Source organism: Flavitalea flava, assembly GCF_054461575.1.
The window spans coordinates 173,015-288,357 of the sequence record NZ_JBTLQH010000001.1; the positions used below are offsets into that span (position 1 = coordinate 173,015).

A 115,343-nucleotide genomic window follows, 5' to 3' on the forward strand; every position below is an offset into this window, starting at 1 on the left:
TATACCATAAACCACATGGGAGTGCGGCAGGAGAAACTTCCTCGTTTTCCATCGATGCCGGTTCCCTGTACCGGCAATTCCAGGAAAACGAAGAGTTGGCCAATAAAAAGTACCTGGGTAAAGTGGTTGAAGTTAGCGGTAGGATAACGGAAGTAACGCGTAATGGACAATCCGAGGTCTTGATCTTATCCGCCGGGTCCGGCAGCGGAGGAGTTAATTGCCAGCTATTTCCGGCAGATAAGACAGATCATCACCCTACAAAGCCTGGTGATCAGGTAATCGTAAAAGGCAAGTGTACCGGCTTCCTGATGGATGTGAACCTGGCGGATTGTATTGTTGAAAAATAACCATCTTAAATAACAAACCTAATGAGATTGAAAGCAAGCATATTTATAGGCCTGGTTGTAAGCGCCTTTTTCTACCTGGGAGGATGTTCGAAATCTCCGGGTGGAAATACGAATTCCTGTGATACTACCGGTGTGACCTACCGGAATGATATTTTACCTATTATAAAGAATTATTGTTTTTCCTGTCATAGCAATGCTACGATGGCTTTCAGCAATCATTCCGTTTACAATTTCGAGCAGGGAGATAGTTTGGGATATGCTTACTTCAAATTTGAAGATATTGTGGTCCATGAAGTAAGGCATGATCCCGGCTATATCGGAATGCCGTATCTGAAACCGAAGATTCCGGAATGTGCTGTCAATAAAATTGTAGCCTGGTTTAACAATCCCGTTCACCCGTATTAAAACTAATAACCATGAATAAATTTTTTCTGATTATCGTTCTGCTCCTGTCTGTTAAAATGCAGGGATACTGCCAGCTATATATGACAAGGACCGGTTTTGCCGGTTTTTATTCGAAGACTCCACTGGAGGATATTATTGCCGAAAACAACCAGGTTTACGCAGTAATAGACGCTGGGAATAAAAAAATGGCCTTTAGTGGTTTGTTAAAAGGATTTGTTTTCAAAAAAGAGTTGATGCAGGAGCATTTTAATGAAAACTATGTGGAAAGTGATAAATATCCAAAGACCAGTTTTTCGGGTGTTTATACCGGAGATATCCCTTTGACGGCAAATGGCGTATACAAGATCGTTGTGATAGGAGATCTGAAATTGCATAATGTGACTAAAAAGATCACCGTTCCCGCCACCTTGGAAGTGAAGGATGGAAGGCTGATCGGAGCCGCTTCCTTTAAGTTGAAGCCGGAAGATTTTAATATATCCATACCCTCCATTGTCCGGGATAAGATTGCCGGTGAAATGAATATTCAGGTAAAAATCGATTGTAATACTTCAAAATAGAAAAGAATGACCCATAATAAAATGACCCGCATATTTTATCTTTTACCGATCCTTTTGTTTTCATTTAACCTGTATGCCCAGGATAGTTCGTTATTGAAAATGCTTAATGACTCTATGACTGTCAGGGCAAGACCAGGTTATGTAACGGGTACATTCAAAGCGACCCATATTGCCAACATGCAAACGATTGAGTCTCCCGCGGAGGGAGCCTTGAATTTTGTCATACAACACCGGTTCGGCAGGTTGAACAGCGGATCCTATGCTTTTTTTGGTCTGGACGGGGCAACGCTCCGGCTTGGCCTGGATTATGGAATTTCCGACAGGTTGGATGTCGGTATCGGCAGAAGTTCTTATCTGAAAACTTATGACGGGTATCTCAAGTACAAATTGCTCCGGCAAACCGATGGAAGCAATAGCATGCCTGTCTCCATAAGTTTATTAGGCACGATCACTATCGTAACGGATTCCCTTTTCAAAAAAACACTGAATTATAAGGACAGACCGACCTATACAGGCCAGCTATTGATCGCCAGAAAAATAAGCAGAAATCTTTCCCTGCAGTTAACCCCAACCTGGATCAGCTATAATTTTAAGGAGACATCGACGGATAAAACAAATCTTTTTGCTTTGGGTATAGGGGGGCGAATGAAAATTTCCAGGCGGATGAGTATAAACGCAGAGTATGATTATCTTCCTTCGGGTCAGATCGATCGTTATAACGGGGATAAATTGCATAATTCCTTTTCTTTAGGCTGGGACATCGAAACGGGAGGCCACGTATTTCAGCTGGTCTTCAGTAATTCTCAAAGCATGCTCGAAACACAATACCTGACTCAGACGACGGGTAGCTGGGGCAAAGGGGATATTTATTTTGGATTCAATATTTCCCGGACCTTTAATCTCCGGAAAAAAAGATCCAATACCGCAGACGTTCATCCAAAGGGATAAAAATGCCCAAATATGATACCAACGATTCGGAAAATAATAGCTGTACTCCGCAGGGAAGAAAAAAAACGGCTGGGTGTTCTATTGTTTCTCGATCTGCTGATCAGTATTACCGACATTGTTTTCCTTGCTTTACTGTTATGGGTGATCCGGTTCTATACCCATCAGGGAGATCAATTACCGGGAGATCATGGTTATCCTGTTCCGTTGTCGGTATGGTTCCGGGGCAATGATCCAAGGATCCTCATTTCTTTTTTTCTTCTTCTTTTTGCTGGGAAATCTGCAGCCGGGTACTATATCCTTCAGACCCGGTACCGGTTTGTTTACCGGGTAGCTTCGCGGATGTCGGAGGAAAATCTGCTCAGGTACCTGGAGGGACAATTTAAGGACTATGTCAACATCGATTCTGCTGTTCATTTGCGGCGCATAAGTCAACAGCCAATCGAATTTTGTCACCATCTGTTAGCAGGTCTGATGCAGGCTTTTACAGAAGGAGCGCTAATCGTCCTGACAATTGCCGGAATATGGTGGTATGATCCCAGGTTATTTCTGCTGCTGCTGACGATTGTACTACCTGCCATGTTCACCCTAAGGTATCTTATCAAAAAAAGACTAAGATCGGTAAGGGCCAGCGTAAAGACCAGTGGTGAAAAAACATTGCAATACCTGCAGGAGACCCTATCTGGCTATGTTGAAAGCAATATCTATGGGAAGAATGCCTATTTTACCGGTCGTTTTGCAGGCTATCAGCAGAATATGAACAATTTTCTGGCTGAATTGCAAATTGCACAGGCCATTCCTTCCCGGTTGATCGAAGTATTTGCGGTGTTTGGGTTATTCGTTTTAATCAGTTTTCATGCAACGGCCTTTTTTACCTTGGGCGCATTCATGGCGGCAGCCTATAAGATTATTCCGGGGATGGTGAAGCTCACCAATATCGGCGGGCAGATGAGGACCTATTCTTTTACGCTGGATGATTGGGTGGGAGCTGAAAGGGCCGTCCCGCAAGAGAATGGAGCGAAGATAATCCGGTTGGGGCAGGCAATGAAGATAAGCTCGATCCGGTTTGAAGAAGTCGGGTTCGGGCACAACGGACAGTTGGCCTTTAACGGGCTTTCTTTTTGTATGTCGCCGGGTGATTTTACCGGTATTTCGGGCCTTTCCGGAAAGGGGAAGACGACCCTGATCAATTTATTATTAGGATTTCTGGAACCAGATCAGGGAAGGATCCTGATAAATGAGGAAAATACTACAGGGTTGGTGAGAAAGAGGAACTGGCCGGATATCGCCTATGTTAAACAGCAGCCTTTTTTGCTGAATGGCACCCTCCTGCATAATATTACGCTGGGTGAAAAAAACTTCGACGAAAAAAGAATGCGCTGTGCCCTCTATAAATCGGGTCTGGAAGAATGGGCCGGGCCTTTCCCCAAATGCCTGGATAAAATGATCACGGAGCACGGAAAAAATATCAGTGGGGGGCAACGTCAGCGGATCGCCATCGCCAGGGCCTTATACAAGGATGCCGGTCTCATCTTGTTGGATGAACCTTTTAATGAACTCGACCCGGCTTCTGAATCGTGTTTATTGAAGCATTTCTCCGGGCTGGCCGGACTGGGTAAAATGGTGGTGCTTATTACCCATCATGAAGATAGTTTTTCATTTTGTAATAAACGGGTATCCTTGCATGAATAAGACATTGGTGATCCTTACTCCCGGTTTTCCTTCAGGCGAAGACGATACGACCTGTGTCCCTCCCAAACAAGTATTTATTCAGGCGGTAGCCCGGGCCTATCCGAATCTGAAGATCATCCTGCTAACCTTCGAATATCCCTTTACTACGCAGGAGTATAGCTGGCATGGGCACACGGTTTTTCCCTTTAACGGATGGGGGAAGGCCCGGGTGGCAAGGAAATTGTTATGGGTGAAAGTGTGGAAGAGATTGAATAAAATAAGAAAGGAAAATGAAGTAATCGGCTTATTTAGCTTTTGGTGCGGAGAATCCGCTTTCCTGGGGAAATGGTTTGGGAAACGATATCATATTCCTCATCGTATCTGGATTGCCGGACAGGATGCGAAAAAGGATAATCCGTTTGTCCGGTTTATCCGGCCCCGGCCGGAGGAATTGATTGCCATGTCTGATTTCCTGGTATCGGAGTTTGCATCGAATCATGGTCTGCGGCCTGCACATACGGTTCCGATTGGGATCGATCCCCGTCTTTTTCCTGCTCAAAAAAATACAGAAAAGAATTTAGATCTGTTTGGCGCAGGCTCCTTATTGCCCTTGAAACAATATGATCTGTTCCTGGATATAGCCCGCCAACTGGCGGATCATCTTCCCGGGCTTTCCGTTATGATATGCGGAAAAGGACCGGAAGAAAAAAAACTGAAGACCAGGATCCTGAATCTCAGGCTGGAGGAGACTGTGCAATTATCCGGTGAAAAACCGATGGGGGAAGTCTTGGCATTGATGCAGCGGTGCCGGGTATTTCTACACCCATCTTCCTATGAAGGTTTTGGATCGGTTTGTATCGAAGCCTTGTATGCAGGCGCTCATGTGGTGAGTTTTTGTCAGCCGATGGCTGCCTGTATCGATCACTGGCATGTGGTCAGGACACCGGAAGAAATGTTTGTCAAGGTACTGGAATTGTTACAGGACCCGGATCTTTCCCATGAGCCGGTTCTGCCATTCCTGATGGAGGATAGTGCCAGGTTGGTTATGGGCTTGTTCGGGTATAAGGAATGATTAACCGGATGAAAGGAAAATCAGGACAGCAGGGAAAGGGCTTTTTCAAAGACCACCCCCGGGGAATACCGGGTCAGGCATCGGGTATCGCCAAACCGGCAGATTTCCTTCATACAATTGCCGCAGGCCAGATCGGAGGAGTCCAGGAAGGCAGTATGATCACCCAAAGGCCGGGACCAATCGCTGCGGGTAGATCCAAAAAGGGCCAGCGTAGGGATTCCTGAAACCCAGGCCATATGCATCAGGCCGGAGTCTTCCGAAAGGACGAATTTCGCCCGTTGTACCAGTGCGAAGGCCTGGCCGGGCGTGGTTTTATCAATCAGGTCGATCAATCCGGAACCGAATTTTTCCTTCAATTTGGCCGCTTTTTCAGCTATTCTGCCCAGCCCCAGGAGCATGAATTGCGTGTGGGGGAAGGAAAGCAGCCATAACCGGATAAATTCTTCATAATAGGAAAGCGGCCAGTTACGGCTTTCAAATGCGCCTGCGGGGTTGAGGACTACCAAATCGTTCCGGGAATTCCAGCCGGCTGACAACAAAAGGTCGTTGGCTTCATCAGGGTGTTGCAGGGAAAAATGGGGAGCAGCAGAATCAGATTTGATCCCAATGGCGTCAATGGTGTTACGAACCCTTTCCCCTGCCGGGATAGGTGAGTAACGGTCGAAGGAGGACCATGCGGCCGGAGAAAGGGAATGCCTGATCAGCCGACTGATAGAATTGTTTTGCAGGTCGATGACCACATCATAATGGTTAAGCCAAAGCGGGGGTAACAGCCAACAGGCATGGAGCGCCTGTTTGCGGGTATTCCTGCCGCCTTCGATCGAATAGATCCGGTCGAATAAATAAAGACTTCTGGGAATTCCATCGACTTCCCGGCGGGTAAGCAGATCCAATTGCGAATCGGGAGGTAATGCATTCCGCAATTGTTGCAGATAGGGTAGCGTGATTACCAGGTCTCCCATAGCTTGTAGCCGGATGGCCAACACTTTGCGCGGAGCTGCTGTTTTTTTCCATGGCCGGAATCCGGCATCGTGTTTTCTTTTTTTGTGGCCATTTTGAGAAGGACTGTCCTGTTTAAATAGGTGGTTCATGATTTAGGGGGTGACGTTATGGGTAGGGTTTCCGAAAGTACTCCTTTGAGTTGCCATCTTCGGACAATCAGGATAAGGGCTGCCAGGTAATAGGCTAAAAAGTAACGATCTGCCGGATCGGGATACAACATCAAACGAATAACAATAATTCCGAGAATAACAAGGATAAACGATCGGTCAGACCGGAAATGATCGGATCGGAATTGATCGGATCGAAATGGAGGATAAGAAAGAAGAAGCAGGACTAAAACAAACAACAAAAGCAACGAATGGGAATAATACAATCCTTCTATCAGGGTGCTTAAGCCATTTCTAAAATGAGGATCGGATGCTCTGAAGGAAGGATAAAAGAGGGGACTCCAGCCAAAGCTTCTGGTAGAAATGGTGATGGAAAAATAGCACAGGACCAGCAAGATTAACAAGGACAGATATTGCCAAAGAGAGATTTTCTCTTTCCCGGATGTAAAAGCAAATAGAGTAAGCAAACAAATGGAGCCTATAATATTATCGACCCGTGTAAACACCGATAAGGCCAGCAGAAGAAACAAGGGTAATGTTTTCGGTTTTTCCAGGATAAAATAGAAGGCGGAAAATAAAAACAGGCCGGACAGGAGGTCCGGGGTGGACATTCTGGCGGCTCCCAGAAAAGGAGCAGAAAACAGGGTGAACAGACTTGTAACGACCGCTGAGGACAAGGAAAGATAATTTTCCAGCCAATGTAACAATAACAGACCAGTCAGCAGATAAGCAAGGATCGAGGGCATAACGGTGGCATGGGGAAGGGAAAGGCCTGTTTTATAAAATAGATAGATCAGGCCTGTATAAAAAGGCTTGATCATATAAAAGGGTAATTGACTGGAAAAAAAGAGAGGATCTTCTGACATTTTTCTACGAAACGGATTGACGCTGTCTGTCAACCGCCTGTATGTTCCCGGAGGAACCTTTTCCCATACGCTCTGGTAAGTTATGCGGTGAACGGATCGGATATCCTTATTGTCCATTTTTACAACAAGGGCTATATAAGGCAGCATATCGAAATTATAATCGGGTTTTTTATAGGAATAACAGGCAACCAGGACAATACCTGCCAAATAAGAGAAATAGAGCAGTTTTTTCATCCGTTCTTGCCGGGTTTTTACAATTGGTACAGGCATCCTTTCATAATAAACGGCCGTTTATTATGAAAGGATGCCTGAAGAAAATACCATTATGAGCCAGAATATTCTATTTTATAATGAAATAGCAGAGGAATATGACTCCATTTTAGATCAGGAAACCGTAAACCGGCAGGTCCGGCAAAAAATGGAAAACTATTTCCTTGCCTTCGTCAAATCCGGATGGGTCCTTGATTTTGGAGGAGGAACAGGGCGGGATTTGGAATGGCTGGTCGCTAATCGGTTTAAGGTAATTTTTTGCGAACCTTCTGCTGGAATGAGAAAAAAAGCCATTCACCAATATAAATACGGACTTTCTTCCCCATCATCCGTCCATTTCCTGGAGGATACCGATGCCGACTTTACCGGATGGGGCGGCCGGCTTCCCTTTTCCCGGAAAATGGATGCCGTTCTTTCCAACTTTGCCGTGATCAATTCCATTCCGGATATACGGATGTTATTTAAACATTTGTCTATGGTCATGCATCCTGGCGGGCAGCTCATCGCACTGGTTCTGGAAAATGAAAAAAAGGATACTGTTTTTAACCGTATCAGCCGCCGGATACGGTCCCTGTTCTTTTCAAAACCTGTCATCATGAACGTAAAATATCATGAAGTCCGGCAAACCGTATATATGCATTCGCTTAGGGATATCAGGCAGGCTTCGGCTGACTGTTTTGATTTTGTTGCTTTCGAATCGCTGAGCGGGACGACTTTTTCCATTCTGCATCTGGCCCGGAAATGAATAGCCTGATCAAAAAAATATTAACCGGTAATATTCCTGTCCGGGAATATTCAACGGTGTCGGGGAACGGAGCTATCCGCGAAAGGGTTTATCTATGGAAAGATAAACACCGGATAGATATTTCTGAAAATCATTGGCTACTGTGTCTGGACCCTGTAGTTTTCGGTGTTTGGATGGTAAACAACGGCGCTCCCGGATTACCTTCCGGAATTAGCGAAACCGGTGTTCACTCCTATAGAATCAGTTTCGCGGATTCATACTGCGGGGAAGGCAGCCCGGAAAAAAAGAACCGGGTAGCCTTGCTGGACCTCGATCTTTTTGATAGTGTGGCAGAGGCAACCGGAACCCTGCTTTTATTAAGATTGCGCAAGGCCAGGATCAATCATATCCACCCGGTCAGATCGTTGTTACTCTACCTGAAATATTATAAAAAACCTAAACTGCCTTTTGCCAAATTTAAATCGCTGGTATCCGCCTTCAGTTATCCCAGGAAGGTTAGTCTAATTTCTTTTACCAACGGGGATTATTATTCTATATTTCCCATGGATCTGGTTGGGGCGATTCAGCCGGCAAACAGGTATGTATTTGGATTGAGGCATACGAACCCGGCCCTGGCGGGAATTATGGAAACCGGCAAGCTAGTCGTTTCCGAGGTAAACGCCCGATATAAGGATGTTCTGTACGAACTGGGCAAACATCATACGATGCCTCCTCCCCCCCTTGATAAATTGCCTTTTCGGGTAATCAGAAGCGCAGAATTTGGCTTCTGCCTTCCGGAATGGGTGGAAAGTTATAAAGAGATCCGTATCCGTAAAACGACTCTTTTAGGGAGTCATATGCTTTTATGGGGTGAATGTTTGAATGAAGTGGTGAATAGTGAATCCGGGGCACAAGACGGGCATTTATTTCATATTCATTTTTTGCATGATCTCCACCAGCGGGAAAATGGAGTTAGTTATACTTATGTGTAAAAAAAACGGTAAACCCAGGCATCCTTTGCCGAAAAAGCGGCGTTTGTTTTGGATGGATACCTAAAGTACAAGCAATGAGGAAAAAAGTCCTTTTATTTAACCCCCGCAGCTCGACAGGAAAATACAGAGTACCTAATTCAATTTTGAATATTGCCGCTTCCATAGAAGGAACTTATGACTGGGTGGTCGTGGATGGTAACCGGGAAGAGGATCCTTATGAATTGATCCATGCCTATCTGTCCACCGGTGAATTCCGGTATATCGGCTTCTCGGTTATGCCGGGACCCCAATTAAAACAGGCCATTCCTTTCGCGCAGCGGATTAAAAAAGAATTTCCATCAACGCTGATGATCTGGGGAGGTTATTTCGCCTCTAACCAGTACCAAACGGTATTGAAGGCAGAATTTGTGGATTTTGTCATTAATGGCCCCGGTGATCATGCTTTCCCCCAGTTGATCGATGCCCTGGAGAACGGAACTCCTTATGAGTTGATCCGGAACCTGATCTACAAGTCAGGTGGAAAGATCCTGAAGAACGCAAAGGAGGATTTGATCGAGCAGGATACGCTTCCCTCCCTTCCTTATGAGAAGCTGGATCGTTTATATCCGATGGAAAAATACCTGGGCAAAACTTATCTGGGAGAAAAGACCCTTGCCTATCATTCCAGTATCGGATGCCCCTTTACCTGTTCCTTTTGTGCTGTAGTGCCTATTTACGAAGCCAGATGGAAAGCCAAGCCGGCTCCCCAGGTATATAACGATATCCGGTTGATCAGGGATCGATGGGGAGCAGATTCCATAGAATTCCATGACAATAATTTTTTTGTATCCGAAAAAAGGGTAGTGGAGTTCAGTCATCTTATTAAGAAGGACCAGATGATCTGGTGGGGAGAAGGACGTATCGATACGATCCATAAATACAAAGACTCTTCGCTTTGGCTGATGCGCCAGGCGGGATGCAAAATGATCTTTTTCGGTGCGGAAACCGGCAATGATGAGTTATTAAAAAAGATGGACAAGGGTGGAACCCAGAGCGGTGACCAAATCCGGGCCTTTGCAGAAAGATTGGGCCGCTTCGATATTATTCCTGAATACTCTTTTGTATTAGGGACTCCCGGTGATAACCCGGATCAGGTGATGCGGCAGATCGAACAGGATATAGACTTTATAAAGGAAATAAAAGAGATCAATCCCCGTACGGAGATCGTCATTTATGTATATAGCCCGGTACCTACGGAAGGATCCGCTTTGTACAAAAAGGTACTGGAATCCGGATTCCGGTTTCCGGAAAAACTGGAAGACTGGATAAGCCCGCAATGGGAGAATTTTGATCTTCGGAAAAATCCGCTTACGCCCTGGCTCACCGGGGAAATGATAGATAAGATCAAAGATTTCGAAACAGTACTTAATGGTTATTATCCAACTGTATCAGATATCCGGCTCAACAATTTCAAACGGAAAATGATTCACCTGCTTTCGGGGTTGCGTTACCGGAGCAGTTTCTACCAATATCCTTATGAGATAAAATTGTTACACAGGCTCTGGAAATACAGACAACCTGAAATTCAGGGTTTTTAAAAAAAATAAAAATGGCACTACCGGATTCATCGATATTGAGCAATATGTTCGTTACCGGCGCCTCCAATCCGGATTACGGTATGTTTGAAAAGAAATATATCATTATAAGAAGCATGGAGAACAGGCTTTATACCGATGAGGAACTGGTCAGCCTGCCTGAAATATCTCCCTCTCATCCCCATTACGGAGAATGGCAAGTACGGAAACAGTCCTCACGGCGCCTAATCCGTTATTTTTCAGCGAAAGAAAAACCTTTACGTATCCTGGAGATCGGATGCGGAAATGGCTGGTTATGCCATCAGTTATCCCGTATACCCGGTGCACGCATCACGGGGCTGGACATTAACTTCACCGAACTGCAACAGGCCGCCAGAGTTTTTAGCGATGTTCCCAATCTGAATTTTTTTAACGGAGATCTTACGGCCTCTTTTTACCGGCCTGAAGCGGATATGATCGTATTTGCCTCCTCCATTCAGTATTTTTCTCCGCTCCGGAAGATCCTGCAATTATCCATGCAGCGTCTGTCGCCGGGAGGAGAGATCCATATCCTGGATACGCATTTTTACCATCCGGACAAAGTGGCCCTGGCCAAACGGAAAACAGCCGATTATTTTGCATCGTTAGGTTTTCCTGAAATGAGCGATTTCTATTTTCATCACGATGTTCAGACATTGAATCCTTTTAAACCCAGATACCTGTATAATCCCCATACACTTAGGAACCGGGTATTACGAAACAAGGACCCCTTTCCCTGGATCTGTATAAAAAAGTGATCCATCCAAACAACTCGCTTGTTAAACAGCTCACTTGATCAGATAATAATGATACTATGAACATCCTGTTTACTCATTCCTATTTTTTACATTTTGACCCCAAACAATGGGCTACAGGACAGCCTTATCCTCCGCTGGGAACGCTGTATGCTGCTGCCCTCCTGCGTGAGCATGGCTTCCGGGTTTCCTTGTTCGATACGATGTTCGCTGAAAAGGCGGATGAGGTATTACCCTGGATGGAAAAGGAGAAGCCGGATATATTTGTCATTTACGATGATGGATTCAACTACCTGACTAAAATGTGTCTGACCAATATGCGGGATGCCGCTTTTCGCATGATCGAATTGGCGAAAACAAAAGGATGTATGGTGGTCGTATCCGGTTCTGATTCTACCGACCATTACCGTGAATACCTGAACCAGGGTGCAGATTTTATTGTGATCGGGGAAGGGGAAAGAACCCTGCTGGAGTTGATTGTTATGATCCGTGAGGAGGGACAGGATTATGCTAAGATACAGGGATTGGCCTTCAAACAGGGGGGCGAACCGGTTAAAACGGCGCCGAGAACAGTGATGAAGGATTTGGATGCCTTACCTATGCCGGCATGGGATCTGATCGACATGACGAAATACCGGAAAACCTGGGTAGAACATACCGGTTTTTTTTCTTTGAATATGGGAACTACCAGAGGGTGCCCGTTCAAATGTAACTGGTGTGCTAAACCAATTTACGGTAATCGTTATCATGCCCGCTCGCCGAAAAATGTAGTGGAAGAGCTGAAATGGTTAAAACAACAGTATGCTTTCGATCATATCTGGTTCTGCGACGATATATTCGGACTGAAGCCGGGATGGGTTAGCGAGTTTGCCGATCTTGTTGCTGCTGCGGGTTTGAAATTGCGGTTTAAGATCCAGGCAAGGGCTGACCTGCTTCTCCAGGAAAATTTTGTGCAGGCATTGGCAAGGGCGGGATGTGAGGATGTCTGGATGGGTGCTGAAAGTGGTTCCCAGAAAATCCTGGATGCGATGGACAAAGGAATTTCGGTCCCTCAGATACACGAAGCCTCCCGTCTTTTGCGAAAACATGGTATCCGGGCTTCCTTTTTTATTCAGTTCGGGTATCCCGGAGAAACAAAAGAGGATATCCGGCAAACGATCCGTATGATCCATTCCCTTTTACCAGACAGCCTGGGCATTTCGGTATCCTATCCTCTTCCGGGAACTGTTTTTTATGAACGGGTAAAAGCAGATCTGGGGGAAAAGACAAACTGGACGGATTCCGATGAATTAAAAGTAATGTTCCACAATACCTATACCCCGGCTTTTTATAAGCAACTACATAGTTATGTTCATAAGACCTACCGGAGACAACTTGCATTCGCAAGTCTCCGGAATATATTTACGCACCCGGCTGCATTTTCCTGGGTCGGGATTAAAAAAGCCGTTTCGCTTGCCTGGTACATTCCTGTTTCTTTTTGGGAAAAATACAAGCTGAATAAATTATGACAGAGAGAGCAGATGAAAAAAAAATGGAACATGAACGACAGGTCTCTATTGCGTTTAGCCGGCAGGCTGCAGGATTCGATGCTTATAATGCAGGTAATACGATCATTCAGTATAAACGGCAAAGGGTTAGGGATCATGTTTTGAAAGAGCTGGAGCCGGGAAGTTCTATTCTGGAATTAAACGCCGGGACCGGTGAGGATTCCCTGTTTTTTGCACAAAGAGGATATCATGTGCATGCTACGGATAATGCCCCGGGCATGCTGGACAAACTTCGGGAAAAGACCGGCCTTTTAAATCTCCACCATGATCGCAAAGGTAAATCCGTCCATTCCGCCGGAGTTTCTATGGAACGTTGTTCATTTACCAGGCTGGATGAACTCCGGGAAAAAGGCCCTTATGACCTGATCTTCTCAAATTTTGCGGGTCTGAATTGTACACAGGATCTGGACAAAGTTCTGCAATTCTTCGCCCCTTTGCTAAGACCCGGAGGAAAAGTGATTCTTGTCGTCATGCCGGCATTTTGTCTTTGGGAGACCTTATTGGTTTTTAAGGGGAAATTCCATACTGCGTTCCGAAGGATATTCAGTAATAAAGGAGCCCGTTCGCATATAGAAGGGCAATATTTTACCTGTTGGTATTATCCTCCATCCTATATCGTAAAAAATTTAAAATCTTCTTTTGTTCCTGCAGGACTCGAAGGATTATGTACTCTTGTTCCGCCATCCTATATGGAAGGGTTTCCCCAAAAATATTCCTGGCTATACGAGTGGCTCAGGGAAAAAGAAAACCGTAATAAAAACCGGTGGCCCTGGAAGTTCATTGGAGATTATTATATTATTACCTTAAAAAAGAAAGGTTGAGGATTAATAACAAGATTGGGGATTAATAACTTTACCCATGCAGGTAAGGCTTTTCAGTCGTAAAATGCTCAGGCCATTTTTCTTTTAATTCCTGTATTTTTTGGTTGAACACCTTCAGTACTCTTCCCTGAAGAAGGGCCGGGTCGTTCCTGGAAATATGTTTGGTGGTATGCAAACTTATCTTATCTCCTTTTTTGTTCAGAGAGTCTTTTCCTGTTTTTTCTTTCCAACGCCGGGTAGTCAGGTTCATGAGATAATCATCCAGGCGGTCTCCTAATCGATTGTTAAATAAAAATTCCGCCAGTTTTTTGAATATACTATCCGGATGAGATAATTGCATGGTTTCCTTTTTGGTTCTGTAACTGGGGAACCAGTCACTTGCCCAATCGTTGGCGTCCAGGAAATCCTCCATCGCGCCATTCCCGCAGACAGGTAAAAAGGTAACCATTTCAATTGCCGTAAAAATATTTTCCTCTTCTATTTTCAATGCTTTCTCATCAATGTAATAATTCATGCAATACCAATCCTGGTGACCATTTAGGTAACTTAACTTTTTGAACAGGTGCATACATGTTCTTGCGATCCAAAGCCGGTTCGATTTGGTTATGATAAAATAATCGATGTCAGCACCTTCTTCCGCGCAGTTTTTGGACAATGAACCTGAAATCCCGATTCCTCTTACAAAAGGGAAGAGGAAAAGGAAACGTGAGATCCTCGAGGCTATAGCCAGTAGTTTTTGAGCATGCTGATTGGATTTTAATCTTCGCTCTGCTAAACCCGGATTATTCTTTAGGGAATAGAAGAGGCCCAACCGATGAACGCAGCCTGTTTTTGTTAATCCCTGCAGGGACGCTGCCAGGGTTTTTCGTTCAATCGGCCGCTCGAGGAAAAAATGAATTTCCTCTTCAGAGATCGGATAATCGAAGAGATCAAAATAAGCCAGTGTTTTTAAAATGGCGGACTCTGGTTGCATAGAAATAAAAACGCGTATTTGTTTTTAGCGGTTGCCTGTACTATTTTTCAAAACTGAGGCAACCGCTGGTTTCAAGGCTCCGTTTGCATAGAAAGGTCATGTTTGACAATTGCGGGGAATAATTCCGTAAACGGAACGTAGAATTTGAAAATAAAACAGCATGGAACTGGAAGTAAAGCAAATGCCCTATGTGCTCCGGAAAGCACCTTTTTCCGGGAGGAGGTACGCCCGCAGGGAATGCATAGACCGGAAAAGATTTTTTTTCATGGGAAAAAGATGTATTGATATCATTTTTTCCCTGTTTGTTCTCCTTACCTTTCTCAGCTGGGTCATACCTGCCCTGGCCCTGTTAATTAAATTAGATTCGCGTGGTCCTGTATTCTTTTTACAAAGAAGAACCGGAAAGGGCGGTCGTATCTTTCTTTGTTATAAGCTGAGAACGATGATCGTAAATAAAGATGCTGATAGCCGGCAGGCTGGAAAGAACGACATCCGCATAACCGGATTAGGTGAGATTCTTCGGAAATTTAATCTCGATGAGCTGCCGCAATTTTTTAATGTATTGCAGGGCACGATGAGCCTGGTTGGTCCCCGCCCGCATATGATGGCCGATTGTAATCATTTTTCAGCCCTTGTGCCCGGCTATAAGATCAGGAATTTTGTAAGACCGGGTATAACAGGATTGGCCCAGGTTAAAGGTTTTCATGGTCCGGCCTTAGATAGGTTAAGTATTGACGGCAGATATCAATGGGATCAATATTATATACATCATGCAGGAGTTTTGTTGGATATAAATATCCTGTGCAGGACAATGATATCCTTATTTTATAAACGATGAGGAAATTATAAACGATGAGGAAACCGGTAAACTATATTGTGGGTAAATTGTTCAAGCCCCTTGTGACCCGATGGTTGTCAGTTACCCGAACCTATGTTTATAAAGATATCCTGCTTCGGATTCCTCCGGGAGTTTTTCATCCGGGGCTTTTTTTCAGCACCCGTTTGTTGTTAAAATATATAAGCAGACAGCCCATCCGTAACCATACCTTCCTGGAACTCGGTGCAGGCAGCGGGTTGATCTCTTTTTACGCTGAAAAATCCGGGGCGCTGGTTACTGCCACTGATATTAATCCCGGGGTCATTATCAATCTTCACATTAATAGCAGGTTGAATGGTTGTTCGCCGGAGATAATCCATTCCGATCTTTTTCAGGCCATTCCGGAAAGGGCTTTTGATATTATCGTTGTCAATCCGCCTTACTATAAGAAAGATCCCCGGGATGATGCCGGTTATGCCTGGTATTGCGGGGCGAATGGCGAGTTCTTCGCCGGCTTGTTTTGTGGCCTGGAGCGTTTCACACATAACAGATCCTCGGTATGGATGGTATTGAGCGATGGTTGTGATATTGAAATGATAAAAGGGTTCGCAGATAAACACGGATGGATCGCCAGATGCGTACAAACAAAAAGAAACCTGCTGGAAAAAAATTTCATCTATACCTTTGCCCGGGATTTTTATCAAATCACTCCTGACGCGGCATATGGAAATAAAAATATTTTGCCCCTGGTGGGGCCATGAACACCTGGATATTACCAGTTTTTGCAAAAAGATCAAAGAGGCAGGTTATGATGGGATCGATACATGGATACCCGAAGATCCTGCCGTCAGGAAACAATTATACGATGCCTTGCAGCGGGAGGAATTGTTGTTGATAGCCCATCAGCATCAGGCAAGGGGCATGGATTTTGAAGATTTTAAAATCTCCTTTCTTCATTATCTGGAATTAAGCGGGGAAGGATCTCCGGTTCTGATCAACTCCCATACCGGCAAGGATTATTTTACATTTGCACAGAACCTGGAACTGATCGAACTGGCAGCTGCATTCAGCGCCAAAAGGGGGGTTACTGTCGCCCATGAAACCCATCGGGGCAGAGTCGGATACAGTCCTTCTGTCATGATGGATTATTTCAAAGCCTGCCCGGATCTGCTGCTGACAGCCGATCTTTCTCATTGGGTATGCGTGACAGAGAGTTTTCTGGAACATTTTCCCGAAGCTCTTGAACAGGCCATTAAAAGAACCCGCCATATACATGCCAGGATCGGGTTTGAAGAAGGACCACAGATCAGCGATCCCAGGGCTCCTGAATGGAAATATGCGGTTGATCATTTCCTGCTTTGGTGGGACCGGATGGTGTCCGGGAGGATCAGGGAAGGAGCATCGGTATTGGGTTTCACCACTGAATTCGGCCCCCCGCCTTATATGCCTGCACAGCCATTTACCAACAGTCCTCTTGCCGATCAATTCACCGTTAATTGTTATATGAAGGACCTTTTAAGGGATCGGTATACCTCCGGTAAGGAGTGAATACTAAATACCCTGTCGGTTTAATGAGCCCGGTAAGACTTAGGAGACTCCCCATTTTTCTTTTTAAAAAGTTTGGAAAAATAAAACACCGACTCAAAGCCTAATTGATAGGCGACCTCCGTGACATTGAGATTCGTCGTATTTAGTAATTCTTTTGCCTTATCCAGGCGAAGATTTAAATGGTATTGATTGGGAGATTGCCCGGTAGTCTGTTTGAACATTTTTCTGAACTTGGAATAACTAATGGGCAGTTCTTTGAGTAGTTGTTTCATGTCAAGGGGCCCTTCCAGGTGTTCCCGGAGAAAAAACTTTGCCTGGGCCATTGACTGCTCATCAACATCCAGCCCTTTATTTTTGTTGGTAGTCAGTGCATGCACCAATCCAAGTAGTTGGAGGGTGATTCCGGAAATAACCTGGTGATAGCCGACGGTGCCGGTCCGTACATGGTCGAGGATCTTAAGGATAAGCGTGAGCAACGTTTCGTCCAATCCGGGACTTACTACGGGAAAATCGGAACTGAAAAATCCTTTATTCATCAGGTCATCCGGATAACTTCCTTTAAAACCGATCCAATATTCTTCCCATCCTGATTCCGGGTCGGGCCGGTAACGATGCCATACTCCGGGGAAAAGAAAAAAACAGGTACCAGCCGTTATGACGGTGGGCTCGGTTACTGCGGATTCAAAAACCCCTTTCCCTTTGGAAATAAAGACCAGGTAATAGCCGTTCAGAATTCTTCCGTTATTCCAGGTAAAGGAATGGGTTAGCGGATGTTCCTTGTCAGGAGGATAGGCTTCATTGGGGTCTGTTCTGGAATAACCTACTGTATTTACATAAAAACCCCATGCTTCTTCAAGAGGGGTAATGGCAAGATATTTATGATAATTAAGCATCGTTAAGTTACAATATGAAACAACCCCGTACCTGGAAAATGACAAAAAGTACAAAATAGTTAATAAAAATAGTCAGAAAACCTTCAGGCGATAAAGTTAATTTGAAAGTTGATTAGTAGCTTGCCGCTATTATTCTTTTTTCTATGGCAGTATCAGATATACGTTATTCAGTGTTGCGGTTGTCTATTCTTTTGTTACCGCTGCTCTCTTATAATCGCATTGCAAGAGCACAAAAGAACATTCCGGAAAAAAGATTTGCCGGTCTCCATTTTGATTTTCATGCCGGCATGCAGGATTCGGGAATAGGAAAGACTTTTACTCCTGCCATGATCGACTCTTTCCTGGCCATCTGTAAACCGGATTTTATCCAGGTGGATTGCAAGGGACACCCGGGAATATCGAGTTATCCTACGAATGTAGGAACTCACCCACCCGCCATGGAAAAAGATATCCTGCAGATATGGCGGGAAATAACGAACAAACATCAGGTAAGCCTGTACGTTCATTATTCCGGCATACTGGATCAGCGCGCCGTTCAATTGCACCCGGATTGGGCGCGGGTTAATGCGGATGGCAGTGCCGATAAGGAGGCTATATCCCTGTTCAGCCCTTATACGGATCAACTGATGATTCCCCAACTAAAGGAACTGGCCGGAAAATATAAGTTGGACGGAGCCTGGATCGACGGAGATTGCTGGGCCTTGCGACCGGACTATTCGGGAGAGGCAAAAGCGGCATTTACCAGGGCTACAGAAAAAAAGGAAATTCCTATAAAACGGGAAGATCCCGGTTTTTTTGAATGGATGGAGTTTAACCGGCTGGCTTTTCAGCAATATGTTGCCCACTATGCAACGGCTGTTCATCAACTTTCTCCCAACTTCCGTATTACGAGTAACTGGTCTTTTTCCTCCATGATGCCTGAAAAAGTCAATATCCCTGTTGACTATTTGTCGGGCGATGTAGCGGGATCGAATAGTTTGTACAGCTCCGCCTTTGAAAGCCGATGCCTGGCCTTGCAGGATAAACCCTGGGATCTGATGTCCTGGTCCTTTGCCTGGAAAGGGGATATGAAGATCACTAAATCTCCGGTGCAGTTAAAGCAGGAAGCTGCAGAGGTTTTGGCCATGGGCGGTGGGTTCCAGACCTATTGGCAGCAAAATAGGGATGGCAGCCCCGAAACCTATCAATTCAGGAAGATGGCAGATATTCTCAGATTCTGCCGTGACCGGAAAGAATATTGTTTTCAGGGGAATATCGTGCCCCAGATCGGTTTGTTATATTCCACGTATTCCTGGCGCCGTTTACACAACGCCGATCTTTATTCTTCCCATGGTCAGGGACCGCTGAAAGGAATCCTTAATATGCTCCTGGATGCCCGGTTTCCGGTGGAAATAATTATGGACCACCAGGTTGAAGACCGTTTGCAGAATTATCCCCTGATCATTATACCGGAATGGACGGATATAGATCCGGTCATTAAGGAAAAATTGCTTGCCTACGTAAGGAAGGGAGGTCATTTGCTGCTGATTGGTGCGGAAGCCACCAGGGATTTTAAAGAAGTGCTCCCTGTCGATGCAGGAATGCCCGTTCAAAAGGATACAGCGTTTTTTGCCGGATTTAATGGGGAGATCTCTCTTTTGAAAACTAATTTTCAGCCTGTCCGCCTGGTGGGAATATCCGAAAAATTATTTGGTCTTCAAATGAAATCCGACGATCTGCGGTTTCCCGGGCAATTTCCGCTGGCCACCATAAGCACATTGGGCAAAGGGAAAATCGGCGGCATTTATATGGATATGGGCGATCTTTATAACAACAGGCAGAACACCTTCTCGAAACAATTAGTACAAACAATTATCCATTCCCTGGTACCGCATTTCCTGGCAGAGACTACCGGATCTGATTATGTGCACCAGGTCATCAGCCGCAAAAAGGGAAAATTATATATCCACCTCATCAATACGGGCGGCGCGCATAACAATCCAACCGTACTGGATTATGAAGATTGTCCCCCGCTTCACAACCTAACGGTTGACCTGAGACTGTCGCATGCGCCCAAGGCAATCTGGTTGCAGCCCGGCAAAAAAAGTATACCTTATGTATCCGGAAAGGATGGAAGGATAACCGTAAAACTCCCCGAACTACAAATTTACAGTATCCTCGAAGTAGAAGAAAACCCTTAAAAACATACAGGCATACCGGTGATAGATGCGGCAAATAAATATCAGAAAGTACAAAAGTTTACCTGAATTGGTTAAATATCTTTCCCTGAACCAGGGATATATTTGAATAGTATATCTGCTATTACTTGTTCATCTAAACCAAAAGGGCTAACTGTATGAAATTTATTTCAGGCAATAACGGTATGCTATATTCGCATATCGGCCGGACGATGCTATTCTGCTGCTTTATCCTGGTGACTAAAGCTTTTTTATCTCCCGATCTTATTTTTGCACAACAAACGACTTTTACAGTTTCAGGAAAGGTAGCCCTTGGAGCCAACGCTACCGATCTGTCAGGAACTTCCGTACAGGTGAAGGGCGGAAGTAAGGGAGTCGCCACTGACGGTCAGGGGCATTTTTCCATCAGCATTCAAAAGGGGATAACCCTGGTCATCAGCCATATCGGTTATAAACCGGTTGAAATCAGAGTTACCGCGCCGGTTGTACTGAATCTCATCCTGGAGCCAGGAGAGAACAGTCTCGATCAGGTAGTGGTGGTCAGTTATGGCAAACAACGGCAGCGGGATATTACGGGCGCCGTCAGCAAGATCAATGCCGGAGAGGTGCAGGACGTAGCGGCTGCCGAATTCGGACAAAAATTGCAGGGAAAAGTGGCCGGCCTTCAGTTAGGCCAGACAACAGGCAGGCCAGGACAGGGCATGACCTTCAGGATCCGGGGAGCAGCATCCCTCAGTTCGGGTAACCAACCCCTGGTAGTTGTGGATGGCCAGCCCATTATCAGCGATCTGGGCCAGGGTGCAGGTCTCATAAACCCGGATGAAATTGAATCTTACAGTGTATTAAAAGATGCTTCGGCTACTGCCCTTTATGGAAGCAGGGCAGCGAACGGGGTTATCATTATTACTACCAAACAAGGCAAGCTGGGGCGTACGAATGTTACGGCAAGTTCCTATTACGGTCAGCAAAAGCTGACAAAAAGAGGGCACCCGAATTTAATGAATGCGCATGAGTTCGCCACCTATATGAAAGGGTATTATGAAGATAAGGCTCTATATGAGGTTCCTGCTACGGTTGTGCCGGATGATTATAAAAATCCTGACCAATATGGCAAGGGAACGGATTGGTACAGTGCCATTTTCAGAACCGCACCGATAGAAAATTATTCGGTGAACCTTTCTTCCGGTACCGAAAAATTGTTGTCCAGTACGACCTTTAGTTATTTCCACCAGGATGGTATCCTGTATAATACCAGCGTAAAACGATATTCCGTTCGCAGCAACAATGAATACAGACCCGTGGACCGCATTCGCCTGGGATTGAATATTGCACCCACTTACCAGATCGATCATAACACGCGCGGATCCATAGATGGTAACCGGCAGATCATTAGCGGTTCCCAGATCAGCTCTCCGTTGATCGCGCCGTACAACGCAGATGGCTCCTATATCTTAAAGACCGGTTCTTTCGGTATGTATACCACGCCTAATTTCCTGCAGCAGCAAAAGCTCATGAACGTCAATCAGAATAATATGCACCTGTTGTCCAATGCTTATCTGGATATCGAGGTGATTAAAGGATTGCATGCCAAATCGACCTTTAATATCGATTACACCACACAGGATTATAATGCCTATTATGGAACGATGTATGCTACTTTCGGGTCGGTTCCCCCCCGTCCGATCACGGCATCCAGCGCGGTGAACAGTTCAAATAATTCCTTTATCTGGTTGAATGAGAACACGCTCGATTATTCTGCCAAAATCAAGGAACATAGCGTAGAAGTGTTGGCAGGGTATAGTGCCCAGAAATATAGCAAAAATCTACGATCTGTTAACGGCAGCGGTTTTGCAAATGATGCCGTTCCCTGGATCTCCGGAGCAACGACGACCACAGGAAGCACCAGCAAACAATCCTGGACTATGGCTTCCGCCTTTGCCAGGTTGAATTATGATTTTGAAAAAAAATATTTTCTTACGGCCACCATTCGCCGGGACGGTCACTCCCGGTTCGGGGAATTTAAGAAATACGGTGTATTCCCTTCCATATCGGCAGGCTGGATCGTGAGTGACGAATCCTTTTTTCCTAAAGCAGGACCCGTTTCGTTCCTGAAGATTAAGGGAAGCTATGGCCTAACCGGAAACAATAACCTGGGAGGAAGTAACGATGCAGGCAATTATTTACAGGCTTCCCAATTGAGCGGTACGAATTATGTATTTAACAACACTACTACGGTAGGGGAGTCGATCACTTCACTGGGAAATAAGGTATTGACCTGGGAAACCTCCAAGCAAACCGATGTCGGGGTTGAAATGAATTTCCTGAAGAACAGGATCACCTTCTCCTATGATTATTATAATAAAAGAACGGAAGGCATGTTGGCTAATCTGCAGATCCCTTTTGCATCCGGCTATGCCAGCATTGCATATAACCTGGGAACCTTCCGGATCTGGGGACATGAGTTCCAGGTAAGTTCCCGGAACCTCGTCGGCGAATTCAGCTGGAATACGGATTTTAATATTTCCTTTAACGACAATAAGGTACTGAGCCTGATAAATAATACCCCTATTGGCGGTACCGGGAAGTATAACGATTATAACCGTACGGCCGTGGGCCATCGTATTGGAGAATTGTATGGCTATATTTTCGATGGTTTGTATATGAACCAGGCGGATTTTGACAAATATCCCAAAGAAACAACCTCTGCGGTCGGAACGGCCAGAATGCGGGATGTCAATGGAGATGATACTATCAATATCAGCGACCGAACCTTTATCGGAAGGACCAATCCTAAATTTATCTTTGGATTTAGTAACAATTTCCAATATAAAGGATTCGATCTCAGTATCGTTACTTCCGGACAGGTCGGCAATAAACTCATGGATATCAACATGCAGAATAAACAAAACCTGGACGGTATATTCAATATCGATAAGGATATGGCCAACCGGTGGCGCTCCGAAGCCAATCCGGGTAACGGGAAAGTGCCCAGGACCAAGTCCAATACGACGGAATTATACCGTAGCACCAACACCAACTGGGTATTCAGCGGCGATTATTTAACGGTAAAGAACCTTACACTCGGGTATACGTTCAAACAAAGCGCTTTACGCTATATTAAGAGCGTCAGGGTTTATGGAAGCGCCCAGCAATTGTTCGTATTCACCAAATACCCGGGCCAGAATCCTGAAGTGAACGACTTCAGGGATGACCAGACCAAGGCGGGTCTGGATAATGGATCTTACCCGGTTCCCAGAACATTTATGATCGGGGCAAATATTAATTTCTAATCCTATTGCCCTTTTCACTAACATTCATTACCGAAATAAAAGCTTAAATATGAAACAAATAAAATATGCAGCGATCCTTGCCCTGGTTGGCTTGGCAACCGGATCCTGTAAAAAGGATTTCCTAACCGTCTATCCGGAAGGAAATATAAACGAAGGAAATTTTTATAAAACAGCAGCGGATTTTCAACAGGCATTAACTGGGTCATATGTTCCCTTGAGGGACGTGGCCAATGTTGCCTTCTGGATGGATGAAATGCGCACCGATAATACGGAATATGACTATAACACCCAGGACAGAGGTGGCCTGGGGTATGAGCAGATCGCCGATTTTCTGGATGATGCCTCAAATGGCGTCACCAGTACTCCATGGACGGCTGACTTCAAGGGGATCCAACGGACGGATGTCATCCTGGACAGGATACAATCCATTGCTTCCAGTGTTATTTCTGATTCGGCAAAGAATCAACTTATCGGGGAGACAAAAGCATTACGGGCCCATTATTATTTTGACCTGGTCAGAAGATATGGAAAGGTTCCTCTTTATCTGCATGAAGTCAAGGAGAATACCGGGGCTTTCATAAGCCGGTCTTCAGTGGACAGCATTTATGGGCAGATCATTGCCGATTTTTCCGATGCATTGACCCTGCTTAAACCCCCTGCCTCTTTTCCTCAATCGGGTCGCATTACGAAAGGGATGGTGGCTACGGAACTGGGATTGGTATATCTTACCCGCAAGGATTATCCCAAAGCTGCCGATCTGTTCCAGACGGTTACGCAAATGGGATATGCCCTCCTTCCTCAATATGCGGATGTGTTTGCTACTGCTAATAAGAACAGCCGGGAATCTATTTTTGAAGTACAATATAAGACCGGAACTGATGGGCAGGCAAGCTGGTTTATTTACCGGTTTATTCCGGTTACCCCCAATACGGGTAATATCCTGGGGCCTAGCTTTGTCAATGGTTACGGCGGCTGGAATGTCCCGACGGACGACCTCCTGAGCGCCTATGAAGCCAGTGACAAACGCCTGGATGCCAGTGTTGCGGTAGCAGAAGGGAAAAAGAATGCAAATCTGGATTTTTTGCCGGATAGCGTAGTTAGCATATTAAAAACAACGACACCTGGTGAGATAGCCAAACGATTCGTAAAAAAACAATGGCATACCCCTTTTAACGGCAGCAGTACCCTGATCTATAACACCGACGATAACTGGCCATTATATCGTTATGCAGATGTATTATTAATGCTCGCCGAAGCCCTGAACGAACAGGGCAAATCCGGCGATGCGCTGCTCTACCTCAACCAGGTAAGGACCCGGGCCGGTCTCGCCGCTTCTGCAGAGACTGATCAAAACCTGTTGAGGGAGGTTATTGCCCATGAAAGAAGGATCGAACTGGCCTTTGAGAATCATCGCTGGTTCGACCTGGTACGTACTGAGCAGGCCATACCCGTAATGACGGCCTTTGGGATCCTGCAAAAGCAGAAGTATCCATACATCTTGCCAAATGCGTATATTGTAAACCAGAACAGGTTGATCTACCCGGTGCCTTTCAGGGAAACCCAGGTTAACCCGGCCCTGGGCCAGAACCCTGGTTATGGCGCTCAATAACCTGTACAATTTGTCGCCGTCTTCCTATATTGACTGTTATGATCCGCTAACCCTTTTTTAAAAAAATATCTATAAGATGCAATACGAATTAACGGATGAACAGATCCGTAGTTACCGGGAAAATGGATTTATTGTCATTGAAGACTTTTTGTCACCGGCAGAGCTGGAACAATGGCGCAAGGCTGTCATGTCCGCCGTAACCGCAAGGGCCGGCCAGAAAATGCCGGGGAAGGATGTAAAAATAGGAGAAGACGATGGCATTAATGAAGATGCCGGTTATTTTGGCAAAGTATTCGATCAGCTGATCAATTTGTGGCAGACGAACGAGGAGGTTAAAAAATTAATGATCGACGAACGGATTGGCAAAATGGCTGCTGATCTGGCTGGTGTCGACGGAATCAGGATATGGCATGATCAGGCCCTTTTCAAACGGCCATGGGCCAATCCGACAGCCTGGCACCTGGATACTCCTTTCTGGTCTTTTTCGGACCGGAAGGCGCTGTCCATTTGGGTTGCGCTGGATGATGCCACTTTCGAGAACGGATGCCTTTATTTTATGCCCGGATCCAGCCAGCAAACCAGTTTTGCGAATAGCCCCATCGGAAAAAATATGGATGGAATATTTGAAGTGTATCCGCAGTTTTTAAAAATCAATTCAATGGCGGCGCCTATGAAAGCGGGTAGTTGTTCTTTTCATAACGGCCTTACGATACATGGGGCCAACGCCAATATGACCAGTGGTTTCCGGCGTGCCATGACCTGTGCCTATATGCCGGATGGCAATATATTTAACGGACAGCCCAATGTACTCCCCGATGCTTATGTCCGAACCCTTAAAAAGGGAGACCTGCTGAATAATGAATTGCAGAATCCGCTGATTTATCACCGGTCGGCTTCAACGTTATAATCTGTAGATTTGTCCGACCCTTTAAAAAAATATTGAAAGGATGAACAGAAGAAAATTCCTGTTACAGGGAACCCTATTGACGACTGGTTTTACTTTATGGAAAGGAATACCAACACACGCGGAACCGGGATCCGGTCCGCTCTCATTATCCGGTCAGGCCGCTTTATCCGGGGCGGATCTGTACCGGATCTTTAAAGATCCGGCCATCGTACATCGTCCTTTTGTACGCTGGTGGTGGAATGGAGATAAAGTGGAGAGAACCGAACTGGCCAGAGAACTCCGCCTCATGAAAGAGGCAGGCATCGGAGGCGTAGAGATCAACCCGATCAAATTTCCGGCAAGGACGGACGACCTCGGAAAGCCTGCCGTGCAGTGGCTTAGCCCCGAATGGATCGATCTGTTGAAATTTACTTTTTCAGAAGCAAAATCCCTGGGGCTGACCTGTGATCTTATTGTAGGATCCGGTTGGCCATTCGGTGCCGAATGGCTGGAAGGAGAAGAACGTTCACAACAGGTGGTGATCGGTACACATAAGCTGGAAGGGCCATTGGATTATGAGGTTTCTCTTTTCGATCTTTTCAAGGAGGCGGATCCTGCCCCGACTTCTCCTTTTGCAGGACGAACAATGGAAATGTTATCCGTGCAGTTGGTTCCTGCCCGGTTCAACAACCTGGAGGAAATAAAAGATCTGTCGGCCCAGATCCCGAATGGAACGATCAAGGTCAGTGTCCCGCAAGGTAAATATGTGTTGTATGGGCTCGTGAAGGTCCATGGTTCCATGGAGGTGATCAATGGTGCGCCGGGCGCGAATGGCCCCGTACTCAATCATTATAACGAAGCGGCGGTAAAAAAATACCTCAACCGCATGTCGGATTCCATTCAGCGGCAAACCGGGCCCTTATCCGGACATATCCGTTCCTTTTTTACCGACAGTATGGAATTGGAGGGAGCCAACTGGTGTGGGGATATGTCGGAAGAATTTAAGAAAAGAAGAGGATATGATCTGATGCCCTGGCTTCCTTTCACTATGTTCAAGACGGGAGGGATGGGAAATGTTTATGATTTTAATTATGGCGCGGAATTGGGACCCGAAATAAAAGAAACCATGGCCCGTGTACGGTATGATTTTGATCTGACCAAAAGCGAACTTATCCGGGAACGGTTCATTAAATCCTTTACGGGCTGGTGCAGGGAGAATAAGGTAAAATCCCGGGCACAAGCATACGGAAGGGGGTATTATCCGCTGGAAGGGAGTTTCGATATCGATCTGCCGGAATGCGAAACCTGGATCAAATATGGGTTAGGGAAGGAAATGAGCGAAAAGGATTATCGTATCGGCCGGGCCTATACCATGATCAATAAATATGTTTCTTCTGCAGCACATCTCAAGGGAAGAAGACATGTAAGCTGCGAAGAGCTGACAAATACCGATATGGTGTTTAATGACACCCTGGAAGTGCTGAAGGTGGCCGGAGATCAAAGTACTATTTCCGGTGTAACTCATCCGGTTTTTCATGGATTCAATTATTCTCCTCCCGACGCTAAATTCCCCGGTTGGATCCGTTATGGTACTTTCTTTAATGAAAAAAATACCTGGTGGCCCTATTTCCGGCGATTTACGGATTATAAGGCACGACTGTCCGCCTTGCTACAGGAGGTCGATATGTTTGCCGAAATAGCCGTATTGCCGCCGGTATCGGATATGTGGAGCATCTATGGAGCACAGAACGAACCTTTCCCCTCGCTTATCCATCCGTCTTATCAGACCTTTATATGGGAGTCGATTCATCAGAATGGCAATGCCTGCGACTATATATCAGAGGAAGTGATCCGCGATGCTGCCATGAAAGACGGGCATCTTTATTACGGTCCGAGAAAATACCATACGATCTTCCTGATCGAAGTACAAAGAATGGAGCCGGCTACTGCTGAAAAGTTGTATGATTTTGTTGCTGCGGGCGGGAGGATCTTCTGTATAGAAGCTTATCCGGAAAAATCGGTGGGTTGGAACAACTACCGGCAACGGGATCAGGAAGTACAGAGCTGGGTAAATAAGATGAAGAGTTTTCCGGACCGGTTTTTCTTTCTGAAGAAACCGGAAAACAATTTTTTGCAATGGTATAAGGACATCCAGGTGAAATACGGGATCACTCCTTATGTCAGCATCGATCGCCCGGATCCTTTTGTAACACAGGTACGCTACCAGACCGGAAACGTCGAAATGTTGTTGTTCATCAATTCAAACATGCAGGATACACATACCTTGACTATTATTCCCGGAAAAGAAATAAGTTCAGGCAGACAGGCCTGGATATGGGATGCCGAAACCGGAGAACGATATCATATTGAAACAGGCGCGGATAAGATTACCCTGGACCTGGGGCCGGCGGATTCCAGACTGCTGGTATTCGATAAGGAAAAGAAAGGGCGCAAATGGAATCCTGTGCCTGCCGGCATAAAAGAAGAAGGTAATGCCGGGGCCGGCTTCCCGTCCGGCCCATGGACCTTGGAACTGCGGCATATTGACGGGTCTGTGAAAAAAACAGAGATGGAAGCTTTAAAAGATCTGAAAGATATCCCTGAATTCGAGCATTTTTCCGGAACCGTAATTTATCGAACATCCTTGAATGTTACCGGAAAAAACAATTTTCAATTCCTCAATCTGGGGAAAGTAGCAGGCGTATCCGAATTGACGGTTAATGGAAAACAAGCAGGCGTGCAATGGTTTGGCAGAAGGATCCACCGGGTAGGGGAACTGTTACAAACCGGCTCTAATTCCGTGGAAATTAAAGTGGTTACCGTAATGGGGAATTATTTAAAAACCTTGAAGGACAATCCCGTTGCCCAGTACTGGACAAACGAAAAAAGAAAGGATCAGCCTATCCAGTCTTTGGGTTTGATCGGACCGGTTACGATATATTAACACGATATATTTAAACAATAAGTTATGGGTAGAAGAAAAAGCGCCGGGTTAGTGATCGTCTTCTTTTGTTTTTCCGTTTTGCAAGCCCGGGCAAATAACGAAGCGAAAGATTATCCTGCTTCCTTATTCGGGGTGAAGTCCGACGGGATCACCCTGAATACCCGGTCTATCCAGTTTGGGATAGATTATATCAATAAGAACGGAGGGGGAAGACTGGTCTTTAACGTAGGCCGGTATCTTACGGGTTCTATTCATTTGAAATCGAACGTGATCATTCATTTGCAGGAAGGCGCCGTTTTGGTGGGATCGCTGAATCCATTTGAATACGATAAGAAACTCACGACGGCCCTTGTTTTTGCCTACGATCAGCATGATATCGGCATTACCGGGAAAGGAATCATTGACGGCAGGGGAAGAGAAGTGGCCACAGCGGTCATAGGTATAATTCAAAAAGGATTGATAAAGGACCTTTTCAGGTATGATCGCCCGGAAGCCGAGTCCAGGGCTATGCTGGTCAATTTCCGTAACTGCGCGAACATCCTTGTCAGGGGAGTGACATTGCGGAACGCGGCCAGCTGGGTGCAGACTTATGATCAATGCAGGAACCTGCAACTGGACAGTATTTATGTGGACAGCAAGGCCTTCTGGAATAATGACGGGATCGATATCGTGGACTGTGACAGTGTTGCGGTTACCAATTCTTATATTGATTCAGACGATGATGGTGTCTGTCTTAAATCCCATGATGGATCCAAATTCTGCAATAATGTCGAAATCCGAAATTGTACCATCCGCAGCAGTGCGAACGGCATAAAATTCGGAACGGCTTCTTATGGTGGTTTCCGGACCATAAGGATCATTAATGTTAAAGTGTTCGACACCTATCGTTCGGCTGTAGCGCTGGAAGCCGTTGACGGCGGATTTGTGGATGACGTAATGGTGGATGGTTTACAATCTTTTAATACCGGGAATGTTATATTTCTCCGTATAGGGGAGCGGGTTGCCGGTAAAAAAGGAAGGATGGAAAACATACGGATCCGAAATGTCTATGCGGAAATTCCCTCCGGGAAGCCGGATGAAGGATATGAATATGAAGGCCCGGTCGAGGACATGCCCCGCAATGTAAGCCCGGGAATAGTTATTACCGGAATGGCCGACGCATTGATCTCGGGAGTATCGTTAAATAATATAGAGATCAAACACCCTGGTGGAGGAAATCCCTTTTTTGCCAGGGTAGGATTGGACTCGCTGGATCATATCCCGGAAAAGGCTAAGGCTTACCCGGATTTTTCTATGTTCCGGGAACTACCGGCGTGGGGTGTGTATATCCGGCACGCAAAAGGTTTGGAATTCACCAACCTGAGTTTGAGCTGTGAAAAAAAGGATTACCGGACTGCGATAGTGATGGATGATGTGCAACAGGCAAAATATAAGTCCGCCGTGATCAAAGAACCGGGAAAAAAGAAGACATTTTTTATGCAAAAATCGACCGGGATACTAATGCAATAGGATGAAATGTTGATCAGAACGATATACATTTAGAGGGTAAATCAACCCAATTACACTGCCTAAACCCTCCTTACATGAAAAATGATGGGTGCTTTGTAGCCTTAGCCTTTCTTTTATTTATAGCTTTTAAAGGCTCCGCTCAGGATCATCTTCCTCCTACTCCTGCCTCCCCGCCTGCCTACAAGTCGGATTGGGTAAATAAATATTGGGAAGCAAGCTGGATTAGCGCCCCGGGAAAGACCGGTCGGGAATATGGGGTCTATCATTTCCGAAAGTCCATCCAAATAAAAAAAAATCCGGATAGTTTTCTGGTTAACATCTCCGCCGATAACCGATACCGCTTATTCGTCAACGGTAAGATCGTAGGGGCAGGCCCTGCCCAGGGTACTCCCGGAAATTGGTTCTATGATACTTATGATCTGGCTCCTTTTTTACAGCCAGGGGAGAATATTATTGCCTGCCAGGTTTGGAATTATGGCGAACATATTCCCTGGGTGCAAATGTCTGTAAAGACAGCTTTTATCATACAGGGGAACTCGGAGCGGGAAAAACAGGTAAATACCAATCAAAGCTGGAAGGTGATCGAAGATAAAGCCTATTCGGTTCTGCCCATCGATCCATTCCAGGTCAGGGAGTTTATCATTGTTACTCCGGGGGATAGTATCGATGGCCGGCAAATTCCCTGGGGTTGGGAAGAGCCTTCCTATAAGGACAGTTCCTGGAAGAACGCCATTAACCTTGTCAGAGGGGCTCCATATGCCACCGGAACTGATCTTTGGTGGCAACTGGTACCGCGAAGTGTTCCATATCTGAAGGAAGACACGATCCGGTTCCGGACCATAAGGAGGATAACAGGAATGGATACGGCAAATACAGGTACCGTCACTCCGGATTTTCTTTCCGGCACACAAGACATGATTCTGCCGGCTTTTTCAAAAACGAAAATAATAGTAGACCAGGGAGTTGAGATGACGGCTTTCCCGGAAATAAGGACCAGCGAAGGGAAGGGGGCTGTCCTTACACTCAGGTATGCGGAAGCGATGATGGATTCTGTACGGTTAAAAGGTAATCGCAATGATATCCGTGGCAAAACCCTTTACGGAGTGGCGGATAAATTTATCACAGACGGGGGAGACCAGCGTTTATTCCGGCCACTATGGTTCAGAAGTTACCGGTTTGTAGAATTGGAAGTGGTTACAAAATCCGATCCTCTGGTCATTCATGATCTTTATGGAAAATACAATCATGTTGAACGACCGCTCCAGGCTTCGTTTGAGACCAGCGACAGTTTATTCAACCGTATTCTTCATACGGCCTGGCATACCCAGGATGTCTGCACCAAGGATTACCTGTTAACGGATGCTTATTATGAGCAGCTTCAGTATATAGGGGACAACCGGATACAGGCGCTGATCCTGAACAGCATGGGCTATGACCGGGAGCTGGTAAAGAACATGATCCGGCAATATTTTCAATCCCGCACCTCCGAAGGCCTGACGCAGAGCAGGTTTCCCTGTGCCGTTCCCCAGATCATTCCTACCTATTCTTTATTATGGATCAACATCCTGCATGATTACTGGACTTATTATTCCGACGATGCTTTTATCCGGCAAATGTTATCCGGAGTGAATTCCGTATTGGATTGGTATGAGCAGAAACTGGATCCCTTAACGGGAATGCTGGGGAAGACGGAGTTTTTTAATTTTGTGGACTGGACGAAGGAATGGGCCTGGGACAATAATACGGCGCTTGGCGGGATTCCGGCGGGATGCAGCGAAGGAGGAAGTTCCATCACCAGCATGCAATTGGCTTATGCCTTAAGGGATGCTGCCGAACTTTTTACCTGGGCGCATAATTCTTATTTTGCCGAAAAATATAAGGTATTGGCCGACCGGATTTCCAAAAATGTTTGGAGACGTTGTTGGGACGCAAAGCGACAATTGTTGTCCGATACGCCCGATAAGCTCTATTTCAGTCAGCATGCCAACATTTTCGGGGTGTTGAGCCATACTATTCCGCTGGAACAACAACGTTCGGTTATCCGGAGAATCGCCACAGACACCAGCCTGGTCCAAACATCTCTTTATTTCCGTTTCTACCTGGGCCAGGCTTATAAAGCAGCAGGCCTGGCCGAAGAATACCTGGACCTGATGGGGCCCTGGAAGACCATGCTGGAGGACGGATTGACGACCTTTGCCGAAGTTCCCGGAAATGCTGCCCGCTCCGATTGTCATCCCTGGAGCTGTTCTCCGTTATATGAATTTTATTCTACTATTTGCGGGATACGCCCACGCTCGCCGGGATTTTCAAAGATAGAGATCAAACCTGCCCTGGGCGCCTTAAAATGGGTAAGGGCTACGATGATCCATGATGGACAACCCCTGCGGCTATCCCTGAAAAGGAGAAATGGGCTTAAGGGTATCGAAGGGGAAGTGTTTTTACCGGGTAAACTGGAAGGGGTGTTTGTCTGGAAGGGTAAAGAGGTCTCCCTTCATAAAGGCCAAAATATCATCCGGTTATAAAAAAATAAGATATTTCATTTTTATTCAGGACTTTACTAAATTGACAAGAGTTTGAACAACAACCGTTCGTTTTCATTAATTTTAGCATAATTCACTAATAAAAGGTTTTCTGATTTGTACGGTTCACTAACTTCTGATGAGCAAGCATTACTGCAACAGCTGCAGGCAGGAAATCCCTGTGCTTTTACCCAACTATACCATGTATATAGTGGGCAACTTTACGTCAATATCTTTAAAATGGTGAAGGATGAGCAGATAACGGAAGAGATCGTTCAGGATATCTTTACCTGTATCTGGCAAAAAAGAACGGAGCTTCAGTTTGACCAAAGTTTTGGCGCATACCTGTATCGAATGGCCCAAAACAGGGTAGTTGACTTTTACCGCAAGCTCACCCGGGACAAATCATTGTATGAGAAATTTAAAGCCTTAACTACAGCCCATTATTCACATATCGAGGAAGCGCTGCATGTCAAGGAGAACGAAGCTCTTTTGCGACAGGCCATTGCCAGCCTTCCTTCCCAGCAGAAAAAAGTGTTCCAGCTTTGCAAACGGGATGGCTGGTCCTACAAGGAAGCCGGTGAACAACTGGGTATTTCCCAGAATACCGTCAAAGAACACCTGGTCAAGGCCAATGTAACCATCCGCCATTTCCTGCAGGGGCGTTTTGCCGGAGGATTGGGATTACTGTTACTGTTTATTTTCCGCCGCCCCTCCTGAATTTCACTTTCTTCCCCTTACGAAATTTTTGCCTGGACCCACCCGATTTTTTCCGGCAAGCGTCTTTATTAAAATACTGCTTTGGAAGATCGATCGCGTTTGGATACACTTTTTGCCAAATTATTGGATAATAGCTGCTCGCCGGAGGAATCGGACGAGCTGGTGGCCCTGTTTTCAGCGCAGGAGCCGGATAGGGACTCCTTACAATTACTCTACGAACAGATAGAAACTCCTGTTGCGCACAACGAAATCGACCCGGACCTTCGCCGCAGACTCCAAAAAAGACTGGAGCAGATATTAGCCAATGATTCGGCCGATGATTCAATTAGCGGGATTATATCCGTCAGATTCAGGTGGATTGCCGCTGCCGTATTTTTACTGATTATAGGAATGTCAGCAAGTTATTGGCATTTCTATTCGGACAACAGACTCAGCACTACCGCAAAGAAAAAAGAGTCCCTTAGGATAACAAACGATATTCCACCCGGTTCCACTAAGGCAATCCTTACCTTGGGAAATGGCCAAAAGATCGTGCTGGACAATACCGGCAATGGCGTTGTCGCAGAACAGGGTAATATGAATGTTTTGAAATTGGCAAACGGAAGACTGGCTTATCAACGTCTGCCGGGAAACAGTTTACCCGGAAACAATACGCGGGATACGACCGGGAAGGCGGCCGGAGATTTGACAGGGGTCGTGTACAATACCTTGACGACTCCCCGGGGCGGACAATACCAATTGACTTTGCCGGATGGCACCAAAGTGTGGCTGGATGCTTCTTCCTCTATAATTTATCCTACTGCTTTCGTAGGAACAGACCGAAAAGTGGAAATAAAGGGACAGGTCTATTTTGAGGTAGCGAAGGATGAAAAATTGCCTTTTATCGTAAAGAGCAGGGATATGATAGTACTGGTCCTGGGTACCCGTTTTAATTTAAATGCTTATGAAGAAGAGAGTGTGATCAAAACCACCTTACTGGATGGGAGCGTGAGGGTGATGGCTGGAAATAACGGCATATTGCTCGATCCCGGGCAACAGGCACAATTGAATAATCAAATCCTTAAAACAAGCAACGCAAATCCATTTATTAAAGTAGTGAAAGCTGATATGGCTGAGGCATTGGCCTGGAAAAACGGTTTTTTCAGTTTCCGGCATGCCGACATCCAGACGGTGATGCGGCAACTTTGCCGCTGGTATAATGTAGAGGTCAAATACCAGAGGGAAATAAATAAGGAAAAATCTTTCAGCGGTGAAATAGGCAGAAATCTGTCTCTGGCCGATGTGCTGAACGGTCTTCAACTGTCCCGGATCCATTACCGGATCGAAGCAGACAAAAGGTTAGTGATATTGCCATAAAACCAGAACTATAAAACACTCTATATCCAGAACATCATAAAACCAGAACATCATAAAACCAAAACACTGTAAACATGAAAATTATTCTTTGTATCCCGCTTAAGAGGCGGTTCGCCATGAAATTGACAGTTGTATTGTTCGTTGTTGGTTTCATGCAGGCAAAAGCCAAAGGAATTACACAGAATGTTACCTATTACGGAAAGAATGTGCCGGTATCCGCAATTTTTTCAGTGATCAGGCAGCAGACCGGGTTCGCTTTTTTTTACAGCGATCAGGATCTGAAAAATTCCAAACCCGTTACGGTTGATCTTAAAGAGGTGTCTGTTGAAAAGGCGCTGGAAGAAACTTTGAAAAATGAACCTTTTACGTTCCTGATAAAAGGTAATACCGTTTTTATCGTTCCAAGAGCCAATCCGGTCCTTCAAACCGGGGATAATGGGCCGCCTGTAATAACCATCAAAGGACAGATCACCGATGAACATGGACAGCCGCTGGTCAATGTCACGGTTCAGGTCAGGGGAACGAAGAAAACTACCGTTTCCGATGCCCAGGGAAATTATGTTATAAGCGCTGATGACAATGCCATACTTATTTTTTCCTTCGTAGGCTACAGAAACAGGGAGGAAGCCATAAAAGGAAGGACCACATTAGATGTGTCGCTGGAACCGGGGAGCAACCAAATGACCGATGTGGTAGTTACGGCACTCGGTATTTCAAGGGAACGGCGGGCCATCGGTTACTCCGTATCGGAAGTAAAAGGGGCCACGCTTACTGAAGCCCGTGAGAACAGTTTTGTCAACAGCCTCGAAGGTAAAGTTGCCGGCGTTAATGTTAGCGGAGTAGCTACCGGCCCAAACGGTGCATCAAATGTGGTGATTCGGGGTATCACCTCTATGACCGGTAGCAACCAGCCGCTGTATGTAGTGAACGGTATCCCGCTTGTTAATAATAACTACGCGACAACGGACGTTAATGGCGGTTACGGAGGCAAGGACGGCGGCGATGGGATCGGCAATATCAATCCTGACGATATCGAGAACATTTCAATACTGAAAGGCGCGGCGGCTACCGCATTGTATGGTTATCGCGGTGCGAACGGGGTGATATTGATCTCCACCAAAAAAGGCAAAAGCTCCGATGGGCTGGGTGTCGAGATCAATTCCAACTATGTCGTGCAAAATGTGATTGACAAAACCGATTTTCAAACACAATACGGACAAGGCAACAATGGGGCCAAGCCCATCAATCAACAGGATGCACTGGGATCCATGGAATCCAGTTGGGGTGCTAAAATGGACGGCTCGCTCACCCCGCAGTTCGATGGTGTATCACGGCCTTACTCTGAAGCAGCAAAAGGCAATATGGCCAGGTTCTATAAACAGGGCGGTGCTGCGACCAATACGCTGGCATTCAGCAAAGGTTTCGGAGAGTACGGTGCCACAAGGTTTTCCGTAAGTTCTCTTAATAATAACAGTTATGTTCCCAATGCAGGACTTCAGCGGCTTAGCTTTACGCAGACGACTACGCTGAAAATGGACAAACATCTGACCCTGGACCTGTCCTCCCAGTATGTTTCGGAATATACCAAGAATGCACCCAATGTTGCCGATGCGATCGGGAATTTAAACTGGGGTCCCATGTTCGTTCCGCCGAATGTCAACATAACCACTTTAGGCGGACCCAGGGGTGATGGCACCTTGGAAAATGGCTACGAGCTTAACCCCTTTGCTGACGTCTATACGACTAATCCTTATTTTGCTGCCTACAAATTCAAGGGTGCCATTCACCGCAACCGTTTTATCGGAGCGGCCAATCTAAAGTATACCTTCGACAATGGTTTTTTCATCGGAGCGCAGGTGGCCAATGACTATTCCAATGACCGCAATACCAACATCACGCCGACCGGAACCGGGTATGAAACTGGCGGTGATATGACTGAGCAGAATGTCAAGCAGACGGAATTAAATATCGATCTGACAGCGGGTAAACGGTTTAAGCTTGGTGAAAACTTTACCCTGAACACCCTTGTCGGGGGAAATTACCGTAAATCCGTCCAGGAGTTCGTTACAGCAGCCGGACAAACCTTTGCCACGGAATTTTTATACACTATAGGGAATCTGGAAACATTACAGGAAACCTATGACCTGAGAAATGAAAAATACAGGTCCGTTTACGCCAGTGCCGATATCGCCTACAAAAATTATCTTTATCTCACCCTGACCGGACGGAATGACTGGTATTCAACGTTGGCGCCGGGCAAAACAAATTATCTGTACCCGTCTGTGAGCGCCGCTTTTGTTTTCTCCGAACTGCTGCATCTCCCGGCGATGGACCTCGGAAAATTAAGGCTCAGTTATGCCAGTGTGGGTGGCGCTGCTGACCAGCCCTATCAGACCCTGCAAACCTATGGCATACAAGGCACGTTGAATGTTCCCCGTGGTGTTTACCCGGTCGGATCTGCAGGGGATATCATTAACCATTTAGTTCCCAACAGCAATCTCAGACCTTCCAAAAGAGAGGAATTCGAGATAGGAACAGAGATGGATTTCTTTAAAAACAGGCTGCGGTTCGATCTTTCGCTTTATCATAAAAAAGTGATCGACGATATTGTGCCGGTATCCATTGATTTTACCTCTGGTTACAGCTCTGCGCTGCTTAACGTAGGTACACTGCGGGATAATGGCATCGAACTGGAGATTGGTGGAACTCCGGTCAAAACGGCACAGTTCAGCTGGGATGTCAATTTCAATGGAACATATAATTCAAGTAAAGTATTATCGTTAGGCGGCCAGCAGCAGATAACACTGGGATCGGCTACACCCGACTGGGGTTCCATTGCCTACGTTCAACAAATAGTGGGCAAGTCGGCCTTACATATTATCGCCCAATCGCCCGAATTGGATGATAACGGAAAAATTGTTTTAAACCCTTCCAGCGCCTCCCCGGACCCATCCAACTCCGTTCCCATGGATTATGGTTCTGCGATCGATCCGTGGACGGCCGGTATTACTAACACGTTCCGGTATGGGCATTTTAACCTGTCTATTCTGATCGACGGTAAATTCGGGGGGAAATTATTCTCCACTACAAATTTTGTGGCTTACGTGCAGGGCCTTGCGAAAGAGACGCTGCCCGACAGGGACAAGCTATTCGGCACGGACGGTGTATACCCTTCCACTTATTATGGGAACTGGGCGAATGCCAATCAGGGATTATTCCTCTATGATGCCAGTTTTATTAAATTAAGACAGATCATTTTCGGGTATGATTTCCCCGCCAAACTATTTCATAATAAAATTCGCGGCATGCGTCTGAGTTTGGTGGCAAGGAACGTATTTACGATTATGAAACATACGCCAAACATCGATCCGGAGTCCAATTACTCTGCGTCGGTCTATTCCCAGGGGCTTGAATCGGCGGCAGTTCCTTATTCCAGGACATTGGGTTTAAACCTGAATGTAAAATTCTAATCAACCCTATTCAAGTTAAAACTCAGTGTAAACACAAAAAAGCTTTTTAATATGAAATATAACACGATCTGTTTAATAGCGGGTATATTGATGGTGATAACCTTCGTTTCCTGCAAAAAAGATCTATTAGAGACCAATTCCAATCCAACTGCGACGACCGGTAAAAGCTATAATCCCAATTTTTTACTGACCACCACGCAATTGATGTATACCGGCAGCTCGGATTTCGGTGCTGAGAACTGGCAGGTCGAATGGGCGGAACTGGGAGGATTTATTCAACATGTCGCCTCGGTCAATACCTCTTTTTATTCCGGCGACAAATATTTAAATGCCGTTGGAAATTTTGGCGTCTATTTTTCTCATGCATATATCTACCAGGTTCAGCCTGCTATTGAGCTTTACCAGCTAACACTGGATAAACCGGCATACCGGAACCTGCACCAGATGGCCAGGATCATGAAGGCCATGATATTTGAGCGCATAACCGATCTTTACGGGGATGTCCCTTATTCCCAGGCTGGACAGGGTTATTATGGAGGCGTATTTGCTCCTGTCTTTGACAAGCAGCAGGATATTTATACCGATCTGTTAAAGGAAGTATCGCAGGCTACCGATAGCCTGGATGCAAATGCTGATTATCCAACGGGCGATGTATTTTATTCTTCTTTTGGTACAGATCAGATCAGCATGTGGAAGAGATTCGGCAATACATTGCTTTTAAGAATGGCCATGCGGTTAACGAAAATAGATCCGGCCACGGCCCAGACTTATGTTACCAAAGTGCAGGGGCAGACCATGCAAAGCAACGACGACAATGCTATTGTTCAACATTCTCCCGGTCAGGTAACACAGAACAGGGATACCTGGACCATCCTGTTGCAGGACAGCGCAGATCTGAAATTTTCCAATACGTATATCGATTACCTGAAGGATAATGATGACCCGCGTCTTCCAGTGATGGCGGAAATATTTGCGACAGGAAGCACCGATCCGGCCGATCAGCAGGGCCTTCCTCCGGGGTATATATTGGGTGGCACCAATACTTTGCTGGATATTACGCAAAGACCCGATTATCCCGCTGTCCTGGGTATGCAGGGTTACTCCCGGTTCAATGATAATATTTTGGATTACTCGGCTCCCAACCTGGTATTGACCTATGCAGAATCGGAATTCCTGCTGGCCGATGCGGCTAAACGATGGGGTATAGGCGGTAGTGCAGAAACGCATTATAAAAACGGGGTACTGGCGGCTATCACACAATTGTCCGCCTTTGGAGATGCTTCTACGATCAGCGATGGCGATGCCGGGACCTATTACGACGCACATCCCTACGATGATGCCGACGGTCTTAACCAGATCAATACGCAATTCTGGCTGAGTACAGTGCTGAACGAATACGAGGCATGGATCAACTGGCGGCGTACAGGATATCCGGTCTTAACGCCGACCAATTACCCGGGCAATGTAACCGGCGGAACTATTCCCCGGAGATTACCCTATCCACCGGCTGAAAAGGTGACCAACGGGGATAATTATAATGCCGCAGTGGCACGTTTACAGGGAGGAGATCTGTTGACCAGCAGAATGTGGTGGGATGTGAATTAACGCCATTTTTTTACTTAGCTATGAAAATACTTTCTATTTTTTTTATTAGCATTTTTTCAGGGCAGTTTGTTTTGTCCCAAATCAATCACCCTCCCGTTGGCCAGCATTTTCCGGAAACGATAAGTAGTCCGAATAGTATTGTTCCCCGTCCTTTTGAGTCGTCGCTGGGGACTGGCAGATTTAAATTGCGGGACCGGATGGTTATATATACCGATGATGCCACCAGGGAAACAGGTAATTATCTAAGCGAATACCTTCGGGAAAATTATCAGCTAAACCTTGCCGTGCAGCCCCGGCATGCCTCGACAGGAGCAGGAATTTTATTGTCCGCAGTCAGGCCTCTATCAGGAGTAAGTACTGAAAATTATTCCCTGTCTATCCGGGAAGGGTCGGTCATGATCACCGGAGGTGAAGCCGGAGTGTTTTATGGTGTACAGTCCTTGCTGCAATTGGTAGAGAAGGCCAACGGGATATTGACGATTCCCTGTATGACGATCCGTGACAAGCCCAGGTTTCGGTGGAGGGGTCTGAGTCTGGATGTCAGCCGTCATTTTTTTTCTGTGGAAACGGTAAAAAAATATATCGACCTGATGGCGCATTACAAATTCAATACCTTTCATTGGCATTTGACGGATGATGAAGGCTGGCGCATTCAGATCGATAAATACCCGGAATTAACAACCAAAGGGTCTTTTATGAACCGTTGGGCAGCAGAGGGTAAATTCAGGGCATTATCGAATATTACTGGCGGAGGCAATGAAGGATACTATACCAAAGACCAGGTCAGGGAAATTGTTGCCTATGCCCACCGGCATTACATCATCGTTGTGCCGGAAATAGAAATGCCGGGGCACAGCGAAGCCGCCATATTTGCCTATCCGGAATTGGGCGTACAGGATTCAACCGGAGAAACGATTCGTCAAAAACCAGTTCCAAGGGTAGGTATGTACGATCCTTCAGAGAAGGTCTTTTCCTTTCTCAGGGATGTCCTGACGGAGGTGATGGAACTCTTTCCGGATAAATATATTCATATCGGGGGAGATGAAGCGGATATGGAAAAATGGCTCAAAAGCCCAATCGCCTGCACAGTGATGAAGGAGCAGGGATTAAAGAATGTTAAGGAGGTGCAGAGTTACTTCATAAAAAGGATGGAAAAATTCATAGTATCCAAAGGAAGACAATTGGTAGGATGGGATGAAATATTGGAAGGGGGAGTAGCTCCGACAGCTACGGTAATGAGTTGGCGTGGGGAAGAAGGGGGTATTACTGCTGCTAAAATGCATCATCCTGTTGTGATGACACCCTTGCCTTATGTCTATTTTGACGCGCCGCAGAGCGATGATCCTTCTGAACCGATTGGCTGGAACGACCCTCTGTCCTGGCAGCACGTTTACGGATACGAGCCGGTCCCGGCCTCCCTTAGCATTACCGAAGGAAATTATGTATTGGGCGCGCAGGGGAATATCTGGGCGGAGAAAATTCCCACGGCAGAGCATCTGGAGTATATGGTATATCCCCGGGCATTGGCCCTGGCAGAAGCCTGTTGGACGGCCAAAGGGCTGAAAGACCTGTCTGATTTTACCCGTCGCCTGGATCATCAGTTTGCCCTGCTTCATGTATGGAACGTGAATGCCCGTCTGCCGGATGCGGAAGGCTTACCCTTTGTAAGCACCAACCGTAAAGATTTCCTTTTGAAATTATCCCATCCCCTGAAAGATGCACAGATCAGGTACACTTTGGACGGCTCTTTACCCGACGAAAAATCCCCCTTATACCGGACTCCTGTAATGATCGATCTTTCAGGACATCCTTCTCTTATTATTAAGACCAGGACCAGTTCGTCCCTTTCTTCCCAACTACGTTACCAGACTATCCTGTTGACCTATGTTCCGGTAGAAATTTTCCGGGAAAAAAATAGTCTGGCAGACTCCGGCTTCAATGGTGCTTCAACTGTTTTTTTTTCCGGCCTGGAATATAATATTGCTTCTTCGGGGATGTTGGCCGGCGCCTCGGGTATCTGTTCTTCCGTAAGAATCCCTCAAAAAGATCTGCCTGCCGGATTCCGCGAGATCCGTTTTACAGGATACCTGCAAATCATCCGGGAGAGTGATTACCGTCTGGGTGTTTCTTCGGATGGGGAAACGGTATTGACCGTTGATGGTAAGATGGTAATTGACAACAGGGGATACCGGGGAACCGTAGAAAGAGAATCCTTACTGCATCTGAAAAAAGGATATTATCCTATTGACCTTTGGTATAAGAACGAGGAGGATGCGAAAATGCTGGATTTGAAGATCCGGCCGGTGGATGGCAAACCCATGCTCCTGTCGGGAATCTTATTACATGCGGCGGGAGATAAATAAAGGCTAAAGCAAACTCAGTCAAACGTTTGCATACCTTGTTTTGCGGCTGATATCCTATCTTCAATTATGCAAAAGAATAGCTGGTTATTATTCCTTACAGTACTTTCTTCTCAGCTTGTGAACAGCCAAGCCATCCTCCCCCAGGAATCGAAGGTAATTAAATATACGGATGGTGTCGCTTCCTGGAATGCCGATTCCCTGGGGAATCACCGGGCGGTGATCCGATACAATGGTTCCGGTAATATAGCCCGGGTTATCATTCCCTGGCGCAGAAGGGATCTTTCTCCCGAAAAGAAAAGAATCATCGTGCAAGACGCGAAGACCGGAAAACGCGTAATGAATACAGTAAAGGTAAATTCCAACCGTGAATCAGGAGAATTGTATTTCGAACCCTTGTCGGGTAAAGGAATTTATTATGTTTATTATTTGCCTTACAGGAATGAAGGCCGTAGCAATTATCCCAAAGGCGTCTATCTGAAACCGGATACTACTGCCACCGTAGAATGGGCCACGCACGTCAACGCGCAATCTCCCATAAATGGGCAGGCATCATCGGGGGGGAGCCGGGCTGCCCCTACTTCAATCCCGGTGAACTGTACCGTTGAAGAATTCCAATCGATAGATGCTTTTAATAGTTTTTATCCCATGGAAGTGATCGCCACGGCGAAAGAGACGAAAGACCTGAAGGCAAAATTTCCTGGCAGATCTTTTCTGATCTTCCCGGAAGACCGGTTGCATAGCATTCGGATGCGCACGGACCTGCCGGTCAGGTGGATCGGTCAGGGCGCGAATCCGGTGTTCCGGGGTGAAGCCGCCAAGGGAGAATATTTTGCTTATCAATTGGGCATATATGCCCTGAGGGATCTTGAAGACCTGCAATTGGTTTTCAGCGATCTGAAAGGTGCGGACGGTAAAGTAATCGCAGCAGAAAACATTTCCTGTATCAATACAACGGGTATCGGTTATGATGGCCAACCGTTCCTTAAAAAAGTGACCGTTCCGAAAAACCAGGTGCAGGCGTTGTGGTGTGGTATCAATATACCGGCCATTGCGGAAACGGGTTCTTATTCAGGAAATGTAACTGTGCTCGCAAAAGGCGTGAAACAAGAGAGGGTTGTTATCCGGATCAATGTGGGAGCCACCTTGCTTAAAGATGGCGGCGCAGGCGAGCCTGCAAAGATGACCCGTCTCAAGTGGCTGAATTCTACAATGGCCCAGGAGAATACAGTGATCGCGCCTTATACCCCGCTCACGATACAGGGAGATTCCCTGATCAACCTGCTGGGAAGACAAGTGCAGTTGAATCAGCAAGGGTTTCCCCAACAAATACAAACTTTTTTTACCCCGGAAATGACGGAGATCGGTACTACGCCTCAAAATATCCTGGCAGAGAATATCCATTTTCATTTTACCCGGCAAGCGGACGGGAAAGATGTACGTTTAAAAAGTGAGGGCCTGACCTTTACCAAAAGAGAGCCTGGAACTGTACAATGGAAGGCAGCCAATACAGCCGACGAATTGCGGATGGATCTTACCGCAACCCTGGAATTCGATGGGTTCCTTTCGTATAGGGTTAAAGTAACTGCCTTGCAGGACGTGGAGTTGAAGGAAATTACCATGCATATCCCCTTTAAAAAGGAGGTGGCGAAATATATGATGGGGCTGGGACTAAAAGGTGGCTATCGTCCGGATAGTCTTTACCAGTGGAAATGGGATGTAGCCAGTAAAAACCAGGATGGTGCCTGGATCGGCAATACCAATGCCGGGCTGCAATATTCTTTACGGGATGAAAAATACAGCCGGCCGCTCAATACCAACTTCTATTTGCAAAAACCTTTGTTGTTACCTTCATCCTGGGGGAATGATGGAAAAGGCGGGATCGGCATCGGGATCAAAGGCAGTTCTATGCTGGCCAATAACTACAGCGGTTCCCGGAAAATGAAAAAAGGGGATACGCTCTTTTATAATTTCACCCTGCTGATCACCCCCTTTCACCCCATCAACACGGACTTTCAATGGGCCACCCGCTTTTATCACCGCTATAATAACCTGGATACCATTAAGGCAAAAGGAGCTACGGTGATCAATATACACCACGCCACCCCTATCAATCCCTGGATCAATTATCCATTTATCGAATGGAAAAAAATGAAAGGGTATATCGATACGGCGCATACGCTGGGGCTGAAAGTGAAGATCTATAATACCGTACGGGAGTTATCCAATCATGCCTATGAGACTTTTGCGATGAGAAGCCTGGGTAGTGAAGTGTATTCCGGCGGGGCAGGCGGCGGATATAGCTGGCTGCAGGAGCATATCGGGGACGATTATATCGCGGCCTGGTTCGTTCCGGAGATCAGGGACGCCGCCCTGGTGAACAGCGGCATGAACCGCTGGCACAACTATTATGTGGAAGGAATGAACTGGCTGACGCAGAACGTCGGGATCGATGGAATATATCTTGATGACGTAGCTTTTGACAGGATCACCATGAAACGGATCAAAAGGGTATTGACACAGGACGGACACCCTGGGATAATCGATCTGCATTCTGCTAACCAGTACAATAAACACGATGGCTTCAATAATAGTGGCAATCTTTATATGGAGCATTTCCCTTACCTCAATCGGTTGTGGTTCGGAGAATATTTTGATTATGAAAAGAACGGCCCCGATTTCTTTTTGACGGAAGTGAGCGGCATTCCTTTTGGACTGATGGGGGAAATGCTCGAAGGCGGAGGCAATCCCTGGCGAGGCCTTATCTATGGTATGACCAACCGCATGCCCTGGACGGAAAATGCCGATCCGGGACCCATCTGGAAGATCTGGGATGATTTCGGGATGCAGGGAACGAAGATGCTCGGTTATTGGAGCCCGTCATGCCCCGTTAAGACCAGTATCGAAAGGATATTGGCAACTGTCTACCAAAAAAAGAATGCTCTCCTCGTCTCTTTGGCCAGTTGGGCGGAGGAAGATACTACCGTGCGTTTGAATATAGACTGGAAACAGGCAGGCCTTGATCCGGCAACCGTTTCCATTGAAGCTCTGGAAATGAAAAATTTTCAGCCAGCAAGGAAGTTCCGTGCCGATGAGCCAATCCCCATTCAAAAAGGCAAGGGCTGGCTGCTGATCATAAAATAGTTAATTTCCCCTATCTTGCTTTCTGACCAGGTGCATTCCATATCATAAAATATACTGTCATGAGGCTATACAGGACCCGGAAAGGAAATTTATTGGAGGCGTCGGGAAAATATTTCCTGATAGACCAACCCTGGGATGAATTGATCAACCGGGATGATCTTAACGGGTATCTGCAAACTATTTCCAGGAAAGAAATTCCTTCCGGTCATGCCATCCCCTGGTGCGAACAGGAAACAATGTCTCCTGCCCTTTCCCAGGAGATCTGGGCTGCTGGGGTCACCTATCTGCGCAGCCGTAATGCCCGGATGGAGGAATCCAAAGAATCCGGCGGCGCCGATTTCTACGATAAAGTATATGAGGCGGAACGTCCTGAATTATTCTTCAAATCCCTGCCGCATCGTGTGGCCGCTCATGGGGAGAAAGTATATATCCGCAGGGACTCTGCATGGAATGTGCCGGAGCCTGAATTAACCCTGTTCATGAATTCGGAAGGAACTATCCAGGCTTATACGATCGGTAACGATATGAGTTCCCGGAGCATCGAAGGCGAGAATCCCTTATATCTGCCCCAGGCAAAAATGTATGAACGCAGCGCGGCTCTCGGACCTTGTCTTTATATTCCCGAAAAACCAATCCCACCCCATACTTCCATTCACATGTCCATAAGCCGCTCGGGCGATCAGGTTTTCTCCGGATCGGTTCAGATCAGGCAGATGAAAAGATCCCTGACGGAACTCGCAGGCTGGCTGTACCGGGAATTTGATTTTGTTTCTGGGTGTTTTCTGATGACGGGAACATGCCTGGTTCCGCCCAATGAATTTACTTTACAGGAAGGAGATCGGGTAGATATAGCCATCGATGGGATCGGTACCTTGACGAATTATATAGGTTATAAACCCCTGAATTAAAAAAACTTCCTCTTTTTTTCCTTTATTTGTATCCTATCTTTATCCCCACCAACCGGCTTCAAAAGCAACCAACGCTAACCTATCCTCCGGAATTTAAATCATTTTTTTCATGAAATGGATTGATCTGCAGGATATACAGAACAGGTTAGGGGAGGATGACCAGGAGGCCTTAAAAGCGCTCTGCGATCATTACAGCCAGCGTCTGTTTCAGTTAGCTTACGCTATCGTCCGGTCCAAAGAAACGGCCGAGGAAGTGGTGGAAGATGTTTTTATCCACGTCTGGCAGAAACGTCAGCGTATAGGAACGGTGGAAAATCTGACCTTCTATTTATATGTGATGGCGAAAAATATCAGCCGGAGTTATCTGCGCAAATTCGGCCGCAATAAACATATCGATCTGGACGAATTGTCCCTTCCTTTTTATCAGATCGGGAGCAGCCCGGAAGACCTGATGATTTCCTCCGAAGCCTTACAGCGGATCAACAGGGCCATCAATGAACTCCCCCCAAAATGCCGTATTATTTTCAAATTGGTGAAAGAAGACGGATTAAAATACCGGGAAGTGGCTGAATTACTGCATCTCAGTCTCAAGACCGTCGAAAACCAGATGGGGCTTGCCCTGAAAAAGATCCATGCTGCCATCAATAGTTATCTCCCTCAGTCCATCCGCCTGAACCGTTAAACAGCTCATTTTCTCAATTTTTTTCTAACCCTTTGGGGGTAAACCTTCCTTTTTAGCGTTTATAGGGATATATCAAACAGGAAAACACTATATGTCTTCGGAAAGACGCTGGATATTGCTGGCTAAAAAGAAAAGCGGCGAAGCTACCCGGGAGGAATTAGCGGAGCTGAAATCTCTGCTGCAGGCGGAGGAGGGCTCCAATTATGCCCATGAAGTATTGGATAAGCTATGGGAAACTCCTTTGCATCCCGTGCCCGAGATGATGACGACCAGGAGCCTTTGGAACCGTATTCAGAAAAGACTTGATTCCGGGGTAACGGCAAGAGAAGACCTTACCGGCAACGGAGTGCGGGTGATCGGCTGGCGGAAATGGCTGGCCGCCGCCAGTATCCTGGTGATCCTGGGATCGGTTACGGCTTTGTATATGGGTAATCGCTTCGGTAAAACTATTCCCGTCCTGGCAAAAGCAGCACTTAACCAGGTAGCGACCCAAGCTGGCTCCAAAACCCGTCTGGAACTTCCGGATGGTACCCTGGTCTGGCTGAATGCCAACAGCCAGCTTACCTATGGCAATAAAAGTTTTGGAACGGAAGAACGGGAAGTGACTTTAAGCGGAGAGGCTTTTTTTGATGTGGTCAAAAATGAAAAACTTCCTTTTATCATTCATACAAAGGATATCACCGTAAGGGTATTGGGAACGGCCTTTAATATACGGGCCTATCCCCGCGAAAAAACGGTGGAGACTTCCCTGATCAGGGGCCTGGTGGAGGTAATAACCCGGCATGACCCGGACAGGAAGATCATTTTAAAGCCGAATGAAAAGATCATCGTTCCGGTTGATGCGGCTCCTTCTTCCCTGTTTTCCATTGTGAAACTACAGAAGGATAGTGCTCAGGCGGTCCCTGAAACGGGATGGGTAAAGAACAAACTGGAATTCGATAATGAGCTGTTTGAAGAGCTGGCCCCCAAGATGGAAAATTGGTACAATATCAGGATCCATTTCCAGGATGAGCAGATCCGCAAGAGGAGGTTTTCCGGGGTCATCGAAAAGGAAACACTGGCACAAACGCTGGATGCTATGAAACTGTCCGGACATTTTTCCTATGAGATAAAAGGCGATGAACTATGGCTTAAAGAAAAATAAGGAGAATTGATTCATTCATTAAAATAAACCAAAATGACCTGAGACTGCCCTAAAAAAAGGGAGATGTTGGTAGCATCTCCCTGAGAGAGAAAATCGGGAACCGATATCGGCTTGAAACAGATTCGGGTTCCCTCTTATCTAACTTTTCATTACAAATTTATGCAAAAAAGACAAGCGCACAAGCCTGTCCCCTGGAGGCGTGTATTCCTCAAGTCCCTATTGTATATGAAATTATCCCTTGTATTCCTGGTTCTTAGCCTTCAGGCTTATTCCTCCGGTTTTTCCCAGGGAAAGATCAGCCTCAGCCTAAAGGACGCAGAGATTAAGAAGGCATTGACCGTTATTCAGCGGGTAAGCGATTACCGTTTTATTTACAATGACGATATCCTCCCGGCCGGGGCGCGGGTAAATATCAATGTCCGTCATGCCGGGATCCAGGAAGTTTTGGATGTGGTTTTTAAGGCCACCCTGCTCAAATACAGGATCATGGACAACAATTTGATCGTCGTTTCTTCCGAAGAGGATGGAAAAGCGACTTTGGCGGTTACAGGGCTCGATTTTCCAATAAAAGGTGTAGTGAAGCTGCGAAACAAGGACGAAAGCCTGGGTACGGCGGCCGGTGTGGTCATTAAAGAACTGGGAACCGATAACGGAACGGTCACCAATGAGAAAGGGGAGTATAGCCTGATTGTTAAAGGTAAATCCGCGATTTTGCAGATTTCCCATGTCGGCTATAAAACTACCGAAGTACGGGTGGACGGCAATACAGTGGTCGATATCATCCTGGAGCTGGATGTGCGGCAATTGCAGGACGTAGTCGTTACCGCCCTGGGGATAACCCGCCAGAAAAAATCGTTGACCTATGCCACCCAAACTCTTAAAGGAGCCGAATTGAGCGATACACGGGAGGTGAACCTGACCAGCGCCATGAATGGAAAAGTGGCCGGGCTGACCATCAGCAAGACCAACTCGGGCCCGGGTAGTTCCAACCGGATCATTTTCAGGGGTAACCGCTCGATTACCGGGAGCAACCAGCCCTTGGTAGTGGTGGATGGAGTCCGGATCGACAATACCCCAAAAGCCTTTGCCGATGTGACCTTGTTCGGGACCAGGGACAATGGGGACGGGATATCCAATATCAATCCGGACGATGTAGAGTCCATGACGGTGCTGACCGGTGCTTCGGCAGCAGCCCTATATGGTTCGGATGCGGCAAACGGTGTGATCATTATCACGACACGGAAAGGGCGTTCTGGCAAAGGGATCGGGGTACAAATCTCCAGTTCCGCGATGTTTGAATCCCCTATGATCTTTCCCAAACTTCAAAATGAATATGGGCAGGGTGATGGAGGAAATTTTATCGCTAACAGCATCAATAGCTGGGGCCCTAAGATGACAGGGCAATCCGTAACGGATTGGACGGGAAAAGCCCAGCCCCTTTCTACGCAGCCCGATAATTCCAGGGATTTTTTCCGAACCGGTACGGAACTGGTTAATTCCGCCGCCATTTCTACCGGAAATGGACAATCGCAAACTTATTTCTCCTATACCAATACCTTTAGCAACGGGATCATTCCGAATAATCAATACAAACGGAATAACCTGAATCTTCGTCATACCGTGCAGGTTTCGAAGGACCTGACCATGGATGTGAAAGCTAATTATATCGTCGAGGATGTGATCAACCGCCCTATGACCGGCGCCGCCAATTATGCGGTCGCTACTATTTTTTCCATGCCCAGGAGTCTGCGGTTGAGCGATATCAAAAATTTCGAAACGTTTAACCCTGATGGATCGCTTACACAGAATTACTGGTCAAGTCCCAAGCCTTCCTTTCAAAATCCTTACTGGAGTACGAACAGGAACTTATACGATCGTACCCGCAACCGTTTTATCGGGTTGATCTCCTTAAAATACCAATTGACCCCTTCCTTAAGCATACAAGGACGCAGCAGCCTGGATAGTTACGCGGATGTCGGGGAAGAGAAAGATTATAACGACTCCTATTGGGTGTCTTTCCAGGGGCAGGGAAATTATATCATCAATAAAGAATCCAACCGGCAGTTCAATAACGACCTCTTACTCAATTTTAATAAACAGCTGACGGATGACTGGAATCTGAACGTAAATGCCGGTGCCAGTATCGAGCAATACAATTTTGAAGGAACGAATATGAATAACCAGGGGCTGAATGCGCCAAATCTTTTTGCGCTTAGCAACGCCCTGGCTCCCGTCTCCACGAACTTCATCCAGCGTACCGAAAAACAATCCGTATATGCAGCCGCGCAATTGGGTTACAAGAACTATCTGTTCCTGGATCTTACCGGTCGCAATGACTGGAACTCGACGCTGCCGCCAGCCCATGCTTCTTATTTCTTTCCCTCTTTCGGGGTGAGCGGTGTTTTAAATGAAATGCTCCATCTTCCTGCCTCCATTTCCCTGTTGAAATTAAGGACCTCCTATGCCTTTGTTGGGAATGGAACGGCATTCAATCAGTTAAAAGCATCCAACACCCTGGTGCCAGGCGGCAACGGAGGTTTCCTGAATATCGACCGGGTTTTGCATGATGCCAACCTCAAACCGGAAGAGACCCGTTCCTTTGAAGTGGGGCTCGATCTTGGACTGTTCAGGAACAGGTTAGGGGCGGAACTGACGGTCTATGAGACCCATACAAAAAACCAGATCCTTTCGATCGGGGTGCCGAATCCTTCGGGATATGCGTTCCGGATTATCAATGCAGGTAATATCCGCAACAGGGGCCTGGAATTATTACTGCACGGAAAACCCGTGGATAACCCTGACTTTAAATGGAACATCAGTCTCAATTTCGGGCTGAACCGGAATAAGATCCTTTACCTTGATACTTTACAGAAAATGCCGCCTTTATCTTCTCCGGAAACGTTGGGAGAGATCGTGGCGGAAGAAGGTAAAAGTTACGGTGGGATCTATACCTCGAGTCTTCAGCGGAATGCTGCCGGAAAAGTAATCGTCGATGATGCGACAGGTCTCCCACTGGTAGAAACGGATGTGACGAAACATTATGCCGGAAATTATAATCCCGATTGGACGGCCGGGCTCACCAATGCCTTCCAGTATAAGAACTGGACCCTGTCCTTCCAGATCGATATGAGGAAGGGCGGCGTGCTGGTATCGGGCACCCAGGCCTTATTGTCCGCCAATGGGGCCAGTCTTCTTACCCTCACAGGCCGGGAATCCGGGTTTGTCGTTCCCAACTCGGTCAATGGTGCGGGAGATGCCAATACAAAATTGGTCAGCGCACAGGATTACTGGATGGGCGTGGCAGGGTCCAACCCGGTCGGCGAACTGTTCACCTACAGCGCCACCAATATTCGTTTGCGTGAAACCAGTATCAGCTATAGCCTTCCGGCCAGGTTTGTCAATAAAGGATTTATCAAAGGAGCCGTATTATCCCTCGTAGGGCGAAACCTTTTCTTTTTGAAGAATGACGCTTATGGATTCGATCCGGAATCGGCGATCGGTACGGGAAATAACCAGGGGCTGGAATATACTTCTGTGCCCAGTACACGCAACTATGGCTTCTATCTTAAACTCAATTTTTAACTACTAAAACCTAAGTCATGAGACCATCTTTCTGTTACAGGACGCCGGGAAGCCGCTTGATAGCGGTAACCTTCATGGGCTTTCTGATAATGACTACGGGCTGCACAAAAAAATTCGACGCTTTAAATACGGACCCCACTACTTTCAGCGGATTAACACCGGCAACTATACCCAATGCTTTCGCCAAAGCGGAATATCAGGGTATCTACGGAGATCCGGGTATCTATGAACTGGCCCGTGCCCTTTTCCCCGATTTGTGGAGTCAATTCTTTGCCAACGCAGACCCGGGGGTAAAGAGCGATCGTTATGTGATCGTGCAGGACTGGATCATATCCCAGTGGAGTTCCGTTTATACGGTTACCTGGCCTACGTTGAAACAGGTATTGGATGCTACGTCAAAAACACAGCCGGAAGCCAATGCCATTGCGAAGATCTGGAAAGCCTATATCTTCCATTATCATACCGATTTTTATGGACCCGTACCCTATTTTCAGGCTGGCACGGGTTTATTGAGCATACCTTATGACAGTCAGCAGGATATTTATAATGATCTGTTTCTAACCCTGGATTCGGCTGTAGCGGTCCTGAAAAGCGCAGATCAGTCGCTGACTCCGTTCGGGACTAATGATCTCATTTTTCACGGGAATATTCCCCAATGGATTAAACTGGCCAACACCCTGCATTTGCGCCTGGCTCTCCGAATTTCCAAATCTGACCCGGGCAAGGCTCAACAGGAGGCAGAGAAGGCGGTGGCTGCCGGTGTCATGAGCTCCAATGACGATAATGCCTTTATGGATGTGGGACCGAATTCCGTCAACGGGCTCAATCAGATGTCGCCCTGGGAAAATGCGCGGATGAGCGCCAGCATGGAAAGTTATTTAAAAGGGTATGCCGATCCCCGGATGGCGGAATATTACAGTCCGGCGGCGGATGGTTTGTATCACGGACTGCGAAATGGCCTTTCCGCCGCCCAGTTGTCCGCCAGCCCACAGAATAATCCGGATAACACCTCTAATGTCGGCCCCAGGTATGGGTTGGATCAGCAAAATACCAACAAACTAACGGTAATGTACAGTGCTGAATCGTTCTTTTTGCGGGCCGAAGGGGCTTTGAACGGATGGAATATGGGCGGTAATGCCCAGGATTTATATGAACAAGGGATCACCACTTCCTTACAACAGTGGGGATTTACGGACCCCACTGTCATTCAGAACTATATTCAAAATACGGCAACCCCCGTTGCCCTGACCGATTATTTGAATTCGCCGGCAGTGGCCAGTATCCCCGTAAAATTCGGGGCGACGGAAGCCATTCAGCGGGAGCAGATCGCCACCCAGAAATATTTGTCTTTATTCCCGGATGGCATTGAAGCATGGGCCGAAGTAAGAAGAACGGGTTACCCCAGGTTATACCCGGTTGCCAATTCCGATAATCCGGATGTTACGGCACCAAATATGATAAGCCGGTTCGGTTTTCTGGATTACGAATACCAGACCAATGGAAAGGCGGTTCAGGCAGCCATTCCCCTTTTAAACGGACCAGATAATGCAAGTACACGGGTCTGGTGGAATAAATAGTGAATTAACACACCTATGATGCAAATAAAACGGATGTTTTTCCTGGCCGGCTGGGTCTTTCTGGCCGCCAGGCCATCCTTCTGCAGCGCCGGCAATTTGCCCATACCTGTACGGCCAGCCATTCATATTCTTCCGGAGCCGGTGAGTATTACGAAGCGGAATGGTGTTTTTCATTTTTCCAAAAACACCAGGATAGTCCTGTTAACAGGGAATAAGTTAGCAGAGAAAAAAGAGGCTATCCGGGTAGTCAAAGATTTTGTGAAAAGGTTGAAATTACCTTTCCCGGAGACGGATGCCATCCCGGATAGTTCAGCCAATGCCGTTATCCTTTCTTTAGACCAAGATCCGGAAATTAAAAGTGAAGAAGGATATACGATAGATATTCGCATTAAACAGGTTCGTATCAACGCACCGGGGGCAGTGGGGTTATTTTATGCATTGGAAAGTTTCCAACAACTCATGCCACAGGGTATCGCTAACATGATCCAGGCATCTCTTCCCTGTGCGCGGATTGTGGACTATCCACGTTATTCATACAGGGGTATGCATCTGGATGTCAGCCGACATTTCTTTTCAGTAGCCTTTATCAAAAAGTACCTGGATATCCTGGCTTCTTTTAAGATCAATACCTTTCACTGGCATCTTACGGATAGCCATGGCTGGCGGTTGGAGATCAAACAATATCCCCGGCTGACTTCAGTTGGGGCCTGGCGGGCCGACAGGGAGAATATCCCGATGACCATTGCAGAACCGACGGGAAAAGGAGAGCCGGCTACCTACGGCGGTTTTTATACGCAGCAGGAGGTGAAGGCAATCATTGCCTATGCCAGGGACCGGTTCATTACGATCATCCCGGAAATTGAAATGCCGGGTCATTGTACGGCCGCGCTGGTTGCCTATCCCCAGTTTTCGGATCTGAATAACAAATCTCCCTTGCTGATCCCCTGTGGTTATCCCGGAGACCTGGAGCATAATTTCTGCGCAGGATACGATTCCACTTTTGTTTTTCTGCAAAATATCCTGTCGGAGGTCATAACCCTTTTCCCATCCCCGATGATCCATATCGGAGGGGATGAGGTGCGCGATGGTCCATGGCTGAATTGTTCCCGGTGCCGGAAAAGAATGCAAGAGAAAGGATTTACGACAGGCAAACAATTGCAGGCCTGGTTCACCAGGCAGATCGATAGTTTTATAACGACGAAGGGAAGACGGATGCTCGGTTGGGACGAGATTTCCCATGCTCAGCTTTCCCCTGGTTCGGTCATCATGTCCTGGCATGGAGATACAGGGGCGAGGGAAGGCGCTGCAAAAGGGCAGGACGTCATCATGACACCCTATCATTATGTTTATTTCGATTTTTACCAGTCGGATCCCCGTCTCGAACCGGATATCACCTATGCCCCTCTTTTCCTGGATACGATATATTCTTTTGATCCGACGCCTAAGGACCTGCCACAAACGCCGGGGAATAGCATTCTTGGCGCAGAAGGGTGTTTATGGACAGAGAATGTGCCTACCCCGGCCAGGGTGGAATATATGCTGCTGCCCCGTCTGCTTGCTTTGGCCGAAGTACTATGGACGCCACCGGAAAAAAAAGATTATCCGAAATTTATTACGAGAGTGGAAGAACAATTCAGCAGGTTCGATGCGCAGGGGATCAGGTATGCTACCAGTTTATATAATACCGGGATTATCCCTGAATTTGACAGCGTTGCCCGGAATATCCGGGTTACGGTAACGCAACAGGCGCCAGGCTATCCGGTCCGGTATACTACCGATGGTTCTTTGCCGGATCTGAAATCACCCTTGTACACCCAGCCGATTCTGTTAAATAAAAGCACCGTTTTGCAAACCGCCTTGTTCCGGAAGGGACGCAGAATGGGAAAAATAAATAAAGAAATAGTTGCCCTTCATAAGGCAGCAGGTGCCCCCGTGAGGATTTGGCCTGAGCCTGAAGGGGAAGCGACTGCATCCGCTTCTATAATAGTGAAACGATTGGTAGATGGGATCTTTGGTACGGTTGAACCCTATGACGGCCGATGGGTTTCTTTTCACGATTCCCTGGTCAGTTTAACGCTTGATCTTGGTAAACTCAGGGATATTCATAGTATTGGCGTCGGTTGTATGGAAGATCAGGTAGGTGATAGTTACCTGCCCCGAAGCCTTGAATTCTCCTGTTCGGCAGACGGGCAGAAATTTGAAAAGGTTTTTGATGTTTATAATAAAAAATTGCCTGTAGAATTGTTAAGACACATCGTGCAATATAAAAGAACGAAGCTTCAGCGAAAAGCCAGGTATATAAGGATATTGGTGCGTAATGGTCAGCTTAATGCCGATCCTTTGAAGAACCAGCTGTTCCTGGATGAGATCGTAGTGGAATAAGTAAACAAGAAAATGGATATGACCATTGAACGGAGCGAACGTTTCAGTACCCTGGATGTTTTCAGAGGGATGACCGTTTTTTTAATGATCATCGTAAATACGCAGGGGAGTGGTGCTATTCCTTATTCAGCCTTGTTGCATGCGGATTGGAACGGCTGTACCCTGACCGATCTTGTATTTCCGTCCTTTCTTTTTGCTGTGGGTAATGCTATGGCTTTTACGCTCTATAGTAATCCGCTGGATAAGGAAACGTCAGGAATAAAGATCCTTAAAAGAACCCTTTTGCTTTTTTTGATAGGTTATCTCCTGACCTGGTATCCCTTCACTACACCATTCAAAGATACGCGGATCCTGGCCGTACTGCAGCGCATAGCTCTCGATTATTACCTGGCTGCCATTATAGTGAAACGCCTTTCCTTCTTTCAGGTGGGATTGGCGGCTATACTGCTTTTATTATGTTATTGGCTATTGCTGTATATCCTGGGGGATCCGGGCGGGCAATTTACCATGGAGGGGAATGCCGTGCGAAAACTGGATCTTTGGATATTGGGGGAAAGACATATGTACAGGGAAAAGGGAATAGCCTTCGATCCCGAGGGTTTGTTAAGTACGATGCCGGCTATGGTAAATGTCCTGGCTGGGTGGATGGCCGGAAGATGGATCATACTAAAGGGAAAGACCATGGAAACTTTTTGGGGATTATTATTGGCGGGTATTGGCCTAACTGGTATTGCTCTTTTTTGGAACCAGGCGTTTCCCTTTAATAAAAAACTCTGGACATCCTCCTATGTATTTTTTAGCGTAGGGATCGATATGATTGTTCTCGGGATACTATTCTATATTATTGAAAGAAGGGCATGTAGGGCATGGGTTTCTTTCTTTACCGTATTTGGGAAAAATCCCTTATTTATTTATATATTTTCCACCGTTATCGGTATTTTCCTGATCATACCGGTTAAGGAGAACATTATATTTATCGATTGGATCAATACCGTTTTTTTTCAAAGAATCGCGCCGGGACCATTGGGTGCCTTATTGTTTTCCCTGGGTTATACCCTGGTCTGCTGGGTGACCGGCTGGATATTGGATAAGAAAAAGATCTATATCCGGCTTTAGTAATAAAATAAGCTTCGATGAAGAGCGTACTGAATATATCGGTTTTTATCAGTTTGGCTGGCCTCCCCGTCTGTCTTTCCGGTTGCTCGGATGATACCTCCCATTTATTTACGAGCCTGGACGAAGACCGTACAGGCCTGCACTTTAAAAATATTTTGCAGGAAAATGAGACGGCCAATGTATTGAATTACGCTTATTTTTATAATGGGGGAGGAGTGGCTATCGGGGATATCAACAATGATGGATTACCCGATATCCTGTTTACGGGGAATATGGTTCCCAACCGGCTGTTTCTGAATAAAGGAAATTTTACCTTCGAAGACATTACGGAAAAAAGTGGCATTGCGAAAAAACAAGGTTGGTGCACCGGCGCAACCATGGTGGATATCAATGGAGATGGCAAACTCGATATTTATATCTGCCGTTCCGGCGATATCGATCCGGCAAGAAGAAAGAACCTGTTGTATATCAACAATGGAGTTTCTCCCGCTGGTTCCGGAAAAAAAGGTGAATCCGGAAAAGAAGAGGGCGTGGTAACCTTCACGGAAAGAGCGGAAGAATATGGATTGGCGGATGAAGGTTATTCTACACAGGCCGCTTTTTTTGATTATGATAAGGATGGCGATCTGGATATGTTGCTGATCAATCATTCTCTTCAGCAATATGCGAATGGGGCTTTTGACAATTCAGCGCTTCGCAATCAAAAAGACCCTGCTTTCGCCTCCAAATTATACCGGAATGACAACGGGCATTTTACGGATGTTAGCGAGGCCTCGGGAATCAGCTCGAACGTATTGAGTTTTGGTCTGGGTGTGGCTATATCCGATATCAATAATGATGGCTGGCCGGATATCTATATCTCCAATGATTTTAACGAACCCGATCATTTGTATATCAATAACGGACCCGGCGAGGTTATCTTCACAGAGAAATTGCGCGATTGTATGGATCAGGTTTCTCTCTATTCGATGGGCTCCGATTTTGCCGATTACAATAATGACGGTTTTCCTGACCTGATGACCCTGGATATGCTGGCTGAAGACAATCATACTCAGAAAATGCATAGCGGTGCAGAAAACTTCGATAAGTTCCAATTGCTGTTTCGCCAGGGTTTCTATTACCAATACAGCCGTAACATGCTGCAGAAAAATAATGGGGACGGGACCTTTAGTGAAGTAGGGCAATTAGCAGGAGTCTCCAATACCGATTGGAGCTGGTCGGCCCTGTTCTGTGATTTCGATAATGATGGATATAAGGACCTTTTTATTACGAATGGATATGCACGCGATTTTACCGACATGGATTTTATACGGTATCATGTGGCCTCCATGCATCCGGGAAACAACCGGCCTGCGGCAAAAGAACTCCTTGACAAGCTGCACCCTTTGGAACCGCAGAAATATATCTATCGGAATGAACATGGACAAACATTTACCAAAAAAACGCAGGAATGGGGACTGAATGGCAATACGATCTCCTCAGGCGCTGCATACGGAGACCTGGATAATGACGGGGCCATGGATCTGGTCTTAAGTAATATAAACAAACCGGCAGGGCTCTATAAGAATAATTCCGCCAAACTTAATGCCGGGAATCATTACCTTAAGATCAGGCTGGAAGGTAGTCCGATGAATACAGGAGGTATTGGAACGAAAGTAAAACTCTATGCGAAAGGAAACCAGTTTTACCAGGAACAAATGCCGGTGAGGGGATTCCAATCATCAGTGGATCCTGTGCTGAACTTTGGCGTTGGAACTGCGGAGATCATTGATTCCATCCGTATCATCTGGCCGGATGACCGCACGCAAAAACTGGAATCGGTCAGGTCCAGGCAGACCCTGGTGATAAAATGGAAAGAGGCGGATCAGCACTGGGATTATCGGAATAAAACGCCGGATTCAACTTATTTTAGAGAAGGTAAAGCACCAACCTTCCGGCATAGAGAAAAGGAAGGCAATGATTTTGCCGTTCAGCCTTTACTCCCCAATTATATTTCCAGGCAGGGACCCTGTATGGCCAGGGCAGATATCGACGGAGATGGAAGGACGGATCTTTATATTGGAGGGGCAAAGGGACAGCCGGGGCAGCTATTTATTCAAAAGGCAGACGGAAGCTGGGTAAATAAACCGGAGCCGGCAATTGCCCGGGATTCGGCCAGCGAGGCAGTATCTGCCGTTTTCTTTGACGCGAATGCGGATGGCCACCCGGATCTGTATATTGCCAGCGGAGGATATGCTTGCGCGGAACAGGATAGTTCCTTACAGGATCATTTGTACCTGAATGACGGAAAAGGGAATTTTCGTAAAAGCCCATTCCTCCTTCCCAATTTGCGGTTTAGCAAAGGATGTGTCCGCGAGGCGGATATCAACGGGGACGGATATGTGGATATTTTCGTCGGGGGAAGGGTCGTTCCCGGGAAATATCCCGAGGCTCCGGAAAGCAGGATCCTGCTTAATGATGGAAAAGGCCGGTTTCGGGACGCTACTTCGGAAATTCTCCCTCCCGGGTTGCAAAAAATGGGAATGGTTACCGATGCTGTATGGATCGATCTGAACCGGGATCATTGGGCAGACCTGGTCGTGGTGGGTGAATGGATGCCAGTAAAAGTGTTCATCAATGAAAAAGGAAAATTGCGGGATGCCTCCGCCCAATATATAAAATTTGCCTCCACCGGCTGGTGGAATACCATCCTGGCCGAGGATATGGATGGAGACGGTGATACGGATCTCGTTATAGGGAATACCGGATTAAATACGCAGTTCCACGCCAGTGAAAAAGAACCGGTGAGCCTTTATTACAAAGACTTCGACGGGAACGGGATCGTAGATCCGGTATTATGTTATTTTATCGGAGGAGTTTCCTATCCTGCTGTTTCGCGGGACGACCTGGTTGGTCAGATACCCATGCTGAAAAAGAAATTCCTGGAATATAACGCGTATGCAGATGCGACCATTTCGGATATCTTTACCGCTGAGCAATTAAAGGATGCCGGCCTGTTGAAAGCTGCGTGTATGGAAACCGTTTACCTGGAGAACAGGGGTAAGGAAGGTTTTGTAAGGAAGACGCTGCCGCCTGAAGCGCAATATGCGCCGGTTTATGCCATCGGGACCGCTGACGCGGACCATGATGGAAACAAAGACCTGATCCTGACAGGCAACAATTCCTGGACTCGCATCCGGTTCGGAAGATACAAGGCGAATCATGGGGTCGTATTAAAAGGGGACGGCAAGGGGCAATTCTCCTATGTACCCCAATGGAAAAGCGGTTTGAGTTTACGGGACGATGTCCGGAGCCTGCAGGTTATTCCTCCTGCCTTGCCCGGAGGACCTGGCGGAGGGCAAGGTCGCCTGCCCGGAGAACGATATATTTTCGGAATCAATAACGGGGCGGTACGGGAATATATTAAGGAATAAGACTGCCATTTCCCGCTTATCTTTGCGCCCAATCGACTATTTTGCCCCGAGGCGATAGCTTTTCAGGAGCGACAAATTTTCAGCAGCTCCCCGGGATAAATTTTTCCGTATGCAAAGAATGAACTGGCGACAATTATATAGTCCTTTACGGACAGGATCAGAGAAAAAATCGACTACGCCTTCAACAGGTTCCGGGGATTCTCCTCTTCGTACCTCTTTTCTCCGGGATTATGACCGCATAATTTTCTCCTCCGCTTTCCGGCGTTTGCAGAATAAAACACAGGTATTCCCCTTGCCTGGCGCTGTATTTGTCCATAACCGTTTAACGCATAGCCTGGAAGTGGCTTCGGTTGGCCGTTCATTAGGGAAGGCCGTGGGTGATGCCCTCGCTGACAAACATTCACAGAACGGGGATGAATTCAGGGAATTCTATAAATATGAATTGCCCTCTGTCATCGCGGCAGGCTGCCTGGCCCACGATATTGGCAATCCTCCCTTCGGTCATTCGGGAGAAGATGCGATCCGTACCTTTTTCCGCAGTTTGGAAGGATCTGCTAAAGAACGGTTTGTTGGTGAGCTCACCGAAAATCAGCAACGTGATTTTCTGTATTTCGAAGGCAATGCCAATGCCTTCAGGACCCTCACCCATACCTTCAATGAGGATGCACGTGGCGGTTTCCGTTTGACCTATGCGACACTTGCCTCTATTGTAAAATATCCGGCCGATAGCCAGCATGGCTTTAATAAAAAACAACTGGCAACCAAAAAATCCGGTTTTTTTGATTCGGAGATTGATACCTATACGGCTATTGCCAAAGAACTGGGGATACCCCGAACCGAAAACGGGAAAAACGTTTTTGCGCGCCATCCCTTTGTTTACCTGGTGGAAGCGGCAGATGATATCTGTTACCGGGTCATCGATTTTGAAGATGCCCACAGGTTGAATATTATTTCCATCGATACCATTAAAGATCTTTTCCTTTCTTTTTTTGACGCTGAAGAAGGATATGATGCGCGTGACCGGGTAGAGAAGACCCTGAACGGTATCAAGGATGGTAATCAGAAAGTTCAGTTCCTGAGGGCCAAACTGATCAATTTGCTGATCCATCGTGTCTGTGATGTGTTCATGAATAACGAAGATGCCTTACTGGAAGGCAGGCTGGAAAAATCCCTGATCGATTATTTGCCGGCCAGGGAAGTGGAACTGGTAAAAAAGATCGATTCCTTTTCCGTTCAGCATATCTACAACCACCGGTCGGTCGTTGAGATCGAAATCGCCGGTTATAACGTGATCGGGGGTATGCTAAAGGAGTTTTTTGCCGCCGTCCTCCATCCTGAATCTTCCAAATCGGAAAAACTGCTTCAGCTTATATCCGGGCAATTCGTCATTACCGGAGATCCCTCCCGTCTGTACTACGACACGCAATCGGTAGTCGATTTTATATCCGGAATGACGGATCTCTATGCTGTGGACCTGTACAGAAAGATCACCGGGATGGCCTTTCCGCAGATCCGGTAAAAAACACACTATGGCCCAACCGGCATAAATCAGTATATTAGGGAATATTGTCAGCCTCATGTTTATTGCCGGTAACCTTCCTGATGATCGAACAACGCCTGCGTTCCGCGAAGGGAGGTTATGGATCATATTCTTCTTTTACGCCATAGTCCTGATCCTGACTATGGCTAATCATGAGCTTTGGGGGGATGAGCTTCATAGCTGGAATATTGCCAAGGGGAGCGGGAGTTATTTGTCCTTGCTTCTCAACACCCGGTACGAAGGACATCCTCCTGTCTGGTATACCCTCCTTTGGTTGATCGGAAAGATCTCCCATAATCCTGTAAGTCTGCAGCTAACGCAGGGCATATTATCGATGGCCATGATTTTTCTGTTATTGTTTTTTTCTCCTTTGCCTTTTTTTGCCAAAGGAATGATCCCTTTCGGATATTTTTTTCTGTTTGAATACGGCGTCTTAAGCAGGAATTATGCAGTTGGGCTGCTCCTGGCGTTTTGTCTTTGCCTGGTCCTGTTCAGGGGGTTCAGAGGCCGGCTCCTCCTATATTATTTATTGCTTTTTCTGTTGTCGAATACCCATTTGCTGGCCTTTCTGCTGGCTTGCAGTTTCCACCTGTACTTCCTGGTAAGCTTTTTAGAACGAAAAAAAAGCGTAAAAGGACTGATCCTGCATGTTTTGCTGGGGATCCTGACTTTGCTGCCTGCCTTATATTTCATCTCTCCTCCTTCCGATAGCCAGATCGCCCCTCATTTTTGGATAAACAGGTGGAATGTCAAAGAACAATTAGCTGTTGTTTTCCAGGCTCCGATTCGATCCTTTATTCCCATTCCCGCCTGGTGGAACGAACATTTCTGGAATACACAATTCCTGCTGGAATGGCAAAAGAAAACCAAATGGGTAGAAAACCTGATTCCTCTTTTATCCCTGACCATTATCGGCCTGGTGATCTTTATATTAGCAGGGAAAAGGCGGGCCTGTCTTTTTTTTATAACGAATTTGCTCCTGACCTTCGCGATGGCTTCCATTTTTCCCTTGAAGGATGCCCGGTATACCGGTTACCTGTATATTGGTTTTGTAGTCGCCTGGTGGTTATGCCTGTCTGAAGCCGAAACGCAAAAGACCGGAGACAATACTAATCTGCAAGGGCTCAGTCCCTTCATCACCGGTAAAAGAAGAACGATCCTGATCATCCTGTTTGCTCTTCAGTTGATCGGAGGCATTTATGCCTGCCTGAAAGATATCTCCTTACCCTTTTCCCAGATTTTCAGGGTAAAACAACTCCTTCAAAAAATTCCAATTAAGGAAGGCGAAGCAATGGTGGTATCTGATCATACCAGCGTTGATGATCTGGCAGCTTATACGGATAGTTCTTTTTATTGCCTGGACCTGCAGGGACGGAAATCCTATATTTTATGGGACCGGGATTTTGCCACCCGGACGGGCGGACCTCATCCTTATTCAGATGGGATAGCGTTGCTTTTCTCCGACTCCGGCGTCCAAAGTGGTACAAACCGGATCTACCTGGTTTCTGCATGGGCTCCTGACCGGATCGTTCAGGCCGACTCTTTGCTGCCACATACGTACCGGTTTAATCTGGTAGAAGAAATTACAGGGGCTGTAGAAAAAAGCAGCAACCTGTATCTGTACCGGATCGACCGGTTTCAGGACAGGTTGCTGCCTTAAATATATAGAACAATCAACGGCTTGCGGGGATCAATGATCCAGAGGGGATCAATAATCTCCTGTCAGCGCGAAATCATTTTTGCGGTACATCCATTGCCCTCCGGTGAAGTCGGGGAATTCAACCCGTTCGTTGCCCTGTTCGATGGAACTCTCGCTTAGCGGGGTGATGGCACTCCAGGCAGCGGCATCATACACGTCCTGCGGAGTGGGTTTGCCGCGTTTGACGGCTTCCACGAAGGCATGTAATACGAAGAAATCCATTCCTCCATGACCGGCGCCTTCCGTCTCCTTGCTCCATTTCTGCCATAACGGATGATCGTATTTGTCATACCATTGCTGTGCATTGTCCCATTCTTCGTCCTTGCTGACTCCTTCTACATAAATTCCTTTATTGACGTCCATCCACAGGCCATTGGTGCCCTGTACGCGGAAACCGAGGGAATAAGGGCGGGGAAGACTGGTGTCGTGTTGTAACAGGATCGTTTCCCCATTGGCGCATTTTAAATTAGTAGTTACCACATCGCCCAGGTTAAACCGTACACTGGCATTTGGATGATTGGGGCCACCTTTTTTTACGATATAATTATGCAGGCCTCTCGATTTGCTGGAATACGAGGTTAAGGAGAGGAAGCGGTTGCCGCGATTTATATCGATCATCATGGCAATCGGTCCGACTCCATGTGTAGGATATAGTTCCCCGTTACGGTGTACTGAATGGTTGGTACGCCAACGGGCTTCGGAGAATCCTTTTTCGCCAAACTCCGCTCCGGCGCCATGGCCGGTGCCGTCATTGAATTTTACTCCCCGGAGGTCATGCTGATAGCCGCCCTGAAGATGGATGATCTCTCCAAAGACGCCCTGGCGAACCATGTTCATTACGGCCATTACATCCCTGCGGTAGCAAACATTTTCCAGCATCATGACATTGGCCTTATTGTGTTCGGCTGCCTTTACAACATCCCAATGGTCCTGAAGGGTAATGCCCAGCACTACTTCGGTACCCACATATTTAATGCCGGCGGACAAAGCATCGAGGATCATCGGTGCATGCCATTCCCAGGGTGTGGCAATAATAACGGCATCCAGGTCTTTTAGTTCCAGCAACTTCCGGTAAGCATAATTATCCCCGGTAAAGATCCTGGGTTGGGCCTTGCCGGATTTTTTGATAATGTCATTGCTCCTTTGGAGCATCTGGGCGTCAACATCACAGATGGCGACCACTTCGGTGTCGGAACGCCTGAGTGCGAGGGAAAGGTGACCCTGACCCCTAAGGCCGGTGCCGATAAAACCTAATCTCACTTTCCGGTCGGGAGCACTTGCGAAAAGACGCTCCGGGTTGAACATCGCTAACCCTGCTGCGGCAAGGCTAACATCTTTGACGAATTTTCTCCGGGAAGAAGTCATAAGCGTTTGTATTTAAAAATGAATAATTTACCAGTTAAAAATTAAATGATTGCGTAACCTGCCACCAATCCGTTCAATAATTCCTCTTTTTCCGTTAACCGTTGCAACAAGGTGATCTGGTTGCCGGCACGAACCAGATTATGGCCTTCGTATTTTGCTCCATAATAAATATCGTTATTCAGGTGATCTGCCAGGAAACGGATGGCTTGCATATAGATCATGAACTTACCGGCATAGACGACATGGCCTATTTCTTTCTGGCTCAGTTCTTCTTTCATTTCTCCAAGGTACCCCTGAACGATGGCCTGGAAATAATCTTCCCGTACCGAGATCTTTTTGAAGTCCCTTTCTTCTTCACTTACCGGGGAAAGATAGGTGCGGAAGATATCCCCGAGGTCGCTGATAAAATACCCCGGCATAACGGTGTCCAGGTCGATCACACAAAGTCCCTTGTCAGAAGGGTCAAAAAGGACATTGCTGATCTTGGTGTCATGATGGGTTACCCTTATGCGGAACCCGGTATGGTTGCGGATATGTTCGAATTCCGTCAATATATAATCAAATTGGCGGAGGGTGTCGATCTGCTCTTTGGCTTCCCGGATACGGGACGGATTGCCCTGGGTCAGCGCTGTTTCAAATTGTTTGCACCGCAAGGAAAGATTATGGAAATCGGGTAAGGTAAAATGGAGCTGATCTGCCGGAAAGCCGGACAGGAGTTTGGTGAACTTCCCGAATTGCCGGGCCGCCTCATAGGCCAGCCGGCTGTCCTCAGCCACATCATAGGTATGCGAGCCCGGAACAAAGGGGATCAGGCGGAAATAGCCGTGTTCCTGGTCATAGACCAGGCTCCTTCCGTCCAGGGTATTCAAGGGTTTGATGAACAGGTATTCAGGAAAGTGCCGGTTAAGGTAATCCGCTACGGCATTGATATTTTCAGCAATGAGGTCAGGTTGCCCGAAAACATCCTGGTTGATATGCTGAAGGATATATTCCTTTCCTTTACTGGTTATTTTCCAGGTATGGTTGATCAGTCCCGTCCCATAGGCCCGGATTGTACACTCATCTTCCTTCAGGCCATAGGCCGCTAACACGCTAAAAAACATACGCTATTGAAATTGGAATAAAATTAGGCTTGTCAAACATAGGGAAGAAGGTTAGTATTTCCATAGGCAAACGATTGCGTATATTTTCCTGCCTATCTTCCGGGATGGACGATCAGTTTGGATTCTACGATGATTTTATACCAGGTATCCGGATCGGTATTCTGTTTGTTTTTTTCCAGGAGTTCCAACAAAGTTTCCGTTGCTTTCTGCCCCTGAAGATAGGGGAACTGCTCAACAGAGGCTACCGGGGGGAAAGCCGTATAGAGGCTGATCGGCAGGTTGGCGTAACTGACAAAAGTGAGATCTTTATTGATCCTTAGTTTCCGCTTTTTGGCGAATTGAACGGCATCCAGGGCCACATAATCGTTAAAAACTACGATAGCCGTCGGTTTTCGTTTTAAGGATAACAGACGGGTCATGGCTTTTTCCGTGCCTTCCCGGGTCAGATCGGATGAAACGACCAGGGTAGGATCATATTTGAGGCGGTGTTTCTTCATGGCCTTTATATATCCTTCTTCCCGTTGCTGGCTGGCAAATAGTTTTTCCGGTCCATTGACCATACCGATGATACGGTGCCCGCTGTTCAGCAGGAAATTGACAGCCTGGATCGTGCCTGATTCCATGTCGCAGGCGACATAGTGGATATTGGAAAGACCGGGAATCCGATCAAAAAATACAATAGGGATATTGTATTTTTTCAGCATTTCAAAATGCTCGTAATTTTCGGTGTTCTTGGCGATCGAAATGATTAGCCCGTCCACCCTGTGTTTTTTCATGGTTTCCACGATCTGTTTCTCCCGCTCTTCCATATCGTGCGATTGCCCCATGAGGACGGAGTAATTGCTTTTACCGGCAGTATCTTCGATCCCGCTGATGGCGGCGGAAAAAAAGGCTTCGGACAGTTCGGGGAGTATGACCCCGATGGTGAAGGTTTTTTTCTGCTGAAAAAAAATGGCCGTTTGATTTGGCTCGTAATTCAATTCTCTTGCCAATTGCTGCACGCGCATTTTTGTGCGCAGACCGATACTGGGATGGTCATGGAGGGCCCTTGATACCGTGGAGGCTGAAATGTTCAACCGTTTGGCTATTTCTTTTATGGTAGGGGGCCCCGGCATGGTGGTTTTTTCATAAAAGTAGTGGAAAAACAGACAATTCAGTGATCCACCTTTTCGCTGCACAAAAAGTTCTCCCCTTTGTACACCTGACCAATCGCCTCCCTGATCCGGGTATGGCATATAAATTTCGTATGGTATCCCCGGGCAGGATGCATATTGACGGCGATCAATAAGGGGCATTAACGGGATTGCCTAAATGAAGGGTGAGGGCATGAAAGATGTAAAGATAAGGTCTTTTTGGTTTGCGGTCTTAATAGACCTCAAATATTTTGAAAAAATCTTCCATCTTGGGCATTCATTAGGAAAATATATAATGATTACGCCTGCTGATAAAAAAGACCTGAAGAAATTCGGGGAAAATCTAAGAAAACTACGGAAAGCGAAAAACCTCAGTTTGCGTGAAATGTCGTATGCTTGCAGTATTGATAATAGCAAGATCGCCAAGATCGAAAAAGGTATGATCAATATCACGCTTACGACCATTTTGCAATTGGCCCTTGCCCTGGAAGCGCACCCCTCATCCTTGCTGAACTACGAGTTGGAGTAAACTTTTTTATTTACCCAATCAGGCAATGCCTGGTGGTACATATAAGTCATTTGCGTATGGATAGCAAGGAAGAAATTTTCCGTAAGTTCGGCCGGCAACTGGCACTAGTACGAAATCAGAAAAATATCAGTGTACGCGAACTGGCTGCGACCGCTTTCCTGTATGAAAGCCACGTCCATCAGATCGAAGCCGGAGAGGTCGATGTACTTTTTACGACCATCCTGGCGCTGGCCCAGGCGCTGGAGATAGAGCCCTCCGAATTACTGCAGGTCCTTTGACCGTAATTTACACCATACTACGGAAAAATACCTGGCTTATTTCCTATTGTATTCTTCACCGGCATGGCGTATTTTAGTCCACACTACACATCTCTCTATGAAAAACTATACAGTATGACAACATTTGCCGGAATCTTCTTTTCCCTCATTTCCATCTTTGGTTTGTTTAAAGGAAAATCGAAAAAATCCCTGAGAAAGATCGTTTTGGTGGCCTTCTCCATTTTTCTGATCCTGGCGCAGATCCTTTTTATCAATGATATTCTCAAACTGGAAGGTCAGGAGTTCATTGCCATATCAGGTTTGCTGAGTGGCATCATCCTGATTCTCGCTTTCCAGAAAAACGACCTTGAATAATGCCCCTTAATAAAAATTAAAATACGGTCAGTTTCTGTCAATATAATGAAAGGTGCAGGGTAAAAACTGTAGTAGCTTCGGCTAAATTATCTTGTCATGAAGAAACGCCCGGTTGGACTGTTGTCCATCGCCCTTAGCCTGTTAGTGACGGGTACTCTCTCTGCCCAGTCCTATGTTCCCGAATTCGCGAACCGGGAGATGAAGGTCGCTCCCGTAGTGAACATCGAAGCTTACCCTTTCGATATAAAAGAAGTACGTCTGTTGGACGGTCCGTTTAAGGAAGCCATGGAAGCCGATGCCCGGTATCTGCTGGTGATAGAGCCGGACCGCCTTCTGTCGGATTTCAGAGCCCACGCCGGCCTGAAGGCCAAGGGAGAGCGATATGGCGGTTGGGAATCCTCTGGGCTGGCCGGGCACTCTTTGGGTCATTACCTCTCCGCATGCGCCTTACAATACGCCTCAACGGATGATAGACGATACCTGGACAGGGTAAATTATATGGTCGATGAACTGGCGTTATGCCAGGCCGCCCGCGTAAAAGGGCGTGGCGAGGGTTATATCGGTGCCATACCCAGGGAGGATTCCTTGTGGATGGAAATTGCCGCAGGGCATATCCGATCCAGGGGATTCGATCTGAATGGGGCATGGTCTCCCTGGTACACCGTCCATAAGATCATGGCAGGCCTGCTGGATGCCTATCTTTATTGTAATAATGCCAAAGCCCTGCAGGTTGAAAAAAAGATGGCAGATTGGACGGGTACAATCGTCAACCCTCTCAGCGATTCGCTTCTGCAAAAAATGCTTTTCTGCGAATATGGAGGTATGAATGATGTATTGGTCAATACCTATTCTCTCACCGGGAATAAAAAATACCTGGATCTTTCCTATAAATTCCATGACAAACGTATTTTGGATTCCCTTTCACTAGGCCTTGATGTACTGGCCGGCAAACATTCCAACACCCAGATCCCCAAAGTGATCGGCTGCGCCAGGAGATACGAACTGACCGGTTCGGAAAAAGACAGACAAATCTCGGAATATTTCTGGGCTACGATTGTAAATAATTATTCCTATGCAACCGGCGGTAACAGTAATTATGAGTACCTGGGACAGCCACACAAGCTGAACGACCAGTTGACGGACAATACCACGGAAACCTGTAATACCTATAATATGCTGAAGCTTACCAGGCATCTTTTCGCCTGGCACCCCAAAGCATCCCTGATGGATTATTACGAAAGGGGCCTGTATAACCATATACTGGCTTCGCAAAATCATGATGACGGTATGATGTGTTATTTCGTAGCGCTCAGGATGGGAACCCGAAAAGAATACAGCGATTCCTTCAACACCTTTACCTGCTGTGTGGGTTCCGGTATGGAAAACCATGTAAAATATGGGGAAAGCATATATTTCAGGGGGAAGGACGGCAGCCTTTTTGTCAATTTGTTCATTCCCTCGCGCCTCAACTGGAAAGAGAAAGGGATTACCGTTGAACAACAAACGCATTTGCCTGCGGATGATAAAGTATCGCTGCTTATCGGCGTACAAAAGCCATCTGTCTTCTCAATCCGGATCCGTAAGCCATACTGGGCCGGGAAGGGGATCCTGCTGAACGTGAACGGAAAGGAACTGGAACATTATGGTACCGGAGCGGACGGGTATATTATTCTGGACCGGCTTTGGAAGAATGGTGATAAGATAGAGCTGACCCTTCCCGAGTCTATCCATACGGTGGCCATGCCGGATAATCCGGGTCGTATAGCTTTGTTCTATGGCCCGGTCATTTTGGCCGGAGTCCTGGGGAATACGGAACCCGATCCGGTAAAAGGTATCCCTGTCCTGGTCACCAATGAAAAGGATCCCAACAAATGGATAAAAAGAGAGGGAGATGAAAAATTAGCATTCCGGGCGGTAATGGCCACTGGTCAGCAGCATGAAGAGATGAAGGTGAAAATGATCCCCTTCAACCGGACAAAAAATGAATATTACAGCGTTTACTGGGATTATTTTACTCCCGAAACCTGGGCTGTCCAACAGGTAAAGTACCAGGAAGAAAAGAAAAAGAGACAGGAATTGGAAGACCTCACCATCGATAAATTACGGTTGGGTGAGATGCAGCCTGAAAGAGATCATTCCTTTACCGGCGAGAAGCTGAATACCGGTGAAGAACATGGCCAGAAATGGCGTTCGGCGGAAGAAGGAGGTAATTTCTCTTTTACAATGAAGGTAAATTCCACCGTAGACCATACCCTGATCTGTTCTTACTGGGGATCTGACCATCGTGGAAGAATATTTGATATCCAGATCGATGGTCATACTATAGCCACACAAGACCTGAATGGATTAAAAGAAAGTAAGTTTTATGAAATAAATTATCCTGTTGCCAAGGAATTGTTACAAGGCAAGGATAAAGTAGTGGTAACCTTCAAAGCCAAAACCGCCCGTAATTCCGTTGGCCCCGTATTCGGGACTATCAGGATGGTCAGGGCGGGCGACCCCCAGGTGATTACTCAATGATTCTAATGGCCGCATCCCGGAGATTAGTTTACCAGCCTCGCATTCGCGGGGCTGTTTTTGTTAAAAAAGGGATAGAAGAGGTTAAAATATGTGGATAGCCTTGATGGGCAGTAAATTAAATTTAGGGAGTGATTGTTAATCGTTTTTTTTAGACCTTTTTTTATACGTGTCAATTTAACAATTAATAATAATAATAAGATGGATTGCCAATGATTTTTTAAACACAACCAAAACAATAAAACACTTATGAAAAAGATCCTTTTTTCCTTTTTCACCCTACTGGCTATTTTTTATTCACCTGCCCTGCTTTATGCACAAAATGTTGGTGGTATAAAAAGATTTGTTTCGGGTAAGGTATCCGATTCAACCGGCAACCCTATATCAGGCGCCGTCGTCGCCCTGAAAGGAACAAAAAAAGGGGCGCCTACCGATGGGAACGGCATATTTAAACTGGATCTGCCAACACCAGGATCGGGCATATTGGTGATTTCCAATACGGGGTACACCACACAGGAGGTTAGCTTTACGGGAAATGAACGGTTCCTGGAAGTCTCCCTTAAAATCCGTAAAAATGAGTTAGACCAGGTTATCGTGGTAGGGTATGGCAAACAGAAAAAGGCTACGCTGACCGGTTCCGTTGCCCAAATAAGCGGCGAAGAGATCAGGCAGGGCAGTTCTGTGAACATCACCAATTCCCTGGCTGGACGGGTGCCTGGCCTGGTTGCCAATAACAGGAGTGGGGAGCCCGGCGCCGACGGCTCTGATTTATATATACGGGGAGTAGGGACCCTGGGAGATCCTGCCAATACCGCCGTTCCTCTGATCGTAATAGACGGTGTTGCTAACAGGAGCGGTCTTGAGCGATTAAATCCCAATGATATTGAGAGCATAAGCATTTTAAAAGATGCTGCTGCCGCCATTTATGGAGCCCAGGCAGCAAACGGAGTTATATTGGTGACCACGAAAAGAGGTAAGACAGGCAAACCTTCTATTTCTTATGATGGCAGTTTTGGTCTTTCGCAGCCTACCCGGATTCCAAAGCTGGTTAATGCAGCCGGGTATGCCATATATAAGAACGAATTAAATGCGAGGCTTAATCAACCGCTTGCTTTTACCCAGGATCAGATTGATAAATATAAGGCAGGAAATGATCCATTGAATTACCCCAGCACGGATTGGTACAAGACTGTTTTAAAACCATGGACACCCCAAACACAACATAGCGTAACCTTATCGGGGGGGAGTGATAAGGTTAAATATCTTTTATCCGGTATGTATTTATACCAGGACGCTTTTTACCGGAAGTCCGCCACCAATTACAACCAATATAACCTGCGTGCCAATATAGATGCACAGGTTACCGATAATTTTAAGATTTCTGTCGACCTGGCCGGCAGGATGGAGAACAGGGTTTATCAACCTACTCTTTCTGACCAGATCTTTTCTGATATCCTGGGGACTCCTCCCGGCTATGCGCCGTTTTATCCCAATGGCCTGCCAGCCAGAGGCACGCAAGGGGCCAATCCAATGCAGGAGGCTCAGGGATATGATGGCTATCGGAAGGCTAACACGAACTCCATCCAGACCCTCGTTTCCTTTGAATGGAAACTCCCTTTTATTACACCGGGTTTGTCCTTTACAGGGTTTGCCGCTCAGGATTTTAATTTTTATAATGGTAAATCTTTTACTCATCCTTTCGATCTGTATGATTATGATAGCACAACCAATCAGTTTACGAATGTTAAAGCCACTTTATTAGGCGATAATAATTCCATCCGGCTAAATGAGAATTATGGGAATAGCCATTTGAAAACCTATAACCTGAAGCTGGGCTATGAAAAACGTTTTGGAGGCCACAACATAAATGTTTTTGCAGCATTTGAACAAAGTAGTTATTATGATGAAGGGATCAGCGCTTTCAGAAAGAATTTTATAGGTACGGGATTGGATCAACTATTTGCCGGCAGCCCCTCCGGCGCCGATATTAATAATGGAGGAAGCGCCAGCCAGAATGCAAGACGTAATTATTTCGGAAGGATCGATTACGGATATAAAGATAAATATCTTTTTGAATTTACCATGCGCCGCGATGGTTCCTTTAATTTCCCTCCCGGCAGGCAATATGGTAACTTTCCGGGAATATCGGCCGGTTGGCGGATCTCCGAAGAGCCCTTTTTTAAAAAATTGGCGCCATTTGTAAACCAATTGAAGCTAAAAGCCTCCTATAGTTTGTTGGGTAATGATCGTGTAAGTTCTTACCAGTTCCTGCAGAGATATACATTGGTCGATCCTACTGATAACGGGCTCGCTTTTTATACCGGCTCGGATCCAAACACACCTACACAAACGCAGGCTTTAGCCACCGGGATTGCACCCAATCCAAATATAACCTGGGAAAAAGAAAAAAATAAGAATATCGGCATTGAATCTTCTTTGTGGAATGGTATGCTGGATTTTGGTATTGAATATTTCTTTGCCCACCGGTATGATATTCTTACACCCAGGAACGCATCCATTCCTACCAGTGCCGGGCTCCTTTTGCCGGATGAAAATATTGGAATTGTCGACAGGCATGGTTTGGAAATACAAATAGGCCACAAGGGAACAATTAATAAAGATCTTAATTATAATATCTCCGGCAATTTTACCTATACCAGTAACAAGGTAGTCTTTAACGATGAAGCACCGGGCGTTCCCCAATGGCAAAAGGTACAGGGCTATCCACTGGGATCCTGGCTGGTCTATAAGACGGATGGCATTTTCCATTCGCAGACTGATATTGATAAATACCCACACCTGGCTGGCACCAAGCCGGGGGATATAAAATACATAGACTATGACGGTGATAAAAAGATAACATCAAAAGACCAGGTGCGCAATTATGAAAGTCCGATACCACGCATCGTTTTTGGAATGACCATGGGCGCTAATTATAAAGGCTTTTCTCTTAATCTCCTCTTGCAGGGACAGGCCAGGGCCAAACAAATAATCCAGCCCAATGTCAATAACAATAAATATTTTGTCCCTCCTGCCTGGGTGTATACTAACAGATGGACAGCGGATAATCCCAACGCAAATTTGCCTGGCGCCTTTGACAGAACTAACAGTATTGATAACCTGCAATCGGATTTCTGGTTAAAAGACATGTCTTTCGTGAAATTAAAAAGTGTTCAGCTGGCCTATGGGTTTACTGCTACACGGCTTAAAAGTTTGGGCCTTACCGGTTGCAGGGTATATATAAGTGGATTTAACCTGTTCAGTGTAGATAAAGTAAAATATTATGACCCTGAAATAATAAATTATATAGGCGCTGCCTATCCGCAAACCCGGATTTTTACCATTGGAGCCAACCTTAGTTTTTAAACCTGTTTATTGTGCATAGTAAATAGAAATATATGAAATCTTTATTTTCTTCTTTGTGCCTGATGGCACTCCTCATCATATCAGCCAGTTCCTGCGAGAAAGATTTTTTAAGTAAGAAACCGCTCGATTCATTTTCGGATCCGGATGTTTGGTCCGACCTGAACCTGGTGCAGGCTTTTGTCAACGGGCAATATGCCGTTTTCCCCCATTTTGAAGGAGACGCATCCCTTAAAGCAGAGTTTCTGGCGATGGGTTGTGACGAAGGGTTCACCCAATATAATTATGCGAATGCCTGGGCCGTCAATACCGGCCAATGGACGCCGGACAACCTTTTCTCCGACACCTGGACGCTGGATTATAAATACATCAGTAACTGCAATGTTTTTTTCAGCAAAATCGGAACGGTTCCCTTATCCAGGTCTGCTGACTCGGCGTTTGCAAAAGAGTTGACCGGGGAGATGAAACTGATAAGGGGATATTGTTATTTCGACCTGGTGGAACGTTATGGCGGCGTACCCATTATCACTAAGACCTATGGATTAAAGGATACCAGTTTTCAGGTTAAACGAAATACCTATGATGAATGTGTAAGTTTTATAATAAATGACCTCGATTCTGCGGCCTTGCTTCTGCCCGCTAACCGGATCGGTGATGCAAGTTTTGGCAGGGGTACTGCCGCGGCCGCGATGGCATTAAAAGCCAGGTTGTTATTATATGCAGCCAGCCCTTTGAATAACGAATCCAATGACGTGGCAAGATGGCAAAAGGCAGCGGATGCGGCTAAAACTGCTATTGACTTTTGTGAAGCGAACGGATATGCCTTAAACCAGGACAATACCTATCAAAAGATATTTCTGGATAAACAAAATAGCGAAATACTCTTTTCCTACAATTTTAGCAGAACCCCCGGCGGAGGGATCGATCTGATCTCAGCAGCAAACCTGGATGGGGGATGGTCAGCAATCGCGCCTTCGCAAAATCTCGTTGACTCGTTTGAGATGGCCAATGGCAAAATGATAACAGACCCTTCCTCCGGATACGACCCCGCACATCCATATGATAACCGGGACCCCAGGTTTGCCGGTGATATTGTATACAATGGTTTGAGATACAGGGGCAGGACCTTTCAGGCCTTCAAGGGAGGCACAGATGATCCGCAAGGGGCTAATAATTCTCCAACTGGTTATAACTGGCGGAAATACATGGATGAGAGTATAAATATCAATAGCCAGACCAGTAATCAGAACTGGATCATATGCCGGTTGGCAGAATTATATCTGAACTATGCCGAAGCCGAATTTGAATTGGGTAATGAAAGCGTAGCACAAATCTATGTGAACAAAATAAGAAGCCGGGCGAGCGTGCAAATGCCGGGTATCACAGATAATGGTACTGCTTTACGGGATCGTATCCATCATGAAAGGCAGATCGAACTGTGTTTTGAGGGGCACCGGATCTTTGATACACGTCGTTGGAAAATCGCCGGTCAGACCGATAATAAACCTTTGATGGGTGTTCAGATTGAACAGGATAATAGCGGGTTTACGTATACCTACGTGGTTGTGCAGCCCCGGACCTTTCTTCCTGCCTATTATTTATGGCCGATACCCAGATATGAAACAAATAAAAATACCCTGTTGACACCAAATCCCGGATATAATTAAAACTTTTCTGTTTTTGCCGCTTTATGCTTTTCCTCTTAGGCCCCCAGTTCCACATGATGGAAATAACTTTCGACATAGTTGCTGGGTGATCTGGCCGTGATGCTTTTGAATACCCGGTTGAAATTGGTAATGCTGTTGAATCCGCAATTATATGCGACAGTGGCAATGCTGTCATAATTCCCGTCTGTCAGTTTTTTACAGGCTTCGTTGATGCGCACCTCGTTCAGGAAGGATACAAAAGTATGCAGCGTATGCTTTTTAAAATACCGGCAAAACGCCTGAGGGGTCATGTGGGCCTGTTTGGCGACATCTTCCAGGGTGATTGGCTTATCATATTGTTGCATAATATAGTTATAAATGGAGCCGATGCGGATGCCTTCGTGTTCGCTGTAGGCGGCCGGTTGGGAGCAGGCTGACAGGGGCGCCAATTCCTGGAAGGAACTCAATTGTTTCAGGATCTCCATAAAATGAATCAATTGGTCCACCCCTGAACTGCTCTGGATCCGCAGCATTTTGTTGGAGATCTCAGCGACGTGTTGCTGCGGCACTTTAAAACCTGCCTGTTGATTCTGCAGGAAATTTTTTACATTTTTTATTTCGGGTAGTTCGAAGAAAGAATCCAACTGGCCTTTTACATTGAAGAAAATATTGAGTGCCTGGATCTTTTTCCTGCTCTTCGGTAAAAAGTACGAAGGGTCGCTCTTGAAGATATGGGGAAGATTGGCACCCAGCCAGTAAATTTCGTTTGACCGGAAGGCATGCATATTGTTTTCCGCAACCAGAGTTCCCTCTCCCTGCTGTATCCAGGTCAATTGGATTTCCTGGTGCCTGTGCAAATGCGGGTAGAAATGAGGGAGCACATCTTTCTGAACAATGACGGTTTTGTCGTGGGGAACCGGGATGGTGAATTGCAGGACTTTCATGGCTGCTCTATTTAACTAAACGAGTTAAAAAATGGGGACCAATGTGAATGTACGGTATTTGCAAATATTATCTTATTATTATCAAAAATCAGTAAGTATAGGTTAAAATATGGCTATAAGGGGCTAAAATCCGGGTTTGTAATCCCTGTATCTTCGCTGTTAATAAATAATTACAAGAAGTTAAAATAGGTGAATATAAGTGTGGGGTGTCGCCTTAATTTTATTGATAAATATATCCACGGATGCGGATTTGCCTATTTTTATTATTGATAACCATGGAAATCGGGGTGGTGAATGGCCAGATTGACCCATCTTCCCTATATGCGCAAACAAGCGAGGTGAATAACCTGATGGTAAAATATACGGCGGACCATGGGAGCCTGGAGCGTTTTTATACCCTGACCGGCTCTCCGGAAAGACGGGAGCGGCTAACCTGGGTTGCCAAAGAATACCTGAAGAAATTGGAAGCATTACCTTTCGATCAGCTGAATGGAGGAGCACGGGTGGATTATATCCTGTTCAGCCGGCTATTGCAGGAACAATTACACGGACTTGCCCTGGAAGAAAAAGAGTCTGGCATAATAGGCCAATGGGTGCCCTTTGCCGACAGCATTTATGCCATTGAAAGGGCAAGACGAAGAGGGGCCGCTCCGGATGCAGAAAAATTAGCCGGACAATTGACCCGGATCGGTAAAGAAATCCAGGCTTGCCGCAAAAAAATAGAAACCGACCGGACGATCCCGGTAGCACTCAGCAAACGGGCTGAGGGAACTATAAAAGGGTTACAGGATGGGTTAAAAAGTGTTTTTGAGTTCTATAATGGATATGACCCATTGTTTACCTGGTGGATTCCTCTGCCCTATAAAAAACTGGATAGCCTTTTAGGGGAATATGCGGACCTTTTCCATGCAAAGGCCAGGATGGGCGCTCCTGTTAAGGACGACGGCAGCAGTATCGCCGGCAATCCAATAGGTAGGGAAGAGTTACTTCGAAGGCTGGATGTACAGATGATCCCTTATTCCCCCGAAGAACTGGTGTCGATCGCCAATAAGGAATTCGCCTGGTGCGACAAAGAAATGGAAATGGCCTCCAGGGATATGGGTTTTGGGGAAAATTGGAAGGCGGCACTGGAAAAAGTGAAGACCACCTACGTGCCTCCTTCCCGGCAGCCGGAAGCGATCATGGAATTGTATAATGAGTCTGTCGACTTCCTGAAAAAAAACGACTTGCTGACCATTCCCCCCATGGCCGAAGAGACCTGGCGGATGATCATGATGACACCGGAAAGGCAACTGATCAATCCTTTTTTCACAGGCGGGGAGGAATTGAGCGTTTCATACCCTACCAGTACAATGAGTCAGGAAGATAAGCTAATGAGTATGAGGGGTAATAATCCGCATTTCTCAAGGGCAACCGTTCATCATGAGTTGATAGCCGGGCACTTAATGCAGGAGTTTATGTGTAACAGGTATAAAACGTATCGTCATTTTGACAACCCCTTTTGGGGGGAAGGATGGGCCCTGTACTGGGAAATGTTTCTGTGGGACCAGCATTTTCCACGGTCACCGGAGGACAGGATAGGTATGCTGTTCTGGCGTATGCACCGCTGTGCCCGGATCATTTTTTCTTTGAATTATCACCTGGGGAAATGGACTCCCCGGCAATGCATCGATTTCCTGGTAGACCGGGTCGGACATGAACGTGCCAATGCGGAAGGAGAGGTGCGGCGTTCTTTTGTCGGTGGATATGATCCCTTATATCAGATAGCTTACATGATCGGAGGACTTCAATTCTATGCCCTGAAAAAAGAATTGGTGGACGGAGGAAAAATGACGGTCAAACAATTCCACGATGCCATTTTACAGGAGAATATGATGCCGGTGGAAATGGTAAGAGCTATACTTACCGGCCAGAACCTGCCCAGGGATTTTCATACAAGCTGGCGGTTTTATAAATTGTAAATCACCAGCCCTTAAAGGGATGAAAGCAAGTTGTCTTCTGAAATATTAACGAATAAGAAAACAGGATATTGGGAAATGGGAAAAAATGTAATTGTAATTGGGGGTGGAATTATCGGACTAAGCTCGGCGTATTACCTGCAACAGGCGGGGCACCAGGTCACTGTCCTGGACAAGGCCGATTTCCTGGATAATTGTTCTTATGGAAATTGCGGATATGTGTGCCCCAGCCACTTTATACCACTGGCTACTCCCGGGATCGTCCGGCAAGGACTGAAATGGATGTTGAACTCCAGAAGTCCTTTTTATGTACAACCAAGACTCAGCAGATCGCTGATCGATTGGGGCTGGAACTTTATGAAAAGCGCGACGAAAGAACATGTGGAAAGATCGGCCGTACCACTGAAAGATATAGCGCTCCTGAGCCAGCATGAATATGAATCCTGGATGAAGCTCCCCGGATTCGATTGCGCTTACGAGCATAAAGGCCTGTTGGAGATCTTTCAGACCGAAGCGGCCGCAGCGCATGCCCACCATACGGTGGAGAAAGCGCAGGAATTGGGTCTGGATACGCATTTACTGAATTATGAAGAGTTACAGGCAAAAGAACCACATACAAAGATCAATGCCCTTGGTGCCATATTCTTTAAATGCGACGCTCATCTGTATCCGAACAAATTGATGGAAGTCCTTATCGGCAAGCTAAGAAGCGTCGGAGTTCAGTTGGTGCCTAATGAAGAAGTGAAACGTTTTGAAACCGGGAACGGGGCAATACGGAAATTGCATACCGCCAATAATACATATAGTGCGGATGCTGTCGTGCTGGCTACGGGATCCTGGAGCAGGGAAATGGCAGCCATGATGGGCACCCGCATCTCCCTGATGCCGGGAAGGGGATATTCGGTAACATTGGAAGATTCTCCCTACCGGGTGAATTACCCGGCGATCCTGGTAGAAGGACGGGCGGCAATCACACCGATGAATGGGAACAAGATCCGGTTCGGGGGGACCATGGAAGTTACAACAACGGATGCTCCTCCCCGTTATAATCGTGTAGAAGGTATTCTTAATGCAGTAAGGAAATTTTTTCCGGAATTCGATGTGCCTATGCCGTCAAAAGAAAAAATATGGTATGGTTACCGCCCCTGTTCGGCAGATGGATTGCCTTATATCGGCCGGATAAAAAAATACGACAATGTGGTGGTGGCAACCGGGCATTCCATGTTAGGATTGAGTCTGGGGCCAGGAACGGGTAAACTGGTCAGTGAATTGGTCGATGAACAGGCTACCAGTATCGACCTGTCACCTTTTGCCGTGGAGCGGTTCGGCTAAGGGGTTTTTGAGGACCGCGTTTTCGTGTATAAGAATAAGACCGTGGTATTTGAATAATTAAGGTTAATATTTGTGTATACTTTATTAAATTACAGGTCATGCCGGGAGTTGCTGATATGTAATTTTAGAAATGAAGAAGTCATTGTTGCTGATCTGGTTCATTTCTGCTCCTGTAGTTTGCTGCCTTGCACAGCACCCTGACGCTCTTCCATTGCCATCTGCAAAATTTTCAACCGGGGATAACGCCGGATGGAGCAAACCGGGTTTTGACGACAGCGGTTGGAAAGACATTAAGACAGGTGAGGTTTGGCAGGCGCAGGGATTTCCTGATTATCATGGTTATGCCTGGTACCGCATACACGTAAGGATCCCTTCTTCTTTGAAAACAAACGGTCAATGGAGAGATAGCCTGCGTATATTCCTGGCGCATGTAAACGACGTGGATCAAACCTGGCTAAATGGGATAAAAATTGGAAAAACAGGTTCGTTTCCCGATGATACAGAAGGTTATATAAGTAAATGGCCCGCTATCCGGGAATACCATATTGCCGTTACAAATCCGGCCATTAAATGGGATGAAGAGAATGTGATTGTTATAAGGGATTATGATGGGGGTGGAACAGGCGGTATATTTATGGGTAACCCATACCTGGATATGCTGGAAAGAACTGACGGCATCACGCTAACTATTTCTAATGAAAAAATGAAATATTTATCTACCGAAAAAACAGAAGTACCGGTTCTGTTGCAGAACTCCTTTAATAGCGTGGTGGAGGGGGTGTTTACCTGCAGAATATATAACGCCGCCTCCCAAAAAGAGATACTCAACAAAAAATCAGCTGTCCGGTTAAATCCCTTTACCGTAAAAGAGATAGTACTCAACATGCCTTCCGGCCAGGGTATTGAATGTAGTTTTGTTTTTACAGAGAGCGCAACGGGTCTGTCAGTCAGCGGTAATCAAAAGATCCCCTATATTCTTACCCCTGCCCCCGCAGCCTCTCCCCATATCAACAGTGCGAAGGTATTCGGTGTACATCCTGGCTCTCCTTTTTTATTCAAGATAGCAGCTACCGGTAAAAAGCCCTTGTCTTACCGTATTCCAGACCTTCCAAAAGGATTGGTCATGGACAAAGAAACGGGTGTGATACAGGGTGTTCTCTCTGAAAAAGGGGAATATCCTGTACACGTTGTAGTGGCAAATGACCGTGGGCAGGCACATCAAAAATTGCTGATTAAAGTGGGTGATGTTCTGGCGTTAACTCCGGCAATGGGATGGAATAGCTGGAACTGCTGGGGGCTGAGTGTGAGCGAAGATAAAGTCAGATCTTCTGCCAAAGCTTTGATAGATAAAGGCCTGGCTGATCATGGCTGGACCTATATCAATATTGATGACGGCTGGCAGGAGCCTAAACGAAGGTCTGATAGTACTTTAATGCCCAATGACAAGTTCTCCGGTATGAAGGCTTTGGGCGATTGGCTACATGAAAAGGGCTTGAAATTCGGCATCTATTCCTCTCCCGGCCCCAGAACCTGTGGAGGATACCTGGGTTCTTACCTCAATGAACAAAAGGATGCCGGTACCTACGCATCCTGGGGCATCGATTACCTGAAATATGATTGGTGCAGTTATGATGGAGTGGTGGGGAGTGACACCGCATTAGTTTCCTATATAAAGCCTTACCGGGTTATGCAAAAGGCTTTGGAAGGCGGGAAAAGGGATATCGTATATAACCTTTGTCAATATGGAATGAAAGATGTTTGGAAATGGGGAAGTACGGTTGACGGCCAAAGCTGGCGTACAACGGAAGATATAGAAGATACCTGGGAAAGCCTTTGCCGTATTGGATTCCAACAGGCTGCCCTGTATCCCTATGCAAAACCCGGTAACTGGAACGACCCGGATATGATGATCGTCGGCCAGGTGGGTTGGGGCGAGAACCTGCATCCTTCCCGCCTGACGCCCGATGAACAATATACCCATGTAAGCTTGTGGTCTTTGTTGGCAGCCCCCTTACTGATCGGTTGTGATATAAGTAAGCTGGATGAATTTACCCTGAACCTTTTGACTAACGACGAAGTGTTGGCGATAGACCAGGACGTGCTGGGCAGGCAGGCACAACAGGTGATCAGAAATGATAAATACCAGGTTTGGATAAAAGAGTTGGAAGATGGATCTAACGTTGTGGGTATCTTTAACATGGATACTGCTTACAGAAAGATAGAGCTGAATTTCAAAAACCTCCATTTGCAGGAGAGGCTGACCATAAGAGATGTTTGGCGGCAGAAGGATCTGGGCGTTTTTAATTCGGCTTATCATACTGACGTTCCTCCGCATGGCGTAAAATTGTTAAGCGTAAAAGGAAATGGAATTTATACGAATTAATTGATCAATCGTAATTCAGAAATTTAAATGGAATAATTATGTTAGCAGGTAATGTCAGGAAACTATGGATGTCCTTAACAGTTTTTAGTTGTACTGCCGACGGGATAATTGCGCAGCATACTGATTACCCGATACAGCCGGTAGCATTTACCCGGGTTCACCTTACCGATAATTTTTGGGAGCCAAAGATCGAGGTGAATGCCGACGTAACCATCCCTTATGTATTGCAGAAGTGCAGGGAGAACGGGCGGATCGATAATTTCCTGCGGGCTTCCAAAAAGCTGAAGGATGATAAGATGACTGATTTTCCCTTTGACGACACGGATCTGTACAAATTGATCGAAGGGGCTTCCTATGGTCTGCAGGTTAGAAAAAACCCGAAGCTGGAAAAGCAGCTGGATACCCTTATCGGTATAATAGCCGCCGCGCAGGAACCGGACGGATATTTATATACCTTCCGTACCATGCAGGCGGCAAAGCCCCACGAATGGATCGGTGCCAAACGTTGGGAAAAAGAAGAAATACTTAGCCATGAATTGTACAATGCCGGTCATTTATATGAGTCTGCCGTAGCCCATTACCAGGCAACGGGAAAAAGAACATTGCTGAATGTTGCCATTAAGAACGCCGACCTGCTGGTGAAGGATTTTGGCTATGGGAAGGTAGAAGAATACCCCGGTCACCAGATCGTGGAGATCGGGTTGGCTAAATTATACCGGGTGACCGGCGAGAAAAAATATCTCGATCTTGCTAAATTTTTCCTGGACATACGGGGACCCAAAGGCGGGGCAAAGGGCGATTCTTATAATCAGGCCGATAAAAAAGTAGTGGATCAGCATGAGGCTGAAGGGCATGCGGTCCGCGCTGCGTATATGTATACAGGAATGGCGGATGTGGCCGCCCTGACAGGGGATAAGAATTATTTAAAAGCTATCGATGATATCTGGGGTGATGTGGTTATGAAAAAATTATATATCACCGGAGGTATCGGCGCTACCGGGAACGGAGAGGCTTTCGGAGATGCTTACGATCTGCCAAACATGTCTGCTTATGCGGAGACCTGCGCTGCTATCGCCAATGTTTACTGGAACAGCCGGATGTTCCTTTTGCACGGAGATTCCAAATATATCGATGTGTTGGAGAGGACTTTATATAACGGGCTTTTATCGGGTGTATCCCTTAGCGGGGATCGTTTTTTTTACCCCAATCCTTTGGCATCAATGGGACAGCACCAACGTAGTGGATGGTTCGCCTGCGCCTGTTGCATTTCCAACGTGGCGCGTTTTCTTCCGTCCGTTCCGGGATATGTGTATGCGCAAAAGGACAATGACTTGTTTGTAAATCTTTATGTCAGTAATAAAATGGAGGTCGATCTCTCTTCTACAAAAGTGACCCTTACGGAAACGACTGATTATCCCTGGGCCGGCAAAGTGTCTATTGGCGTCGATCCCGAAAAAAGCGGAGCCTTTGCATTAAGACTGAGGTTACCCGGATGGGCGCAGGGACAGCCTGTACCCGGTGATCTTTATCATTTTTCGGATACCCGGGTGGCAGCTATTCCTGTCCTGGTTAACGGGAAGCCGGTCGACTATCTTACGGAGCACGGATATGCCGTTCTGCAACGCACCTGGAAAAAAGGAGATAAAGTCGTTATCGAATTTCCTATGCCGGTCCAGAGAGTTATGGCAAACACCAGCGTAAAGGCGGACCGCGACCGGTTCGCTTTTCAACGGGGACCCGTGGTATATTGCCTGGAAGGGGCCGATCACCAGGACAGCTCGGTCAATAGCATTGTGGTAGATACACTTGCTGCTATACAGGTAGCCTATAATCCCGCCAAACTAAAAGGCATTACAGAATTGTCGACAACCGGAACGGCAACATCCCGTCAGTTGAACAGTGATGACCTGGTGAGTTCAAAGGAGCCGGTAAAAGCCATTCCTTATTATTCCTGGAATAACCGGGGACCCGGCGAGATGGAGGTGTGGATCCCTTATGAAGCGTCGGCTGCACACCCCAGGCCCGCTGCCACCATTGCCTCGAAAAGCAGGGTAAGTTCTTCTGCTGCCGGTAAACTGATGGTAAAAGCCCTCAACGATCAATATGATCCTGTAGATTCCAAAGATAACAGCGCGCCTTACCTGCATTGGTGGCCGAAAAAAAATACAGTGGAATTCGTGGAATATGATTTTGACAGCAGTTATTCGATTTCCGAATCCCGGGTTTACTGGTTTGACGATGGTCCCTGGGGCGGCTGCCGGATACCACTATCCTGGAAATTGTTTTACAGGAAGGACGGTCAATGGTTTCCTGTTGAGCCTACAGGAACCTATGAGGTAGTTAAGGACAGGTATAACTCCGTAAAATTTACTGCGATCACTACGAATGCCTTGAAAATGGAAGTACAGTTACCCGCTGAGAATTCTTCCGGTATCCATGAATGGATCGTGAAGTAATCAGGAATGGATCGTAACCTGTAAAATAGATTTAAATAAATCCGCCGATGTTAAGAACAATATTCGTGCTGGCAGGGGTATGTTATATAATAACAGGCTTCTGTCAGAACCAGGCTTCTGTTATCATTGATGCAGATAAGCCCGGTAATCGTATTTCGCCAAACCTTCATGGTATTTTTTTTGAGGAAATAAGTCATGCCGGAGAAGGGGGTTTGTATGGAGAACTTATTCAGAACAGAGGCTTCGAAGAAAGCCGTCTGCCGCAAGGGACCGTATTACAGGATGGATATATCGTGCCCGGGCGGACTCCCCATTTTTCCATGCCAGGTAACGGTGTAAGCGATTGGAAAATGGAATGGCCCCTGAAATCTGAATGGCCCGCCTGGTCTCTGGACACCAGTGGAGGTTCTGAGATGAAAGCGGCTTTAACGGACAAGGATCCCCTTAACACGGCGACTCCTCATAGTATGCAGCTGAGTATCCTGAAGAATAGTGGAAGAGCCGGTCTGGTTAATGAAGGATTCTGGGGGATCGGAGTTCGGGCAGGAGAAAATTATTTATGTAGTTTTTATATTCATACCGATAAACAGTACAATGGGAGCGTAAAGGCTTCTCTGCAATCCGCGGATGGGGCGGTACTGGCTTCTTTTATCTTTAATGGCGTGCATAACCGGTCCTGGAAAAAATACAACTGCGTTTTAAAAGCCGCTCAAACTGATCCTGCAGCGAAATTCGTGTTATCCTTCGGAAGTACCGGAACGGTTTGGGTGGATTTTGTCTCCCTGTTCCCTGAAAGAACTTTCAGGAATCGCCCCAACGGCCTGCGGTTGGACCTTGCTCAATCCATTGCCGATCTGAACCCGGCTTTTATCCGTTGGCCCGGAGGTTGTTTTGTAGAAGGGATCAATATCCAAAGCGCTCCTGATTGGCGGAGGACTATCGGACCTGTAGAAGAGAGGCCTGGCACCTACAGCCCCTGGGGCTATTGGACCAGCGATGGTTTTGGATATCACGAGTATCTCCAGTTCTGCGAGGATATAGGAGCGGCGGCCTTGTATGTGTTTAATGTGGGGGTTTCCTGCGATTACCGCAGCGGAACCTTCGCCCCGGAAGACAGTCTTGGAGGTTACATCCAAAATGCCTTGGATGCTATCGAATATGCGGTCGGCCCCGTTGATTCCAAATGGGGGCGTAAAAGAGCCACTAGCGGCCACCCCGCGCCTTTTCCGCTTAAATATGTGGAGGTAGGCAATGAACAACATGGCCCCCTGTATGCCAAACGGTATAATCTTTTTTACGAGGCCATCAAGACAAAATATCCGGATATAAAAGTGATTGCTTCGATGGGGATAGGTGATGTGAATACCAATACCCTGGATAGCATGAAAGAAGTGGAGCTTGTGGATGAACACGCCTATAAATCTGCTTATTGGGCAATGAGCCATTATGATCATTTTGATAGGTACCGGCGGGGCAGATGGGATATGTATGTCGGTGAGTATGCCACCAATAATGGGGTGGGTAGAGGGAATATGGAAGCGGCTTTAAGCGATGCGGTTTATATCATGGGTATGGAGCGTAATGGGGACCTTGTCAAAATGAGTAGTTATGCGCCTTTGCTGGTCAATGTAAATGATGAGGACTGGCCGGTGAACCTGATCAATTTTAACGCTTCACAAAGTTTTGGGCGGATTTCCTATTATGCTTTGAAAATGCTTGCGGAAAACAGAACCGATATAAATCTTTCTACCAGGACGCAGATTCTGAAAACAGCCGGAAAAAAGCCTTTGTTCACTGGCTCCATCGGTTTGGCTACCTGGGATACCCAAACGGAATACAAGGACATAGAAGTCATACAAAATGGTCAAACCCTGTATAAGAGTGATTTTATATCCGGTGCCGTATACTGGACCCCGGTAAGAGGAGAATGGAAACTACAGGATAGCGGACTTGCACAAATCGCAGAAGGACCACAATTATTCGCCATGCTGAAGGACAGATCTTTCGATACGTATACGTTAACCTTGAAGGCGAAAAAATTGGGCGGCCTGAATGCATTTATTATTCCTTTCGCAGTAAAGGATACCAATACCTGTATGCGGGCTCATATCGGTTCCTGGCTGAATAGTCATTGTGTGATAGAGAAACTGACCAATGGTTATGACGTATCGGACCTCAGCGAACAGAAGAAGTTGCCCAAATCAATAGAGCAGGGCCGGTGGTACGCTATCAGGCTTGAAGTGGGGGTGGATACGGTAAAATGCTGGCTGGACGATGAACTTATAATGACCTATACGGAACCGGAAAAATTCTTTGCGCTGGCGGGAAAAAATGAAAAGACAGGAGACCTGATCGTGAAAGTGGTGAATGGGAGCGATATTCCCTATCAGGTAAATTGGCGGCTGAATGGAACCTCGGATCTGTCTTCAGAAGGGGAGCTGACTGTTTTGCAAAGCGAAACAGCCGGGGCGGAGAACTCATTCCGGTTTCCGAAAAAGTACGTTCCTGAAAAAAGACGGGTTACCGGTGTCGGCTCCAATTTTGAAACGACTGTTCCTCCTTTTTCCATCTCCGTCTTAATGCTGAAAGAAAAAAAACTGCCACGCTGATTGGCAAAAAATTAACCTCATAAAATAGTCAACCAAAATGAACCTGTTCAAAATGTCGTTGCCGATCATACTTTTCCTTATGATCGCGGTCAATATCCTGCGTGCACAACAAACCGTTTTGCCGCCTTATCTACCGGGAAAATCCGAAATACAGGAACGTTACCGCAAAGCGCATGCGTTGGACAGCCTTGCTTTAAGGACCCTCTTCAAAACAAACGTTCAGGCATACTGGCAGCCGGGTGGTTCGGCCTTCTGGTACCGGAATATACTAAAGGACAGTATTCGGGAATACTGGTATGTGGATGTTGTCAAAGGGAACCGCCGCAAAGCATTCGATGAGGAGAAACTGGCAGTTTCCTTACAGGCGGTAACAGGCCAACACTTGCAGGCAGGTCATTTGAAAATAGACAGTCTTGTTTTCAGTAAAGATGCCCGTATCGTATCCCTGAAACTGGATAGTAATTACTGGAAATGCGATCTGGTTAATTATACCACGGAAAAGATCCCGGCCCTCCCAAAGGACTCCACCCGTTACCCCGGCTTCACCCGGCAATGGGAGCGTTGGAATTCCTTTTCTACTGATAGCCTTTCCCCGGACAAACAATGGATTGCTTATGTAAAAGAAGGGAATGTATTCGTTCGGCCCAATAGATCGTCAGGCGCTGACCGATCGTCAGACACTGACCGGCTGATTCAATTCACCAGGGATGCCGATGCGGTAAATCCCTATGGCTCCCTGGCCTGGTCTCCGGATAGTAAATATATAGTCGGGTATCGCATCCATCCGGTGGAAGATTCTGCCGTTTATTATGTTCTGTCTTCGGTCGCAGGAACGACAAGGGGACAATTAAAAAAACATCCCTACAAACAGCCCGGCGATCCTTTTACCAGCTTTGAAATGATGGTCTTTACCGTTAACGACGGGAAAGCAAAAAAAATAAATACACCGATCTTTGATTTTTTTGAAGCCCCTGAATTACACTGGAGGGGAAAAGATGCCCGTTATTTCCTGTATGAAAAAGTGGACAGGGGGCACCAGCGTTTCCGAATCCTGGAGGGAGATGCACAAACGGGGGAGACCAGAACGATCGTGGAAGAGCAAACGAATACCTTTATTTACGAATCAAGGCTCTTTACTCATTATTTACCTGCAACCGACGAGATTTTGATGACCTCTGAAAAAGACGGGTGGCGGCATATTTACCGGATCGATAGCCGGACAGGCAAAGAAATGCAGGTTACAAGGGGCGAATGGATTGTAAGGGATATTGACAGCATCGATCACAAACGGCGGGAAATCTGGTTTTCCGCCAGCGGCAGGAATGCCTTTGAAGATCCTTATTTTATTCATTATTACCGGATCGGTTTTGACGGCAGTCATTTGTTGGAATTGACAAAAGCACCCGGCAATCATACCGTTGTCTTTTCTCCGGATAAACGATATTATACGGATACCTGGTCCGAAGTGAACAAGGCTCCGGTAACGGAGTTGCACAGAACAGCGGACGCTGCCCTGATAATGGAGTTGGAACGGGCGGATATTGCAGGGTATCTGGCTGCAGGGCTCCGTCTTCCTGAACCTTTTCATGCAAAGGGCAGGGATGGGGTTACGGATATCTGGGGTGTCGTATGTCGTCCTGCTGATTTCGATTCTACCAAACGTTACCCGGTCATCGAGAACATCTATGCAGGGCCTCAGGATGCCTTCGTTCCAAAGAACTTCGGGAACCGCTCTTTTGAAATGCAGAGCATGGCTCAATTGGGATTTATAGTGGTGCAGATAGACGGGATGGGTACAGCCAACCGGTCAAAAGCCTTTCATGATGTCTGTTGGAAGAACCTGGCGGATGCCGGTTTCCCGGACAGGATACTGTGGATCAAGGCACTTGCCGCACGTTATCCCTATGTAGATGCCAGCCGGGTTGGCCTTTTCGGGACCTCGGCCGGGGGGCAGAATGCCTTGGGAGGTTTGTTATTCCATGGCGATTTTTATACGGCGGGTGTTTCCTCCTGCGGTTGTCATGACAACCGGGTGGATAAACAATGGTGGAACGAACAGTGGATGGGCTATCCGGTCAGCAAACAGTATGAAGAACAATCCAATGTGACCAATGCGGCCAAACTGAAAGGAGATCTATTGCTGATCGTTGGGGAAGCGGATACGAATGTACCGCCGGAATCTACTTACCGTGTGGCGGATGCCTTGATCAAGGCAGGAAAAATTTTCGATTTTTTGCCCCTTCCCGGAATGGATCATACAGACGGTGGTCCTTATGGCAGAATAAAGAAAAGAGATTTTTTTGTAAAACATTTATTGGAGGTCGATCCTCCCCGGCGTAACGACAGGGATCTGTAGCAGGATGGATACAACACGGTTAAATAATTTATATAATTAAGCTCATTTAATAACTGACTAATGGTTAAGAAAAAAAGGCTCATCCGGACAAGCTTATTTATTATCTGTTGCAGCTTCCTTTTTCCGTTCATCCCCTCAACTGCTTACGCTCAGAAAAAAAAGATGGTTTTATCCTACACGGTATCTATGAACCATCCGGAAACTCACTATTTTCAGGTGGTATTGAGGTGTGAACATTTCGGAAAAGATACCCTTGAGGTTAAGATGCCGGTATGGATGCCCGGCTATTATCAAAAGATGGACTATGCCGGTAAAATTGAAAATTTTCAGGCGGTGGATGCTCAGGGCAAAACATTGCTCTGGGAAAAAAATGCACCATCTGCCTGGCGTGTGACCTGCAAAAACACAGAGTCGGTGACGATCTCTTATGCTGTCAAGGCAGATGTAGCTTTTGTCGCCAATAATTACCTCGATGCTGACCATGCCTATATTTCACCTGCAGGTCTTTTTTTATATATGGATGAGGTTATGGACCAACCTGTATCGCTAACCCTTCAACCTGCGCCAAAATGGGACCATATTGCAACAGGGCTCGGTCAGGTGGCTGGAAAGCCGCATACCTTCCTGGCGAAAGACTTTGATAACCTGTATGATTGTCCGATACTGATAGGACACCTGGAAGAATTACCGGCATTTACCATTCAAGGGGTTAATCATCGGTTCATTGGGTATAAATTAGGCGAATTTGACAGGAAAGGGTTCATGAAAGATCTCAAAAAAATGGTAGAGCAGGGGATAGCGGTAATTGGTAATATCCCTTACAGTGAATATACTTTTTTAGCGATCGGTCCCGGACGTGGAGGGATCGAGCATCTTAATTCCAGCACGCTCTCTTTCGAAGGCGCGGAGCTGAATACGCCTGCGGGCCGGCAGAGCATGCTGAGTTTTATCGCGCATGAATATTTCCATCATTATAATGTTAAACGCATCCGGCCCGTCGAACTGGGGCCTTTCGATTACAGCAGGGAAAACCGTACCAACCTTTTGTGGGTGTCGGAAGGGCTTACCGTTTATTACGAACGCCTGATGCTTGTTCGTGCCGGTTTAATGACAAAGGAAGAATTACTGCGGACGGTGCAGTCCGATATCGAATCCTATGAAAATAAGCCGGGACATCTTTTTCAATCTTTGACTCAGGCCAGTTACGAAACCTGGAGCGATGGCCCTTTTGGACGAACCGGGGACCAGGAGAATAAAACGATCTCTTATTATGATAAAGGACCGGTTATCGGTCTGTTCCTTGATTTTGCCATCCGCAATTATACCAGGAATAAAAAGTCCCTGGATGATGTTATGCGTTTGCTTTATAAAAAGTATTATCTGGATAAAAAAAGGGGTTTTTCCGACGCAGAATTTCAGCAGGCTTGCGAAACGGTGGCAGGAATTTCCCTGACGGAAATTTTTGAATATGTTTTTACCGTTAAACCCCTCGATTATACAAAATATTTTTCATTGGCCGGGCTCGGATTCGATCCGGTAAACCGGGGAACCGCTTCAAAGCCAGTTTTTACATTTATTCCGCTTACGGGCACGGATTCTTTATCTTCCTCCGTTTATAATAAATGGCCGGGTAAGTAGGGCGATCAGGCCCTGTTCCGGCGGTATTTACGGATGGTTTGATTTTTTTTGCTTAGCTTTCAATAACCCATTTGTGTACGGATTTTAACCCGAAAGACCGGCTGGCTTTTGGAGAAACCGGTTAAAATCCGTTTAGGATTGATCAAAAAAGGTTACACCTGCCCGGCGGGTTATGGATATTTTTGAAAAAATATTTTTTATGTCAATAGTATGGAAAGGAGTATTCCCTGCGCTAACAACCAAATTCACCGCGAACGATGAACTGGATCTCCGCTTGTTTCAAAAGAATCTGCAAGTCCAGGTAGCATCAGGGATCGACGGGATCATACTTGGGGGAAGTCTTGGAGAGGCCAGTGTACTGTCGCTGGAAGAAAAAGAGAAATTAGTAAAATTCACGGTCGAAACCTTGAATGGGGATTTACCCGTTGTGCTGAATATTGCGGAAGGGTCCACCCGTGAAGCTATCAAACAAACGGCCAATGCAAAAGCCTGGGGAGCTAAAGGTTTAATGCTTCTCCCTCCCATGCGTTATGCATCGGACCACAGGGAAACGGTAACCTGGTTTAAGACTATCGCAGATTCAACGGATCTTCCGATCATGATCTATAATAACCCTATTGATTACAGGACGGAAGTTACCCTTGATATGTTCGAAGAGCTGATCGAATGTCCCAATATCCAGGCAATAAAGGAATCAACCAGGGACGTTACGAACGTTACCCGGATGATCAACCGTTTCGGCAAACGCCTGAAAATATTTTGCGGTGTGGACACCCTGGTCATGGAAGAATTGCAAATGGGAGCCGACGGTTGGGTCGCCGGATTGGTATGTGCTTTCCCGGCTGAGACGGTTGCCATATACAGACTGATGAGAGCAGGTCGGGTGGCCGAAGCTGTCTCCATATTCCGGTGGTTCCTTCCGGTGCTGGAATTGGATATACATGTCAAGCTGGTTCAATATATCAAACTTGCCGAAGCGCAGACCGGCCTTGGCAGCGAATATGTAAGAGCGCCCCGCCTGGCTTTGGCAGGTAAAGAACGTGAGCGGGTATTGAAGACCATTGGCGAATCCATCGCCAACAGACCTGCCTTACCCGATTATCTGTCTATTTCAGTTGCTGAAACTGCCGGCGTTTAATTTGCTAAGCGTTTAATTTTCGGGGCCTTTAATTTCCGGAGCAACTGATAATCATGCCTGTTGACACCTGGTGGATTTTCCCAAACTAACTGAAGATGAGCAAACCAAACGTTTCCTTTAAACAATCCCTTGGGTTGCTGGATGCCACTATGATAGTAGTGGGATCTATGATCGGCTCCGGGATCTTTATTGTAAGTGCGGATATCACCAGGAATGTCGGTTCTGCCGGTTGGCTCATTCTTGTCTGGTTACTAACGGGACTGCTCACTCTCATTGCTGCACTTAGTTACGGGGAATTAAGCGGCATGTTTCCCCGGGCGGGGGGCCAGTACGTTTATCTGAAAGAATCGTTTAATCCACTGGCCGGCTTTCTTTATGGCTGGAGTTTTTTTGCAGTCATTCAGACCGGTTCTATTGCTGCCGTCGGAGTGGCTTTTTCCAAATTCGCCGCTTATATTTTCCCAGGCCTCAGTGATAAACATATATTGATCGACCTTGGGTGGGCGCAGGTCTCCGCCGCCCAATTGACGTCGATCCTGCTCATCGTATCGCTTACCTTCATCAATACCAGGGGCGTCAAAGAAGGGAAATGGATACAAACTATTTTCACATTGGCAAAGATCGCCGCTTTATCGGGTCTGGTATTGTTCGGTTTTTTTCTGGCTGCCAGTAAAGGGATCGCCAGGGCTAACTGGAACACTGGTTTTGCTCTTGGGAAATTCGATGGTAGCCAGATCCTTCCCTATTCGGGATTGGCAGCCCTTGGGGCCATTGCCGGAAGCATGGTAGGCAGTTTGTTCAGCAGTGATTCCTGGAATAATGTAACTTTTATTGCCGGAGAGATCAAAAGACCCGAGCGTAATATCGGACTGAGTCTTTTTCTGGGTACCTTGATCGTGACAGCTATCTATGTCGCAACCAATGTGATGTATACTTTTGTGATGCCTCTCGGGGAAATCGCATTCGCAGATAATGACAGGGTAGGTGTAGCGGCTTCACAATATATCTGGGGAGCGAACGGTACAATCGTGATCGCCGTCCTGTTGATGGTATCGACCTTTGGCTGCAATAATGGGTTGATCCTTTCCGGAGCGAGGGTTTATTATACGATGGCAAAGGACGGATTGTTTTTCCGGCAGGCCGGTATCCTGAATAAAAATGCGGTTCCCGCCAAAGCCCTGTGGATGCAATGCATCTGGGCATCGCTGCTTTGTCTTAGCGGGAAATATAATGAATTGCTGGATTATGTCATCTTCGTCGTATTGATCTTTTATATCCTTACCGTGATCGGAATTTTCAGATTGCGGAAGAACAAACCTTTGTTACACCGGCCATATAAGGCATTTGGTTACCCTTTCCTGCCAATGCTATATATTCTGCTTGCCGGCAGTATCTGCGTTTTATTATTTATCTACAAACCCAAATTCACCTGGCCTGGTCTGGGTATCGTATTATTGGGGATACCCATATTTCATTTTGTGCGGAGACGCAGCAACGCCACCCCCGGAGAAGACAAGCTATAAATTTCGATTTCAGGGTGCAACCTCCCGATCCCTGGCTACAACGTTTTCGTAAATAAAAGAGATGTTTTTTTACTATGTGGATGGTAGGGTGTAATCTTGCGAGGTTAACATGGTACATTCACAAATGGTTGTCTATATGCGATCCTCCTTTATTTCTTCCCGCAAATTGATCTTTTTGTTATCTCTTGTTTTATTGATCATTCCTCCTTCCTTTTCGCAGGACAACAGGGTGAAATCTTCCAGTGATAAAGATGGGTTTAATCCGGACCTTGCCTTGAAGTATTGTATCCAACAGGCCACAAGGACAGTTTCCGGAATAAAAGGATATGACCAGATGCCCAGGAGCATCGATGCCGGTTATACAAATTGGAAGACGGTGGGGATAGAAGACTGGACGAGTGGTTTCTGGCCGGGTATATTATGGTACGGATACGAATATTCGAAGGACCCGTCCTGGAAGGCCAAAGCGGATAGTTTTACCAGGCCTTTGACGCGGTTAGCTTACCGAAAGGCCGAAAACCATGACCTGGGTTTTATGCTCTATTGCAGTTTCGGGAATGGTTACCGGCTAACCGGAGATACTTCCTATAAAAATATTTTGCTGGCAACGGCCGATTCACTGGCGACACTTTACAATCCAAAGGTAGGAACCATTCTTTCCTGGCCTTTCAGGATAAAGTCCAAAGGATGGATCCACAATACGATCATCGATAACATGATGAACCTGGAATTATTATTCTGGGCTTCTAAACACGGTGGCTCGCACAAATTATACGAGATAGCGGTGAAACATGCAGAGATAACCATGCAAAATCATTTCCGGCCGGATCATTCTGCCTATCATGTAGTGGTCTACGATACGGCGACCGGCAAAAAAATAAAGGGGGTTACTTTTCAGGGTTATTCGGATTCTTCCATGTGGGCCAGAGGCCAGTCCTGGGCGATTTATGGATATACCATGTGTTACCGGGAAACCGGGGATAAAAAATTCCTGGAATTTGCACAGCAGGTCGCTGACATATACCTCAAACGTCTTCCATCGGATGGGATCCCCTACTGGGACTTCGATGACCCTGCCATACCCAATGCACCAAGGGACGCTTCCGCCGCAGCCATTACCGCTTCCGGGTTATTGGAACTATCCACCTTTGTAAAAATAGACGATAAGGACAAAGCCGCCTTCTACCGGAATAAGGCCACCGGTATGCTTAGGGTACTTTCAACTGCTGCCTATCAGGGTGGTGAAAAAATCCCGGCATTTTTGCTGCATTCCACCGGTCACAAACCAGGTAACAGCGAAGTGGATGCCTCCATTATTTATGGGGATTATTATTATATGGAAGCATTACTCCGTCTGAAGCGGATAAATGGCAAAAGCGAAAAATTATAAACTTTTTTCAGACTGTTTGTTTTTTTTCTGAATTCAGCTTGCGGTTTTGTTTGATCTCCTCAATATTTTTATCGGCCCAGGAAGAAAGGCTTTTGATATGGGGCAACAGGCTGCTTCCTAAAGTAGTTAATGTATACTCCACCCGCGGGGGTATTTCAGGAAAGGATTTTCTCCGGATCAATCCATCGGCTTCCAGGCTGCGAAGCGTTACCGTGAGCATTTTTTGAGATATATCGCCGATAAGCTGGCTCAGCCCCGTAAAGCGTAAAACTCCTTTTTCATCTAAAATGATAAGGACAAGGATTGACCATTTATCACCGAACCGGTCCAGAACCTGACGGATCGGGCAATTTTCGAGATCCAAAAAGAGTTCATCCTTATTTTCCATTGTATGTAATTGATTGTCAACAATTGTTTCCGCCAGGTAACAAGGTCTCCTGCAAGTGCCTTCTTGGCTGCCCGGTTCTTTCCTTTTACCTTTACTCTCCAAAAGTAAGTAATTGGGCCTTATGCATTTATTTTTAACCAATAATCTTTAAGTATGAAAGTAGCATTGATCGGCGCAACGGGTTTTGTAGGAAAAGCGATCCTGAAGGAATTATTAGACAGAGGTCATACGGTAACGGCTATAGCCAGGCATCCGGAGAAACTGACGGTCACCTCTCCCAATCTTATTTTTAAAGCGGGTGATATATTGAAAGAAGGAGAAGTGATCTCCCTGGTAAAAGGAAATGACGCGGTAATCAGCGCCTATAATCCGGGTTGGACCAATCCTGAGATTTACCGGCAATTTCTGGATGGAACCAATGCTATTCAGGCTGGTGTAAAAAAGGCAGGGATAAAAAGATTTCTTATTATTGGCGGAGCAGGGAGCCTCGAGATAGCGCCCGGTGTCCGTTTGATCGATACCCCCGAATTTCCAGAGGCTTACAAGGCCGGTGCAACGGCAGCCGCTGATTATCTGGAAATTTTGAGAAAGGAGACGGAACTGGATTGGACATTTTTCAGTCCTGCCATTGAAATGCATCCGGGAACTTCCGGAGTAAGAAAAGGCGTTTATCGTAAAGGTTTGGATAACCCTGTGTTTGACGAAAAGGGGAAAAGCGTACTCTCCGTAGAAGATCTGGCTGTTGCTATTGTGGATGAACTGGAAAATGCCGAACACGTACAGCAGCGTTTTACGGCAGCCTACTAAAGGAGCCTCAGGCAACAAGCTGCAATCTCAGGCTTGCAGCTATTTCAAGCTCGATTCCCTGATCATCAGTTCGGTTTCCAGGATAATTTTTTCAAAATTGGTAACCGGGTGTTTGCTTTCGATGAGTTGGATCAGCATTTCTGTGGCCAGTTGTCCCATTTCCAAAGCAGGCTGAACGACAGCGGTCAGGGGAGGATTAAAAATATCGGCAGAGATGGAATTCGTAAACCCTACCAGGGCTATTTGTTGGGGAATGGAGATCTTTAATACCCGCAGAAGGCTTAAGGTAGTGGTGCTTAACCGGTCGGATGCTGTGAAAATGGCGTCGGGTTTAGCCTCCATGGCTAACAATTCCTCCAGCGCCTGGTGGGTCTCTTCCTTGATCATCCCGCCATGCTGACAAAATTTTATATAATGTTCATCTGGAAACATCCCCGAATCCAACAAGGCTCGTTTGTAACCTTCCAATCGTTCGAGGGTATTGGAAAGACTGTCAGAACTGGTTATATGGGCAATCCTTTTGGCTCCCTGCTTCACCAGGTGGAGCGTAGCTTCATAGGCTCCCTTATAATTATTGGCAATCACCTTATGTGTCGGAATCTCATCGGTAACCCGGTCGAAAAATACAATAGGTAACCCCTTTTCATGCAGTTTTTTAAGATGGTCTACATTCCGGGTTTCAGCAGAAAGGGAAATGATCAATCCGTCAACTGACCGGGAGGAAAGATGTTCGCAATTGGAGATCTCTTTTTCATAGGATTCCTGGCTCTGCGTAATGATCACATTATAATCCTTATTCTGGGCGATGGATTCGATTCCATTGATCGCCTGGGAAAAAAAATTATTATCTATATTACAAACGATGACTCCAATGGATTTACTACGTCCTCTTTTGAGGCTTTGCGCGATGGGATTGGGCCGGTAATTATTCTCCCTGGCATATTGCTGGACAGCGGCTTTTGTCTCAACACTGATCTCGTGGCTTCCCCGCAAGGCTTTGGAAACGGTTGAGACGGATAAATGGAGAGCTTTTGCAATATCTTTTATAGTAAGCGCCTCATACTTCATCCGTTCATTTCGATTTTTTTCAAAACTTCCGTTAACGGTCCGCCGCAATCGTTTTCGTAAAAAAAGTCAGCATATTCCCTTTATCTTATTCAATAACAATGTACTCTTGTTATTAATTCAAAGATAACAAACTGTTCGCTAAACTATTTATTAATCGGTTCTGTCCCAAATATGAGCGATCTATTCAACTTAAATGGCAAAACGGCGCTGGTCACAGGTTGTAACAAGGGAATCGGAAAATCAATGGCCTTGGGCCTGGCTGAAGCCGGTGCCGATATTATTGGGGTCTCCGCTTCCCTTGAATTCAGCGGAAGCGCGATAGAAAAAGAAGTCGGGGCTTTGGGCAGGGGGTTTAAAGCATACCAGGCGGATCTGACCAATCGGGAATCCCTTTATGGGTTCATTCAGAAGGTGAAGGCCGAAAATGAGAAAGTGGATATTTTGGTCAACAATGCAGGCATGATCCTGCGGCAGCCGGCAGCCGAACATTCGGATGAATATTGGGATAAGGTACTATCAATCAATCTGGACGCAGTTTTTATCCTGGCCAGGGAATTCGGCCGGGAAATGATCCTGCGGGGTTCGGGCAAAGTTATTTTTACCTGCTCCCTGCTCAGTTTTCAGGGAGGGATCAATGTTCCGGGTTATGCGGCGAGCAAGGGTGCACTGGCAAGCCTGGTCAAGGCCTTGGCCAATGAATGGGCTTCGAAGGGAGTAAATGTGAATGGAATTGCGCCAGGTTATATCAGCACCGACAATACGGAGGCTCTCCGTAATGATCCGGTAAGAAGCAAATCTATTCTTGACAGGATACCCGCCGGAAGGTGGGGAGAAACGGATGATTTTGTGGGACCTGTTGTGTTTTTAGCATCCCGGGCAGCCGATTATGTCCATGGGACAATTCTTACCGTAGATGGCGGATGGATGGGACGATAATACCCCCTAACCCCCTAAAGGGGGAATAGTATCCTGAAGATTTTTCAACGAATAAAAAAAATGAAATGAACGAATCTAACAAAAAAAATAGCCTGCTACCGGCCCCCCCTTCAGGGGGCGGGGGGGGTATGGAATTCAGATTTGAACATAGCCCGAAAGAGACAGGGGAAATGAATACGGATGAACTGCGCAACGCCTTCCTTACCGGCAATTTGCTGCAGGATGATCGTATCCAATGGTTGTATACGCATTACGACCGGGTTATTATAGGAGGCGTCAAGCCGGTGAAACAAACGATAGCCCTGGAAACCCATCCGGAATTAAAGGCTGATTTTTTTCTTCAGCGCCGGGAACTGGGGGTTATCAATACGGGAGGGAAAGGGACGATCCTGGCAGATGATCAATCTTTTGAACTGGGCAAACTGGATTGTCTTTACCTGGGTAAAGGTGTGGAAAAGCTAACCTTTAGCAGTGAGGATGCCCGGGACCCCGCATTGTATTATTTCTTATCCACTCCGGCACATGCCGTTCATCCAATACAGTTCCTTTCCAAAGAAGAGGCGCTGCCGGTGGACATCGGCGCCCGGCAAACTTCGAATGAACGAACGATCTATAAATATATCCACGCGGACGGGATCCAAAGTTGTCAGCTGGTTATGGGTCTTACGATATTAAAGACAGGCAGCGTTTGGAATACTATGCCTGCTCACACGCATACCCGCAGGATGGAGGCCTACTTTTATTTCGACGTACCTGCCGGTCAGCGTGTCCTGCATTTGATGGGCCAGCCTTCGGAAACAAGACATCTTTGGGTTGACAACCATCAGGCCATCATATCTCCTCCCTGGTCCATCCATTCCGGTTGCGGAACCAGCAATTATTCCTTTATCTGGGGAATGGCTGGCGAGAATTACACGTATACAGATATGGATCTTGTTGCGATTGCCGGTTTACGATAGGGTATTAACCGAACAAAATGCTATATTGAAAAATAATTCACCCGATCACATGTCAACCCTTCCTACAACACGATATCGCTGGACGATCGTAGCCTTGCTTTTTTTTGCCACCAGCATTAATTATATCGACCGTCAGGTGATCGGTCTGTTAAAGCCGGAATTGACAAGGGTGTTTGGTTGGGATAATACTACATTTGGTTATATCAATGGTCTTTTTCAATTGTTCTATGCTTGTGGCCTGCTGGCTTTTGGCAGGATCATCGACAGGATAGGGACCAAGGTCGGTTATACGGTTTCGATTATTATTTGGAGTGTTTTTGCGATGGGGCATGCCCTGGCCCGTACCACTTTTGGTTTTACGATTGCCCGTTCCGGTTTGGGGCTTGGTGAATCCGGAAATTTCCCCGCTGCCATTAAATCCGTTGCAGAATGGTTTCCCAAAAAAGAGAGAGCGTTTGCCACCGGGATATTTAATTCCGGGGCAAATATCGGCGCCATGATTGCGCCGATCCTTGTCCCCTGGATACTCGGCGTTTATGGCTGGCAGATGGCATTTATCATTACAGGAGCATTGGGATTTATCTGGCTTTTGTTCTGGTGGATCTTGTATGAGATCCCATCACGAAAAAAAGGAATCTCCAAATCGGAATTTGATTATATCCATAGCGATGGAGAAGACGTTGTTCCCGATACTGCATCTGTTCCTTCGTCAGGGCCTTCTGCGATGGCAGGCTCAGGGACGGTGCCCGTTCCCGCCAAACCGGTTAGCTGGGGCCAATTACTATCGGTACGCCAGACCTGGGCTTTCGTCTTCGGTAAATTCCTGACCGATCCCATCTGGTGGTTTTTCTTGTTCTGGCTGCCGGGTTATTTCAGCGATACGTTCAAACTGGATCTTTCCAAACCAGGGTGGCCCCTGGTGATTGTATATTCCTGTACCACTGTTGGAAGTATCGGCGGGGGATACCTGTCCTCTTACCTGATCAATAAGGGCTGGCCCATTCACAAAGCCCGCAAGACAGTAATGCTGATCATTGCCATCTGCGTATTACCTATCATTACAGCTCGTTATTTTACGGATATGTGGATCGTGGTCGCCCTGATCAGCCTGGCTGCTGCTGCCCATCAGGCCTGGAGCGCCAACATCTTTACCACTGCCTCGGATATGTTCCCCAAAAAAGCCATTAGCTCGGTCATTGGGATCGGCGGAATGGCCGGATCTGTTGGTGGCATCATCTTTCAACCGCTGGTAGGCTGGATCCTCGATTATTTCACCCGTTTGGGAAATAAGGGACTGGGTTATAACCTGATCTTTTTGATATGCGGTTTTGCCTACCTGGTTGCCTGGGTGGTGATGCATTTATTCGCTCCGAAAATGAAGAAGGTGGAATTAGCATAAATTATGCTTGGATGAAGCTAAAATTGCTAAAGGGAAAGCAGGTAGAATTATCCGGTAATTTCATAAAAATAAAGCGAAAATAAGTTAGATTGGTCGTTCATATAAAAATCTGACATGCTTTCCTATCCCGTTCGAATTGCGCTTATTGCCGCCTTGGGCGGATTCTTATTCGGTTTTGAGACCGCCGTGATCTCCGGCGCAGAAAAGATCATTGAAAAAATGTGGTCGTTGAGTTCCTTCTGGCAAGGGTTTACCGTTTCTTCCAGTTTGATTGGAACTGTAGTAGGTTCATTAATCGCCGGAATTCCTGCTAAAAAATATGGACGAAAAAAAGTGCTGATGGTCATTGCGGCCTTGTATTTTTTTGCAGCGATCGGTACTGCTTCCATCTCGGCCTGGAGTCTTTTTGTTCTCTTTCGGTTTGCAGGTGGAATAGCCGTTGGCGCCTCTTCCGTGGTAGGTCCCATGTATATTTCCGAAATTGCTCCGGCCCATCTTCGCGGCCGCCTGGCTGGTTCTTTCCAGACCAATATCGTAGCCGGGATCTTTATCGCCTATCTCACCAATTTTTTATTCGTGGGAATGGGTGATGAAGCATGGCGCTGGATGCTGGGGATCATGGTCATCCCTGCAGCCTTATTCTGGATCCTGCTGCGCACAATCCCGGAAAGCCCACGCTGGCTAATCCTGAATGGGCGGGAAGATCAGGCCGTACCTATCCTGCAAAAACTGAAGGAAGTGAATGTTCCGGAAGCGATCCGGGCTATCCGGGAGTCCGTTCATGAACAGGCAGGGGCCCATGGTCATTATAGCGCCCCGGAGAAATCCGGAAATTCCGCCGGCGATTATAAAGAACAGCTTTTTCAGAAAAAATATGCCAAACCGATTTTATACGCTGTGTTGTTAGCCATGTTCAACCAGCTTTCCGGAATCAATGCTATCCTTTATTATGCGCCCCGTATATTCGAAATGGCGGGATTCAACAAGTCAGACGCCTATCTGCAACCCGTTTATATCGGTGCCGCCAATCTTTTTTTCACCTTACTGGCAATGACCCTTATCGATAAGTTCGGACGTAAGAAATTGTTACTGATAGGATCTGTTGGAATGATCCTTTTCCTGGGATTAACGGCTAATGCCTTTATGACCGGCGTATCCGGAAATAGCAACGTGCTCATTTACCTGATTGGATTTATTGCTTTTTTTGCTTTTTCACAGGGTGCTGTAATCTGGGTCTTTATCTCGGAGATCTTTCCCAATTCCGTCCGTTCGCAGGGAGGGTCTTTGGGGAGTTTTACGCATTGGATCATGGCTGCCATCATATCCTGGACTTTCCCGATCATCGTCGAAGGAAGCTCTAAAGGAGGATTCTATTCCTTTGTATTTTATAGTGTAATGATGTTCCTCCAACTGATCTTTGTCTGGCGGGTCCTGCCCGAGACGAAAGGGAAAACCCTGGAAAAGATACAGGAGGAACTGGGGATTGCATAAAGGTGGAATAATTAATAACTTTTTATTTATGAAAATAATAATCTGCCTTCTCATGCTGCTGCCAGCTATCCAAACCCGGACTTTTGCCCAGGAAAAAGAAGAAAAACAAGTGATCGCTGCGGTTGAAGCTCTCCGTAAGGCAATGATCGACCCTGATCAGACAACTCTTGACCACCTGACCCTGGATGAACTGAGTTATGGTCACTCCAGCGGTCAGATCCAGGATAAAAAGGAATTTATCGATAGGATCGTAAGCGGAAAGTCCGACTTCGTTTCGATAGAATTAAACGAACAAACGGTTAAAGTGGTGGGGAGGACCGCTATCGTCCGGCATCATTTTATAGCTGCCACGAACGATGGCGGCAAACCCGGAACGGTGCGTTTATCCATCCTGCTGGTCTGGCAAAAGAACAAGGGGGAATGGAAGTTGTTAGCCAGACAGGCCGTAAAGCTCCCTTCCTGAAATAACCAGGCCCCGGATCAGGTCCTGAACCAAGTCTCTCTTTCCGGTGCGGAAACGGGCGCCATAGTCAAAATTTATCCTTAAAAAGTGATTTTTCAAGCCATGACAGTGCATGACAGCCCGGTGAATATTAATTTTTAGTTTTACCTACCTGTTTTTGCAGCCATATTGAAAAAATCACCTGTATGCAAGTTATTTTCGGCATTATCTTTCATTTTATTGGTGGCTTTGCTTCGGGAAGCTTCTACATGCCTTTTAAGAAGGTCAGAGAATGGGCCTGGGAAAGCTATTGGATCGTTGGCGGGCTTTTTTCCTGGTTGATCATTCCGCCCCTGGCTGCCTATATCACCGTTCCTCATTTTGGTGAGATCATTTCCTCGGCTTCCTCCGGCACGCTCGCATGGACTTTTTTTTGGGGGATCCTCTGGGGAGGTGGCGGTTTGATGTATGGCCTGGGCATGCGGTACCTGGGCATGTCTTTAGGCAATTCGGTATTACTGGGCTTTACTTCTGCCTTCGGAGCGCTGGTGCCTTCCATCTACTATAATTTTACGCATACTCCCGGAAAAACTACATTTAATGAGTTGCTGACCACCTCATGGGGGCAGATCGTACTGGCGGGAGTTGTACTTTGCCTGGCCGGGATCTTTTTATGCGGCAGGGCAGGTGTCCTGAAGGAAAAAGAATTGCCGGAAGAAAAGAAAAAAGAATCGGTCAAAGAATTTAACCTGGTAAAAGGATTGATTGTATGTACGATATCCGGCATCCTCAGCGCTTGTTTTAATTATGGGATCGAAGCCGGTACGCCAATGGCTGAAGCGGCCAATTCGTTTTGGAAAGCGGCTAACCCTCAGGCGACCACGGAGTTCCTTTATCAAAATAATGTAACTTATATCGTGTTGTTATGGGGAGGACTTACGACCAATTTTATCTGGTGCATGATCCTGAATACCCGCAACAAAACCTTCGGAGATTATACCAATAAAAAAACTCCTCTGGCCCGTAATTACCTTTTTGCGGCACTGGCCGGAACCATATGGTTCCTGCAGTTTTTCTTTTATGGAATGGGGGAGAGCAGGTTGGGTAATGGAGCCAGTTCGTGGATCCTTCATATGGCCTTTATAATTCTTGTCGCCAATATGTGGGGCGTTATTTTAAAGGAATGGAAAGGGGTAAGTTCAAAAACCCGTTTTTCCATCACATCCGGGATCATTGCTATTCTGTTATCGGTATTGCTGGTAGGGTATGGGAATTCATTAAAGTGACCCCCCGACCCCCTGAAGGGGAGCTATGCGAACCATTAAGGAGGAAAAGAAAGGGAAGAAGATTTTGATTCAAATAAAACTATAAATAATAAAAGATAGCGTATGTCTGAAAAGAATGATAAGAAAGCTGCTAACAATGCTCCCCCTTCAGGGGGCCGGGGGGACTTTAAGCATGTCAGTTATTTGTGGGATGAGAAAGCTGCGGCAGCACTGGCAGGTGACGAAGTAGGGTTACTGATATACCGGTCCAATTTGTTGGGAGCCGATCTTCGCCTGACCAATTATGGTGGGGGCAACACTTCCTGTAAGGCAATGGCCAAGGATCCGCTGACCGGCGTTCAGAAGGAGATTATGTGGGTGAAAGGTTCGGGTGGTGATCTGGGAACGTTGAAACGCAGTGGTCTTGCCGCTTTATTTATGGATCGTCTGCTCAGTCTGAAAAATGTGTACAGGGGGATTGAATTCGAAGACGAGATGGTGGAATTGTTCAATCACTGCATTTACGATCTGAGTTCCAAAGCACCCTCTATCGATACGGCCTTACACGGATTCCTTCCTTTCCCCCATATCGACCACCTGCATCCGGATGCAGCGATTGCCATCGCCGCCGCGAAAGACGGTAAAAAGATCACGCAGGACCTGTTCAAAGGAAAGATCGGATGGGTGGAGTGGCAACGTCCCGGCTTCGACCTGGGTCTTCAGTTAAAACAATGCCTGGATGAAAATCCGGCTATACGGGGTATTATGCTGGGATCACATGGCTTATTCACTTGGGGGGATACTGCCTATGAAAGTTATATGAATACGCTGGAAGTGATCGAGCGCTGTGCCCAATATCTCGAAGATAATATCGGTAAAAAAAGACCTGTTTTCGGAGGCCCCCGTTTGCAACCGGCTTCGAAAGAAGAACGTACTGAAAAAGCTGCCGCACTGGCCCCCCTGCTGAGAGGGTTTTGTTCTTCCCGCACCAGGATGGTTGGTCATTTTACCGATGACGAACGGGTGATGGAATATATAAATTCCAATGATCTGGCCAGGCTGGCTCCCATGGGGACCAGTTGCCCGGACCATTTTTTGCGTACCAAAATCAGCCCCCTGGTATTGGATATAAGCGTTACCGAAGATCTTACCGCCATTCAGGAGTTAAAACAAAAATTAGCGCCCCAGTTCGAAAGCTACCGGGAGATGTATAGTCATTATTATGAGTCCTGCAAACATCCGAACAGCCCGGCCATGCGCGATCCGAATCCGGTGGTGATCCTTTATCCGGGAATCGGGATGTTTACTTTTGCCAAGGACAAACAAACGGCAAGGGTGGCAGCTGAATTCTATATAAATGCCATTAACGTTATGAAGGGATCGGAAGCCGTCTCTTCCTATACTTCGCTGCCCAGACAGGAAGCATTTAATATTGAATACTGGTTACTGGAAGAAGCAAAATTACAACGGATGCCGAAGGCAAAGGCTTTGTCCGGAAAAATTGCCCTGGTGACGGGAAGTGCAGGTGGCATAGGTAAAGCCATAGCTAAAAAATTTGCGGATGAGGGTGCTTGTGTAATAATTAACGATAATGATGCTCAACGCCTGGCCGCTGCCAAACAGGAATTTCAACAACAATATGGGAAGGATCTTTTTATTGCCGAACTGCTGGATGTGACCGACACGGCAACGATCCGGCAAACCTTTACCTCCGCTGCGCTCGCCTTCGGCGGGGTCGATATCGTGGTAAATTGCGCCGGACTGTCCATTTCCAAACCGCTTGAAGAACATACAGAAAAAGATTGGGATTTGCTGTATGATGTATTGGTTAAGGGGCAGTTCCTGGTTACCCAGGCCGGAGTGGCGATCATGCGCAAGCAGGCTACCGGCGGAGATGTCCTGAATATTGTCAGCAAGAATGGCCTGGTATCCGGTCCGAATAATGCTGCATACGGTTCCGCGAAAGCCGCCCAACTGCATTTGAGCCGTTTAAATGCCGCAGAACTTGGCGGTGATAAGATCCGGGTCAATACCGTGAATCCGGATGCTGTTATTTCCGATAGTAAGATTTGGGAGGGTGCCTGGGCCGAAGGTCGTGCCAAAGCCTATGGCGTTGCGGTAAAAGATCTGCCTGCTTATTATGCAAAACGTACCTTGCTGAATGAGATCATATTGCCTGAAGATATAGCCAATGCCTGTTTCGCTTTTGTTGGAGGTTTATTGCACAAATCGACAGGGAATGTATTGAACGTAGACGGAGGCGTGGCGATGGCTTTTGTGAGGTAGGCCAGCCCCCGCCCCCTAAAGAGGGTAGTGAAAATACCCTTTGGTTCGAAGGCGGCGAAGTAGTAAAAAAATGATGCTGATGCGACGTATTGCTTTCAAAATGAAACTGCATCCCGGGCAGGAGGCTGAATATCAACGGCGTCATGCAGCCATTGGCCCCGGGCTGACGGTTTTGCTCAAACAAACCGGCATTGAAGACTATTCTATATTTTTGGATGAGGAGACCCTTACCTTATTTGCTTATCTGAAGATCGGGGAACCGGCAAACCTTGATCAGCTCCCTGGAAATCCTGTCATGCAGCAATGGTGGGATCACATGAAGGATATCATGGATGTTCATCCGGATCATTCGCCGGTGACGTTTCCTTTAAAAGAGGTTTTTTATATGCCATAAATTTTTAAAAAAGTTATGCAACTCGAAAAATATAAAATTGAAGAACACAATCAATCTTTACTGAAAGAGCATCAACGTAAATTCGATTTTCTGGCAGCGGATATTCCGGATCTGGAAAAGGTTATCCAAAGGCTGATCGATTTTCAGGTGGGCATACCCAGTTGGGCCTTGGGAACGGGCGGAACGCGGTTTGGACGTTTTTCAGGCGGCGGTGAACCCCGCAAACTGGAAGAAAAGATAGAAGACATCGGTTTGTTGCATAAACTAAACCGTTCCAGCGGGGCCATATCCCTGCATATTCCCTGGGATATCCCGGGCAACGCAGCCTCTGTAAAAACACTGGCCGCCCAGCATGGTTTGCGTTTTGACGCGATGAATTCGAATACCTTCCAGGACCAGCCCGGTCAGTCTCAAAGTTATAAATTCGGTTCCCTGCAACATGTCCGCAAAGAGGTGCGCAAACAGGCGATCGATCATAATATTGAAGTGATCCGTCACGGAGTGGAATTGGGATCGAAAGAACTGACGGTTTGGTTAGCAGATGGCTCTTGTTTTCCGGGACAACTGAATTTTCGCAAAGCTTTTCAACATACCCTGGAAAGCCTGCAGGAAATTTATGCCGCCTTGCCCGCGGACTGGAAGCTTTTTGTAGAATACAAGGCCTTCGAACCGAATTTCTATTCCACCACGGTAGGAGATTGGGGGCAGTCCTTATTATTTACGTCCAAACTGGGACCAAAGGCATTTACCCTGGTGGACCTGGGGCATCATTTGCCGAATGCCAATATCGAGCAGATCGTAGCTTTGTTATTAATGGAAGGAAAATTGGGTGGTTTTCACTTCAACGATTCCAAATACGGTGATGACGATCTTACGGTGGGTAGTATCAAACCCTACCAGTTATTCCTGATCTTTAACGAGTTGGTGGAAGGAATGGATGCCCGGGGAATGGATCATACCAGGGATCTGGGCTGGATGATCGACGCTTCCCACAACGTGAAAGATCCGTTGGAAGATCTGCTTCAATCGGTGGAAGCCATTATGATCCCGTACGCGCAGGCTTTACTCGTGGACAGGAAAAAATTGGGTGCAGCGCAATTAAACAATGATACGGTGAGTGCACAGGAAGTCCTGCAAGATAGTTTTCGTACCGACCTTCGCCCGCTGGTTGCCGAAGCCCGTTTGCGTGCAGGGGGAGCCTTAAATCCGCTTACCTTGTACCGAAGTGCAAAGGTCAGGGACAACCTGATCAAAGAAAGAGGAGCAAAAACGATAGCAACTGGTTTGTAAAATACCCATATGCCTGTAACACCCGTAATAGCGATATTGGATGTCGGTAAAACGAATAAGAAGCTGTTTTTATTCGATGAACAGTACAAGATTGTTTGGGAACAAACCCATTCTTTCCCGGAAATCAAGGATGAGCAGGGCGACGCTTGCGAGGATCTGGAAAAGTTGACGGCCTGGGTGAATGACTCTTTCGACAAGCTGAGCGGGATGACTGATTTTGCCATCAGGGCGATCAATTTTTCCGGCTATGGAGCGAGTTTCGTGCATATAGGAAAAGACGGAGAGCCCGTTGCCCCTCTTTATAGTTATTTGAAACCCTATCCGGCAGATTTGAAAAAGAAATTCTATGACCGGTATGGTGGTGAGATCACCTTTTCCATGTTGAGTGCATCTCCGGTGTTGGGCAGCCTGAATTCAGGGATGCAATTGTACCGGATCAGGAAGCTGCAGCCCGATCTTTTCGCCAATATTGCTTATTCGCTGCATTTACCACAATACCTGAGTTTCCTGCTGACGGGTAAAGCCTGCTCGGAGATGACGAGCATCGGTTGTCATACCAATCTTTGGAATTTCTCCCAACAGGAATATCATGAATGGGTCTACCGGGAAGGGATAATTGACAAACTGGCTCCTTTACTCCCATCCGGAAGTGTTTTACCGGTAAATGCTTTATCCGGCAAGCAATATTCCGCCGGTCAAAATGGTAATCCCGGTACCAGGAATTCGCTGAAAGCCGGAACAGGCCTGCATGACAGTTCTGCGGCGATGATCCCGTACCTGGCGAGTTTTCAGGAACCATTCGTCTTAATCTCGACAGGTACCTGGTGCATCAGTATGAACCCCTTCAATCATGTTCCGCTCACAGTGGCCGAATTGCAACAGGACTGTTTGTGTTTTATCAGTTACCAGGGTAACCCGGTTAAGGCTTCCCGGCTTTTTGCCGGGTTCGAGCATGAGCAACAGATCAAAAGATTGGCTGCTCATTTCCAAAAGGAGGCAGCCTTCGCGGAAACAATTTCCTATGATCCGGAAAGAGTAGTATTTCTCCGGTCGCAGGACTCCCTCCCGGCCGAAAAGGCTTTCGGTGAAAGCGCATCTTCCGGAAGGCCAGCTGCTCAGACAAAGACAGATTCCAAGATAGGTGCTTCGGTCTTTTCGCAAAGAGAGCTTAGCTCCTTCTCCACGTATGAGGATGCTTACCACCGGTTGCTCATGGACATTATGGAACAGCAAATAGCTTCTACAAACCTTGTCCTGCAGGGAACCGGCGTGAAAAGGATCTTCGTAGACGGTGGATTTGGAAAGAACCAGGTTTATATGCACCTGCTGGCAGCCGCTTTTCCGCATATAGAAGTATTTGCCGCCTCGATTCCACAGGCGACCGCCATGGGGGCGGCCCTTGCCATTCATTCCCATTGGAACACCCGGCCTTTGCCCGGTGATATTATTGAACTCAGGTATTATAGCGAGAAAACTGGTTAAAATACCTAAACGATAGGCTAATATTTTAGCTTTTTTAGCCTTGGTACCTTGTAGCTTGCCATCCGATTGTAAACCAATTAATCCCGGGGCTAATTTATGAAGATTGGATTGTTCATTCCCTGTTATGTAGACCAGTTTTATCCCCAGGTAGCTATAGCCACCCTGAAACTATTGGAGAAATATGGTTGTGAGGTGGTTTATCCGGCCAACCAGACCTGTTGCGGGCAGCCCATGGCGAACTCCGGTTTTGAGCATCTGACAAAGGGGTGCAATGATCTGTTCATAAAGAATTTTTCAGCATTCGATTATATCGTTTCCCCTTCGGGTAGCTGCGTCCTGCATATTAAGGACCACCTGCACAGTGACCAGTATGAGCAAAAGGGAGCAGGAGGACGATCGAAAGAGGGACTTCAACATAATCCGGAGGACCCCGCAAAGGCTATCAGGGGAAAAATATATGAATTGGTGGAGTTCCTGACGGATATCCTGAAGGTAGAAGGATTGGAGGCGAACTTCCCCCATAAGGTGGGGCTTCACCAGAGTTGTCATGGGCAAAGGGGGCTGAAACTCGCACAGATGAGCGAATTGATGGCTGCGCCTTTCTCCAAGCCGGAGCATCTTTTAAAAATGGTAAAAGGGGTCGAATTGGTGGAATTGGACCGGAAGGATGAGTGCTGTGGTTTTGGGGGTACCTTCTGTGTAGCCGAAGAAGCGGTTTCTGTCAAAATGGGGAAAGACAGGATAACCGATCATGTTCAGCATGGGGCAGAATATATTACCGGGGCTGATATGAGCTGTCTGATGCATCTGGATGGCATTCTGAAAAGACAGAAGAGCCTGGTAAAAGTGATTCATATCGCGGAGATTCTGATTGCAAAATAGTTACTATGGGTACAAATCATAAAGATCATGCTGCATTAGCCGATCAGTTCAATAAAGATGAGCTGAGGGTAGATTGGCATGATCAGACCCTTTGGTGGGTAAGGGCGAAAAGGGATAAGGCCGCTCACCAGGTTCCCGATTGGGAACTATTGCGGGATGAGGCCTCCGGGATCAAGGATCATGTTTTATCCCATCTCAGCGAATACCTGGTGCAGTTTGAAGAACAGGCGACCCGGAACGGGATCGTTGTTCATTGGGCGGCGGATGCTGGTGAACACAACGAGATCGTTGCCTTCCTGTTAAAGGAGCATGGGGTGGATAAGATGGTCAAGAGCAAGTCCATGTTAACGGAAGAATGTCATTTGAATGAATATCTGGAAGAGCAGGGAATTGAAGTGGTGGATACGGATCTGGGAGAAAGGATCGTGCAACTGGCTAAAGAGCCGCCCAGCCATATTGTGTTGCCTTGTATTCATAAAAAGAAAGAGGAGATCGGTGAAATATTTCATGAACATTTGGGTACACCAAAGGGGAATGCGGATCCCCAATTCCTGACCAATGCTGCCCGCTTGCATTTGCGGGAAAAGTTCCTTACCCGCAAGGTTGCCCTGACCGGGGTAAATTTCGCTGTTGCCGAAACAGGAGAATTCGTGGTCTGTACTAATGAAGGAAATGCAGATATGGGAGCACATCTGGCGGAAGTACATATTGCCTGTATGGGGATCGAAAAAATTATTCCCCAGCGCAAACATTTGGGTGTTTTTCTTCGCCTGCTGGCTCGTAGCGCAACAGGGCAACCGATCACCACTTATTCCAGTCATTTCAGACGGCCACGGAATGGACAGCAGATGCATCTGGTTCTGGTAGATAACGGGAGAAGTACCCAGTTAGGCAGGGAGGCTTTCCGGAATTCCCTGAAGTGCATCCGGTGCGCGGCCTGTTTGAATACCTGCCCGGTATACCGTAGAAGCGGCGGGCATAGTTATCATACGGCTATCGCGGGACCTATCGGAGCCATCCTGGCGCCGAACCTGGATATGAAAAAATATGCGGACCTGCCGTTTGCTTCGACCCTTTGCGGTTCCTGCACTAATGTATGCCCGGTAAAGATCGATATACACGATCAATTGTATAAATGGCGACAGGTGATCGTACAGGAAGGTAATGCACCGGTGGCCAAAAAAGCCGCTATGCAGGGTATGACTTGGGTACTGTCGAATCCTTCGGTTTATCACAGCGCCGGGAAAGCCGGCCGCTGGTTCATAAAAAACATTCCCTTTGTGGTCAATAACGGGCTGAATCCCTGGTACAAACAAAGGGATATGCCCGAGTCTCCGAAAGAATCCTTTGGGGAGTGGTATAAGAAAAATAGAAAATAAAATGAGCAGCAGGGATAAAATACTGGGCGCGGTAATAAAGAGTCAACCCGCTTTTATTGACTTGCCGGAGACAGCTGTTTCCCGGGAAGGCAACGAAGATCTTGTCAAAAAATTCATCACCGTACTGGAATCTATCGGCGGGACCGCTTATGTGGTCACGGGCTTCGAAAAGATCAGCGCCATCATCCAGGAAAAATTCGCAGATGCCCAAAGGATCGTTTCGTCCTGCCATCAGCTTTCCGGGATCTCCTTTGGAAGTAAGGGCGCTGTCATCGAGTCCGGCAAACAGGTTGACGATCCCCATTCATTGGAAGATATTGATCTGGCCATACTGCGTGCTCATTTCGGCGTTGCGGAAAACAGCGCCTGCTGGATCACGGAAGATTTAATGATCGAAAGGGTTATGCCCTTTATTTGTCAGCATTTAGCCCTGATCATCAAAAAAAAGGATATTGTACCCACCATGAACGAAGCCTATATCCGGGTCGCTGCTATAGAATCCTCCGCCGCCGCTTATGGCTTCTCCACTTTTATTGCAGGCCCCTCCAAAACGGCCGATATTGAACAATCCCTCGTTCTCGGCGCCCACGGACCCAAGACGATGATAGTATTTATCATGGACCAGGAGGGGGCGGATGCGGGGTTTTATTAATCGGCGGGTAAATAGCTTACTCCCCCTTTTTATCCAACTCCTGCAAAAACTGGGAAGGCGTCTTTCCGAATTCCTTTTTAAAAGCCTTGGTAAAATAGGATTGCGTCTGTATACCGATCCGATAGATTACTTCCGCCAGGGGCACTTCCTCATGGGTCATGATATGAACGGCTTTCTTCAGCCGGATACCTCTGACAAATTCATTGATGGACTGACCGGTGAACTGTTTTATCTTCTGGTATAATTTGGTCCTGCTCATACCGATCTGTTTGCACAGGTAATCTACATCCAGATCTGGGTTTATTAATTGTGATTCGATGATCTCCAGCAATTGATCCATGAACGCTTTGTCTATTACCGAGTGTATCCGCTCCCTGGCCTCTACCTGGTTATCATAAGAATAACGTTCTTTAGTCCGTTGTTTCTGCTCAAAAATATTACGCAGGGTCAATAACAGCAAGTCCATGCTTAAGGGTTTGGCAAAATAGAAATCAGCGCCGGATCCCGCTCCCTCCAGTCGGGATTCTTCCCCATTCTTTGCGGTTAGCATTAGAAAAGGGATATGCATTGTTTCCTCATCCAGTTTCACAGCACGGCAGAATAAGTTCCCATTCATCTCCGGCATCATTACATCGCTGATGATCAGATCGGGAAATACTTCTTTGGATTTTTTCAGTCCTTCGATTCCATCCCTTGCCTCCGAAATATGATAAAACTCACCCAGGCTTATTTTCAGGAAATCACGCAACTCATCATTATCTTCTACCAGTAAAATATGGGGTAACCCTGGACCCTTTGCTGAGCCTGACCCTGAGCCCGATCCTGATTCCGGACCTTGCTCTGGCTCTGCGTTCTGGCTAAACAGACCAGGGTCCCGGGTGAAAGGAAGGCTTTCCAGGAATTCCCTCCCCTCGAATTTAGGCCCGATCCATCGCTCCTCTTTTGCGAAGTTCTCTTTCCCCAAAGGCAACCCTACGATGATCTCCGTTCCTTTATGCCGTTCACTGTACACTTTAATATTACCTTTATGAAGAAAAGTAAGACTCTTTACAAAGGCCAGTCCCACTCCGGAGCCCAGGTGGGTTTCCGTAATGCGGAAGTACCGTTCGAAAAGATGAGGGATGGACTCTTTGGAAATGCCGATCCCATTATCCGCCACCCGGATATAAATGTATTTTTTGGCATGATAGGCAGGGTTATTCAAATAAAGTTCATTTTCAAAAGCCGGCCGGAGGTCCTGTAATGAGGTCAGGATCTCTACCGTGACTGAGCCCCCATTGGCGGTGTATTTGAAAGAATTATTGAGCAGGTTCAAAATTATTTTTTCCAATACCTGCCGGTCAAACCAGATTTCATGAAGCGTTTCCGATTTTTTAACGGTAAAGGTCACTCGTTTCTCATCGGCCAGATCATGGAACTCTTCTGCGATCTCACTAAGGAAAAGATTGAGATTCCCAGGCATCACTTTTAATTTCAAAACACCTTCCTCCGATTTCCTGAAATCCATTAATTCATTGATCAGTCCCATCAGCCGGTTGGCATTGCGATACATGACCCTGTAATAATGGAATAACGCAGAAGGCGGTTCTTTGAGTAATTTCTCCAGGGGATTCAGGATCAACGTAAGAGGAGTGCGGAACTCATGGGATATATTGGTGAAGAATTGTAATTGTAACTGGTGTATCTCCTCCCGTTTGTTTTCTTCCAGTTTGTTTAATTCGATCTTCCTTCTCATCCGGTAAAAGACAAGAATGCCGGTGATCAGGAGAATCCCTGCGATCCCTTTAAACCACCAGGTATTCCAGAAGGGTGGCTGAATAACGACCCGGATACTGGTTCCTTGTTCATTCCAGATCTGATCATTATTGGATCCCTTTACCCGGAAAATGTATTCCCCGGGAAAAAGATTGGTATAGGTAGCCTTTCTTTCCTTATTCACATAATTCCAATCCTGGTCAAACCCTTCGAGCTTATAGGCGTACAAATTGTTTTCGGGCGCGGTATAGTTCAGCGCTGCAAAATTGAAGGAAAGAGTGGACTGTTTGTAAGACAATTGCAGATCCTTTCCGGCATTGATCTTTTTGTTGAGCACCTGGATGCCGGTTATAAATACCGGAGGAATGAAAGGGTTCATCCGGATACTGGAGGGATAAAAGGCATTGAATCCATTGACACCTCCAAAGAACATTTCTCCATCCTTTGTTTTCAGACAGGCGTTTGCCTCAAATTCCAGGCTCTGTAATCCATCTCCCGGGTTATATTTCTTGAAACTAAAAGTTTCCGGATTAAATTGGGTCAGCCCGTTGGACCCGGCAATCCAGAAATCTCCTTTTTCATCTTCGGTAATGCTTTTTATAAACTCCTCTGCTAAACCGGCTTTATCCGTATAAAGGGAAAAGGTCTTTCGGGTCGCATCAAAAAGATAAAGACCTTTCTGACCTGCCCATATCCTCCCTTTATGATCGACAAACAAGACCCGCAGATCCGGTGCTTTTTCCATGTTGGAAAAATAATGTGAGAACTGTCCTGTTGAAGGATCATATTCATTCAGGCCTCCATCGTCGGTTCCGATCCAGATATTTCCGCTTTTATCTTCCGCCAGGGATATGCAATTATTTCCGGAAATATGGGATTGATTGGTGGCACCCTGGATAAGACGGGAAAATTTTTTG

79 protein-coding genes (2 of these 79 running past the window's edge) are annotated in these 115,343 nt (G+C 46.5%); 68 read left to right on the forward strand and 11 right to left on the reverse strand.

The genetic code is table 11. The features are described 5' to 3' along the window. The 6 genes in view from ACX0G9_RS00630 to ACX0G9_RS00655 are tightly spaced (at most 21 nt apart) and all read left to right on the forward strand, a layout consistent with a single transcriptional unit that may run on beyond the window. Positions 1 to 347, forward strand: partial view of an OB-fold protein gene (locus ACX0G9_RS00630; RefSeq protein ID WP_459062896.1) — the 3' portion only. Its footprint begins 76 nt before the window's first position; the window shows 347 of its 423 coding nt (coding positions 77-423); its start codon lies off the left edge, out of view; its stop codon occupies positions 345 to 347. 21 nt (positions 348 to 368) lie between these two features. Next, positions 369 to 752 (forward strand): hypothetical protein, encoded by a 384-nt coding sequence (locus ACX0G9_RS00635; RefSeq protein ID WP_459062897.1) that lies wholly within the window; start codon positions 369 to 371, stop codon positions 750 to 752. An 11-nt stretch (positions 753 to 763) separates the two neighbouring features. Then, complete coding sequence (locus ACX0G9_RS00640) at positions 764 to 1,309, forward strand: YceI family protein (RefSeq protein WP_459062898.1); 546 nt, start codon at positions 764 to 766, stop codon at positions 1,307 to 1,309. 6 nt (positions 1,310 to 1,315) lie between these two features. Continuing rightward, entirely contained in the window at positions 1,316 to 2,257 is a 942-nt protein-coding gene (locus ACX0G9_RS00645; protein WP_459062899.1) for a DUF5777 family beta-barrel protein, read from the forward strand. Positions 2,258 to 2,269: 12 nt separating this feature from the next. Further along, positions 2,270 to 3,946: an ATP-binding cassette domain-containing protein gene (locus ACX0G9_RS00650; RefSeq protein ID WP_459062900.1), complete on the forward strand. Its 1,677-nt coding sequence runs from the start codon at positions 2,270 to 2,272 to the stop codon at positions 3,944 to 3,946. Beyond that, positions 3,939 to 4,997: a glycosyltransferase gene (locus ACX0G9_RS00655; RefSeq protein ID WP_459062901.1), complete on the forward strand. Its 1,059-nt coding sequence runs from the start codon at positions 3,939 to 3,941 to the stop codon at positions 4,995 to 4,997. Before ACX0G9_RS00650 ends, ACX0G9_RS00655 begins: the two co-directional genes overlap by 8 nt. A gap of 20 nt (positions 4,998 to 5,017) precedes the next feature. On the opposite strand, the gene ACX0G9_RS00660 is transcribed toward ACX0G9_RS00655, so the two are convergent. Continuing rightward, positions 5,018 to 6,088 carry a glycosyltransferase family 9 protein gene (locus ACX0G9_RS00660; protein ID WP_459062902.1) on the reverse strand — a complete coding sequence of 357 codons (1,071 nt, stop codon included), beginning with the start codon at positions 6,086 to 6,088 and terminating at the stop codon, positions 5,018 to 5,020. Beyond that, complete coding sequence (locus ACX0G9_RS00665) at positions 6,085 to 7,206, reverse strand: hypothetical protein (protein ID WP_459062903.1); 1,122 nt, start codon at positions 7,204 to 7,206, stop codon at positions 6,085 to 6,087. The genes ACX0G9_RS00660 and ACX0G9_RS00665 overlap by 4 nt, the downstream gene beginning before the upstream one ends. Before the next feature lie 91 nt (positions 7,207 to 7,297). On the opposite strand from ACX0G9_RS00665, the gene ACX0G9_RS00670 reads away from it, so the two are divergent. The 6 genes from ACX0G9_RS00670 (at position 7,298) to ACX0G9_RS00695 (ending at position 13,673) form a co-directional block, all read left to right on the forward strand. Continuing rightward, complete coding sequence (locus ACX0G9_RS00670) at positions 7,298 to 7,987, forward strand: class I SAM-dependent methyltransferase (protein ID WP_459062904.1); 690 nt, start codon at positions 7,298 to 7,300, stop codon at positions 7,985 to 7,987. Continuing rightward, positions 7,984 to 8,958 (forward strand): hypothetical protein, encoded by a 975-nt coding sequence (locus ACX0G9_RS00675; RefSeq protein WP_459062905.1) that lies wholly within the window; start codon positions 7,984 to 7,986, stop codon positions 8,956 to 8,958. Before ACX0G9_RS00670 ends, ACX0G9_RS00675 begins: the two co-directional genes overlap by 4 nt. A 74-nt stretch (positions 8,959 to 9,032) precedes the next feature. Continuing rightward, a complete protein-coding gene (locus tag ACX0G9_RS00680) occupies positions 9,033 to 10,535 on the forward strand; it encodes a B12-binding domain-containing radical SAM protein (protein WP_459062906.1) in 1,503 nt (500 codons plus the stop codon). 11 nt (positions 10,536 to 10,546) lie between these two features. Next, entirely contained in the window at positions 10,547 to 11,308 is a 762-nt protein-coding gene (locus tag ACX0G9_RS00685) for a class I SAM-dependent methyltransferase (protein ID WP_459062907.1), read from the forward strand. A 56-nt stretch (positions 11,309 to 11,364) separates the two neighbouring features. Beyond that, positions 11,365 to 12,813: a B12-binding domain-containing radical SAM protein gene (locus ACX0G9_RS00690; RefSeq protein ID WP_459062908.1), complete on the forward strand. Its 1,449-nt coding sequence runs from the start codon at positions 11,365 to 11,367 to the stop codon at positions 12,811 to 12,813. Next, the gene (locus ACX0G9_RS00695; protein WP_459062909.1) at positions 12,810 to 13,673 is read left to right on the forward strand and encodes a class I SAM-dependent methyltransferase; all 864 of its coding nucleotides are present in this window, start codon (positions 12,810 to 12,812) and stop codon (positions 13,671 to 13,673) included. The genes ACX0G9_RS00690 and ACX0G9_RS00695 overlap by 4 nt, the downstream gene beginning before the upstream one ends. Before the next feature lie 31 nt (positions 13,674 to 13,704). On the opposite strand, the gene ACX0G9_RS00700 is transcribed toward ACX0G9_RS00695, so the two are convergent. After that, positions 13,705 to 14,646 (reverse strand): hypothetical protein, encoded by a 942-nt coding sequence (locus ACX0G9_RS00700; protein WP_459062910.1) that lies wholly within the window; start codon positions 14,644 to 14,646, stop codon positions 13,705 to 13,707. Between the two features lie 160 nt (positions 14,647 to 14,806). Here ACX0G9_RS00700 and ACX0G9_RS00705 point away from each other — a divergent pair, with 160 nt between their 5' ends. From ACX0G9_RS00705 to ACX0G9_RS00715, 3 genes are read left to right on the forward strand one after another with little or no spacing between them, the layout of a single operon-like run. After that, a complete protein-coding gene (locus ACX0G9_RS00705) occupies positions 14,807 to 15,484 on the forward strand; it encodes a sugar transferase (protein ID WP_459062911.1) in 678 nt (225 codons plus the stop codon). A 14-nt stretch (positions 15,485 to 15,498) separates the two neighbouring features. Then, positions 15,499 to 16,224 (forward strand): methyltransferase, encoded by a 726-nt coding sequence (locus tag ACX0G9_RS00710; protein ID WP_459062912.1) that lies wholly within the window; start codon positions 15,499 to 15,501, stop codon positions 16,222 to 16,224. Continuing rightward, positions 16,187 to 17,011 carry a sugar phosphate isomerase/epimerase family protein gene (locus ACX0G9_RS00715; protein ID WP_459062913.1) on the forward strand — a complete coding sequence of 275 codons (825 nt, stop codon included), beginning with the start codon at positions 16,187 to 16,189 and terminating at the stop codon, positions 17,009 to 17,011. Before ACX0G9_RS00710 ends, ACX0G9_RS00715 begins: the two co-directional genes overlap by 38 nt. A 20-nt stretch (positions 17,012 to 17,031) precedes the next feature. Here the strand turns inward: ACX0G9_RS00715 and ACX0G9_RS00720 are convergent, their stop codons facing one another. Next, positions 17,032 to 17,904 (reverse strand): AraC family transcriptional regulator, encoded by an 873-nt coding sequence (locus ACX0G9_RS00720; protein ID WP_459062914.1) that lies wholly within the window; start codon positions 17,902 to 17,904, stop codon positions 17,032 to 17,034. Between the two features lie 143 nt (positions 17,905 to 18,047). On the opposite strand from ACX0G9_RS00720, the gene ACX0G9_RS00725 reads away from it, so the two are divergent. From ACX0G9_RS00725 to ACX0G9_RS00835, 23 genes are all read left to right on the forward strand, one after another. After that, on the forward strand, positions 18,048 to 20,084 hold the full coding sequence (locus tag ACX0G9_RS00725) for a hypothetical protein (protein WP_459062915.1): 2,037 nt from the start codon (positions 18,048 to 18,050) through the stop codon (positions 20,082 to 20,084). Between the two features lie 155 nt (positions 20,085 to 20,239). Continuing rightward, on the forward strand, positions 20,240 to 23,371 hold the full coding sequence (locus ACX0G9_RS00730; protein ID WP_459062916.1) for a SusC/RagA family TonB-linked outer membrane protein: 3,132 nt from the start codon (positions 20,240 to 20,242) through the stop codon (positions 23,369 to 23,371). Positions 23,372 to 23,420: 49 nt separating this feature from the next. Further along, positions 23,421 to 24,980 (forward strand): RagB/SusD family nutrient uptake outer membrane protein, encoded by a 1,560-nt coding sequence (locus ACX0G9_RS00735; RefSeq protein WP_459062917.1) that lies wholly within the window; start codon positions 23,421 to 23,423, stop codon positions 24,978 to 24,980. Positions 24,981 to 25,056: 76 nt separating this feature from the next. Beyond that, positions 25,057 to 25,887: a phytanoyl-CoA dioxygenase family protein gene (locus tag ACX0G9_RS00740; RefSeq protein WP_459062918.1), complete on the forward strand. Its 831-nt coding sequence runs from the start codon at positions 25,057 to 25,059 to the stop codon at positions 25,885 to 25,887. A gap of 40 nt (positions 25,888 to 25,927) precedes the next feature. Then, entirely contained in the window at positions 25,928 to 28,810 is a 2,883-nt protein-coding gene (locus ACX0G9_RS00745) for a glycosyl hydrolase (protein WP_459062919.1), read from the forward strand. Between the two features lie 24 nt (positions 28,811 to 28,834). Then, entirely contained in the window at positions 28,835 to 30,319 is a 1,485-nt protein-coding gene (locus ACX0G9_RS00750) for a glycoside hydrolase family 28 protein (protein ID WP_459062920.1), read from the forward strand. A 74-nt stretch (positions 30,320 to 30,393) separates the two neighbouring features. Then, the gene (locus tag ACX0G9_RS00755; protein WP_459062921.1) at positions 30,394 to 32,841 is read left to right on the forward strand and encodes a family 78 glycoside hydrolase catalytic domain; all 2,448 of its coding nucleotides are present in this window, start codon (positions 30,394 to 30,396) and stop codon (positions 32,839 to 32,841) included. 114 nt (positions 32,842 to 32,955) lie between these two features. Beyond that, positions 32,956 to 33,558: an RNA polymerase sigma factor gene (locus ACX0G9_RS00760; RefSeq protein WP_459062922.1), complete on the forward strand. Its 603-nt coding sequence runs from the start codon at positions 32,956 to 32,958 to the stop codon at positions 33,556 to 33,558. 81 nt (positions 33,559 to 33,639) lie between these two features. After that, positions 33,640 to 34,914, forward strand: a complete 1,275-nt coding sequence (locus ACX0G9_RS00765) for a FecR family protein (protein ID WP_459062923.1) — start codon at positions 33,640 to 33,642, stop codon at positions 34,912 to 34,914. A gap of 74 nt (positions 34,915 to 34,988) precedes the next feature. Then, positions 34,989 to 38,384 carry a SusC/RagA family TonB-linked outer membrane protein gene (locus tag ACX0G9_RS00770; RefSeq protein ID WP_459062924.1) on the forward strand — a complete coding sequence of 1,132 codons (3,396 nt, stop codon included), beginning with the start codon at positions 34,989 to 34,991 and terminating at the stop codon, positions 38,382 to 38,384. Positions 38,385 to 38,435: 51 nt separating this feature from the next. Next, complete coding sequence (locus ACX0G9_RS00775) at positions 38,436 to 39,989, forward strand: SusD/RagB family nutrient-binding outer membrane lipoprotein (RefSeq protein WP_459062925.1); 1,554 nt, start codon at positions 38,436 to 38,438, stop codon at positions 39,987 to 39,989. Between the two features lie 20 nt (positions 39,990 to 40,009). Further along, positions 40,010 to 42,352, forward strand: a complete 2,343-nt coding sequence (locus ACX0G9_RS00780; RefSeq protein WP_459062926.1) for a family 20 glycosylhydrolase — start codon at positions 40,010 to 40,012, stop codon at positions 42,350 to 42,352. 66 nt (positions 42,353 to 42,418) lie between these two features. Continuing rightward, positions 42,419 to 45,493 (forward strand): glycoside hydrolase domain-containing protein, encoded by a 3,075-nt coding sequence (locus ACX0G9_RS00785; protein WP_459062927.1) that lies wholly within the window; start codon positions 42,419 to 42,421, stop codon positions 45,491 to 45,493. A gap of 59 nt (positions 45,494 to 45,552) precedes the next feature. Then, positions 45,553 to 46,401, forward strand: coding sequence for a fumarylacetoacetate hydrolase family protein (locus ACX0G9_RS00790; RefSeq protein WP_459062928.1), 849 nt, complete (start codon positions 45,553 to 45,555; stop codon positions 46,399 to 46,401). A gap of 109 nt (positions 46,402 to 46,510) precedes the next feature. Continuing rightward, complete coding sequence (locus ACX0G9_RS00795; protein WP_459062929.1) at positions 46,511 to 47,083, forward strand: RNA polymerase sigma factor; 573 nt, start codon at positions 46,511 to 46,513, stop codon at positions 47,081 to 47,083. A gap of 91 nt (positions 47,084 to 47,174) precedes the next feature. Continuing rightward, a complete protein-coding gene (locus ACX0G9_RS00800) occupies positions 47,175 to 48,227 on the forward strand; it encodes a FecR family protein (RefSeq protein WP_459062930.1) in 1,053 nt (350 codons plus the stop codon). Positions 48,228 to 48,452: 225 nt separating this feature from the next. Beyond that, positions 48,453 to 51,809: a SusC/RagA family TonB-linked outer membrane protein gene (locus ACX0G9_RS00805; RefSeq protein ID WP_459062931.1), complete on the forward strand. Its 3,357-nt coding sequence runs from the start codon at positions 48,453 to 48,455 to the stop codon at positions 51,807 to 51,809. 17 nt (positions 51,810 to 51,826) lie between these two features. After that, positions 51,827 to 53,386, forward strand: a complete 1,560-nt coding sequence (locus tag ACX0G9_RS00810) for a SusD/RagB family nutrient-binding outer membrane lipoprotein (protein WP_459062932.1) — start codon at positions 51,827 to 51,829, stop codon at positions 53,384 to 53,386. A 15-nt stretch (positions 53,387 to 53,401) separates the two neighbouring features. Beyond that, the gene (locus ACX0G9_RS00815) at positions 53,402 to 55,768 is read left to right on the forward strand and encodes a glycoside hydrolase family 20 protein (protein WP_459062933.1); all 2,367 of its coding nucleotides are present in this window, start codon (positions 53,402 to 53,404) and stop codon (positions 55,766 to 55,768) included. Positions 55,769 to 55,780: 12 nt separating this feature from the next. Further along, positions 55,781 to 56,884, forward strand: coding sequence for an acyltransferase family protein (locus tag ACX0G9_RS00820; protein ID WP_459062934.1), 1,104 nt, complete (start codon positions 55,781 to 55,783; stop codon positions 56,882 to 56,884). 17 nt (positions 56,885 to 56,901) lie between these two features. Continuing rightward, the gene (locus ACX0G9_RS00825; RefSeq protein WP_459062935.1) at positions 56,902 to 60,297 is read left to right on the forward strand and encodes a VCBS repeat-containing protein; all 3,396 of its coding nucleotides are present in this window, start codon (positions 56,902 to 56,904) and stop codon (positions 60,295 to 60,297) included. A 109-nt stretch (positions 60,298 to 60,406) separates the two neighbouring features. After that, positions 60,407 to 61,816, forward strand: coding sequence for a deoxyguanosinetriphosphate triphosphohydrolase (locus ACX0G9_RS00830; protein ID WP_459062936.1), 1,410 nt, complete (start codon positions 60,407 to 60,409; stop codon positions 61,814 to 61,816). 58 nt (positions 61,817 to 61,874) lie between these two features. Continuing rightward, a complete protein-coding gene (locus ACX0G9_RS00835; protein WP_459062937.1) occupies positions 61,875 to 63,497 on the forward strand; it encodes a hypothetical protein in 1,623 nt (540 codons plus the stop codon). Between the two features lie 48 nt (positions 63,498 to 63,545). On the opposite strand, the gene ACX0G9_RS00840 is transcribed toward ACX0G9_RS00835, so the two are convergent. From ACX0G9_RS00840 to ACX0G9_RS00850, 3 genes are all read right to left on the reverse strand, one after another. Further along, on the reverse strand, positions 63,546 to 64,901 hold the full coding sequence (locus ACX0G9_RS00840) for a Gfo/Idh/MocA family protein (protein WP_459062938.1): 1,356 nt from the start codon (positions 64,899 to 64,901) through the stop codon (positions 63,546 to 63,548). A 41-nt stretch (positions 64,902 to 64,942) separates the two neighbouring features. Further along, positions 64,943 to 66,004: a phosphotransferase enzyme family protein gene (locus ACX0G9_RS00845; RefSeq protein WP_459062939.1), complete on the reverse strand. Its 1,062-nt coding sequence runs from the start codon at positions 66,002 to 66,004 to the stop codon at positions 64,943 to 64,945. A 92-nt stretch (positions 66,005 to 66,096) separates the two neighbouring features. Beyond that, complete coding sequence (locus ACX0G9_RS00850) at positions 66,097 to 67,239, reverse strand: LacI family DNA-binding transcriptional regulator (protein ID WP_459062940.1); 1,143 nt, start codon at positions 67,237 to 67,239, stop codon at positions 66,097 to 66,099. A gap of 193 nt (positions 67,240 to 67,432) precedes the next feature. Here ACX0G9_RS00850 and ACX0G9_RS00855 point away from each other — a divergent pair, with 193 nt between their 5' ends. The 6 genes from ACX0G9_RS00855 (at position 67,433) to ACX0G9_RS00880 (ending at position 75,845) form a co-directional block, all read left to right on the forward strand. Continuing rightward, positions 67,433 to 67,666 (forward strand): helix-turn-helix domain-containing protein, encoded by a 234-nt coding sequence (locus ACX0G9_RS00855; RefSeq protein ID WP_459062941.1) that lies wholly within the window; start codon positions 67,433 to 67,435, stop codon positions 67,664 to 67,666. A 56-nt stretch (positions 67,667 to 67,722) separates the two neighbouring features. Next, positions 67,723 to 67,944 (forward strand): helix-turn-helix domain-containing protein, encoded by a 222-nt coding sequence (locus tag ACX0G9_RS00860; RefSeq protein WP_459062942.1) that lies wholly within the window; start codon positions 67,723 to 67,725, stop codon positions 67,942 to 67,944. A gap of 114 nt (positions 67,945 to 68,058) precedes the next feature. Beyond that, positions 68,059 to 68,298: a hypothetical protein gene (locus ACX0G9_RS00865; protein ID WP_459062943.1), complete on the forward strand. Its 240-nt coding sequence runs from the start codon at positions 68,059 to 68,061 to the stop codon at positions 68,296 to 68,298. 96 nt (positions 68,299 to 68,394) lie between these two features. Then, the gene (locus tag ACX0G9_RS00870) at positions 68,395 to 70,818 is read left to right on the forward strand and encodes a beta-L-arabinofuranosidase domain-containing protein (RefSeq protein WP_459062944.1); all 2,424 of its coding nucleotides are present in this window, start codon (positions 68,395 to 68,397) and stop codon (positions 70,816 to 70,818) included. A 246-nt stretch (positions 70,819 to 71,064) separates the two neighbouring features. Continuing rightward, the gene (locus tag ACX0G9_RS00875; RefSeq protein ID WP_459062945.1) at positions 71,065 to 74,181 is read left to right on the forward strand and encodes a SusC/RagA family TonB-linked outer membrane protein; all 3,117 of its coding nucleotides are present in this window, start codon (positions 71,065 to 71,067) and stop codon (positions 74,179 to 74,181) included. Between the two features lie 32 nt (positions 74,182 to 74,213). Beyond that, entirely contained in the window at positions 74,214 to 75,845 is a 1,632-nt protein-coding gene (locus tag ACX0G9_RS00880; protein ID WP_459062946.1) for a RagB/SusD family nutrient uptake outer membrane protein, read from the forward strand. Positions 75,846 to 75,880: 35 nt separating this feature from the next. On the opposite strand, the gene ACX0G9_RS00885 is transcribed toward ACX0G9_RS00880, so the two are convergent. Beyond that, positions 75,881 to 76,768 (reverse strand): AraC family transcriptional regulator, encoded by an 888-nt coding sequence (locus ACX0G9_RS00885; RefSeq protein WP_459062947.1) that lies wholly within the window; start codon positions 76,766 to 76,768, stop codon positions 75,881 to 75,883. 242 nt (positions 76,769 to 77,010) lie between these two features. Here ACX0G9_RS00885 and ACX0G9_RS00890 point away from each other — a divergent pair, with 242 nt between their 5' ends. The 10 genes from ACX0G9_RS00890 (at position 77,011) to ACX0G9_RS00935 (ending at position 95,551) form a co-directional block, all read left to right on the forward strand. Next, the gene (locus ACX0G9_RS00890) at positions 77,011 to 78,729 is read left to right on the forward strand and encodes a DUF885 family protein (protein WP_459062948.1); all 1,719 of its coding nucleotides are present in this window, start codon (positions 77,011 to 77,013) and stop codon (positions 78,727 to 78,729) included. A 75-nt stretch (positions 78,730 to 78,804) separates the two neighbouring features. Beyond that, entirely contained in the window at positions 78,805 to 80,058 is a 1,254-nt protein-coding gene (locus ACX0G9_RS00895) for an NAD(P)/FAD-dependent oxidoreductase (protein WP_459062949.1), read from the forward strand. A gap of 130 nt (positions 80,059 to 80,188) precedes the next feature. After that, positions 80,189 to 82,441 (forward strand): putative Ig domain-containing protein, encoded by a 2,253-nt coding sequence (locus tag ACX0G9_RS00900; protein WP_459062950.1) that lies wholly within the window; start codon positions 80,189 to 80,191, stop codon positions 82,439 to 82,441. Between the two features lie 38 nt (positions 82,442 to 82,479). Continuing rightward, positions 82,480 to 84,897 (forward strand): glycoside hydrolase family 127 protein, encoded by a 2,418-nt coding sequence (locus ACX0G9_RS00905; RefSeq protein ID WP_459062951.1) that lies wholly within the window; start codon positions 82,480 to 82,482, stop codon positions 84,895 to 84,897. Between the two features lie 47 nt (positions 84,898 to 84,944). Then, positions 84,945 to 87,506: an alpha-L-arabinofuranosidase C-terminal domain-containing protein gene (locus ACX0G9_RS00910; RefSeq protein ID WP_459062952.1), complete on the forward strand. Its 2,562-nt coding sequence runs from the start codon at positions 84,945 to 84,947 to the stop codon at positions 87,504 to 87,506. A gap of 37 nt (positions 87,507 to 87,543) precedes the next feature. Next, positions 87,544 to 89,862 carry a S9 family peptidase gene (locus tag ACX0G9_RS00915; protein ID WP_459062953.1) on the forward strand — a complete coding sequence of 773 codons (2,319 nt, stop codon included), beginning with the start codon at positions 87,544 to 87,546 and terminating at the stop codon, positions 89,860 to 89,862. A gap of 162 nt (positions 89,863 to 90,024) precedes the next feature. After that, positions 90,025 to 91,500 (forward strand): M61 family metallopeptidase, encoded by a 1,476-nt coding sequence (locus tag ACX0G9_RS00920; protein WP_459062954.1) that lies wholly within the window; start codon positions 90,025 to 90,027, stop codon positions 91,498 to 91,500. A 199-nt stretch (positions 91,501 to 91,699) separates the two neighbouring features. Further along, a complete protein-coding gene (locus ACX0G9_RS00925; protein WP_459062955.1) occupies positions 91,700 to 92,638 on the forward strand; it encodes a dihydrodipicolinate synthase family protein in 939 nt (312 codons plus the stop codon). A gap of 95 nt (positions 92,639 to 92,733) precedes the next feature. After that, positions 92,734 to 94,161: an APC family permease gene (locus ACX0G9_RS00930; RefSeq protein ID WP_459062956.1), complete on the forward strand. Its 1,428-nt coding sequence runs from the start codon at positions 92,734 to 92,736 to the stop codon at positions 94,159 to 94,161. A gap of 109 nt (positions 94,162 to 94,270) precedes the next feature. Next, positions 94,271 to 95,551, forward strand: a complete 1,281-nt coding sequence (locus tag ACX0G9_RS00935) for a glycoside hydrolase family 88 protein (protein ID WP_459062957.1) — start codon at positions 94,271 to 94,273, stop codon at positions 95,549 to 95,551. A 7-nt stretch (positions 95,552 to 95,558) separates the two neighbouring features. Here the strand turns inward: ACX0G9_RS00935 and ACX0G9_RS00940 are convergent, their stop codons facing one another. After that, positions 95,559 to 95,939: a winged helix-turn-helix transcriptional regulator gene (locus tag ACX0G9_RS00940; protein WP_459062958.1), complete on the reverse strand. Its 381-nt coding sequence runs from the start codon at positions 95,937 to 95,939 to the stop codon at positions 95,559 to 95,561. A gap of 153 nt (positions 95,940 to 96,092) precedes the next feature. Between ACX0G9_RS00940 and ACX0G9_RS00945 the strand changes: the two genes are divergently transcribed. Beyond that, positions 96,093 to 96,746 (forward strand): NAD(P)-dependent oxidoreductase, encoded by a 654-nt coding sequence (locus tag ACX0G9_RS00945; protein WP_459062959.1) that lies wholly within the window; start codon positions 96,093 to 96,095, stop codon positions 96,744 to 96,746. Positions 96,747 to 96,785: 39 nt separating this feature from the next. Here the strand turns inward: ACX0G9_RS00945 and ACX0G9_RS00950 are convergent, their stop codons facing one another. Further along, on the reverse strand, positions 96,786 to 97,814 hold the full coding sequence (locus ACX0G9_RS00950; RefSeq protein WP_459062960.1) for a LacI family DNA-binding transcriptional regulator: 1,029 nt from the start codon (positions 97,812 to 97,814) through the stop codon (positions 96,786 to 96,788). A gap of 171 nt (positions 97,815 to 97,985) precedes the next feature. On the opposite strand from ACX0G9_RS00950, the gene ACX0G9_RS00955 reads away from it, so the two are divergent. The 13 genes from ACX0G9_RS00955 to ACX0G9_RS01015 all read left to right on the forward strand — a co-directional run bounded on the left by ACX0G9_RS00955 (position 97,986) and on the right by ACX0G9_RS01015 (position 112,671). Then, positions 97,986 to 98,750: an SDR family NAD(P)-dependent oxidoreductase gene (locus ACX0G9_RS00955; protein ID WP_459062961.1), complete on the forward strand. Its 765-nt coding sequence runs from the start codon at positions 97,986 to 97,988 to the stop codon at positions 98,748 to 98,750. A 65-nt stretch (positions 98,751 to 98,815) separates the two neighbouring features. Further along, positions 98,816 to 99,709: a 5-dehydro-4-deoxy-D-glucuronate isomerase gene (gene kduI / locus ACX0G9_RS00960; protein WP_459062962.1), complete on the forward strand. Its 894-nt coding sequence runs from the start codon at positions 98,816 to 98,818 to the stop codon at positions 99,707 to 99,709. Between the two features lie 49 nt (positions 99,710 to 99,758). Next, on the forward strand, positions 99,759 to 101,108 hold the full coding sequence (locus ACX0G9_RS00965) for an MFS transporter (RefSeq protein ID WP_459062963.1): 1,350 nt from the start codon (positions 99,759 to 99,761) through the stop codon (positions 101,106 to 101,108). A gap of 114 nt (positions 101,109 to 101,222) precedes the next feature. Continuing rightward, positions 101,223 to 102,599, forward strand: coding sequence for a sugar porter family MFS transporter (locus ACX0G9_RS00970; RefSeq protein ID WP_459062964.1), 1,377 nt, complete (start codon positions 101,223 to 101,225; stop codon positions 102,597 to 102,599). A gap of 28 nt (positions 102,600 to 102,627) precedes the next feature. Then, complete coding sequence (locus ACX0G9_RS00975; protein ID WP_459062965.1) at positions 102,628 to 103,062, forward strand: nuclear transport factor 2 family protein; 435 nt, start codon at positions 102,628 to 102,630, stop codon at positions 103,060 to 103,062. Positions 103,063 to 103,247: 185 nt separating this feature from the next. Next, positions 103,248 to 104,327 carry an L-rhamnose/proton symporter RhaT gene (gene rhaT / locus ACX0G9_RS00980; protein ID WP_459062966.1) on the forward strand — a complete coding sequence of 360 codons (1,080 nt, stop codon included), beginning with the start codon at positions 103,248 to 103,250 and terminating at the stop codon, positions 104,325 to 104,327. 102 nt (positions 104,328 to 104,429) lie between these two features. Continuing rightward, a complete protein-coding gene (locus tag ACX0G9_RS00985; protein ID WP_459062967.1) occupies positions 104,430 to 106,592 on the forward strand; it encodes a bifunctional aldolase/short-chain dehydrogenase in 2,163 nt (720 codons plus the stop codon). 79 nt (positions 106,593 to 106,671) lie between these two features. After that, a complete protein-coding gene (gene rhaM, locus ACX0G9_RS00990; protein WP_459062968.1) occupies positions 106,672 to 106,986 on the forward strand; it encodes an L-rhamnose mutarotase in 315 nt (104 codons plus the stop codon). Between the two features lie 15 nt (positions 106,987 to 107,001). After that, a complete protein-coding gene (locus ACX0G9_RS00995) occupies positions 107,002 to 108,276 on the forward strand; it encodes a sugar isomerase (RefSeq protein ID WP_459062969.1) in 1,275 nt (424 codons plus the stop codon). 9 nt (positions 108,277 to 108,285) lie between these two features. Beyond that, complete coding sequence (locus ACX0G9_RS01000; protein ID WP_459062970.1) at positions 108,286 to 109,758, forward strand: FGGY-family carbohydrate kinase; 1,473 nt, start codon at positions 108,286 to 108,288, stop codon at positions 109,756 to 109,758. Positions 109,759 to 109,854: 96 nt separating this feature from the next. Then, positions 109,855 to 110,640 (forward strand): (Fe-S)-binding protein, encoded by a 786-nt coding sequence (locus ACX0G9_RS01005; RefSeq protein ID WP_459062971.1) that lies wholly within the window; start codon positions 109,855 to 109,857, stop codon positions 110,638 to 110,640. 5 nt (positions 110,641 to 110,645) lie between these two features. Further along, the gene (locus ACX0G9_RS01010; protein WP_459062972.1) at positions 110,646 to 112,019 is read left to right on the forward strand and encodes a lactate utilization protein B; all 1,374 of its coding nucleotides are present in this window, start codon (positions 110,646 to 110,648) and stop codon (positions 112,017 to 112,019) included. A gap of 1 nt (position 112,020) precedes the next feature. After that, entirely contained in the window at positions 112,021 to 112,671 is a 651-nt protein-coding gene (locus tag ACX0G9_RS01015; RefSeq protein ID WP_459062973.1) for a LutC/YkgG family protein, read from the forward strand. A gap of 16 nt (positions 112,672 to 112,687) precedes the next feature. Here the strand turns inward: ACX0G9_RS01015 and ACX0G9_RS01020 are convergent, their stop codons facing one another. Continuing rightward, a protein-coding gene (locus ACX0G9_RS01020; RefSeq protein ID WP_459063283.1) for a hybrid sensor histidine kinase/response regulator transcription factor crosses the window boundary here: on the reverse strand, positions 112,688 to 115,343 show its 3' portion. Its footprint extends 902 nt past the window's final position; the window shows 2,656 of its 3,558 coding nt (coding positions 903-3,558); its start codon lies beyond the right edge, outside the window — the gene reads right to left on this strand; the stop codon is at positions 112,688 to 112,690.

Excerpts from the sequence above, each read along its gene's own strand:
- ACX0G9_RS00840 (WP_459062938.1), bottom strand. The coding sequence starts at position 64,901 with ATGACTTCTTCCCGGAGAAAATTCGTCAAAGATGTTAGCCTTGCCGCA.
- ACX0G9_RS00830 (WP_459062936.1), top strand. The coding sequence starts at position 60,407 with ATGCAAAGAATGAACTGGCGACAATTATATAGTCCTTTACGGACAGGA.
- ACX0G9_RS00865 (WP_459062943.1), top strand. The coding sequence starts at position 68,059 with ATGACAACATTTGCCGGAATCTTCTTTTCCCTCATTTCCATCTTTGGT.
- kduI (WP_459062962.1), top strand. The coding sequence starts at position 98,816 with ATGAACGAATCTAACAAAAAAAATAGCCTGCTACCGGCCCCCCCTTCA.
- ACX0G9_RS01000 (WP_459062970.1), top strand. The coding sequence starts at position 108,286 with ATGCCTGTAACACCCGTAATAGCGATATTGGATGTCGGTAAAACGAAT.
- ACX0G9_RS00775 (WP_459062925.1), top strand. The coding sequence starts at position 38,436 with ATGAAATATAACACGATCTGTTTAATAGCGGGTATATTGATGGTGATA.
- ACX0G9_RS00660 (WP_459062902.1), bottom strand. The coding sequence starts at position 6,088 with ATGAACCACCTATTTAAACAGGACAGTCCTTCTCAAAATGGCCACAAA.
- ACX0G9_RS00995 (WP_459062969.1), top strand. The coding sequence starts at position 107,002 with ATGCAACTCGAAAAATATAAAATTGAAGAACACAATCAATCTTTACTG.
- ACX0G9_RS00650 (WP_459062900.1), top strand. The coding sequence starts at position 2,270 with ATGATACCAACGATTCGGAAAATAATAGCTGTACTCCGCAGGGAAGAA.
- ACX0G9_RS00665 (WP_459062903.1), bottom strand. The coding sequence starts at position 7,206 with ATGAAAAAACTGCTCTATTTCTCTTATTTGGCAGGTATTGTCCTGGTT.
- ACX0G9_RS00720 (WP_459062914.1), bottom strand. The coding sequence starts at position 17,904 with ATGCTTAATTATCATAAATATCTTGCCATTACCCCTCTTGAAGAAGCA.
- ACX0G9_RS00705 (WP_459062911.1), top strand. The coding sequence starts at position 14,807 with ATGGAACTGGAAGTAAAGCAAATGCCCTATGTGCTCCGGAAAGCACCT.
- ACX0G9_RS00725 (WP_459062915.1), top strand. The coding sequence starts at position 18,048 with ATGGCAGTATCAGATATACGTTATTCAGTGTTGCGGTTGTCTATTCTT.
- ACX0G9_RS00930 (WP_459062956.1), top strand. The coding sequence starts at position 92,734 with ATGAGCAAACCAAACGTTTCCTTTAAACAATCCCTTGGGTTGCTGGAT.
- ACX0G9_RS00945 (WP_459062959.1), top strand. The coding sequence starts at position 96,093 with ATGAAAGTAGCATTGATCGGCGCAACGGGTTTTGTAGGAAAAGCGATC.
- ACX0G9_RS00695 (WP_459062909.1), top strand. The coding sequence starts at position 12,810 with ATGACAGAGAGAGCAGATGAAAAAAAAATGGAACATGAACGACAGGTC.
- ACX0G9_RS00910 (WP_459062952.1), top strand. The coding sequence starts at position 84,945 with ATGTTAAGAACAATATTCGTGCTGGCAGGGGTATGTTATATAATAACA.
- ACX0G9_RS00710 (WP_459062912.1), top strand. The coding sequence starts at position 15,499 with ATGAGGAAACCGGTAAACTATATTGTGGGTAAATTGTTCAAGCCCCTT.
- ACX0G9_RS00895 (WP_459062949.1), top strand. The coding sequence starts at position 78,805 with ATGGGAAAAAATGTAATTGTAATTGGGGGTGGAATTATCGGACTAAGC.
- ACX0G9_RS00815 (WP_459062933.1), top strand. The coding sequence starts at position 53,402 with ATGATGCAAATAAAACGGATGTTTTTCCTGGCCGGCTGGGTCTTTCTG.
- ACX0G9_RS00855 (WP_459062941.1), top strand. The coding sequence starts at position 67,433 with ATGATTACGCCTGCTGATAAAAAAGACCTGAAGAAATTCGGGGAAAAT.
- ACX0G9_RS00750 (WP_459062920.1), top strand. The coding sequence starts at position 28,835 with ATGGGTAGAAGAAAAAGCGCCGGGTTAGTGATCGTCTTCTTTTGTTTT.
- ACX0G9_RS00975 (WP_459062965.1), top strand. The coding sequence starts at position 102,628 with ATGAAAATAATAATCTGCCTTCTCATGCTGCTGCCAGCTATCCAAACC.
- ACX0G9_RS00810 (WP_459062932.1), top strand. The coding sequence starts at position 51,827 with ATGAGACCATCTTTCTGTTACAGGACGCCGGGAAGCCGCTTGATAGCG.
- ACX0G9_RS00640 (WP_459062898.1), top strand. The coding sequence starts at position 764 with ATGAATAAATTTTTTCTGATTATCGTTCTGCTCCTGTCTGTTAAAATG.
- ACX0G9_RS00780 (WP_459062926.1), top strand. The coding sequence starts at position 40,010 with ATGAAAATACTTTCTATTTTTTTTATTAGCATTTTTTCAGGGCAGTTT.
- ACX0G9_RS00965 (WP_459062963.1), top strand. The coding sequence starts at position 99,759 with ATGTCAACCCTTCCTACAACACGATATCGCTGGACGATCGTAGCCTTG.
- ACX0G9_RS00655 (WP_459062901.1), top strand. The coding sequence starts at position 3,939 with ATGAATAAGACATTGGTGATCCTTACTCCCGGTTTTCCTTCAGGCGAA.
- ACX0G9_RS00875 (WP_459062945.1), top strand. The coding sequence starts at position 71,065 with ATGAAAAAGATCCTTTTTTCCTTTTTCACCCTACTGGCTATTTTTTAT.
- ACX0G9_RS00850 (WP_459062940.1), bottom strand. The coding sequence starts at position 67,239 with ATGCCATACCCGGATCAGGGAGGCGATTGGTCAGGTGTACAAAGGGGA.
- rhaT (WP_459062966.1), top strand. The coding sequence starts at position 103,248 with ATGCAAGTTATTTTCGGCATTATCTTTCATTTTATTGGTGGCTTTGCT.
- rhaM (WP_459062968.1), top strand. The coding sequence starts at position 106,672 with ATGCGACGTATTGCTTTCAAAATGAAACTGCATCCCGGGCAGGAGGCT.
- ACX0G9_RS00700 (WP_459062910.1), bottom strand. The coding sequence starts at position 14,646 with ATGCAACCAGAGTCCGCCATTTTAAAAACACTGGCTTATTTTGATCTC.
- ACX0G9_RS01010 (WP_459062972.1), top strand. The coding sequence starts at position 110,646 with ATGGGTACAAATCATAAAGATCATGCTGCATTAGCCGATCAGTTCAAT.
- ACX0G9_RS00635 (WP_459062897.1), top strand. The coding sequence starts at position 369 with ATGAGATTGAAAGCAAGCATATTTATAGGCCTGGTTGTAAGCGCCTTT.
- ACX0G9_RS00920 (WP_459062954.1), top strand. The coding sequence starts at position 90,025 with ATGGTTTTATCCTACACGGTATCTATGAACCATCCGGAAACTCACTAT.
- ACX0G9_RS00835 (WP_459062937.1), top strand. The coding sequence starts at position 61,875 with ATGTTTATTGCCGGTAACCTTCCTGATGATCGAACAACGCCTGCGTTC.
- ACX0G9_RS00950 (WP_459062960.1), bottom strand. The coding sequence starts at position 97,814 with ATGAAGTATGAGGCGCTTACTATAAAAGATATTGCAAAAGCTCTCCAT.
- ACX0G9_RS00690 (WP_459062908.1), top strand. The coding sequence starts at position 11,365 with ATGAACATCCTGTTTACTCATTCCTATTTTTTACATTTTGACCCCAAA.
- ACX0G9_RS00915 (WP_459062953.1), top strand. The coding sequence starts at position 87,544 with ATGAACCTGTTCAAAATGTCGTTGCCGATCATACTTTTCCTTATGATC.
- ACX0G9_RS00675 (WP_459062905.1), top strand. The coding sequence starts at position 7,984 with ATGAATAGCCTGATCAAAAAAATATTAACCGGTAATATTCCTGTCCGG.
- ACX0G9_RS00800 (WP_459062930.1), top strand. The coding sequence starts at position 47,175 with ATGTCTTCGGAAAGACGCTGGATATTGCTGGCTAAAAAGAAAAGCGGC.
- ACX0G9_RS00735 (WP_459062917.1), top strand. The coding sequence starts at position 23,421 with ATGAAACAAATAAAATATGCAGCGATCCTTGCCCTGGTTGGCTTGGCA.
- ACX0G9_RS00885 (WP_459062947.1), bottom strand. The coding sequence starts at position 76,768 with ATGAAAGTCCTGCAATTCACCATCCCGGTTCCCCACGACAAAACCGTC.
- ACX0G9_RS00925 (WP_459062955.1), top strand. The coding sequence starts at position 91,700 with ATGTCAATAGTATGGAAAGGAGTATTCCCTGCGCTAACAACCAAATTC.
- ACX0G9_RS01015 (WP_459062973.1), top strand. The coding sequence starts at position 112,021 with ATGAGCAGCAGGGATAAAATACTGGGCGCGGTAATAAAGAGTCAACCC.
- ACX0G9_RS00955 (WP_459062961.1), top strand. The coding sequence starts at position 97,986 with ATGAGCGATCTATTCAACTTAAATGGCAAAACGGCGCTGGTCACAGGT.
- ACX0G9_RS00670 (WP_459062904.1), top strand. The coding sequence starts at position 7,298 with ATGAGCCAGAATATTCTATTTTATAATGAAATAGCAGAGGAATATGAC.
- ACX0G9_RS00680 (WP_459062906.1), top strand. The coding sequence starts at position 9,033 with ATGAGGAAAAAAGTCCTTTTATTTAACCCCCGCAGCTCGACAGGAAAA.
- ACX0G9_RS00845 (WP_459062939.1), bottom strand. The coding sequence starts at position 66,004 with ATGTTTTTTAGCGTGTTAGCGGCCTATGGCCTGAAGGAAGATGAGTGT.
- ACX0G9_RS00770 (WP_459062924.1), top strand. The coding sequence starts at position 34,989 with ATGAAAATTATTCTTTGTATCCCGCTTAAGAGGCGGTTCGCCATGAAA.
- ACX0G9_RS00730 (WP_459062916.1), top strand. The coding sequence starts at position 20,240 with ATGAAATTTATTTCAGGCAATAACGGTATGCTATATTCGCATATCGGC.
- ACX0G9_RS00985 (WP_459062967.1), top strand. The coding sequence starts at position 104,430 with ATGTCTGAAAAGAATGATAAGAAAGCTGCTAACAATGCTCCCCCTTCA.
- ACX0G9_RS00795 (WP_459062929.1), top strand. The coding sequence starts at position 46,511 with ATGAAATGGATTGATCTGCAGGATATACAGAACAGGTTAGGGGAGGAT.
- ACX0G9_RS00740 (WP_459062918.1), top strand. The coding sequence starts at position 25,057 with ATGCAATACGAATTAACGGATGAACAGATCCGTAGTTACCGGGAAAAT.
- ACX0G9_RS00645 (WP_459062899.1), top strand. The coding sequence starts at position 1,316 with ATGACCCATAATAAAATGACCCGCATATTTTATCTTTTACCGATCCTT.
- ACX0G9_RS00820 (WP_459062934.1), top strand. The coding sequence starts at position 55,781 with ATGGATATGACCATTGAACGGAGCGAACGTTTCAGTACCCTGGATGTT.
- ACX0G9_RS00755 (WP_459062921.1), top strand. The coding sequence starts at position 30,394 with ATGAAAAATGATGGGTGCTTTGTAGCCTTAGCCTTTCTTTTATTTATA.
- ACX0G9_RS00745 (WP_459062919.1), top strand. The coding sequence starts at position 25,928 with ATGAACAGAAGAAAATTCCTGTTACAGGGAACCCTATTGACGACTGGT.
- ACX0G9_RS00900 (WP_459062950.1), top strand. The coding sequence starts at position 80,189 with ATGAAGAAGTCATTGTTGCTGATCTGGTTCATTTCTGCTCCTGTAGTT.
- ACX0G9_RS00935 (WP_459062957.1), top strand. The coding sequence starts at position 94,271 with ATGGTACATTCACAAATGGTTGTCTATATGCGATCCTCCTTTATTTCT.
- ACX0G9_RS00790 (WP_459062928.1), top strand. The coding sequence starts at position 45,553 with ATGAGGCTATACAGGACCCGGAAAGGAAATTTATTGGAGGCGTCGGGA.
- ACX0G9_RS00860 (WP_459062942.1), top strand. The coding sequence starts at position 67,723 with ATGGATAGCAAGGAAGAAATTTTCCGTAAGTTCGGCCGGCAACTGGCA.
- ACX0G9_RS00870 (WP_459062944.1), top strand. The coding sequence starts at position 68,395 with ATGAAGAAACGCCCGGTTGGACTGTTGTCCATCGCCCTTAGCCTGTTA.
- ACX0G9_RS00970 (WP_459062964.1), top strand. The coding sequence starts at position 101,223 with ATGCTTTCCTATCCCGTTCGAATTGCGCTTATTGCCGCCTTGGGCGGA.
- ACX0G9_RS00880 (WP_459062946.1), top strand. The coding sequence starts at position 74,214 with ATGAAATCTTTATTTTCTTCTTTGTGCCTGATGGCACTCCTCATCATA.
- ACX0G9_RS00825 (WP_459062935.1), top strand. The coding sequence starts at position 56,902 with ATGAAGAGCGTACTGAATATATCGGTTTTTATCAGTTTGGCTGGCCTC.
- ACX0G9_RS00905 (WP_459062951.1), top strand. The coding sequence starts at position 82,480 with ATGTTAGCAGGTAATGTCAGGAAACTATGGATGTCCTTAACAGTTTTT.
- ACX0G9_RS00685 (WP_459062907.1), top strand. The coding sequence starts at position 10,547 with ATGGCACTACCGGATTCATCGATATTGAGCAATATGTTCGTTACCGGC.
- ACX0G9_RS00940 (WP_459062958.1), bottom strand. The coding sequence starts at position 95,939 with ATGGAAAATAAGGATGAACTCTTTTTGGATCTCGAAAATTGCCCGATC.
- ACX0G9_RS00890 (WP_459062948.1), top strand. The coding sequence starts at position 77,011 with ATGCGGATTTGCCTATTTTTATTATTGATAACCATGGAAATCGGGGTG.
- ACX0G9_RS00715 (WP_459062913.1), top strand. The coding sequence starts at position 16,187 with ATGGAAATAAAAATATTTTGCCCCTGGTGGGGCCATGAACACCTGGAT.
- ACX0G9_RS01005 (WP_459062971.1), top strand. The coding sequence starts at position 109,855 with ATGAAGATTGGATTGTTCATTCCCTGTTATGTAGACCAGTTTTATCCC.
- ACX0G9_RS00805 (WP_459062931.1), top strand. The coding sequence starts at position 48,453 with ATGAAATTATCCCTTGTATTCCTGGTTCTTAGCCTTCAGGCTTATTCC.
- ACX0G9_RS00785 (WP_459062927.1), top strand. The coding sequence starts at position 42,419 with ATGCAAAAGAATAGCTGGTTATTATTCCTTACAGTACTTTCTTCTCAG.